The 114,752-nt window shown below is 66.9% G+C and carries 105 protein-coding genes, 2 tRNA genes and 3 pseudogenes (1 of these 110 running past the window's edge); 54 read left to right on the top strand and 56 right to left on the bottom strand.

The genetic code is table 11. The annotated features are described in order from the left end of the window. The first annotated feature begins 86 nt into the window (after nt 1-86). Nucleotides 87-857: a flavin reductase family protein gene (locus ACVBEQ_RS11770; protein WP_447153275.1), complete on the top strand. Its 771-nt coding sequence runs from the start codon at nt 87-89 to the stop codon at nt 855-857. Nucleotides 858-890: 33 nt separating this feature from the next. Here ACVBEQ_RS11770 and ACVBEQ_RS11775 read toward each other — a convergent pair whose 3' ends face one another. Then, a complete protein-coding gene (locus ACVBEQ_RS11775; protein ID WP_447153276.1) occupies nt 891-3,296 on the bottom strand; it encodes a bifunctional lysylphosphatidylglycerol flippase/synthetase MprF in 2,406 nt (801 codons plus the stop codon). Nucleotides 3,297-3,337: 41 nt separating this feature from the next. Between ACVBEQ_RS11775 and ACVBEQ_RS11780 the strand changes: the two genes are divergently transcribed. After that, entirely contained in the window at nt 3,338-3,505 is a 168-nt protein-coding gene (locus ACVBEQ_RS11780; RefSeq protein WP_447153277.1) for a hypothetical protein, read from the top strand. Between the two features lie 560 nt (nt 3,506-4,065). Beyond that, nucleotides 4,066-5,634: a M28 family metallopeptidase gene (locus ACVBEQ_RS11785; protein ID WP_473163174.1), complete on the top strand. Its 1,569-nt coding sequence runs from the start codon at nt 4,066-4,068 to the stop codon at nt 5,632-5,634. Nucleotides 5,635-5,692: 58 nt separating this feature from the next. Here the strand turns inward: ACVBEQ_RS11785 and ACVBEQ_RS11790 are convergent, their stop codons facing one another. Then, the gene (locus tag ACVBEQ_RS11790) at nt 5,693-7,999 is read right to left on the bottom strand and encodes an ExeM/NucH family extracellular endonuclease (protein WP_447153279.1); all 2,307 of its coding nucleotides are present in this window, start codon (nt 7,997-7,999) and stop codon (nt 5,693-5,695) included. Nucleotides 8,000-8,193: 194 nt separating this feature from the next. Between ACVBEQ_RS11790 and ppk2 the strand changes: the two genes are divergently transcribed. From ppk2 to ACVBEQ_RS11825, 7 genes are all read left to right on the top strand, one after another. Next, nucleotides 8,194-9,093, top strand: a complete 900-nt coding sequence (gene ppk2, locus ACVBEQ_RS11795; RefSeq protein WP_447153280.1) for a polyphosphate kinase 2 — start codon at nt 8,194-8,196, stop codon at nt 9,091-9,093. Nucleotides 9,094-9,197: 104 nt separating this feature from the next. Further along, nucleotides 9,198-9,380, top strand: coding sequence for a hypothetical protein (locus ACVBEQ_RS11800; RefSeq protein ID WP_447153281.1), 183 nt, complete (start codon nt 9,198-9,200; stop codon nt 9,378-9,380). 133 nt (nt 9,381-9,513) lie between these two features. After that, a complete protein-coding gene (locus tag ACVBEQ_RS11805; RefSeq protein ID WP_447153282.1) occupies nt 9,514-10,296 on the top strand; it encodes a VOC family protein in 783 nt (260 codons plus the stop codon). Between the two features lie 31 nt (nt 10,297-10,327). Beyond that, complete coding sequence (locus ACVBEQ_RS11810; RefSeq protein ID WP_447153283.1) at nt 10,328-11,101, top strand: phosphatase PAP2 family protein; 774 nt, start codon at nt 10,328-10,330, stop codon at nt 11,099-11,101. Continuing rightward, on the top strand, nt 11,098-12,003 hold the full coding sequence (locus tag ACVBEQ_RS11815) for a phosphatase PAP2 family protein (RefSeq protein WP_447153284.1): 906 nt from the start codon (nt 11,098-11,100) through the stop codon (nt 12,001-12,003). The genes ACVBEQ_RS11810 and ACVBEQ_RS11815 overlap by 4 nt, the downstream gene beginning before the upstream one ends. Before the next feature lie 65 nt (nt 12,004-12,068). Then, entirely contained in the window at nt 12,069-14,000 is a 1,932-nt protein-coding gene (htpG, locus tag ACVBEQ_RS11820; RefSeq protein ID WP_447153285.1) for a molecular chaperone HtpG, read from the top strand. A gap of 43 nt (nt 14,001-14,043) precedes the next feature. Further along, nucleotides 14,044-14,688 carry a transcriptional regulator gene (locus ACVBEQ_RS11825; protein WP_447153286.1) on the top strand — a complete coding sequence of 215 codons (645 nt, stop codon included), beginning with the start codon at nt 14,044-14,046 and terminating at the stop codon, nt 14,686-14,688. 212 nt (nt 14,689-14,900) lie between these two features. Here the strand turns inward: ACVBEQ_RS11825 and ACVBEQ_RS11830 are convergent, their stop codons facing one another. The 3 genes from ACVBEQ_RS11830 to ACVBEQ_RS11840 all read right to left on the bottom strand — a co-directional run bounded on the left by ACVBEQ_RS11830 (nt 14,901) and on the right by ACVBEQ_RS11840 (nt 17,819). After that, nucleotides 14,901-16,136, bottom strand: coding sequence for a vanadium-dependent haloperoxidase (locus ACVBEQ_RS11830; protein ID WP_447153287.1), 1,236 nt, complete (start codon nt 16,134-16,136; stop codon nt 14,901-14,903). Nucleotides 16,137-16,490: 354 nt separating this feature from the next. Then, on the bottom strand, nt 16,491-17,123 hold the full coding sequence (locus tag ACVBEQ_RS11835) for a maleylpyruvate isomerase family mycothiol-dependent enzyme (protein ID WP_447153288.1): 633 nt from the start codon (nt 17,121-17,123) through the stop codon (nt 16,491-16,493). 117 nt (nt 17,124-17,240) lie between these two features. Continuing rightward, nucleotides 17,241-17,819 (bottom strand): dienelactone hydrolase family protein, encoded by a 579-nt coding sequence (locus ACVBEQ_RS11840; protein WP_447153397.1) that lies wholly within the window; start codon nt 17,817-17,819, stop codon nt 17,241-17,243. 154 nt (nt 17,820-17,973) lie between these two features. On the opposite strand from ACVBEQ_RS11840, the gene ACVBEQ_RS11845 reads away from it, so the two are divergent. After that, the gene (locus ACVBEQ_RS11845; RefSeq protein WP_447153289.1) at nt 17,974-18,435 is read left to right on the top strand and encodes a Crp/Fnr family transcriptional regulator; all 462 of its coding nucleotides are present in this window, start codon (nt 17,974-17,976) and stop codon (nt 18,433-18,435) included. 29 nt (nt 18,436-18,464) lie between these two features. Here the strand turns inward: ACVBEQ_RS11845 and ACVBEQ_RS11850 are convergent, their stop codons facing one another. Next, nucleotides 18,465-18,821: a hypothetical protein gene (locus tag ACVBEQ_RS11850; protein WP_447153290.1), complete on the bottom strand. Its 357-nt coding sequence runs from the start codon at nt 18,819-18,821 to the stop codon at nt 18,465-18,467. A 125-nt stretch (nt 18,822-18,946) separates the two neighbouring features. Between ACVBEQ_RS11850 and ACVBEQ_RS11855 the strand changes: the two genes are divergently transcribed. Beyond that, nucleotides 18,947-20,392: an MFS transporter gene (locus ACVBEQ_RS11855; protein ID WP_447153291.1), complete on the top strand. Its 1,446-nt coding sequence runs from the start codon at nt 18,947-18,949 to the stop codon at nt 20,390-20,392. A gap of 372 nt (nt 20,393-20,764) precedes the next feature. On the opposite strand, the gene ACVBEQ_RS11860 is transcribed toward ACVBEQ_RS11855, so the two are convergent. After that, nucleotides 20,765-21,406 carry a TetR/AcrR family transcriptional regulator gene (locus ACVBEQ_RS11860; protein WP_447153292.1) on the bottom strand — a complete coding sequence of 214 codons (642 nt, stop codon included), beginning with the start codon at nt 21,404-21,406 and terminating at the stop codon, nt 20,765-20,767. Nucleotides 21,407-21,565: 159 nt separating this feature from the next. On the opposite strand from ACVBEQ_RS11860, the gene ACVBEQ_RS11865 reads away from it, so the two are divergent. Together ACVBEQ_RS11865 and ACVBEQ_RS11870 are read left to right on the top strand one after the other, a co-directional pair. Further along, nucleotides 21,566-22,360, top strand: a complete 795-nt coding sequence (locus ACVBEQ_RS11865) for an alpha/beta fold hydrolase (protein WP_447153293.1) — start codon at nt 21,566-21,568, stop codon at nt 22,358-22,360. Between the two features lie 76 nt (nt 22,361-22,436). Continuing rightward, complete coding sequence (locus tag ACVBEQ_RS11870) at nt 22,437-22,820, top strand: VOC family protein (protein WP_447153294.1); 384 nt, start codon at nt 22,437-22,439, stop codon at nt 22,818-22,820. A gap of 116 nt (nt 22,821-22,936) precedes the next feature. Here the strand turns inward: ACVBEQ_RS11870 and ACVBEQ_RS11875 are convergent, their stop codons facing one another. From ACVBEQ_RS11875 to ACVBEQ_RS11965, 19 genes are all read right to left on the bottom strand, one after another. After that, entirely contained in the window at nt 22,937-23,884 is a 948-nt protein-coding gene (locus ACVBEQ_RS11875) for a beta-keto acid cleavage family enzyme (protein WP_447153295.1), read from the bottom strand. A gap of 55 nt (nt 23,885-23,939) precedes the next feature. Continuing rightward, complete coding sequence (locus tag ACVBEQ_RS11880) at nt 23,940-24,779, bottom strand: HAD-IIA family hydrolase (RefSeq protein ID WP_447153296.1); 840 nt, start codon at nt 24,777-24,779, stop codon at nt 23,940-23,942. Next, on the bottom strand, nt 24,776-26,287 hold the full coding sequence (locus ACVBEQ_RS11885) for a xylulokinase (protein WP_447153297.1): 1,512 nt from the start codon (nt 26,285-26,287) through the stop codon (nt 24,776-24,778). The genes ACVBEQ_RS11880 and ACVBEQ_RS11885 overlap by 4 nt, the downstream gene beginning before the upstream one ends. Continuing rightward, nucleotides 26,274-27,734, bottom strand: a complete 1,461-nt coding sequence (locus ACVBEQ_RS11890; protein WP_447153298.1) for an iron-containing alcohol dehydrogenase — start codon at nt 27,732-27,734, stop codon at nt 26,274-26,276. Before ACVBEQ_RS11890 ends, ACVBEQ_RS11885 begins: the two co-directional genes overlap by 14 nt. A gap of 79 nt (nt 27,735-27,813) precedes the next feature. Then, entirely contained in the window at nt 27,814-28,545 is a 732-nt protein-coding gene (locus ACVBEQ_RS11895) for a lipoate--protein ligase family protein (RefSeq protein WP_447153299.1), read from the bottom strand. 101 nt (nt 28,546-28,646) lie between these two features. Continuing rightward, entirely contained in the window at nt 28,647-29,324 is a 678-nt protein-coding gene (locus ACVBEQ_RS11900; protein ID WP_447153300.1) for a 2-oxo acid dehydrogenase subunit E2, read from the bottom strand. After that, nucleotides 29,321-30,187, bottom strand: coding sequence for a class II fructose-bisphosphate aldolase (locus ACVBEQ_RS11905; protein WP_447153301.1), 867 nt, complete (start codon nt 30,185-30,187; stop codon nt 29,321-29,323). Before ACVBEQ_RS11905 ends, ACVBEQ_RS11900 begins: the two co-directional genes overlap by 4 nt. 84 nt (nt 30,188-30,271) lie before the next feature. Then, nucleotides 30,272-31,765, bottom strand: coding sequence for an FGGY family carbohydrate kinase (locus ACVBEQ_RS11910; protein WP_447153302.1), 1,494 nt, complete (start codon nt 31,763-31,765; stop codon nt 30,272-30,274). Next, nucleotides 31,762-33,438, bottom strand: coding sequence for a glycerol-3-phosphate dehydrogenase/oxidase (locus ACVBEQ_RS11915; protein ID WP_447153303.1), 1,677 nt, complete (start codon nt 33,436-33,438; stop codon nt 31,762-31,764). The genes ACVBEQ_RS11910 and ACVBEQ_RS11915 overlap by 4 nt, the downstream gene beginning before the upstream one ends. A gap of 61 nt (nt 33,439-33,499) precedes the next feature. Beyond that, a complete protein-coding gene (locus ACVBEQ_RS11920; protein WP_447153304.1) occupies nt 33,500-33,745 on the bottom strand; it encodes a biotin/lipoyl-containing protein in 246 nt (81 codons plus the stop codon). Further along, nucleotides 33,742-34,776, bottom strand: coding sequence for an alpha-ketoacid dehydrogenase subunit beta (locus tag ACVBEQ_RS11925; RefSeq protein ID WP_447153305.1), 1,035 nt, complete (start codon nt 34,774-34,776; stop codon nt 33,742-33,744). The genes ACVBEQ_RS11920 and ACVBEQ_RS11925 overlap by 4 nt, the downstream gene beginning before the upstream one ends. Further along, nucleotides 34,773-35,759, bottom strand: coding sequence for a thiamine pyrophosphate-dependent dehydrogenase E1 component subunit alpha (locus tag ACVBEQ_RS11930; RefSeq protein ID WP_447153398.1), 987 nt, complete (start codon nt 35,757-35,759; stop codon nt 34,773-34,775). Before ACVBEQ_RS11930 ends, ACVBEQ_RS11925 begins: the two co-directional genes overlap by 4 nt. A gap of 144 nt (nt 35,760-35,903) precedes the next feature. Further along, nucleotides 35,904-37,367 carry a beta-Ala-His dipeptidase gene (pepD, locus tag ACVBEQ_RS11935; protein WP_447153306.1) on the bottom strand — a complete coding sequence of 488 codons (1,464 nt, stop codon included), beginning with the start codon at nt 37,365-37,367 and terminating at the stop codon, nt 35,904-35,906. 59 nt (nt 37,368-37,426) lie between these two features. Further along, nucleotides 37,427-38,461: an ABC transporter permease gene (locus ACVBEQ_RS11940; protein ID WP_447153307.1), complete on the bottom strand. Its 1,035-nt coding sequence runs from the start codon at nt 38,459-38,461 to the stop codon at nt 37,427-37,429. Nucleotides 38,462-38,466: 5 nt separating this feature from the next. After that, nucleotides 38,467-40,014: a sugar ABC transporter ATP-binding protein gene (locus ACVBEQ_RS11945; protein WP_447153308.1), complete on the bottom strand. Its 1,548-nt coding sequence runs from the start codon at nt 40,012-40,014 to the stop codon at nt 38,467-38,469. Next, on the bottom strand, nt 40,011-41,024 hold the full coding sequence (locus tag ACVBEQ_RS11950) for an ABC transporter permease (protein ID WP_447153309.1): 1,014 nt from the start codon (nt 41,022-41,024) through the stop codon (nt 40,011-40,013). Before ACVBEQ_RS11950 ends, ACVBEQ_RS11945 begins: the two co-directional genes overlap by 4 nt. A 117-nt stretch (nt 41,025-41,141) precedes the next feature. Further along, complete coding sequence (locus ACVBEQ_RS11955) at nt 41,142-42,266, bottom strand: sugar ABC transporter substrate-binding protein (protein ID WP_447153310.1); 1,125 nt, start codon at nt 42,264-42,266, stop codon at nt 41,142-41,144. Nucleotides 42,267-42,532: 266 nt separating this feature from the next. After that, on the bottom strand, nt 42,533-43,774 hold the full coding sequence (locus ACVBEQ_RS11960) for an epoxide hydrolase family protein (protein WP_447153311.1): 1,242 nt from the start codon (nt 43,772-43,774) through the stop codon (nt 42,533-42,535). A gap of 295 nt (nt 43,775-44,069) precedes the next feature. Continuing rightward, a complete protein-coding gene (locus tag ACVBEQ_RS11965) occupies nt 44,070-45,011 on the bottom strand; it encodes a sugar-binding transcriptional regulator (RefSeq protein WP_447153312.1) in 942 nt (313 codons plus the stop codon). 308 nt (nt 45,012-45,319) lie between these two features. Here ACVBEQ_RS11965 and ACVBEQ_RS11970 point away from each other — a divergent pair, with 308 nt between their 5' ends. Continuing rightward, the gene (locus ACVBEQ_RS11970; protein ID WP_447153313.1) at nt 45,320-46,324 is read left to right on the top strand and encodes a magnesium transporter CorA family protein; all 1,005 of its coding nucleotides are present in this window, start codon (nt 45,320-45,322) and stop codon (nt 46,322-46,324) included. A 24-nt stretch (nt 46,325-46,348) separates the two neighbouring features. Here ACVBEQ_RS11970 and ACVBEQ_RS11975 read toward each other — a convergent pair whose 3' ends face one another. Then, nucleotides 46,349-47,536 (bottom strand): NAD(P)/FAD-dependent oxidoreductase, encoded by a 1,188-nt coding sequence (locus tag ACVBEQ_RS11975; protein ID WP_447153314.1) that lies wholly within the window; start codon nt 47,534-47,536, stop codon nt 46,349-46,351. 404 nt (nt 47,537-47,940) lie between these two features. Between ACVBEQ_RS11975 and ACVBEQ_RS11980 the strand changes: the two genes are divergently transcribed. From ACVBEQ_RS11980 to ACVBEQ_RS12005, 6 genes are all read left to right on the top strand, one after another. Next, nucleotides 47,941-48,354: a DUF6325 family protein gene (locus ACVBEQ_RS11980; protein WP_447153315.1), complete on the top strand. Its 414-nt coding sequence runs from the start codon at nt 47,941-47,943 to the stop codon at nt 48,352-48,354. 47 nt (nt 48,355-48,401) lie between these two features. Beyond that, the gene (locus tag ACVBEQ_RS11985; protein WP_447153316.1) at nt 48,402-48,686 is read left to right on the top strand and encodes an SHOCT domain-containing protein; all 285 of its coding nucleotides are present in this window, start codon (nt 48,402-48,404) and stop codon (nt 48,684-48,686) included. A 21-nt stretch (nt 48,687-48,707) separates the two neighbouring features. Continuing rightward, complete coding sequence (locus ACVBEQ_RS11990; RefSeq protein ID WP_447153317.1) at nt 48,708-49,499, top strand: class I SAM-dependent DNA methyltransferase; 792 nt, start codon at nt 48,708-48,710, stop codon at nt 49,497-49,499. Beyond that, a complete protein-coding gene (locus tag ACVBEQ_RS11995) occupies nt 49,499-49,891 on the top strand; it encodes an SHOCT domain-containing protein (RefSeq protein ID WP_447153318.1) in 393 nt (130 codons plus the stop codon). The genes ACVBEQ_RS11990 and ACVBEQ_RS11995 overlap by 1 nt, the downstream gene beginning before the upstream one ends. A gap of 64 nt (nt 49,892-49,955) precedes the next feature. Continuing rightward, nucleotides 49,956-51,887 carry an alpha/beta-hydrolase family protein gene (locus ACVBEQ_RS12000; RefSeq protein ID WP_447153319.1) on the top strand — a complete coding sequence of 644 codons (1,932 nt, stop codon included), beginning with the start codon at nt 49,956-49,958 and terminating at the stop codon, nt 51,885-51,887. 171 nt (nt 51,888-52,058) lie between these two features. Next, nucleotides 52,059-53,186 carry a DUF1972 domain-containing protein gene (locus ACVBEQ_RS12005; protein WP_447153320.1) on the top strand — a complete coding sequence of 376 codons (1,128 nt, stop codon included), beginning with the start codon at nt 52,059-52,061 and terminating at the stop codon, nt 53,184-53,186. A gap of 27 nt (nt 53,187-53,213) precedes the next feature. Here the strand turns inward: ACVBEQ_RS12005 and ACVBEQ_RS12010 are convergent, their stop codons facing one another. Genes ACVBEQ_RS12010 through ACVBEQ_RS12035 form a run of 6 tightly spaced genes read right to left on the bottom strand, consistent with a single transcriptional unit; the run spans nt 53,214 to nt 57,440 of the window. After that, a complete protein-coding gene (locus ACVBEQ_RS12010; RefSeq protein ID WP_447153399.1) occupies nt 53,214-53,417 on the bottom strand; it encodes a type II toxin-antitoxin system RelE family toxin in 204 nt (67 codons plus the stop codon). Between the two features lie 59 nt (nt 53,418-53,476). Continuing rightward, complete coding sequence (locus ACVBEQ_RS12015) at nt 53,477-53,746, bottom strand: type II toxin-antitoxin system Phd/YefM family antitoxin (protein WP_447153321.1); 270 nt, start codon at nt 53,744-53,746, stop codon at nt 53,477-53,479. Between the two features lie 41 nt (nt 53,747-53,787). Next, on the bottom strand, nt 53,788-54,228 hold the full coding sequence (locus ACVBEQ_RS12020; RefSeq protein ID WP_447153322.1) for a GNAT family N-acetyltransferase: 441 nt from the start codon (nt 54,226-54,228) through the stop codon (nt 53,788-53,790). A 46-nt stretch (nt 54,229-54,274) separates the two neighbouring features. Then, complete coding sequence (locus ACVBEQ_RS12025) at nt 54,275-55,537, bottom strand: serine hydrolase domain-containing protein (protein WP_447153323.1); 1,263 nt, start codon at nt 55,535-55,537, stop codon at nt 54,275-54,277. Nucleotides 55,538-55,579: 42 nt separating this feature from the next. Then, on the bottom strand, nt 55,580-57,253 hold the full coding sequence (dacB, locus tag ACVBEQ_RS12030; RefSeq protein ID WP_447153324.1) for a D-alanyl-D-alanine carboxypeptidase/D-alanyl-D-alanine endopeptidase: 1,674 nt from the start codon (nt 57,251-57,253) through the stop codon (nt 55,580-55,582). After that, nucleotides 57,246-57,440, bottom strand: a complete 195-nt coding sequence (locus ACVBEQ_RS12035) for a hypothetical protein (RefSeq protein WP_447153325.1) — start codon at nt 57,438-57,440, stop codon at nt 57,246-57,248. Before ACVBEQ_RS12035 ends, dacB begins: the two co-directional genes overlap by 8 nt. A 116-nt stretch (nt 57,441-57,556) precedes the next feature. Between ACVBEQ_RS12035 and ACVBEQ_RS12040 the strand changes: the two genes are divergently transcribed. Together ACVBEQ_RS12040 and ACVBEQ_RS12045 are read left to right on the top strand one after the other, a co-directional pair. After that, entirely contained in the window at nt 57,557-60,397 is a 2,841-nt protein-coding gene (locus tag ACVBEQ_RS12040; RefSeq protein WP_447153326.1) for a helix-turn-helix transcriptional regulator, read from the top strand. A 226-nt stretch (nt 60,398-60,623) separates the two neighbouring features. After that, nucleotides 60,624-61,898, top strand: a complete 1,275-nt coding sequence (locus ACVBEQ_RS12045; protein WP_447153327.1) for an RCC1 domain-containing protein — start codon at nt 60,624-60,626, stop codon at nt 61,896-61,898. An 88-nt stretch (nt 61,899-61,986) separates the two neighbouring features. Here the strand turns inward: ACVBEQ_RS12045 and ACVBEQ_RS12050 are convergent, their stop codons facing one another. The 3 genes from ACVBEQ_RS12050 to ACVBEQ_RS12060 all read right to left on the bottom strand — a co-directional run bounded on the left by ACVBEQ_RS12050 (nt 61,987) and on the right by ACVBEQ_RS12060 (nt 64,702). Continuing rightward, nucleotides 61,987-62,487, bottom strand: coding sequence for a GNAT family N-acetyltransferase (locus tag ACVBEQ_RS12050; RefSeq protein WP_447153328.1), 501 nt, complete (start codon nt 62,485-62,487; stop codon nt 61,987-61,989). Between the two features lie 222 nt (nt 62,488-62,709). Next, nucleotides 62,710-63,633 (bottom strand): methylenetetrahydrofolate reductase, encoded by a 924-nt coding sequence (locus ACVBEQ_RS12055; RefSeq protein WP_447153400.1) that lies wholly within the window; start codon nt 63,631-63,633, stop codon nt 62,710-62,712. 496 nt (nt 63,634-64,129) lie between these two features. Continuing rightward, entirely contained in the window at nt 64,130-64,702 is a 573-nt protein-coding gene (locus ACVBEQ_RS12060; RefSeq protein WP_447153329.1) for a TetR/AcrR family transcriptional regulator, read from the bottom strand. A gap of 84 nt (nt 64,703-64,786) precedes the next feature. Between ACVBEQ_RS12060 and ACVBEQ_RS12065 the strand changes: the two genes are divergently transcribed. Next, nucleotides 64,787-65,506 carry an SDR family oxidoreductase gene (locus tag ACVBEQ_RS12065; RefSeq protein ID WP_447153330.1) on the top strand — a complete coding sequence of 240 codons (720 nt, stop codon included), beginning with the start codon at nt 64,787-64,789 and terminating at the stop codon, nt 65,504-65,506. Between the two features lie 106 nt (nt 65,507-65,612). Here the strand turns inward: ACVBEQ_RS12065 and ACVBEQ_RS12070 are convergent, their stop codons facing one another. After that, nucleotides 65,613-66,803 (bottom strand): Fic family protein, encoded by a 1,191-nt coding sequence (locus tag ACVBEQ_RS12070; RefSeq protein WP_447153331.1) that lies wholly within the window; start codon nt 66,801-66,803, stop codon nt 65,613-65,615. 611 nt (nt 66,804-67,414) lie between these two features. Here ACVBEQ_RS12070 and ACVBEQ_RS12075 point away from each other — a divergent pair. Then, nucleotides 67,415-67,828 (top strand): hypothetical protein, encoded by a 414-nt coding sequence (locus ACVBEQ_RS12075; RefSeq protein WP_447153332.1) that lies wholly within the window; start codon nt 67,415-67,417, stop codon nt 67,826-67,828. A 598-nt stretch (nt 67,829-68,426) separates the two neighbouring features. Continuing rightward, complete coding sequence (locus ACVBEQ_RS12080) at nt 68,427-68,978, top strand: hypothetical protein (protein WP_447153333.1); 552 nt, start codon at nt 68,427-68,429, stop codon at nt 68,976-68,978. Between the two features lie 79 nt (nt 68,979-69,057). Here the strand turns inward: ACVBEQ_RS12080 and ACVBEQ_RS12085 are convergent, their stop codons facing one another. Then, complete coding sequence (locus tag ACVBEQ_RS12085; RefSeq protein ID WP_447153334.1) at nt 69,058-69,411, bottom strand: DUF4913 domain-containing protein; 354 nt, start codon at nt 69,409-69,411, stop codon at nt 69,058-69,060. Nucleotides 69,412-69,682: 271 nt separating this feature from the next. Here ACVBEQ_RS12085 and ACVBEQ_RS12090 point away from each other — a divergent pair, with 271 nt between their 5' ends. From ACVBEQ_RS12090 to ACVBEQ_RS12160, 15 genes are all read left to right on the top strand, one after another. Further along, nucleotides 69,683-69,958 (top strand): hypothetical protein, encoded by a 276-nt coding sequence (locus tag ACVBEQ_RS12090; RefSeq protein ID WP_447153335.1) that lies wholly within the window; start codon nt 69,683-69,685, stop codon nt 69,956-69,958. Between the two features lie 127 nt (nt 69,959-70,085). Next, a complete protein-coding gene (locus tag ACVBEQ_RS12095; RefSeq protein ID WP_447153336.1) occupies nt 70,086-70,283 on the top strand; it encodes a hypothetical protein in 198 nt (65 codons plus the stop codon). After that, nucleotides 70,280-71,755 (top strand): SCO6880 family protein, encoded by a 1,476-nt coding sequence (locus ACVBEQ_RS12100; protein WP_447153337.1) that lies wholly within the window; start codon nt 70,280-70,282, stop codon nt 71,753-71,755. Before ACVBEQ_RS12095 ends, ACVBEQ_RS12100 begins: the two co-directional genes overlap by 4 nt. Further along, on the top strand, nt 71,752-73,233 hold the full coding sequence (locus tag ACVBEQ_RS12105) for an ATP/GTP-binding protein (protein ID WP_447153338.1): 1,482 nt from the start codon (nt 71,752-71,754) through the stop codon (nt 73,231-73,233). Before ACVBEQ_RS12100 ends, ACVBEQ_RS12105 begins: the two co-directional genes overlap by 4 nt. Beyond that, complete coding sequence (locus ACVBEQ_RS12110) at nt 73,233-74,951, top strand: type IV secretory system conjugative DNA transfer family protein (protein WP_447153339.1); 1,719 nt, start codon at nt 73,233-73,235, stop codon at nt 74,949-74,951. Before ACVBEQ_RS12105 ends, ACVBEQ_RS12110 begins: the two co-directional genes overlap by 1 nt. Then, on the top strand, nt 74,948-76,015 hold the full coding sequence (locus ACVBEQ_RS12115; protein WP_447153340.1) for a M15 family metallopeptidase: 1,068 nt from the start codon (nt 74,948-74,950) through the stop codon (nt 76,013-76,015). The genes ACVBEQ_RS12110 and ACVBEQ_RS12115 overlap by 4 nt, the downstream gene beginning before the upstream one ends. After that, nucleotides 76,012-76,704: a DUF8175 domain-containg protein gene (locus tag ACVBEQ_RS12120; protein ID WP_447153341.1), complete on the top strand. Its 693-nt coding sequence runs from the start codon at nt 76,012-76,014 to the stop codon at nt 76,702-76,704. Before ACVBEQ_RS12115 ends, ACVBEQ_RS12120 begins: the two co-directional genes overlap by 4 nt. Further along, nucleotides 76,701-77,708 carry a hypothetical protein gene (locus ACVBEQ_RS12125; protein ID WP_447153342.1) on the top strand — a complete coding sequence of 336 codons (1,008 nt, stop codon included), beginning with the start codon at nt 76,701-76,703 and terminating at the stop codon, nt 77,706-77,708. Before ACVBEQ_RS12120 ends, ACVBEQ_RS12125 begins: the two co-directional genes overlap by 4 nt. 219 nt (nt 77,709-77,927) lie before the next feature. Beyond that, on the top strand, nt 77,928-78,227 hold the full coding sequence (gene mobC / locus ACVBEQ_RS12130) for a plasmid mobilization relaxosome protein MobC (protein WP_447153343.1): 300 nt from the start codon (nt 77,928-77,930) through the stop codon (nt 78,225-78,227). Then, complete coding sequence (locus ACVBEQ_RS12135) at nt 78,224-79,216, top strand: relaxase/mobilization nuclease domain-containing protein (protein WP_447153344.1); 993 nt, start codon at nt 78,224-78,226, stop codon at nt 79,214-79,216. Before mobC ends, ACVBEQ_RS12135 begins: the two co-directional genes overlap by 4 nt. A 1,322-nt stretch (nt 79,217-80,538) precedes the next feature. After that, entirely contained in the window at nt 80,539-80,961 is a 423-nt protein-coding gene (locus ACVBEQ_RS12140; RefSeq protein ID WP_447153345.1) for a PPOX class F420-dependent oxidoreductase, read from the top strand. Nucleotides 80,962-80,990: 29 nt separating this feature from the next. After that, complete coding sequence (locus ACVBEQ_RS12145; RefSeq protein WP_447153346.1) at nt 80,991-81,362, top strand: iron chaperone; 372 nt, start codon at nt 80,991-80,993, stop codon at nt 81,360-81,362. Between the two features lie 334 nt (nt 81,363-81,696). Then, the gene (locus ACVBEQ_RS12150; RefSeq protein WP_447153347.1) at nt 81,697-82,455 is read left to right on the top strand and encodes an oxygen-binding di-iron domain-containing protein; all 759 of its coding nucleotides are present in this window, start codon (nt 81,697-81,699) and stop codon (nt 82,453-82,455) included. Between the two features lie 913 nt (nt 82,456-83,368). Then, the gene (locus ACVBEQ_RS12155) at nt 83,369-84,031 is read left to right on the top strand and encodes a potassium channel family protein (RefSeq protein WP_447153348.1); all 663 of its coding nucleotides are present in this window, start codon (nt 83,369-83,371) and stop codon (nt 84,029-84,031) included. Nucleotides 84,032-84,417: 386 nt separating this feature from the next. Next, nucleotides 84,418-85,770, top strand: a complete 1,353-nt coding sequence (locus tag ACVBEQ_RS12160) for a serine hydrolase domain-containing protein (protein WP_447153349.1) — start codon at nt 84,418-84,420, stop codon at nt 85,768-85,770. Between the two features lie 1,046 nt (nt 85,771-86,816). On the opposite strand, the gene ACVBEQ_RS12165 is transcribed toward ACVBEQ_RS12160, so the two are convergent. Genes ACVBEQ_RS12165 through ACVBEQ_RS12175 form a run of 3 tightly spaced genes read right to left on the bottom strand, consistent with a single transcriptional unit; the run spans nt 86,817 to nt 90,725 of the window. Continuing rightward, a complete protein-coding gene (locus ACVBEQ_RS12165; RefSeq protein ID WP_447153350.1) occupies nt 86,817-89,123 on the bottom strand; it encodes a lanthionine synthetase LanC family protein in 2,307 nt (768 codons plus the stop codon). Nucleotides 89,124-89,128: 5 nt separating this feature from the next. Beyond that, complete coding sequence (locus ACVBEQ_RS12170) at nt 89,129-90,271, bottom strand: phosphotransferase family protein (RefSeq protein WP_447153351.1); 1,143 nt, start codon at nt 90,269-90,271, stop codon at nt 89,129-89,131. Continuing rightward, nucleotides 90,234-90,725: a hypothetical protein gene (locus tag ACVBEQ_RS12175; protein WP_447153352.1), complete on the bottom strand. Its 492-nt coding sequence runs from the start codon at nt 90,723-90,725 to the stop codon at nt 90,234-90,236. The genes ACVBEQ_RS12170 and ACVBEQ_RS12175 overlap by 38 nt, the downstream gene beginning before the upstream one ends. A gap of 1,030 nt (nt 90,726-91,755) precedes the next feature. Here ACVBEQ_RS12175 and ACVBEQ_RS12180 point away from each other — a divergent pair. Further along, entirely contained in the window at nt 91,756-93,576 is a 1,821-nt protein-coding gene (locus tag ACVBEQ_RS12180) for an IS481 family transposase (RefSeq protein WP_447153353.1), read from the top strand. Between the two features lie 191 nt (nt 93,577-93,767). Then, nucleotides 93,768-94,501, top strand: a pseudogene (locus ACVBEQ_RS12185) (helix-turn-helix domain-containing protein); the annotation flags it as partial. 23 nt (nt 94,502-94,524) lie between these two features. Here ACVBEQ_RS12185 and cutA read toward each other — a convergent pair. Beyond that, the gene (gene cutA / locus ACVBEQ_RS12190; protein ID WP_447153354.1) at nt 94,525-94,851 is read right to left on the bottom strand and encodes a divalent-cation tolerance protein CutA; all 327 of its coding nucleotides are present in this window, start codon (nt 94,849-94,851) and stop codon (nt 94,525-94,527) included. A 60-nt stretch (nt 94,852-94,911) separates the two neighbouring features. Further along, a complete protein-coding gene (locus tag ACVBEQ_RS12195; RefSeq protein WP_447153355.1) occupies nt 94,912-96,036 on the bottom strand; it encodes a DUF1152 domain-containing protein in 1,125 nt (374 codons plus the stop codon). Nucleotides 96,037-96,131: 95 nt separating this feature from the next. Between ACVBEQ_RS12195 and ACVBEQ_RS12200 the strand changes: the two genes are divergently transcribed. From ACVBEQ_RS12200 to ACVBEQ_RS12210, 3 genes are all read left to right on the top strand, one after another. Beyond that, nucleotides 96,132-96,842, top strand: a complete 711-nt coding sequence (locus tag ACVBEQ_RS12200; protein ID WP_447153401.1) for a GntR family transcriptional regulator — start codon at nt 96,132-96,134, stop codon at nt 96,840-96,842. A 127-nt stretch (nt 96,843-96,969) separates the two neighbouring features. After that, complete coding sequence (locus ACVBEQ_RS12205; protein ID WP_447153356.1) at nt 96,970-97,161, top strand: helix-turn-helix domain-containing protein; 192 nt, start codon at nt 96,970-96,972, stop codon at nt 97,159-97,161. 35 nt (nt 97,162-97,196) lie between these two features. After that, the gene (locus ACVBEQ_RS12210; RefSeq protein WP_447153357.1) at nt 97,197-98,303 is read left to right on the top strand and encodes a tyrosine-type recombinase/integrase; all 1,107 of its coding nucleotides are present in this window, start codon (nt 97,197-97,199) and stop codon (nt 98,301-98,303) included. Between the two features lie 100 nt (nt 98,304-98,403). On the opposite strand, the gene ACVBEQ_RS12215 is transcribed toward ACVBEQ_RS12210, so the two are convergent. The 3 genes from ACVBEQ_RS12215 to ACVBEQ_RS12225 form a co-directional block, all read right to left on the bottom strand. Then, nucleotides 98,404-98,476, bottom strand: a tRNA-Ala gene (locus ACVBEQ_RS12215). Nucleotides 98,477-98,511: 35 nt separating this feature from the next. Next, nucleotides 98,512-98,742: a DLW-39 family protein gene (locus ACVBEQ_RS12220; protein ID WP_447153358.1), complete on the bottom strand. Its 231-nt coding sequence runs from the start codon at nt 98,740-98,742 to the stop codon at nt 98,512-98,514. Nucleotides 98,743-98,757: 15 nt separating this feature from the next. Next, nucleotides 98,758-98,831 (bottom strand) — tRNA-Ile (locus ACVBEQ_RS12225). A 218-nt stretch (nt 98,832-99,049) separates the two neighbouring features. Between ACVBEQ_RS12225 and ACVBEQ_RS12230 the strand changes: the two are divergent. Continuing rightward, nucleotides 99,050-99,450 (top strand): annotated as a pseudogene (locus ACVBEQ_RS12230) (VOC family protein). A 49-nt stretch (nt 99,451-99,499) separates the two neighbouring features. Continuing rightward, nucleotides 99,500-99,985 (top strand): annotated as a pseudogene (locus tag ACVBEQ_RS12235) (SAM-dependent methyltransferase); the annotation flags it as partial. Nucleotides 99,986-100,041: 56 nt separating this feature from the next. On the opposite strand, the gene ACVBEQ_RS12240 reads toward ACVBEQ_RS12235, so the two are convergent. Then, nucleotides 100,042-101,088 (bottom strand): class I SAM-dependent methyltransferase, encoded by a 1,047-nt coding sequence (locus ACVBEQ_RS12240; RefSeq protein ID WP_447153359.1) that lies wholly within the window; start codon nt 101,086-101,088, stop codon nt 100,042-100,044. Nucleotides 101,089-101,271: 183 nt separating this feature from the next. Here ACVBEQ_RS12240 and ACVBEQ_RS12245 point away from each other — a divergent pair, with 183 nt between their 5' ends. Next, a complete protein-coding gene (locus ACVBEQ_RS12245) occupies nt 101,272-104,118 on the top strand; it encodes an AfsR/SARP family transcriptional regulator (protein ID WP_447153360.1) in 2,847 nt (948 codons plus the stop codon). Nucleotides 104,119-104,130: 12 nt separating this feature from the next. Here the strand turns inward: ACVBEQ_RS12245 and ACVBEQ_RS12250 are convergent, their stop codons facing one another. The 3 genes from ACVBEQ_RS12250 to ACVBEQ_RS12260 form a co-directional block, all read right to left on the bottom strand. Next, nucleotides 104,131-104,841, bottom strand: a complete 711-nt coding sequence (locus tag ACVBEQ_RS12250; protein WP_447153361.1) for a PIG-L deacetylase family protein — start codon at nt 104,839-104,841, stop codon at nt 104,131-104,133. Next, a complete protein-coding gene (locus ACVBEQ_RS12255; protein ID WP_447153362.1) occupies nt 104,838-106,103 on the bottom strand; it encodes an MFS transporter in 1,266 nt (421 codons plus the stop codon). The genes ACVBEQ_RS12250 and ACVBEQ_RS12255 overlap by 4 nt, the downstream gene beginning before the upstream one ends. A 97-nt stretch (nt 106,104-106,200) precedes the next feature. Continuing rightward, nucleotides 106,201-106,716, bottom strand: coding sequence for a hypothetical protein (locus ACVBEQ_RS12260; RefSeq protein WP_447153363.1), 516 nt, complete (start codon nt 106,714-106,716; stop codon nt 106,201-106,203). A 160-nt stretch (nt 106,717-106,876) separates the two neighbouring features. Here ACVBEQ_RS12260 and ACVBEQ_RS12265 point away from each other — a divergent pair, with 160 nt between their 5' ends. After that, nucleotides 106,877-107,086, top strand: a complete 210-nt coding sequence (locus ACVBEQ_RS12265) for a hypothetical protein (protein WP_447153364.1) — start codon at nt 106,877-106,879, stop codon at nt 107,084-107,086. A gap of 73 nt (nt 107,087-107,159) precedes the next feature. Here ACVBEQ_RS12265 and ACVBEQ_RS12270 read toward each other — a convergent pair whose 3' ends face one another. Both ACVBEQ_RS12270 and ACVBEQ_RS12275 read right to left on the bottom strand, forming a co-directional pair. After that, on the bottom strand, nt 107,160-107,432 hold the full coding sequence (locus tag ACVBEQ_RS12270) for a hypothetical protein (RefSeq protein WP_447153365.1): 273 nt from the start codon (nt 107,430-107,432) through the stop codon (nt 107,160-107,162). A 187-nt stretch (nt 107,433-107,619) separates the two neighbouring features. Further along, nucleotides 107,620-107,859, bottom strand: a complete 240-nt coding sequence (locus ACVBEQ_RS12275) for a hypothetical protein (RefSeq protein WP_447153366.1) — start codon at nt 107,857-107,859, stop codon at nt 107,620-107,622. 255 nt (nt 107,860-108,114) lie between these two features. On the opposite strand from ACVBEQ_RS12275, the gene ACVBEQ_RS12280 reads away from it, so the two are divergent. From ACVBEQ_RS12280 to ACVBEQ_RS12290, 3 genes are all read left to right on the top strand, one after another. Beyond that, nucleotides 108,115-109,350, top strand: a complete 1,236-nt coding sequence (locus ACVBEQ_RS12280) for an alpha/beta hydrolase family protein (RefSeq protein ID WP_447153367.1) — start codon at nt 108,115-108,117, stop codon at nt 109,348-109,350. A gap of 259 nt (nt 109,351-109,609) precedes the next feature. Then, nucleotides 109,610-110,122, top strand: a complete 513-nt coding sequence (locus ACVBEQ_RS12285; protein ID WP_447153368.1) for a hypothetical protein — start codon at nt 109,610-109,612, stop codon at nt 110,120-110,122. Between the two features lie 130 nt (nt 110,123-110,252). Further along, nucleotides 110,253-111,062 carry a lipase family alpha/beta hydrolase gene (locus ACVBEQ_RS12290; protein WP_447153369.1) on the top strand — a complete coding sequence of 270 codons (810 nt, stop codon included), beginning with the start codon at nt 110,253-110,255 and terminating at the stop codon, nt 111,060-111,062. Nucleotide 111,063: 1 nt separating this feature from the next. Here the strand turns inward: ACVBEQ_RS12290 and ACVBEQ_RS12295 are convergent, their stop codons facing one another. Then, nucleotides 111,064-111,981, bottom strand: a complete 918-nt coding sequence (locus tag ACVBEQ_RS12295) for an RNA polymerase sigma-70 factor (RefSeq protein WP_447153370.1) — start codon at nt 111,979-111,981, stop codon at nt 111,064-111,066. Next, nucleotides 111,978-112,925, bottom strand: coding sequence for an NAD-dependent epimerase/dehydratase family protein (locus ACVBEQ_RS12300; RefSeq protein ID WP_447153371.1), 948 nt, complete (start codon nt 112,923-112,925; stop codon nt 111,978-111,980). Before ACVBEQ_RS12300 ends, ACVBEQ_RS12295 begins: the two co-directional genes overlap by 4 nt. Before the next feature lie 114 nt (nt 112,926-113,039). Between ACVBEQ_RS12300 and ACVBEQ_RS12305 the strand changes: the two genes are divergently transcribed. Next, nucleotides 113,040-113,393, top strand: a complete 354-nt coding sequence (locus ACVBEQ_RS12305; RefSeq protein ID WP_447153372.1) for a hypothetical protein — start codon at nt 113,040-113,042, stop codon at nt 113,391-113,393. Between the two features lie 7 nt (nt 113,394-113,400). Here the strand turns inward: ACVBEQ_RS12305 and ACVBEQ_RS12310 are convergent, their stop codons facing one another. Further along, nucleotides 113,401-114,210: an ABC transporter permease gene (locus ACVBEQ_RS12310; protein WP_447153373.1), complete on the bottom strand. Its 810-nt coding sequence runs from the start codon at nt 114,208-114,210 to the stop codon at nt 113,401-113,403. Continuing rightward, nucleotides 114,207-114,752, bottom strand: the 3' portion of a protein-coding gene (locus ACVBEQ_RS12315; RefSeq protein WP_447153402.1) for an ABC transporter ATP-binding protein. Its footprint extends 405 nt past the window's final position; only the last 546 of its 951 coding nucleotides appear in the window; its start codon lies beyond the right edge, outside the window — the gene reads right to left on this strand; it ends in the stop codon at nt 114,207-114,209. Before ACVBEQ_RS12315 ends, ACVBEQ_RS12310 begins: the two co-directional genes overlap by 4 nt.

Consider the following 114,752-nt stretch of genomic DNA (forward strand, 5'->3'; position numbering starts at 1 on the left):
TAAGCTATTAAGCGCCCGGTTCATCGAGCACGAATCGATTGGGGAGCGCCCTGGTTCACGAGCTGCGGACCGGCTCACGAATCGACATGGCAGCGCCGCGAGGGTCTTTCGTTCTCAGGGAGGGTGACGGACCGGTTGTGCTCCTGTCCGCCGGGATCGGCGCCACACCGGTCCTGGCGATGCTGCATGCGTTGGCCGCTGGGCACACGACCCGTGAGGTGTGGTGGCTGCACGGCGCACGCAACAGCCGAACCCATCCCTTCGCCGCCGAGGTGCGCTCGCTGCTCGGCGGGCTCTCGCGGGTTCATCACGAGATCTGGTACAGCGCATCTCTTCCCGACGACCGCATGGGCGTCGACTACACCCGGCTTGGACGGTTGGACGCCGATGCGCTGCGCCGCCTGCATCTCCCGGCGGATGCGGACGCCTATGTCTGCGGGCCCGCGCATTTCATGCAGAGCACCCGAGAGTCGTTGACGGAGATCGGCGTGGCGCCGACCCGGATCTCGACAGAGGTGTTCGGTGCGACCGCCCCGATCAACCCCGGGGTCGTCGCGGAAGGCACCGTCCCGCCGCACCCACCTGCGGGGCCGCCCGGTCACGGACCTGAGGTCGCGTTCGCTCGCAGCGGCCTCCGGGTGCCGTGGGGCGATGGGTCGACAAGCCTGCTCGAGCTCGCCGAAGCGTGTGACGTGCCGACCCGGTGGTCATGCCGCACCGGCATCTGCCACACCTGCGAGACCGGCCTGCTGTCCGGATCAGTCACCCATGACCCGCCGCCGATCGACCCGCCCGCGTCCGGCAACGTCCTGATCTGCTGCGCCGTGCCCCGGGAGCCTGTCGTTCTCGACCTCTGAGTCGTCGACAGCTCGCAGCCTCGCCTAGACCGCTCAGTGCTTGACCACCGCCAACATGTCCCTGACTCCTGCTGTCGGCAGGTAGGCCCGGGTGATCCCGATGCCGATCCGCGGGAGGTCACCTTCGTCACGGAACACCATGTACATGGGCGAGAGCCGGGGCTGGAACTTGCTCTTGAAGGCGTGCAGCGAGCGGAAGCCGTACACCGGCTCGAGACTGTCGCCGAGCGTGTCGAGAAACCGTTCGACGACAGTCTCGCCGGCCGGGTCCGCGTCCGACTTGGCCAGTGGCGCGCCCGAGAGCGAGACGAACTGCGCACCCTGCTCCTTGAAGTACAGGCACGACGACGCGATCAGGAATTCCATCGTCGCTCGGAAGCCACCGTCCGCCCTGCGCATGAGATCCAGCGTCCAGCCGGCCACCTCACCGTTGCCGCCGTACACCGGCATCCACGACGTCACGCCGTGCAGGGTGCCGTCGTCGCCGACGGCAAGGCCCACCTGCACTTCCCGGTCCAGCGCCTCGGTCACACCGCCGAGGGTGAAGCCCATTTCAGGCAGCTCCTTGTCGCCGAGCCATTCCTGCGAAAGGTGCTCCACCTGCCGGACGAGCGCCCAGGACTCGTCGGCGAGCGTCACCATCCGGAAGGACACACCTTCCTTCGGCGCCTTGTTCAGGGCAGTCCGGATGTCCTGCCACTTCTTGCCCTTGAACGCGAGTTCGGGAAGATCGATGACGTTGTCCTCCGCCACCTGGACGCTCTGCCAGCCGAGCCCGTCGGTGACAGCAGTGGTCACTTCCGTGCAGGAGAAGAAGTACGGGACCATCGCGGCGCTATCGCACAGTGTGATGAAGTCATTGATGGTGGCTGCGGCCGCGCCCGGCGGTCCTATCGGGTCGCCGAGGGCGATGGCGACACCGGCGTGCTTGCGGAAAGCGATGTAGCTCTGCCCATCCGCGGTGATCATGTGCCGGTTCTCGGGCCAGGTCGTCATCCAGGAGATCGTGCTTCCGCCCCAACGGCGCAACAATTCCTTGGCGATGTCGGCGTTCGAGCTGCCGGAGGCCAACCGGCGTTTGCTCCGGCGGGGTACCCGGAACGCGCTGCGCCCCAGGATGAGGACGACCAGGAATGCCAGGTAGAGGACGGCACTGGCGATCAGCTGCGGTATGCCGTCCAATTCGATGTCCGCATCGGGGACAAAGGCCGCGATGATCGCCAGCACGATCACCAGTGCCACCAACAGCATCGGCAGCATCGCCAGGACGACTGCGACCCACCACGCCCACCGGTAGCCCTTCCGTAGCCCATTGGCGATGAACAACGAGACGGCAAGCGTGATGACGAGCCCGTACCAGGCTTCCGGTGCATCGTCGGGCGGTCCGAACGGTGTCAGCCGACCAGGAAGGAAATTGGCCAGCAATTGGACGGCTGCGATCAACAGGACACCAACGGCTGCCAGAAGTCTCAATTCGTGCCGGGTCGGTAGCGCCCGCGCATGCCTGGCGCGGGAACCCGCCAGCCTCGACGAGAACGGCATGCTCAGCGCGACCGCGACGAAGTGTTCGGCGTCCGCCATCTGCCCGATGAAGACGATCGAGAACAGGACGTACGCCCAGATCGCCAAGCGGAGCCGGAGACGCCACGGTGGCCGCACGGTCGCGCTGGCCACGCTGAGCGCAGCCATCATGCCGGCCGAGAAACCGACGTCTGTCTCGGTCGCTCGCTGTATTACCCAATCCCACTCCGAATCGCGGAAGATCAGGAAAACCAGCGCCGTGACGAGGACGGCCAAAATCTGGTAGCCGACGCAGATGATGACCGTGCGTTTGGTGCCGAGCACCCACTCCGAGAAGCCGGTCAGAATGGCAAAGGCGCCGGCCACGAACAAGTAATAGAAGGGGTTGAGAGCGAAGAAGGCGCCCCAGATCAGCGTGAGCCAACGCCCGTCCTCGAAGGCAGGCAGGCCGTACGCGACGTCGGCGTACCAGGACTTGTCCTCGATGCTTTCCCACAGCGTGCCGAGGACGACTGCGAGCAGCAACGTCACCACGACGTAGAAGGTGGTGAACGGCAGTCGCTTGACGAGGTGCAAGAAGGTAGACGGCTTCTTCGGTTCGGCAGGGGGACCAGCAGGTGTCGCCGACGACGCCTTCCGACGGGGCTGCGACGTTGCTGCGTTCGTCTCGGCCGGGGTCGTCGTGGGGGCGTCCGTCCTGACTGCGTCTGTCTTCACGCCGGCGTTCTGCGCTTGACCGTTGTTGCGCGCCGGTACGGCGTCTGCCGCCGGTGATGATCCGGCGACCGCGGACTTCTCGGGATCACCGGGGGGCGGCCCCGCCGGGAGCGAAGACCCATCGACGTCAGCCACGGCTGCCTCCAGTTCACCACTCGCCATCGAGGTCGCCGATTCGACAGCCGCGGATGTCGTCGTCATGCCCGCGCCTGAAAGACCCCGATCGTGAGTTTAGGTGGATCTTGACCGCTGCCACCCAAAGCGGACACGCTGCTTTTCCGTCTCGACATCTTCAACTCCCCGCGCTCACCATCGCCGCGGTCGCCAATGAGTCGACGAACTTCACCACGCCGACGTCCACCTTCACCTGCGGCGTCATCAAGGAGCTCTACCCCGACCAGTTCGTTTGAGCAGTCTCCGGCGCTGCGATTCGAGGTAGCGGGCCGCGCGACGCTGGCCTCCGCGGGTCGAGATCGCTGCCTGCAACGCCTCCATGGCGCTCGTCAGGGCCGCCGGGTTGGGAGACCAACCCCGTCGCTCGCACTCGCCGAGCCAGTCGATCGGCGTCGTGTGCCCTCGTTGCCCGTTGCACCGGCGGCAGGCGGCAGGCGGCCACTTCGTTCTCGACCCATGACGGCCCACCCTTGACCCTCGGCACGAGGTGATCTGTCGTCGGCACAACCAGGCCACCGAACGACCGCCCGCACCAGACGCACCGGGCCCCGTCCCGCGCGAGCACCGCCACCAGGCGTTCGGACCGATCGGGGTGCCGGCTCGGTCGGTCATCGGTCACCTGTCCATGGTGCCGGGCGTCCCATCAGAGCCGCTGGCTCCCTCTGGCCTGACAGGCAACCGCCGCTTACAGTGACCCAGGTCACAGGCTGCCCGGTACCGGCCGGACGAACAGCCCCACCGACAAGGAGTCCACTGCATGCTCGTGCCAAAGAGAACGCGACTACTCGGATCAGCGGTGCCAGTCATTGCCGCCGGGGTGCTTCTCACCACGCTGGTTCCCTCCACGGCCGCCGCGGCGCCGGGAAATGCCTGCGAGAACCGGAACAACAACACGTACGCCAAGCTCCTCGAGTGCGTCACGCTCGACGGCGTCCGGAGCCATCAACTGCAGTTCCAGAAGATCGCGGACAACAACGACGACGAGTTCTACCCGGGCACCCGCGCGGCTGGGACCGAGGGCTACGCGCAAAGTGTCGACTACGTCGCCACTCTGCTCGAGGACGCCGGATACAACGTGACGCTGGATCCGTTCGAGTTCAGGTTCAACTTCCCGGTGACCTTGGAGCAGCTGACCCCGGTGAGTGCGGACTATCCATCTGGCGCCTTCACCGGCAGCGGCAGCGGCGATGTCACCGGCAACGTCATCCCCGTTGATCTCAACTTGACACCTCCCTACACACCGGTGACCAGCGGCTGCGAGGCCGCGGACTTCGCCGGCCTCAACTTCTCAGGACCCAACGACATTGCGCTCGTCCAGCGCGGGACCTGCAACTTCTCAGTCAAGGCGGCGAACGCGCAGGCGGCCGGCGCCGAGGCGGTGATCATCTTCAACCAGGGCAGCGATCCCACTCGGACGGATTTGATCATCGGCACGCTGGCCCCGCTGCTACTTGACATTCCCGTAGTCGGTGCCAGTTTTGCGCAGGGCGTCGCACTTGCCCAGCCGGGTTCGACCGCTCGGGTCAATGCCCTGTTCGAAACCCGCACCGACTACAACGTCATCGCCGAACTCCCCGGCGTCGACCGGAACAACGTGGTGATGTCCGGCGCACACCTGGACAGCGTGACCGAAGGTCCCGGCATTCAGGACAATGGATCCGGTTCCGCCGCGATCCTCGAAACCGCGTTGAAGATGAGCAAGCTGAAGCCGCAGAACACCGTGCGCTTCGGCTGGTGGGGCGCGGAGGAAGAGGGGCTGGTCGGGTCCACCGCTTACGTCGAGGGCCTGTCCCAGGCGGAGCGGGACCGGATCGCCATCTACATGAATTACGACATGATCGGTTCCCCGAACTACTTCTTCGGCGTCTATGACGCAGATGAGTCCAGCTCCGACGCCCCTGTGGTGGTGCCGCCGGGGTCCACGGCGATCGAGGATCTGTACGAGTCGTACTACACGAAGATCGGCGAACCGTACGACGACACCGAGTTCTCCGGCCGCAGTGATTACCAGGCCTTCATCTTGGCGGGGATTGCGTCCGGCGGCCTCTTTACCGGTGCGGAAGTAGTCAAAACACCTGAGCAGCAGGCCATCTGGGGCGGAACGGCGGGCGAGCAGTTCGACCCCTGCTACCACCTGGCGTGCGACGACTACGACAACATCAGCCTGAAGGCGCTCGAGGTCAACAGTGACCTCGTCGCATTCGCGCAGCTGACGTACGCCTATTCGACGGAGTCCGTCAACGGCGTTCCGGGCAAGAAGGTGCCCGGACCGGCATTCACGCTGCCGGCCCCGGCCGGACCCGAAGGCACCTTCGCCGCAGAGGGCGGCGGCGCGGGTCCGCACGTCCCTCACCCCTCGGCATAGTGACAGAGGGCGGTCCGGCCGTGATCGGCCGGACCGCCCCTTCAGTTCACAACGTTAATCAGCGCTTGCCCGGAGTCCGCGCCACCCCGATCAGCACCGGATCATGATCCGACGACCGGTACGGATCGGGCTCGTAGAACCCGGGCGGGTTGAATTCGGTGTTGTAATCCAGGAACAGCGCCTCGTCGGCATTGATGTGCCAGATGTCGACACCCGTGATCCGGCGGGCCAACTGCCGGGTCACCAGCGCCTGGTCGAGGTAGCCGGCCTGACCTTCGAAAACATAGGAGTAGCGGTCTTTCTCGGCCAACCGGGACTCGATCAGATCGACGAAGCCGACAGACCTGAGCACATCGATCGGGTCTTCGTCACCGTAGGAGTTGAGGTCGCCGACCACCATGACGTCGGGACCGTCGAGCGTCCTGGTGAAACGGGCGAGCGCCGTTGCCTGCGCCACCCGATCCGCGTTGAAACAGCCCTGGCCGTCACCTCGATCGGCATTCGGCCCCGTCGGCTCGGGACTGCCGCAGCTCTTGGACTTGAAGTGGTTCACGACCACCCAGAACGGCCTGCCCCCGCTGGCCGGCCGGAATCGCTGGGCGAGCGGGTACCGCGCGTTCGCGAACGCTTCGTCGGTCGTCGTGCGTGCGCGGCCCATCGGGACGACCCGCGCCGGCTGGTAGATCATCGCGACCTTGATGGCGTCGGTCCCGAAGAGACCTCTGCCCGGTTCCTCGATGGTGGCGTACCGGCGCTTGCCGGCATCCCTGTTCAAGGCTGACACCAGGTCATCGACGGCCTGGTCGTCCTTGTCGTTCTCGATCTCCATCAACCCGACGACGTCGGCGTCCAATGTGCTGATCGCCGCGACGATCTTGGCCCGCTGCCGCTCGAACTCCAGCGCACTGTCCGCGCCGCGCGGATCGTCGCCGGTGTCGGTCACCGCGCCGGGGACGTCGATGGTGGTGAAGTAATTGAGCACGTTGAAGCTGGCGACCTTGGCTGCTCCGCCTACAAAATCGGGTGCGGCCGGCCGGGGGTTGGTGCGGGTGACGACCGGGTCGGCGGTCGGCTGCAGGCGGTAGAGGTCGATCCCGTAGCTCAGTACGCCGACCACTCCCGTGAGGGTGTCGCCGAGCCGGATCACCTCTCCGTCGACGTCGGTGAATGGCACCTCAGCGGGGTTCTGCACCGAGCTTCCGTCGTCGATCACCAGGCGGCGGGCCTCGTTGGCCGCCTGCTCCGCAGCGTCGTCGGCGGTTCCACCGTTCGTCGGCTGGAACAGCCTGCCACCCGCGGAGACCACCAACTCGCCGAACCTGGCGAGGGTGAACGACTCCGTTGCCGTGACCGGCTCCGCCAGCGAGACCAGCATGCCCTCCAGCCGCTCACGGGCGTCCGGCCCGGCGGGCAGCGAGAGTGCTACTGGCGACGGAACCGCTGCGTCACCACAATCTCCCATCGAGGTCACCGCGGAGATCTGGGTCAGGCCGAAGTACTCATCGACGGTCCCGGACACCCGCACCACATCGCCGGGCGAGAGCGCCGGGCCGGCCGGCGCGAAAACGAAGATGCCGTCAGAGGTGGCGGGGTCTCCGTCCGAGTCCTGCAGGAAGACACCGCCCAGCTGGCCGGCACCCTGGAAATCACCGACCACGACGCCTTCGACGGTGACGGCGTCATCGTCGAGCGAGCTCACCGATCCCGAGCCCTGCACCCCGCCGATCTGGTGCGTCACCGCAACAGCGCAGGGATCGACCGGCGGCTCGGCCTCGCCGAACGTCTGCCCGGGATTCACCGACCCGAAGGAGCCCGTCGCCGGTGCGGTCCAGCTGAAGTCCCCGTAGGTGAGGCCCGTGCCGGTCAGTGCGACGGAGAACCCGACGGGAGTCGTCGTCAGTTCGGCAGCCCCGATGCCGGTGCTGGTCAACCCGTCCGCCGGGCCACCCGACGCTGTGAACTGACCTTCGTAGGACAGGAACTGCACGACGCCGGACGAGGCGTCGACCAGCGCCACCCCGTCCGGTTCCCCGTTCTGGATCCCGTTGGACGGATAACCGAAGCTCAGCACGCCGAAGCCGTCCAGCTGGTCCGGGATCACTCCGCTCAGCGGCTGGGTGTTGTAGGGCGCGCCGCCGTTGCCGTTGTAGAGCACGAGCGACCACCCGGCCAGGTCGGTCCCTGCGGGCCCGGCCACCTCGATGGCCTCTCCGACGTCCGTGCCGTCGTTGTCGTAGTGGATCTCGTTGACGAACACCACCCCGTCGGCCGGTGCGACGGCAGCGACCGGTGATCCGCTGACCACCACCAACCCGGCCGTCAGAGCTGCCACCGTTGCCGCTGCGAGTGGACGTCGTCGTCGCATCCAGTGCTCCATATCCGAATTGGCAATCGGCGAGATCCCGCCTGGCGCCGAGCATGTCACGGCAGAGCAGATCAAGGAACAACTCCGCGTGAACCGCTGGTAACGGTGGGTAGGTCACGGCCCGCTTGCCGCATTTGCCCGCCGTTCATGGTCAAAACCACCCGAGGAGGGCCGGTGGGTCGATACTGTTGTTCGTGCTGATCCGCGAGAACTTCCGTGAATACCTTGATCACCTGCTGCACGACGGCTACTCGGTGCGGCACGACGAGCACGGCTCGGACCCCGACCTGATCGACCCTGGCGGCAACCCGATCGAGACGTGGCGGGAGAGCTACCCGTACGACGACCGGCTGGACCGCGAGGCCTACGAGTCCGAGAAATACCAGCTGCAGATCGAACTGCTCAAGTTCCAGTACTGGGTCCAGGACACCGGCAGCAAGCACGTCCTGGTGTTCGAGGGACGGGACGCGGCCGGCAAGGGCGGCACCATCAAGCGGTTCATGGAGCACCTCAACCCGCGGGCCGCGCGAGTGGTCGCGCTGAACAAGCCAACCGAAACTGAACTGGGCCAGTGGTACTTCCACCGCTACATCCAGCACCTGCCCACCGCGGGCGAGATCGTGCTGTTCGACAGGTCCTGGTATAACCGGGCTGGTGTCGAGCGGGTGATGGGTTTCTGCACCGATCGGGAGTACGAGATATTTCTGCGGCAGGCACCGATGTTCGAGGAAATGCTCATCGAGAGCGGCTTCTCGCTGACCAAGCTGTGGTTCTCGGTGACCCAGTCCGAACAGCGCACCCGATTCGCGATCCGGCAGATCGACCCCGTCCGGCGCTGGAAGCTCTCGCCGATGGACATCGAATCGCTCGACCGGTGGGACAAGTACACGGCCGCCAAGGAAGCGATGATCCTCAACACCGACACCGATCACGCGCCGTGGACCTCGATCAAGAGCAACGACAAGAAGCGCGCCAGGATCAACGCGATGCGCTTCTTCCTGCACCAGTTCGACTACGAGGACAAGGACACCTCGGTCGTCTACGCCCCGGACCCGCTGATCGTGCTGCGCGGCCGGGAAAGCGTCCAGGACTGACAGCACGAGCATGTGTCGGGGTTCACGGAGTCGCAACGTGCCCCCGCCGGCGACGTCCTTCTCTGTGGGTCGATCTGTCGACCCGCAGAAACCGAAGGGCACGAATGACATCCCGCAAGAAGCTGACCACCAGGCCACGCCATGCCTCTGACGACTCCGCCGACGCCACCCAGCTGATCAGGCTCGGCGCACCGACCGCCTGCCCGACCTGCGGTTCCCACACCCGGCCGGCGCAGACCCCCGATGGCTGGGTCTGCCTGAACGCCTCCTGCATCTGGTCCCAGTAGCGGGTTCGATACGCCGTTTGCGCGGCCGCCGCATCTGTGGACGGCGCCGCGCAACTGCGCCAGGATGGGCACGCCCGCGGCGCGGTGGGCCAGCGGCCCCCGTCCGATCCAGCACCGTCTCGGAGGTCTGCTGATGCCTCTTCGTTCAGAACCATGGCCGGCCGGTACGCCGTGTTGGGTGGACATGGGTTCGCCCGATGTGGCGGCGTCCTCGAAGTTCTACGGCGGGGTGCTCGGATGGTCGTTCGTCGATACCGGTGAGCAGTTCGGGCACTACACGCTCTGCCAGGTGAACGGTCGTTCGGCCGCGGCGATCGGCCCGAAGCAGGATCCCAGCCAGCCGACGGTCTGGACGGTCTACATCGCCAGCGACGATGTCGACGCGACCGCGGCGGCCATCAGGGCCAACGGCGGCATGGTGCTGGTGGACCCGTTCGACATCCCGGGCACCGGCCGGATGACGGTGGGCATGGACCCGGCAGGGGCGGCGTTCGGCGTCTGGCAGGCCGGCGGCATGGTCGGCGCGGAGATCTACAACGAGCCCGGCGCGATGACGTGGGAGGACGCCCGGCTGACCGATACGGCAGCCGCCCGCGACTTCTACGCCGCCGTCTTCGGCTACCGATACCAGGTGATGGAAGGTGCCCCGGGTGGGGACTACACGATGTTCGACATCGGTGGAGACCCGTTGGGCGGCATCGGCGGCATGATGGGCGCGCCGCCCGGAACACCCTCGCACTGGCTCGTCTACTTCGCCGTCGGCGATGTCGATGCTGCCGTTGCCACCGCCACCGGCACGGGCGGCACCCTGCTGGCCGAACCGATGGACACCCAGTTCGGCCGGATGGCGTTCCTGACCGACCCGGACGGGGCACCGTTCGCGTTGGCCGGACCCGCGCCCGCATCGTCGCGCTAGCCGAAACCGCCGTGCCCGCGACCGTTTGAACATGGTCGCCGCGCGGAACCGCATCGTCATGAGTGCGCCGCGGAAGGCTCCCGGACAGGAGACCGCCGCGCATCCGACGCTGCTGACCTGGTGTGCGGTGCGCCGGGCCGGTCTCCTGCTGGTGCTCGCGTTTGCCGGGCTGACAGCGATCTGGACGGGGCTGGGCCTGCTCGTCACCGGCCCGCTCGCCGGTGGCCGCCTGGGCACGGTGGATCAGGACGCCGCCCGCTGGCTCGTCGAGCACCGCACCCCGGCGCTCGATCGCTGGTCGGGGTACGGAGCGCTGCCGGCCGAGACAATGGTCAAGGTGGTCGTCACCGCGGTCATCGCCGCTGCCATGTTCGTCGCCTGGCGGTCGTGGCGTGAGCCGGCACTTGTCTGCGTCTCGCTGATCCTGGAGGCGGCGGTGTTCATCACGGTGACCGGCATCGTCGGCCGGCCGCGCCCTGCCGTCAGCCAACTCGACGAGGTATCGGTGGGCACCAGCTTTCCGTCCGGACATGCCGCGGCCGCCGCGGCCTACAGCGCCATCGCGATAGTCGTCTTCGAACGCACCCGGAACGTCTGGATCCGGGCGGTGACGGTGCTGCTGGCGGTGGTCGTGCCGCTGATCGTCGCGGCCTCCCGGATGTATCGCGGGGTGCACTACCTGACCGACGTGGTCGGCGGGATCCTGCTTGGCCTTGCCTGCGTCGCCGCTGTCTACCTGATCATCCGGACCTGTTTCGAGCGGCCGGCGGTGCAACGCAGCAAGGTCGGCACGGGCGCGGAATGACCCTCACCTCCGTCGTCGTCCTGGTGGCGGTGATGGCCGCCGTCGCAGCCTTCCTCTTCTCCGCGATACGCGCGCTGCCGGATCCGATCGACCCCGTCGACGAGGAACGCGCGGTCGTGCGCGAGCTCGGCCGGCACCCGAGGCTGCGGCGGTTCCTCCGTGAGCGATTCGACCGGCGGACCGCGGGCGGTCTGGTCCTGACAGTGTCGCTGGTGGTGGTGTTCGTCGCGGCCGTCGTGGTCGGCCTGCTGCTCGACATGATCGACACCTCCTCCGGTCTCGCGACCCTCGACACCACGATCGCGCGGTGGGGCGCCGCGCATGCCGACTCGACCGCGGTCGACGTCCTGCGGGTGGTGACGTACCTCGGCGACACCGTGGTCGTCCTGCTGGCACTGACCGTGACCGGTGCGCTCGACTTCCTCCGCTACCGCCGGATCGACGTCCTTCTCTTCCTGCTCGCGGTGATCGTCGGCGAGAAACTCATCGTCAACGGGCTCAAGGAGGTCGTCGACCGCGCACGGCCCGACGTCGGCCAGTTGGTGGACTGGGCCGGTCCGTCGTTCCCGTCGGGTCATGCGGCAGCGGCGGCAGCGGCCTGGCCGGCGATCGCGTTGGTGCTGGGCCGAGGCCGATCGCGCCCGGTACGGGCAGCTCTGGCGGCCTGCGCCGCCTTGATCGCGATCGCCGTCGCGGCGAGTCGCGCGTTGCTGGGGGTGCACTGGCTGACCGACATCGTCGCCGGACTGGTCATCGGCTACGGGTGGTTCCTGCTCTGCGCGGTGATGTTCGGCGGTCGTTCGCAGCGCCTCGGCGACCCCCTGACAGCGCGGCCGCGGGGAATCCGTGGCCGTCGCGGTGACAGCCGTGAGGTGACGGGCGGCCTGCCGCCGGACGGGTGATCGCGGCCGGACGACTATGGTTTCCGGTGCACGGTTCTCAGTGGGGTGAAGGGGTGCGGTCAGCTATGTCTACCGAAGCAGCGTCAACAGAAGAGGTCTCCAGCGAGACGATCGAGTTCCAGGCGGAGGCACGTCAGCTGCTGCAGCTGATGATCCACTCGATCTATTCGACGAAGGACGTGTTCCTTCGCGAGTTGATCTCGAACTCTTCCGACGCCCTGGACAAGTTGCGGCTGGCCGCCTACCAGGACAAGGAGCTGGAGGCGGACACCTCCGACCTGCACATCGCCCTGGAGACCGACCCGGCCGAGCGCACCCTGACCGTTCGCGACAACGGCATCGGGATGAGCCGCGACGAGGTCATCGACCTGATCGGCACCATCGCGAAGTCCGGCACCGGCGAGATGCTGGCGAAGCTCCGCCAGGCCCGGGAGTCCGGTGGTGGCTCCGAGCAGGCGACGGCGGAGCTGATCGGGCAGTTCGGTGTCGGCTTCTACTCGAGCTTCATGGTCGCCGACCGCGTGGTGCTGGTGACCCGGAAGGCCGGCGGGCACACCGGTGTGCGGTGGGAGTCCAGCGGGGAAGGCACCTACACGGTGTCCGAGCTGGCGGACGCCCCGCAGGGCACCGCGGTGACGCTGCACCTCAAGCCGGAGGACACCGACGACGCGCTCCACGACTACACCAACCCGTCGACCGTCCGCACCATCGTCAAGCGGTATTCCGACTTCATCACCTGGCCGATCCGGATGGTGCCGGCCGCCAAGGGAGAGGACGACGGCGAGGGCGAACCGGAGGTCGTCAATTCACGGAAGGCACTCTGGGCGCGGCCGCAGAGCGAGGTGTCCGACGAGGAGTACACCGAGTTCTACCACCACGTCAGCCACGACTGGCAGCCGCCGCTGGAGACCATCCGGCTCTCCGCCGAGGGCACGTTCGAGTACCAGGCGCTGCTGTTCCTGCCCAGTCACGCGCCGATGGACCTGTTCATGCGGGACAGCAAGCGCGGGGTGCAGCTGTACGTCAAGCGGGTGTTCATCATGGACGACTGCGAGGCGCTCGTCCCGGAGTACCTGCGGTTCGTCAAGGGCGTCGTCGACGCAAACGACTTGTCGCTGAACATCTCCCGGGAGATCCTGCAGCAGGACCGGCAGATCCAGCTGATCCGCAAGCGGCTGGTGAAGAAGGTGCTGTCGACCGTCAAGACGATGCAGGAGAAGGAACCCGAGAAGTACGCGACGTTCTGGTCGGAACTGGGCCGCGCTGTCAAGGAAGGCTTGCTGTCCGACTTCGACAACCAGCAGGCCATCCTGGAGATCTGCTCCTTCCCCTCGACCCACGATGCGGAGAAGCCCACCACGCTGCGCGAATACGTCGAGCGGATGCCGGAGGGTCAGGCCGCGATCTACTACGCGACCGGCGAATCCCGTTCCTCGCTGGAGAACTCGCCGCACATGGAGGCCTTCCGCGCGAAGGGCTACGAGGTGCTGCTGCTGACCGATCCCGTGGACGAGGTGTGGGTCGACGCCGTCCCGTCGTTCGAGGAGAAGCAGTTCACCTCGATCGCCCGCGGCGAGGTCGATCTCGGTGGTGACGACGTCGACGACGACACCAAGAAGGGCTTCGAGGGTCTCCTCACCTGGATGACATCGACCCTCTCCGACGACGTCAAAGAGGTCAGGCTTTCCCACCGGCTGGTCGATTCCGCCGCCGTTCTCGTCGGCGATCCCGGCGATCTGACTCCGACACTGGAGAAGATGTACCGGGCAATGGGTCAGGAGTTGCCCAAGGTCAAGCGGACGCTGGAACTGAACCCCAAGCACGGCCTGGTGACCGGTCTGCGCTCCGCGCACGAGACCCGGCCCGACGACGCCGCTCTCGCCGACACCGCCCACCTGTTGTACGGGATGGCGTTGCTGGCCGAGGGTGGCGAGCTGGCCGAGCCGGCGTCGTTCGTTGCGCTGCTGTCCAAGCGGCTGGAGAGCACGCTGTCCTGACTCCGGCGGCGGTACTGTGCCTGAGCGACGGTAGCTTTCCCGCATGGCCTTTCACTCATCGGAGGAGTTGCTCGTCCTTCATGCCGTCCGGATCCAGGGCATGACGGACACGGGTGGGATCGCGCGTCGCTTCTCGCTCGACACCGACGCCGTCGAGGAACACCTGCTGGACGACGAGGCGCGGGGCTGGGTGCAGCGAGTCGCCTTTGCGGACCTCAACGGCTGGACCCTCACCCGTGCCGGCCGCGACGAGGGCAGCCGCCTGCTTGCCGAGGAACTGCGGGCGACGGGCGCCCGAGCAACGGTCGAGTCGGCATACGAGTCGTTTCTCCTGCTCAACGGTCGATTGCTGACCCTGATGACGAAATGGCAGATCCGGCCCCGGCCGGGCGAACCGATGGCCGCCAACGACCACAGCGACTGGGCGTGGGACGAGGACGTCCTGAAGAGCCTGACCCACCTCTCGCGTCAACTGCGTCCGATCGGTCACCAGCTGGCAAAGGCGTTGTCCCGGTTCGCCTTCTACTCCGATCGGTTCGAGGCAGCACTCAAGAGGGTCGATCGTGGCGAGCGCCGATGGGTCGACGAGCCGAAGATCGACTCCTGTCACACGGTCTGGTTCGAGCTGCACGAGGATCTGCTCGCGACCCTGGGGCTGGAGCGTGGCGAGGGCGGGGAGTCGCGCTAGATGCAGGGCACCACGAACTGACACCCAGTCCCTGCTGCGCGGCTCTGCATGTCACAGTGCGACCCCCGAACGGTCAGCTGATGATGTAGCCCCCCTCGCGGCTCCGCTCGTGCTCCTGCTTGCAGCGCCGGCACTGCAGGTAGGTGCCGCCATCCGGATGGTGCCGACGCTGCCATCGGTGCAAGCCGATCAGGCATCGGAGATCCTTCATGTCAGTGGCCGAGCTTTCGCAGAACCTTGTCCGCGGTGGCGTGCCCGATCGCGTAGGCGTCGTTCATGGCGGTTCGGAAGTGCAGGCCACCCCAGATCCTGGCGTGGAACGCGTCCCTCTCGATGGAACTGAGATTCTTGTACCGCCGTTCGGTGTCGGTCGAGTACGAGTGCAGCGTCAGCGCGGTCCGCTCGCCCAGCGTGTGCCGGATTGTCTCGATCGCCGGGGCCGTCACGCAGCCGTGCCCGCTGACGTAGTCGGAGTACGGCGGGTTGGCGATCAGCGGCTGCCACGCCGGGTCGGGAACGGTAGCCAAATTGCCGTCACTGCCCGCACCATGAATGGCCTGGAACGGTCGCCAGAACCCGACCTCGTACTTCAGTCGCCAGCAGGTGATCAGCGAGTCCGTCATCGACGAGTGAATGGTGGCGAGGAGGCGAACGGTGTCCATCAGGCCCATCGGCCGGCGATCGAGGTACCGGAGCAGGCCTTCGGTCAACATGATCGCCGAGTTGGAATTGAAGAACTGCGCAGTGTCGGTCTGTCGGTCCGTGCGCGCGGATCCGGTCGCCGCGCCCAGACGCTTCACCTCGTTGTACTGACGGGCGTAGGTCGAGCTGGTCAATGCATCGGGACCATTCACGCCCTTGGCCCTGACGGGGCCCCGCACGACCAGCGGGTCGATGAACCCGAGCCACGGAGCCAACATCGCCCCGCCGGGGGCAGGCTGCCACACACCCGGATCCTCGTCCCGGTCGTACACGATGGAGGGGTCCGGCCCGTCGTCCGCACGACTGAGGATCATCCGCGCGGCGGCCCGCGCGCCGGCAGCTCTGCCGCGTTCCTTGCTGGGTCCGGCAGCAACGGTGCCCAGGCTGACGTCCAGCTGCCCGTCCAATGCCTTTTCGGACTCCGGGAAATAGTGAAGGAGGACATCGTGAGCGGCCACTGCTATCGCCGCCACCCGCGAGCCGTGCTGCCGATCAGCGGCCTGGGCGGCACGGTACATCGCAAGCGACGTGTAGCCCAGGTAGGGGACGCCGATGGCAATCGGGGTCTTCGGAGCGAGTTCCGGATCGCCGTAAATGGTGAGAATTGACGTGCGCTCCCAGTCCTGCACCACCGTTGACGACGCGTGATGTGAATGGGTCGTATCCGCGATGACCGGCGTTACCGGTATCAGCCCCAGAACAGCCACCACAAAGAGGGTGAGGAGCCGCGAATGTGATCGCGTCATCGGTTCTCCTTCGGTCATCTCGAATCCACTGTCATGTGTGCAGAGAAAGGCGCGCTCCCAGGGCCCGAGGACCCTGCTGGCGTGACACTCGGCTCCCACCAACGCAACTCGCGGCCGCGTTCCTTGCCGATCAATTCACCAATTCTTACGAAGGTGTCAGCCCAGTCGGGCGGTGATCTCGCCGCGCATGCACTTTGTGATTGCAGCATGACGATCTTCAACCGAAGGCACCCCCGGGCAGGCCACGGTCTCCGAATGCCGCCGTCCAACGTGGTGGCGGAACCGGATCACACGGCACAATTCGTTAAGAGAAGGATCCACCCGGTGTCAAGTCCTGGACGGCAATACCCGAATTCAGCCGGTCGGCATTGCGGCCTGCAGCGTTCCCACGCCATCGCCGGTCAGATCGGAAAGGGCGACGGATCGGCCGGTCATGGCGAGCACGAGCGACAGGATCGGTCCGCTGACCTCCGGCCCGCTGCCGTGCGACCAGTCCGTGTCGGTGGCCACCAGTTTCACGCCCGCGATGCGGTTCTTGGCACCGATGAGCAGATTCGAATTCTTGTAGAAGTCAGCGGCCTGGCGGGTGGTCGCGACGGGTGGGCTGTAGTCGATGCCGAGGGGTCGCCGGATGTCGGCGCCGTGCACGACCATTTCCCCCACCCAGGAATCGAACGGTCCGGGCGGAGCCGTGGTGTCGTCGACATGCGCCGTGAGCTCCGCCAGCGTCTGCTGCGGCGTACCCGCACTTTCCCGGGCAATGTCCTTCGCCGCCATGGTGTTGAACCGGAACCCGGACGAGGCAAACTTGGCGAAGAATTTGGGCGGCGTCTGCTTGGTCAGCGCGACTACGTGCCCGAGCGCCATGTGGACGGTCCAGTCAGGGCACAGCGAAGTGACCAGCCATTGTTCGTCCGTCAGCAGTTGAAGGTCCCGAATCAGCGATCGGCGCTCGGCATGAATCAGATCCCAGGTGCTGTTCGACATGTCTTCGGATGCTCCTTCGAGGCCGGGACGGCCAACTGCTCGGACCGGACCGTCCGCACACCTCCCAGACGGCCGGGCCACCGCGGAATCGACAGCCCTCCCGAACGGATCGGACGGTCAGGAGACTCGGGACAGGAACTCGAGCACCCGGCGGCTCAGAAGGGCGGCGGCGGGCGGATCGAAGGAGGTCAGCGACGGATCCGTGAACAGATGCTTGTCGCCGCTGTAGAGGAAGAGCTCGGCCTGTTCGGTGCCGGCGACCAACTCCCGTGCGGCGTCCAGGTCTCCCTCACCGGCGAAGAGCGGGTCTGTGTCCATGCCGTGCACCTGAACCGGCACACCCGCCGGCCAGGCCGAACCGAACTCGGACACCGGCAGGCACGCCTGGATGAGCAGCGCCCCCGTCGCGCCGGGCCTGGTCTGGGCAAGCCGCTGGGCGGGCATCACCCCGAGTGAGAATCCCGCGTAGACGAGCGCATCACCCAGCCCTTCCGCCGCTGCTACGCCCCGCTCCATGATCGTTCCGAAGCCGGTTGCCGACGCGTAGCCAACCCCTTCCTCCAGGGTGTCGAAGGTGTGGCCGTCGTAGAGATCCGGCACGTGCACGGTGTGACCCGCCAGGCGGAGTTCATCAGCGAAGGACTCAACGCCGGGCGTCAATCCCTGAGCGTGGTGGTAGAGCAGCACTTCCGCCATCGTCATCTCGCCTTCAACCCGTCGGGGACATCCGCAACACCGTTGCCGATTCCGGCCGTGTGATCAAGAGCAGCGCTGCTTCGATCCGCAAAGTACCCGCCATCCGTGACTTTGGTCCCTTCCCGACCGCGACCACTCACCGAAGACTGGTGACATGCAAACCATCGACCAGTACCTGCCTGAACACCCGTTCTTCCAAGGTCTGGACGCGGACACCACCGACCTGCTGTCCGGCTGCGCGGTCAACGTGCACGCCCGGCCGGGCGAGTTCCTCTTCCGCGAGAACACGCCGGCGGACCACTTCTACGTGATCCGGCGGGGCCGGGTCGCCATCGAGGTGCACACGCCAGCTCGCGGCGTCGAACTCGATGAACTCGCCGACGGGGACGTCGTCGGCTGGTCCTGGATGGTGCCGCCCTACGAGTGGACCTTCGATGCCCGAGCGATCACCGATACCAGCGCGCTCGCCTTCGACGCCGCGTGCCTGCGGGCCAAGTGCGAAGCCGATCCGGTCGTCGGGTACGAGCTGACCAAGCGGTTCGTCACCGTGATGAACCACCGGCTGCAGTCCGCGCGGGTCCGGATGCTGAACCTGCAGGCGGAATTCGTCGACTGAGACCGGTCGTTCGTCGACATACCCGTGTTTCAGGCCGGGTCCACCTCGGCCGCAGCGTTCGTCGCCGCCTCGAGCAGGTGACGTGCACGCCTGCCCAGGTCGCCGAGATCGACCCGGCCGGCGTCGACCGCGGCAGCCAAGCGTTCGGCCAGTTCCAGCGCCTCGTCGATGACGAACGCCTGCGCGGCCCGTTCCTGACCCATGTCCGACAGAATCGTGCGCTCGGTGCGCGACGCGATGACCGGGCTTCCGATGCCCTCCACCCAGACCCGGGTGCGCCGGCCCTCGCCCCGGTCCTCCCCGCGGATCGGCTCGAGGGCGAAGATCTTGTCCGCCCGCGCGTACTTCCCGAAGCCGAGGAACACCATGCGGGACTCGTTGGGCATGCGCCCAGTATCACGCGCAGACCGGCGGCGGCCTTGACCGGCAGAGGGCGTTTGAGCCGCCTGCACCCTGGAAAAACCCACCTGCAGTCGCGAACCAGTCGCGCTGTGCAGGGATGGGAGTTCTCATGGCACGCACCACATCACAAACACCACAATCACCACCGAATCGCCCGACCATCGTGAAGGTCGTTGCCGCGAGCATGGCCGGCACCACCGTCGAGTGGTACGACTTCTTCCTCTACGGGGTGGCCGCCGCCCTCGTCTTTCCGAAGGTCTTCTTCCCGGCCAATGATCCGGCGGTCGGCGTTTTGCTTGCTCTCGGCACCTTCGCCATCGGTTTCATCGCCCGCCCCATCGGCGGCCTGGTCTTCGGGCATTACGGCGACATCCTCGGCCGGAAGAAACTGCTGGTCATCAGCCTGCTGATGATGGGCATCGCCACCTTCCTGATCGGCCTGCTGCCGGGGTACGACACCATCGGGCTGGCCGCGCCGATCATCCTGATCATCCTGCGCCTGGTGCAGGGCTTCGGTTTGGGCGGTGAGTGGGGCGGCGCCGTGCTCATCGTGTCGGAGTACGGCGATCCCGCCCGCCGCGGATATTGGGCGAGTTGGCCGCAGACCGGTGCCCCGCTCGGGCAATTGATGGCCAACGGTCTGCTCGCGCTGCTGGCCCTGGTGCAGAGCGAGGACGCCTTCCTGTCCTGGGGTTGGCGGATCCCGTTCCTGCTGTCCGCGGTCCTGGTGCTGATCGGCCTGTTCATCCGTCTGGCCATCGAGGAGTCGCCGGTGTTCCGGCAGGCACAGGCCAAGACGGAGGCGGCGACCGCAGGCGGCGAGAAGCAGGCCATGCCGATCCTGGAGGTGTTCCGCAAGTACCCGCGCGAGGTCTTCACCGCGATGGGGGCGCGGTTCGCCGAGAACGTCTCGTACTACATCTTCACGGTGGTCATCGTGACCTACCTGACGAAGAATCCGCCGGACCACACCGCCTCGAACTCGTTCGCGCTCAACGCAGTACTGATCGGCGCGGCCGTCCATGCCCTGACAATCCCTGTGTGGGGCGCGATCTCGGACAAACTCGGTCGCCGGCCGGTGTACCTGTTCGGAGCGGTCGGGGTCGGCGTGTGGGCCTTCGTCTTCATCTTCCTGTTGGATACCAACAACTTCGCACTGACGGTGCTCGCGGTGGTCGTCGGACTCCTGTTCCACGGCGCCATGTACGGGCCGCAGGCGGCGTTCCTGTCCGAATTGTTCGGCACCAAGGTGCGGTACTCGGGAGTCTCTGTCGGCTACCAACTGGCGTCGATCGCCGCCGGCGGGCTGGCCCCGCTGATCGCCGTGGCGCTGTACACCGGCTTCGGAAACGGCTACCCGGTCGCCGTCTACGTGGCCGTGTCAGCCGTGATCACCGTCGTGGCCGTCGGCTCGTACTCGGAGACCCGTGACCGAGATCTGGCGTCCGATCCGGCGTTCGACCGCGGGGCGGACACCGGCGTGCGCGGATCGACGTCCGCGCCGGGCTCCTCCACCTCGAACCCCTCAACCTCGAATTCCCCTGGGCGCCGTTAGTCCGCGATCAGTCTCTGCACCACCGGCCCCGGCCGCACTTGTCGTGCGGTCGGGGCCGACCGATGTGTGCGTCCCGCGCGGCCCGCTCGTGACAGTCGCCTGCGCCCCGGTTGACACCTGTCATGCCCGAACGGTGTTCCCGGACACTGCCGCCACCGGTGTGCGCGAGACCACACTTCTTGCAACGGAAAGCGTGCGCAATGTTTCCGTCCGATGCCTCCCTGTCCGAGATACCGCAAGGGGGCGGAGCGGAAGCCCGTGAGCGTGCTCTGGTCTCTGCGCCCGAGCTGTCATGGGCGCTGCCGGAGGCCAACCGCCTCGGGGACCGAACTGGTCCGACACGGGTAGGAAGGTGGCGAATGGATCGGGGTGTCAGGGCGTCTCGCCCAGCAGGCTCCGGGTGAGCAGCGTCGCCGTGATGCGCCGCCACTGTTCCGGCGTCCACCCGAGCGTGCGCGTGGCGACCATGTAGTTCTCTGCACTGCTGATCAGGAAGGCGACATCGGCGGCGTCCTCGACGGCGAGCCCGGGGCGGAGCGCAGCGCGGTCGAGGAGCACGTCAGCCAGCGCGCGGAACGCGGTCCGACGCTGGCCCTCGTTGACATCCCACTGTGCGGCGAGATCGGCGTCGGTGCCGACAGTCCCGCGGATGACGGCCAGCAGCGGCGCCACCCGCTGCATGATCTCGAGGCCGCCGATCGTCCACAGGTCGATCACCCTGACCGGGTCGGGCTCGGCGGTCAGCGCCTGGAGCCACGGCCGGTCCAGCAGCGCGACAGGCTCGTCGTCGCCGACAGCCGCCACGTCCAGCGCCTCCTTGAGCAGCGTCGCCTTGTTCCCGAAGTGGAAGTAGACCGTCTGTACGGCTACGTCCGAGCGCGCCGCCACCTGGTCGAGAGTCGTTGCGCCGTAGCCCTGATCGAGGAACAGGTCCGCAGCCGCGGCCACAATCCGCCTCTTCGTCAGCCTGCTTTTCTCCACCCGGCTGGTTTTGTTCTTGACAGCATCACTCACTCGCTAGAGACTACTCTAGTGACTCGCTAGAGTCAGCTCTAGTGAAGGCAATGGGCCCGCGCTCCATCGGGGAGGCTGCATCCTCGCCTTCCCGCACGATCCCGACGGCAGAGGAATCCACCCCTACCTCGACTGACCCATCCGAAAAGGAGAACTGCCATGCAATACACCGACTCCGGCGGCAACGCCGAGCCCATCGTCCTGATCCATGCGGCAGCGTTCGCTGACTGGTTCGTCCCGTTCGGACGCGAGCCGGCTGTCGCCGGGCAGCGCCTGATCCGCGTCACCCGCACCGGCTACTCCGACCCCGCGCCCGCCAAGCCGATGTCGGTGGCCGATCATGCCGGTGAATGCGCAGATCTGTTGCGCAGCTTGGGGATCGGGCGAGCACGGGTGCTGGCGCACTCCTCGGGATGTGTGGTCGCGCTGCAACTGGCGCTCGACCACCCGGACCTGGTTGGCGAGCTCGTTCTGGTCGAGCCACCGTTGATCGACCCGCTCTTGCCGGCCGAGGACCGGGCGCCCGTAGCTGCCCTGATCGGGCCCGCCATCGGCGCTTCGATGAGTGCCGCCGCCCAGGGCGACCTGCACACTGCGTTCGACACTTTCCTGTCTGCGCTGTGCGGGCCGGACTTCCGGGCGGTGATCGAGTCGACACTGGGCACGGCCGGCCTGGAACGCGCCGAACGCGACTGCGGCTACTGCTTCAGCGGCGAGGTGCCTTCGCTCGTCGGGTGGCAGTTCGATGCGCAGCAGGCGCGCCGGATCGAGATACCGGTCCATCTCCTTGCCGGCGGTGACAGCCCCGTCTTCACGCACCGACTGATCGACCATCTCGCCGAGATGCTGCCCGCGGCGCGCACGGCCGTGATACCCGGTCACAACCATCTGCTTCCCCTCACCGCCCCCGACGCGCTCGCCGATCTAATCCGGACAGCAACCGTCACGGCCTGAGCCCAGCCGCGCGAGCTGCCACGGCCCTGGCGAGAGAGGCTCGCTGAAAACACCACCAGCAACAGAAGGGAACACCATGCCGGACCTGGCACCGATCCACCACGTGAAGATCCCGGTCAGCGACGTGCGTGTCAGCACCCAGTGGTACGAGCGGGTGCTCGGACTGGAGGTGGAGATCGAGTTCGTCGAGGAAGGCGAGCTACGTGGGGTGGCCCTCAACGGCGCGGGCGGCACCACCCCCATCGCGCTGCGGCAGGATCGCGAGCGCGCCGCCGCGCTCTCCGGATTCGACCTGCTCGCCATCGGTGTCCCCACCCGGGAAGGCGTCCAGGCCTGGGCCGAGCACTTCGCCGCCATCGAACAGCGACACGGCGGCATTGTCACCGGCCACCGCGGCGGCAGCGTTCTCGTCGGCCTGCACGACCCCGACGGCATAGAAATCCGTCTGTACGCCGACTGAGGTGTGGCCAAGCTGCCGCCCGATCGAGTCGCCAGTTCCGGGCCTTGATCGGGCACGGAAGGGCACACAAGTGGCGACTCGATTCGGGTCAGGGCGGGAGAGTCAGGGGGCCGCGCTCACTTCAGCTGGTACAGGGCGCGGGCCTCCTCGTGGGTGGCGATCGGGCGACCCACCTCACGGGCGATCTCCTGCGCCTGCTGCAGCAGCTCGAGGTTTGTGGGGTTGCGGTCCGGGTCGTAGAACAGCTCCAGGCCGGTCTTGATGTGCCCGCCCAGTTCGATGGCCCGGCGGAGGATCCCGGTGTCGTCCAGCGCGCCCTGTCCCCAGATCGAGATGTACCAGGGGTGCTTGACCTTGGCCTCCTCGATCATCCACAGGTAGTAGTACAGGCTCTCCAGGCTGGGCTTCATGCCGTTGGTGCCGATCGGCTTCATCGAGGTGAGACCGTAGTCGCCGATCAGGTAGAAGTCCCACATCGAGCCGGGCGTGGACATGCCCTGGTTGACGTAGTACATCGCGTGGCGCAGGTGCCCCGGCTCGTACACGCCGTAGACCATCGGGACGCCGCGCTCGCGCAGCATCCGCCACTGGTTGCCGACCCGCTGGTAGTTGAAGCCGAACTCCGGACCGACCAGGTAGCCCTCGTCATCCGTGTCGACCGCGAAAAGTGTGAGACCGGTGTCGACGCAGGCGATCTCGGCGTGCGCATTCTCGTTGAGGAGGGCGACATGCTCCAGCCCGTGTTCCTCCGGCAGCAGCCGCAGGTTGTTGCAGGTGGTCGGGTACCAGGTGATGTCCGGGTGCTTGGCGAGCACCGTCTCCCAGGTCCGCATGTAGTCCCTGTAGGCATTCTCGCCGAGCAGGTCGAAGCTGGTGTTGTGCGCATGGATCGCACCGGCACCCGCTTCCCAACAGCGGATGGCGTCGTCCGCGATCTCCTCGTAGCCGACCGGCGTGTTCGGGTTCATCTCCTTCGAGCGGATGCCGTTGATGTGCGACTCGATGACGACGGGCCCGTCCCAGGTGGGCTTCATGTCGGCGTACTTGTCCAGAGCGGTGGCCATGGTTCGTCTCCTCCTGCGGTCGAGCGGTCAGTGGGATTCGGTCAGTGGAATTCGGTCAGTGGGATTCGGGCAGCAGTTCGTCGATCTGTCGCAGCACCCAGGTCGGGCGCACCGCGGACGCGGCCAGCATCGGCAGGTCGGTTTCGCCGGTCAGCACCAGCGCGGTGTTCATTCCGGCCGCGATGCCCATGGCGATGTCGGTGGAGAGCCGGTCGCCGACCATCACGCAGTCGTTGGGGCTCACCCCGATCTGCCGCATCGCGGTCTCCACCATCAGCTTGTCCGGCTTGCCGGCGTTCACCAGGCATTTCACCCCGGTGCAAGCTTCGATGGCGGCGATGATCGCGCCGGCATCGGGTTCGCCGTGCCCGCCGGGGAACGGGCAGAAGACGTCCGGATTGGTGGTCACCAGGATCGCCCGCCGGTACACCGCAAGAGCGTCGAAGGCGATCTGGAGCTTGCGGTAGTCGAAGCCGCGGTCGTAACTGGCGACGACAACGTCGACTTCATGCGCGTCCTCGGTGAGCGTCAGGCCCGCCGCGGTCAGCGCTGATTTCAGCGGCTGCTCGCCGATGACGAAGATTTTTCTGTCGGCGGCGTGTTCGAGCAGCCAGGTTGTCATCGTCATGACCGTGTTGAGGATCTCGTCGGGGCGCACCGGGATGCCGAGTGATTCGAGCTTCTCGCGGTACATGAACGGATCCCGGGTCGGGTTGTTCGTCAGGAACACGACCTTGGATCCAAGCCCGCGAACGGTCTCGACCAGCGCGCGGGCTCCCGGCAGCAACTCCTTACCCAGGTAGATGGTGCCGTCCAGGTCGAACAGGTACCCGTCGTAGATCCGGCTCGGCCTGGCCAGCAACGACTCCAGCTCGTGGTCGAGGTCGACACTCATTGCGCCGCAGCCAATTCGCCGAAGAGACCACGGAGGGCGGGGTACATCCCCCGGTACACCTCGTACAACCGGTCGTAAGCCCCCGTGTGGCTGTCATCGGGATCGAAGGCGCGGCCGGTGCCGGTCATCGCTGCCGCCGCCGCCTCGATCGAGGGATGGATGCCCACCGCGGCCGCCGCCAGCACGCCCGCCCCCAGGCAGGTGCTCTCCGGCTCGCTGACCACCTCGACCCTGCGCTGCAGTACATCCGCGAGGATCTGGCACCAGATCCGGCTGCGGGACCCGCCGCCCAGTGCGACGATGCGCGAAACCTTCTCCCCCAGCGCCTCTTCCGCGCCGGCATACAGGAACCGCTGCTCGAAGGCCAGGCTCTCCAGGATCGCCCGGTAGACGTGCGCCTTGCCGTGGATGCCGGTCAGCCCGATCAACGCGCCGCGGGCGTGGTGGTCCCAGTACGGGGTCAGGGCGCCGGTCCAGTACGGCAGGGCCAGCAGTCCCTCACTCCCGGGCGGGAGCATGTCGGCCGCCGCTTCGAGGACCTGCTCGGGAGACAGGTCCAGGCCCAGCATCTGCGTGTTGACCCCGGCGAACTTCTCGACGAACCAGCGGATGTTGTACGTCCCGCCGCCGATGAACGTCTCCAGGGTGTAGCCGCCCGGGATGCCGGCGGCAAGCGTCCGGAACCGGACATCGCTGGCGTACGTGGGGCTGAAGACGCCGGATACGATGCCGGTGCCCAGGTTCAGGTAGGCGGCGCCCGGTTCGGTGATGCCGCAGCCGAGTTGGGCGGACTGGCCGTCGCCGACTCCGGCGACCACCGGCAGTCCCGGCGGCAGCCCGGTGAGCCGGCTCGCTGCCTCTGTGATGGAGCCGATGATCGCGCCGGGCGCAACCAGATCAGGGAACTGGTCGCGATGCAATCCGGCCGCGGCGATCAACTCGTCGGAGTAGTCGAACGTGGACAGGTCGACAACGCCCAGCGGATCGGCACTGGCCCAACAGGTTCGGAACTGCCCGGTCAGCCTGTTCACCAGAAAGCCCTGGACATCAACCACACATGCGGTGTGCTGCAACGTCTCTGGTTCGTGCTGGGCGAGCCAGAGCAGCTTGTACCAGGCCGGCGTGGGGTTGGGCGGCTTGCCGGTGATCCGGTGCACCTCCGGGGTGCCGTACTTCTGCACCTCCTCGGTGGCCCGCGTGTCGGCCCAGATCATCGCCGGGCGAAGCGGTTCGGCGGCGCGGTCCAGGCAGGCGAAGGTCTCCCGCTGGTGGGTGATGGAGATCGCCGCGATGCGTTCCCGGTCGACCGTCTGCACCGCGCGTTTGATGGCTGCGGTGGTGGCGGTCCACCAGTCCTCGGGATTCTGCTCGGCGTAATTGGGCCGGGGATGGTCGAGGGCGAACGTCGACCGGGCCTGGGAGACAGCGTGACCGGAGGAGTTCCAGACCACGGCCTTGGCGGCGGTCGTCGAACAGTCGACGCCGACGACCAGGTCACCGCGGGGCATGGGACGTCTCCGCTTCTTCGACCTCGTGCTCGGCGTTCTCCAGCACGGTGGCGATGTCGTCGGGTTCCCACCAACCGAGCGCGATCAGCAGGTCCACTCCAGTGACCCGGTTGCGCATGAAGGCGCAGTTGGTCACCGCCCAGGTCGCGTGGTCCGCGCCGGTCACCGCGGGCAGGTCGGTGAGCCTGGCCACCGCGCCCGCCGCGACCAGGCTGTGCGCGAGCTCGCTGGTCGGCCGGACGAGTGGCCGGAGTCGGGTCGCTGCCGCCGGCCAGTCGGAGATCAGGGCGATCAGGTCGGCGCGGTGCCGGTCGAGTGCGGCGACCTTTTTGCTGTAGTCGGACCAGCACTCGGCGCCGACCTGACCGGCCGGGTCGATGTCGGCGAATGCGGCTCGTACCGTCTCCTCCGGTGCCGTCAGCGATCCGCTCGTCAGACTCTCGACAAGGGCCAGCCGGTCGGTGTTGTCGAGCCGCTCGAACAGCAGGTCCCAGGCGGCAGCCGCGACCACCGCAGCGGCGCCGACCTGCGCGCCGTGCAACCCGATCGGCCGGTGCGCCGCGCCGTTGGACAGGTCCAGCATGTGGCTGACCAGGTGCTCGATGCCGGACAGGCAGGCGGTGCCACCGGAGACCCCGGTGGCGATGCCGCGGATCGCCAGTGCCCTGGTCAGCCGCGCCGTCGCGTCCGCCGAGCGGCCGAGTTCCGCGGACCAGTCGGCGACGCCCGATCCGACCTCTTCGAGAATCCGGATCGGCGCAGGATGGAAGGAGGTGTCGACGCCGACGAGGTCGGCCAGCAGCCAATCGGCGGGGGCGGTGAACATCGACGTGAGCTCACCGAACCCGGCGACGTTCATCGCCGATGGTGCCTGGTCGATGGTGGCCACGTCGGAGACGACGATGTCCGGCCAGCGGGACGGTGTGGTCCGCTTCACGCCGTTGCGCAGCAGCACCGACACGTCGTCGGTGAAGCCGTCGACCGACGCCGCGGTCTGCACCACCACGAACGGCACACCGCCGATCGCGGCGGATGCGACCTTTCCGATGTCGGTGATCGTTCCGCTGCCGATGCTGACCACCGCATCGACGCCGACCACCGCCGCACTGGCCTGCTCGATCACCGCCTCCGATGCGTGCAGCTCCGGGTGGCCGTCGTCCAGCACCACCGGGCGGACGTCGAAACGCTCCGCCAGCGCAGCCTCGATCGCCGGCTTGATCTCCTCGTCGCCGCGGCGGATCGGGGTGCGGTCCATCAGCAGTGCGACCGTCGGCCGGCCGCTGACCGACGGCCCGAACAGTTCGGAGACCGCCGACGTCACGTCCGACCAGTCGTGCGAGCCGATTCTCACCGACCGCATCCCGCAGGCGGGCAGGACTCCGTCCGGATCTGCCTCGCCCACGATGCGGTGGGCGACCTCCACCGGGTCCTGGTCGACCACCGGCATAGACGCTTCCCCGATAGACGCTTCCCCGATAGACCCTGTGTCGATATGAGTGGTCACCGTTGACTTCCCTTTCTCCTGATCAGCTGTGCTGGTCGACAGCTGTTACCGCTGGCGGCTTCTCGTACTGGACGGGATCCGGCAGCGGGACGAACGACAGCTCCGTAACAGGAGCGAACGCTGCGATCAGGGCGTCCTGTACCTCGGGCACCCCGGCGGTGAGGCCGAAGTCCGCCGCCGACACCACCGTGCGCGGATCGAACGACAGACCCAGTGCCGGGTAGACGTCGGTCAACACCAGGCGCAGCGGCTCCGCGTCGGTCACGACGATGCTGCCGCCGAGCAGCAGGCCGCCGCGAACGCGCCGACCTGCCGTCCCGACGACCTTGCCGACCCCGCCGGCATTGACGCTGAACCGGCCGGGACAGTACTCACCTTCGACCTCGCCAACCCGGGCGTCGACGCCGCCGTCCCGCAACACGCCGGCCAGGAGCTCGCCCAGCGCCGACATGTGTTGGGCCGGAGCGTATTCGCCGTAGTCGGGCAGGACCAGGTCGAAGCACAGGCAACTGCGGTGATAGGCCGCCGCACGCCCGCCGGGTGACCGGACGGCCGGTTGGAATCCGTGTGACCGCGCCACGGCGGCGGCCACCGGGAACCCGGGAGTCCGCTCGTCCCGGCGGCTGAAACCGACCGTCGGTACCGGCCGGTACAGCCGCAGCCAGCCTTCGGAACCGCCGGCGACCTTCCGCAGCAGAGCTGGTCCGATCGCCGCATCGGCGGCGGCCGACGAGAGGCCTTCGCCGGCGGACACCCGGAGCCGTCCGACGCCGCGCAGTAGGTCGGCGGCTGGGCGCTCGCTCGGGGCCGATGCCGAACTCAGGGCTGGTGCCGAACTCCGGGCTGGTGCCGGAATCACGGAAGTCCGGATTCCAAATGCGCGCGGATCGCGGTGAGCAGACCGGCGCCGGTCGCACCGTCCACCGCGCGATGGTCGCAGGTCAGCGTGAAGGTCGACAGCGGCCGCACCTGGACACTGCCGTCGAGGGCGACGGGGACCTGCCGGGTGGTGCCGATCGCCAGGATCCCCACCTGTGGCGGATTGAGGATCGCGTCGAACTGGTCGATGCCGAGCATTCCGAGATTGGACACCGTGAACGTGCCGCCGGTGATGTCGGTCATCGACAACTTGCCCGCGCGCGCACGCTGCACGACATCCTTGCGGATACCGGCGATGACCGACAGATCGGCGCCCTGCACCCGCGGCAGCACCGGCACCATCAGGCCCTTGTCCGTCGCGACGGCCAGGCCGATGTTGACGTCGGTGAAGGTGGTGATGACGTTGTCCGCGTAGTGCGCATTCAGCGCCGGGTTGGCGGTCAGCGCCGCCGCGCAGGCCTGCACGATGGCGTCGGTCACGGTCGCGCCCCGCGCCTTCAGATCCGCGCCGAGCACCGCGGTCATGTCCACCTCGACGGTCAGGTGGAAGACCGGTGCGGCCCAGGCTTCGACCATCCGGCGAGCGGCAATTTTCCGGACCCCGGTCAGCGGCTTCGAGACCCCCTCGGAGACAGCGGCTTCGGTAGTGGTCATCGTGGCTGCCAGGTCAGCGAAGGCGCGGTGCCGGCGGAACCGAAGATCTCCATCTTCGCCATCGTGGCGTCGACCATCCGCCGGCGCCCTTCGTCCAGCGCTTCCTCGAGCTGGCGGTCACCGTTGGACCAGGCCGCCTGGACTCCGGACCGGAAGGCGTGCCGCAGATCGGTGTCGGCGTTGAGCTTGTGCACCCCGGCCGCGACCGCGTTCTTGACCTGATCGTCCGGAACACCGGAGATGCCATGCAGGACAAGAGGAACCGGGACAACGTCACGGATCTGGGCGATCAGATCGATGGCCAGCGGCTGCGGATCGAAGGACGGCATCGTGCCGTGCACCACGCCCGCCGAGATGGCGAGCAGGTCGACACCGGTCTCGGCGACGAACCGCTCCGCCTCACGGACGTCGGTGTAATACGAGGACCAGTCGACCTTCTGGCCGACATCGGGGATCTTGCCCAGTTCGGCCTCCACCGGGATGCCGTACGAGTGGCACAGTTCGACAGCCTTACGGGTCGCCTTGATGTTCTCCTCGAACGGCAGGTGGGCAGCGTCGAACATGATCGAGTCGAAGCCCAGCCGGACGGCGAGCAGCACCTCGTCCCAGGTGCCGTGGTCGAGATGGATCGTGTAGGTGGCGTCGGATTCGGCGGCGTTGCGCACCGTCATCTCGTAGGCATTGCGCAGGCCCATGTGCGGGATGATGGCCCGTCCCACTTGCAGGTACACGGGCGACTGGGCCTGCTGGGCCGCCTGCAGCAGCGCCTGGGTGGTCTCATCGTTGTGCATGTTGAACGCGCCGACGGCATAGCCGCCGGCTCTGGCCGCTTCGATCCAGGCCAGGGGATTCGGGTCTCGCATGAGGGTGCTACCTCTCTCCGGTGGTGACCGGCGTGGATGGAATGGTGCGGAGCGGTGCGGGGGTGCGCCGCCGGCCCGGCATGATCAGGAAGCTCGACGGCTGGGCAACGTCCTGTCCAGCGCGTCCCGCCAGCCGGCGAGCCGCTCCTCCCGCTGGTCGGCGCCGATCTGTGGTTCGAACTCACGCTCGCAGCTCCACATCGACTCGAGGGTGTTCTGGTTGTCCCAGATGCCGACGGCCAGGCCGGCGACGAACGCGGCGCCCAATGCGGTGCGTTCCAACGAGTCCGGCCGACGGATCAGCCGGCCTGTGAGGTCCGCGGTGAGTTGGCAGAGCAGGTCGCTGCGGGTGCTTCCGCCGTCGACCTTCAGAGAGTCGACAGCGACCCCGCCACTCTCCAGAGAGTCGAGGATGTCGCAGGTCTGGAACGCCATGCTGTCCAACGCCGCCCGGACCAGATGGGCCGATGTCGATTCCAGCGTCATGCCGACGATCGCGGCCTTGGCCTGCCGGTCCCAGTGCGGCGCGCACATCCCCCCGAAGGCGGGGACGACGTACACACCGCCGGCGTCGGGAACCAGCCTGGCCAGCAGTTCGATCTCGTCGCTCGACTCGAACAACCGGAGGTTCTCCCGCATCCAGGACAGCGTCTGACCGGAATGGAAGACGACGCCCTCCAGTTCGTAGTCGGTCGTGCCGCCGACCGTCCAGCCCACACTCGAGGTCAGCCCGTCGACCAACCGGGGTTTCGGCCCGGAGTTGACCGTCAGGACCCCGGCCGTGCCGAACGTCTTCTTGGCCGCGCCGTCCGCGAAGCAGGCCTGGCCGAACATGCCGGCCTGCTGGTCGGCGATCACCGCGCGCACCGGCACCTCGGCGCCGAGCACGCCGGCTGCGGCGGCGCCGAAGTCCGCGTCCGAGTCGACGGCGGTCGGGAAGATCTCCATCGGAATGTCCAGCAGGGCACACAGTTCCGTGTCCCATGTCCTGGACTCCAGGTTGAACAACGCCGTCCGGGATGCGCAGGAGTGATCGGTCATGTGCGACCGGCCACCGGTCAGATTCCACAGCAGCCAGGTGTCCGGCGTGCCGCAGGCCAGCTCACCGGCCTCCGCGCGGCGCCGCGCATCGGGCACGTTCTCCAGCAGCCAGGCGACCTTCGCCGCGGAGAAGAAGGAGTCGTTGAACAGTCCGGTGCGGTGCCGGAACAGCTCGTCCAGGCCCCGGTCGGACCATCGCCGGACGATGTCGTCGGTCTGCTTCGAGATCCACACCAGGGCGTTGTGGATGGGCTTGCCGGTGGCCCGGTCCCACAGCATGACCGTCTCGCGGTGGGTGGTGATGGACACCGCGGCGAGGTCCTTCGCGGTGATGCCTGCGTCGGACAAGGCCCGGCGCACCGTCGAGAGTTGGAGCTCCCACAGCTCGACCGGGTCGAGTTCCACCCACCCCGGGCGGGGGTATTCCCAGCGGACGTTCTCCCGTGCCTCGGCGAGGATGGCGCCGTCGCCGTTCACCACGACGGTGCGGCAACTGCTCGACCCCTCATCCAGGGCTAGCAGGAGCGGCCCGCTCACCGGGTCGCTCCCACGGGCACCGGTTCCCCGGCGCCGAAACTCTCCGACCGCGGACCGGACGGATCCGGCACGGCGAGCTTGCCGAGCCACTCGTTGTACTCGGCGATCTGGGCCGCCCGCTGGTCGGAGTCCCAGCCGAGGTGATCGGCGAGCACGCCGGCGACCTCGTCCACCGACTCGAGCCCATGGCCGGGCTCGAAGGCGACCAGCGTGCGGCGGGCGAGGACGTCGGTCAGCGACCGGGCCAGATCGGAGTCGACGGCGAACACCAACTCGGCTGCGAACAATCCGCTGGAATGCACCACCTTTCGGAGCTCCGGGCGCTGCTCGATCAGCTGCCACACCGAGAACGCGCGGCTGCCGTACAGGTCGACCAACCGCGTCACCTGTGCATCGGGCAGGCCGGTGCGAGCCCTCAACGCCGCCTTCAGCGTCGCCACGTCGGAGAACTGCGCGCCGACATACGGACGGTTGCGCGTCGGGCAGGCCGGGGCTTTCCGACCGAGCCGCTTGAAGGCGTCGTCGACGGCATCCTCGGCGAGCTGCCGGTAGGTCGTCAGCTTGCCGCCGACCACGGTGATCAGGCCCGGCAGACCGGTAGCGGTGTGGTCGTGCAGCACGTGGCTGCGCGGCACCGACGATTCGGCCTTGTCCGGCACGTAGGGCAGCGGTCGAACCCCGCTGAACGTGTAGAGCACGTCGTCGAGACCGAGGTTCGCGTCCGGGATGAGGGCGTTGACCTCACCGAGCAGGTAGTCGACTTCGCCGATGTCGCAGCGTGCGTTGTCGGGGTCGTCATCGAACCGGATGTCGGTGGTGCCGATCATGTAGCGGCCGCGCCACGGGATGATCAGCACCAGCCGGCCGTCCTGCCGGGACTCGTAGTACACGACGTCGCGCGGAGCGCCGGGGAACGGGTCGACGATCAGGTGGCTGCCCTTGGTGCCACCGTTCAGCCGCGGCTGCTCCGGCAGGTCGGGTGCGGCGATCAACCGGTCGATCGCCGCCCCGGCCACGTTGTAGACCAGCGGTGCCCGGACCTCGGTCTGCTCGCCGGTCAGCCGATCGGTGGCGCGCACCCCGACGACCCGCCCGTTCGCCAGCAACGGTTCGTCGACCCGCATCTTGGTGGCGATCACCGCACCGGCGGCCTGCGCGTCGACCGCCAGTTCCACGCACAGCCGTTCGGCGTTCTCCACCTGTCCGTCGTAGAACACCACCGACCCGGACAGCCCGTCCTCGGACGCACCGCCGAAACGGCGTTCCGTGCGGTTCCTGGTCAGGAACCGGTGGGTCGGCGGCGTCTTGCGCAGCGACAGTGCGTCGTAGGTGATCATGCCGAGTTCGACAAGCCAGCCAGGTCGCCGGTTGTGCTTGTAGATCGGCACCATCAGCGGCACCGGCTTCACCAGGTGCGGTGCGAGCCGGAACAGCCGTTCCCGCTCGGACAGCGATTCGTGCACCAGGCCGAAGTCGTACTGCTCCAGGTACCGCAGCCCGCCGTGCACGAGCCGACCGGACCAGGCCGACACACCGCTGCACAGATCGTCCTGTTCCAGCAACGCGACGCGCAGGCCGCGCAGTGCGGCGTCCTGGGCGATGCCGATGCCGTTGATCCCGGCGCCGACAACGATGACGTCGAACGGCTCACCGGCAAGTTCCGGCCTGACCATGGCTGTGATTCCTCTCCCTGAGGTGTCGTGTCTACGGCGCCGAGCGGGTCCGGGCGACGGGTCAGTCGTCCGTCTCGATCACGGCAACAAGTGTTCGGACCTCGACGGTCTCGCCTTCCGGGACGAGGATCTCGACCAGCGTCCCGGTGGCCGGAGCCTCCAGCGTCTCCTCGACCTTCTCGGCTTCGACCTCGGCCAGCGGCTCGTCCTCGGTGACGGTCTCGCCGACCGACTTGAGCCAGCTGGTGATGGCACCCTCGCTCATTCCCATGCCCCACTGGGGCAGCAGAACCTCTACTCGACTCATCGGGAAACAACCTCTCCGTTGGATGGGGTGGGGGCTCCGACCGAGGCGCGCACCGCGTCGGCGATGCGCGTCCGGCTCGGGTACAGCTGCTTCTCGAGCGCAGGGCTGAACGGGATCTGGGTGTCCGGCGTGGTCACCCTCCGGATCGGTGCCTTCAGGCTCGAGAAGACGTGTTCCGCGGCGAGCGCCGAGATCTCGCTGGCGACGCTGCAGGTCTGGTGTGCGGGGTCGGCGACGACGACCCTCCCGGTCTTGGAGATCGCCGTCAGAACGCCGTCGACGTCCAACGGGACCAGCGTGCGCGGGTCGAAGACCTCCACCGAGATGCCCTCGGAGGCAAGCTGATCCGCGGCCGCGACGGCCTCAGGGACCGCACCGGACACCGCGACGATGGTCGCGTCGGTGCCGGTTCGCAGGGTCCTGCCGACCCCGAACGGGATCCGGTACTCCGATTCGTCGACCTCTTCCTTGGTGCCCCAGAGCACGCAGGCCTCGAAGATCAGCACCGGGTCGTCGGTGTCGACGGCCTCGCGCAGCAGACCCTTGGCGTCGCTCGGGTACGCCGGCGTGACGATCTTGAGCCCGGGGACGTTCATGAACATCGGGTAGGGCCGGTCGGAGTGGTGCGCACCGGTGTTCAGCCCGTAGAACATCGCGGACCGGAAGACGACCGGCATCTTCGCCTGGCCCCCGAACATGTACCGGTTCTTCGCGACCTGGTTCACGAACTGGTCCATCGCCATGTACAGGAACGACGAGTAGGACAGGTCGACGATCGGGCGCAGTCCGGTCATCGCGGCGCCGGCCGCGGCACCGACGATCACCTCCTCCGAGATCGGAGTGTTGCGGATCCGGTTCCGGCCGAATTGCTGGAGGAAGTCGCCCTCGGAAGCCCGGGACTTGCCCGCGCCGCCGGTGGTTCCGTAGACGTTGGCCTCGACGTCCTCACCGATGATCACCACCCGCTCGTCAGCGAGCATGGCTTCTTTCTGGGCGGCGCCGATCGCGCCGAGGTAACTCATGACGGTCATCGCACTGGCTCCAAGACGGCGAAGGTGGTGTCGCGGAAGGTGTGGTGGGTGTAGACGCTGTCGGCGTAGAGATCGTCGAAGGCGACCGTGGCCGCGGGGAACGGGCTCGCGTCGGTGAACGCGACGGCCTCGTCGACCTCGCGCAGGACGTCGGCCTCCAGCTCGTCCATCGCGGCGTCGTCGGCGACACCGCGGCGGATCAGTTCGGTCCTGAACAGCGCGATCGGGTCCTTCGCGAGCCATTCCGCCTTCTCCTCGGCGTTGCGGTAGTCCACGCCGAGACGCAGCCCCTCCGAGTGCTCGTTGAACCGGTAGGTCACCACCTCGACCAGGGTCGGGCCCTCCCCGGACCTGGCGCGCTGGACCGCTGTGCTGACCGCGTCGTACACGGCGAGGACGTCCTGGCCGTTCACGACCCGGACACCGGGCATCCCGAAACCCTCTGCGCGGTCGGCGATCACGCCGGAGGTGACGGTGTGAGCGGGCGTGGACAGCGCGTACTGGTTGTTCTCGCAGAGGAAGATCACCGGCAGTTTCCACACGCCGGCGATGTTCATCCCCTCGTACAGGCAGCCCTGGTTCGCGGCGCCGTCACCGAAGAACGCCAGCGCAACCCGGCCGTTGTCGAGCACCTTGGACGACAGGCCCGCGCCGACGGCGATCGGAATGGACGAGCCGACGATGCCGGACTCGCCGAGGCTGCCGACGGCGAAGTCGGCCAGGTGCAGTGAGCCGCCCTTGCCGCCGCAGACGCCGCCGGACTTGCCGACGAGCTCCGCCATCAGCGGGCCGAGCGGCGCGCCCTTGCCGATCGGGTGCCCGTGGCTGCGGTGATTGCCGGTCATGTAATCGGATTCGCCGAGCGCCATGGTGGCACCGACGACCTGGGCCTCCTGGCCGATGCTGGTGTGCACCGTCCCGGGGATCGCGCCGCGCTTGACCATCTTGGATGCACGCTCGTCGAAGCGCCGGATGCGCAGCATGCGGCGCTGCATCTCGATCAGTGTGTCGTCCGAGAGTTCGGACGTGGATACCGATGTCACGTTCGTACCTTTCTTGACGCAGGCCGGTGCAGACCGGCGATCATGCGGTCGGGGGAATGGCCAGGTGGGATTGACCGGGTGGGCTCAGTTGAGCCGGCTGACCACTTCGCGCACCAGCGGCCAGACCTTGGCCACCGAGGTGTGGTTGACCGTCTCCGCCGGCGAGTGCAGGCCGTGCAGCTCGGTGCCGATCGAGATGATCTCCAGGCCGGGGATCTTCCGGCTGAACATCCCGAGCTCGAGGCTGCACTGCGAGACGTGGATGTCGGGTTCCTTGCCGATGACGTCCCGGTAGGCGTCCGCAGCGGTCTTGAGCAGCTGGGAATCCTCCTGGTACGGGAACTCCGGCGCGTCCAGCCCGAACTGCTCGACAGTGACCCCACCGCCGGCCAGAGCGGCCAGTACCCTTGCGCGGTCGAGGATCTCGTGCTTTCTGGAGGTCACCTGAGCGGTGATGGTCGATGCCAATCGGATGCCGTCGTCGGTGGGGCGCAGGGTGCCGAGGTTGTTCGAGCTCTCCACCACGCCGGGGGTGAGCAGGCTCCAGCTCAGCACGCCGTTGGCAATGAGTGCGGTGAGCCTGGAGAACCGGGCACCCGCGTCGGCCGAGAAGACCTTTTCCGGGGCCGTCCCCTCGTCGAACTCCAGCCGGACGGTGTCACCGGCCAACTCGTACTCCTTGTACAGAGTGCTGCCCAGTTCGGCGATGATCTGCTCCACGCCCGCCACATCCTCCGGCCGCAACGAGAGCACGGCCTCCGCGTCGGCGGGAATAGCACTGTTCTGGGTGCCGCCGTAGAGCCCGCTGATCCGCACGTCGTACTTGGCGAGCACCGCGTTCAGCACCCGCGCCAGCAGCAGGATCGCGTTGGCCCGCTCGAGGTGGATGTCGAACTCGCAGTGACCACCCTGCAGCCCACGCACCTTGAGCGACCGGGTGGCGGTGAACTCGGCGGGTACCGATTCCCACTCCGCGGGCACATCGACCAGGAAGGTGATGTCGCCGCTGCAGCCGGCCAGGATCTCGTTGTCGGTGATCCAGTTGAAGTCGATCATCCGGGTGCCGGTCAGCACCGAGGTGTCGAACTGCCCGGCGCCGACCTTGCCCTTCTCCTCCATCGCGGTCAGCACCGCTTCGAGCGGCGGGTGCGGGAGATCCTTCGAGTCCAGCAGCGCCAGGATGTACGAGACCCCGATGCCGTTGTCCGCACCGAGGGAGGTGCCGTCAGCGGCGATGTAGTCGCCGTCCACGACGAGCTTGATGGGCTCGTTCACGAAGTCGATGTCGACGCCCTCTTCCTTGGCGCACACCATGTCCAGGTGTCCGTGCAGGATCAGGCCCGGTGCATTCTCCAGACCGCCCTGGCCGGGCTTGCGGACGACGACGCAGTGCAGGTCGTCCTGGAATGCCTCCAGTCCGCGTTCCTCGGCGAAGTTGACAACCCAATCGGCTGCCTGCTTCTCGTTCTCCGATCCGCGCGGGATGTTGGACAGGATCTCGAAGAACCGCAGCACCTCCTGGGGCTGCAGCGACTCCAGAACGGGCACTTGTTCTCTCCTTTTATCGAAAACTCTTGTGGCAGAGGGGGATTCCGGCGAGCCGGGTATTACTTGACGATTCCAACGCGCTTGCGGCTGATGGTCAGCGCGACCGCAACGATGATCACCAGGCCGTACACCAGGCTCTGCGCCTCGGACGGGATGCCGAGCGCCGCGGCGCCGACCGGGATCAGGGTGACCGTCAGGGCGCCGAAGATGACGTTGATCGGGTTGGTGATGCCACCGGTGATGGCGGTGCCACCGACGATCGCGGCGGTGATGGCCGGCACAAGCAAGTCACTGCCCAGACCGGTGCTCGACGCGGAGCCGGCCTGCGCAATGATCATGATGCCGGCGACCGCGCCGAGCAGCCCGGACAGCGCGAATGCGACGATCTTCAAAGCGCGGGTGCGAACTCCGGAGAACAGCGCACCGGTCTCGTTCAGACCGACAGCGGTCATGCTCTGACCGAGCACCGTGAAGCGGAGTAGCGCCCACAGCACCACGGCCAGGATGACGCCGACCCAGAAGGCCATGGCCAGACCCGCGATGCCCTGGGTGAACAACGGGCTCAACAGGCTCGCGTTGGTGGCGTACACCGTGGTCGCGTCGCTGACGATCAGTGACGCTGCCTGCAGCAGGCCCAGTGTGCCAAGGGTCAGCGCGAAGCTGGGAACCTGGAAGAACGCCACCAGGGCCCCGTTGATCGCGCCGATCACAATGCCCAGCACCAGGACCACGACGATCGCAGCGGCACCCATCGTGCCGAGCATCTTGGCCAGGGTGATCGCTGCGAACAGGGCGATCGCGGCGTTGGACAGATCGATGGATCCGACGTGCAACACCATGCTCTGGCCGAGGGCGACCAGCAGGATCGCCGCCGCCTGGGTGGCCAGGATGGCCATGCCACCGCCGCCGAGGAAGGCCGGGCGGAGGATCGCCACCAGGGCGAACAGGACCACGAAGACCGCGATCGGACCCACCGTCGACCACAGGTTGACGGCCCGGATGCCGCGCCTGGGTGACTCTGAGCCGGCCTGCTGCGCCGCGGCCGAAACAGGTCCGGCGGCTGAGGCTTTGTTGTCCAGCGCATTGTTCGCCATGGGAGTCACACCATCCTTTCGAGCAGGTCGAGGGTCGTCGGGGTGTCGACGGTGAGGTCGAAGCGCGCGGTGATCTCGCCGTCACGCATGACGAGGATGTCGTCGCCCATGTCGAGCGCTTCTTCGAGAGTGTCGGCCAGCAGGAGCACCGCGGTGCCGCTGTCACGGGCGGCGCGAATCTGCGCGTTGACCGTCTCCGCGGCGCCCGGGTCGAGGCCGCGCAGCGGGTGGTCGAGGATGAGCAGCTTCAGGTTGTCCGACGTCAGCCATTTGGCCATGACGACCTTCTGCTGATTGCCGCCGGAGAACCGGTGCAGGTGGAGTTTGGTGTCCCGGGGCCGGACGTCGAGCTTCTCGTACCACTCGGTGCCGAGTTTCACCGCACGCCGCGGGTTGACGAACAACCCCTTCTTGCCGTTGCGGGCGAGCGCCATGTTCTCCGGGCCGGTCATCCCGCCGACCATGCCCTCGGTGCGCCGCTCCGCCGGCACGTAGCCCATGCCGTTACGGGTGGCCTGAGTGGCGGACCAAGAGTGGAGCTCCTTGCCCTGGTAGGTGAAGGCGCCGGAGTCGAACGGTTCGGCACCGAACAGCGCCCGCACCAACGACTCCCGGCCGGATCCGATGGTGCCGACGATCGCCACGCACTGACCGGACCTGATGTCCAACGAGATGTCCCGGTATTCGCCCTTGCGGGTCAGGCCGGCCACCTCGAGCAGGGCTTCGCCCGTCTTCCGCGGGTCGGCGGTGTGCTTCTTGGCCTGGGACGCGTGGCCGATCATCAACTGGAACAGGTCGTCCTCTGTCACCTCGCTGGTGGCCCGGTCGGCGACGATCTTTCCGTGCCGCAGGACAATGATGCGGTCACAGACGCGGCGAACCTCGTCCAGCCGGTGCGACACGAAGATCACCGAACCGACATTCTTCAGGGTGGCGATCTCGCGTTCGAGGATTGCGGTCTCGTCGCGCTCGAGGACCGATGTCGGCTCGTCGAGGATGACAATCGGCGCTGTGTGGGTCATCTCATCGACCCGCAGCGCCCGGGCAATCTCCACCATCTGCCGGTCGACGAAGCTCAGGTCGCCCACGATGGCCCGCGGATCGACCGACGCGCCGACCCGGGCGAGGATGTCCTCGGCCTCCCGGTTCAACTGACCCCAGCGGTACCAGCCGTACTTCGTGGCCGCGTCCTTGGAGGACAGCGCATTCATCGCGATGTTCTCGGCCACCGACATGTTCGTCAGCAGAGACTGCTCCTGGTGGACGACGCCGAAGCCGGCCGCCACCGCGTCCTGGGGCCGACGGAAGCGGACCTGCTTCCCGTGCACCTCCATCTGTCCGGAGTCGGGCTCGTGCAGCCCGGACAGGATCTTCAGCAGGGTGGACTTGCCGGCGCCGTTCTCGCCGATCAGGCCGATGACCTGGTTGCGGGGAATCGCCAGCGAGATGTTGTCGACGGCCTTGACCGGGCCGAAGGACTTGGTGATGCCGGTGAGCTTGAGGGCGGGCGTGTCAGCCGGAAGAGTCCGGTCCTGGGTGACTGCCTTGGTCATTTCACGATCCTCAGTCTGCTGCGCAGCGGCCAGGCCGCGACGATGATGGCCAGGATCAGCACGGCGCCCGAGACCCCGGATTTGATGTTCGGGCTGACCCCGCTGAGGATCAGGCCGTTGTTCAGCACGGTCAGGAGGAACACACCGAGCGCGGTCCGCATGACGCCGCCCTTGCCGCCGGCGAGCGAGGTTCCACCGATCACGACCGCGGCGATGGTCAGGAACAGCGTGCCGTTGCCGACGCTGGCCGACCCTGCGCCGAGCTGCATCGTCGCCAGGATGCCGCCGAGCGCGGAGCACGCACCGGCCGCGGTGAAGATCAGGATCTTCTGCCTGCCGACCGGAATGCCGTTGCTGCGGGCGATGTCCTCGTTGTTGCCGATCGCGTAGGCGAACCGCCCCAACCTGGTGAAGCGGGTGACCACCCAGCCGAGGAGCACGACGACGGCGGCCAGCAGAATCGAGTTGGGCAAGCCGAGGGTCAGGGTGCTCGGGAAGGACTTGAAGCCGCCGTCCGGCAGGAACGGAATCGCCTCGGTACCGAACAGCAGGATTGCGATGCCCAGCCCGACAAACCAGATGCCGAGCGTCACGATGAAGGACGGGACCTTCAGCCGGGTGTGGATCAGGCCGGTGCACAGACCCAGGACGGCACCGATCAGGACACCGATCACGAGCGCAAGGAATCCGAGGTCTGCGGTGTCACGGCTGTTGGCCGTCAGCAGGATGAACGTCATTCCCGCGGCGCCCATCACCCCCTCGACGGAGAGATCGATGGAACCCATCAGGATCACCAGTGTTGCGCCGACGCCGACGATCAGCGGGATCGCGGCCTGGTCGAGGATGGTCCGGATGTTGCCGATGCTGAGGAAGATCTCCGGATTGAGCACGGTGAAAATCACGATCAGCACGACCAGGGCACCGAGCTCGCCCAGGTTGCGGAGCTCGAACCGGCGTTGCCGGCGGGGTGGACCGGACTGTTCCGGTCGCTCTGTCAGGACCTGCGCCACGACCTTCTCCAAACTTGCTGTGCGTGAACGGTTATCGATGAGCGGGTGGGTCCTGCCCGGCCGCGGCGGTGGTGTGGCCACCGCCGCGGACCGGCAGGAGTGCGGGTGGGTAGTGGTTCAGGAGGGGAGCTTCTCCGGGCCGGCGCCGACCAGCGGCACCGGTTCGGTGTCCCACGGACCCTTCTCGACCAGGGTGTCGATCCAGCCGGGGATGTCGGAGTCGTACTTGGTGTATTCCTTGTAGTTGTCCGGGGTGACGCAGACCAGCTTGAACAGGCTGTCCCGCTTCTCCGGCGGCAGCGTCGACGGGTCGATCTCACCGATCGCCGCCTGGTAGGCGGTGTAGAGGCCGATGGCGGCCGCCATGTAACCGCGGTGGAAGGTCTCGCCCACGATGGCGCCGTTGCCGAAGTTCGAGTCCATCATGTCGATGACCGGCGGGTAGAGACCGTCGGAGACGAACTTGGTCTGGTCCTCCCGGCCCGCCTTCTGCACGGCCTCGGTGGCACCGATGATCATCGCGTCGTCCGCGGCCCAGAATCCGTCGATCTGGTCCGGGTACTTGGACAGCATGCTCTGGGTCTCCTGGAAGCCGAGCTGCGGATCCCAGTTGGCCGGCCGGGTCTCGAGCAGCTTGACGTCGGGGTACTCCTTCAACGCCTTCTCCAGGCCGGCGACCCGGGTCTGGCTCGTGGTGCTGTCCAGCACGCCGGCGAGTGCGATCACGTTGCCCTTGCCGCCGATGCTCTCCGCCAGCGCCTTGCCGGTGCACTCACCGCTCTCGACGCCGGAGTGCTTCTGGAACGCGACGAAATTGTTGCCGATGTCGGCGGGCTTCAGCTCGTCCGGCTTGTTCCACCAGATCACCACGTATCCGCCGGCCGCCTTGACGGCGTTGACGATGGTCGGGGCGTCGGAGCTGGCGACCGTGTTCACCATCAGGGCGACCTTCTTGCCCTGGGCGAGAATGGCCTGGATCTTGGAGATCTCGGTCTGCGAGCTGCCCTGCGAGTCGACGATCTCCAGCGGCACATTGAGTTTCGCGGAGAGAGCCTTGGCACCCTCGATCATCGAGGCCATGTACGGGTTGGTCGTGTTGATCACCGAGGCGACCAGGACCAGATCGTCCTTGCTGACGGTTGCCGCCGCGCCACCGGAACCGGTCGTCGACGTGCAGGCGCTGAGGGCGATGGTCGCGGCTGCGGTCAACCCCAGCAGGACCCTGGATTTCTTGCGGAACATGAGGACTTCTTTCTGTGCTGGGCACGGGGGAAGGGGACACCGGCACTGCGCGGAGGCAGGCGGGTTCGGCGGACGCCGCGGAGCGGGGTGCCGGTACAGGGAAGAGGTCGACCGGGTCGCCCGATGACGGGGTCCGGATCGATCTCGCGATGCACTGCCGAGTTGCTCGGGTGCGGGGCTCGGGGCATCACCACGAAAGGCGCTCTGTATCAGCGTCTTTCAACAGGCCGGTCGCTCAGTTGGTGGTGAACAACCGGCGGGCGCCGTCAGCGGAACTGTCTGAAGAACTTGCGGACGTCGCCCACGTAGAGGTCTGGTACTTCCAGTGGCGCGAAGTGGCCGCCGTCGTCGTGCACGGTGTATTGCTGCAGGTTGAAGTACTGCTCGGTCCACTTGATCGGCGGCTTGTAGATCTCACCGGGGTAGATGGCGACCGCAGTGGGCGCGCCGACCACCGGGAAGCCCTCGTGCGACGGCTTCCAGGGATTGTTCCGGCACTCCCAGTAGTAACGCGACGACGTGCCGCCGGTGTTGGTCAGGAAATAGACCGCGGCTGTGGTGATGAGATCCTCTTTGGGCCAAACCTTTTCGAAAGCCTCGGTGCCGACGCCGCGTTCGGCCAGGCCCCAGAAGTACCGCTTCTCGGTGATCCAGGCCAGCTGACCGGCGGGCGAGTCGGCGAACAGTGAGGCCAGGGTTTGCGGCTTCGTCAGCTGCATCTCGCCGTAGCCACTCTCGTTCTCGACGAAGAGCTTGCCGCGCTCGAACCAGCCCTCTTCGCCCTCGCCGTACTGGTTCGCCGCCGGCAGACCGAGCACCGGGTCGAATTCGACGTTCTCCGGCTTGTCCGGATGCTCCGGCAGGTAGTGGCTCATCTGGGCGGGGAAGTGGGTGTAGATCCCGAAAACGTCCTGTTCGTACTTGTGGCCGTGTTGCTGTGTGACCAGGGCGCCCCAGTCGCCGCCGGCGACGGCGTACTTCGAGTACCCCAGAACGTCCTTCATCAGGACGTTCTCCAGGTCCGCGGTGCGCCAGAAGTTCCATCCGGTCTCGGTCAGCGGAGACGAGAAGCCATATCCCGGAAGGGAAATGAGCACGACGTCGAACGAATCACCGGGGTCGCCGCCGTAGGCTGCAGGGTCGGTCAGCGGCCCGATCACCTTGCGCAGATCCCAGAACGTCCACGGCCAGCCGTGATGGATCAGCAGCGGAACCGGGTTGTCACCCTTGCCCTTAGCGTGGATGAAATGCACGGGTACGCCCATGATCTCGGTCTTGAAATTGGGCAATTCGTTCATCTGGCGCTCGATGTCGCGCCAGTCGTAGTTGTTGATCCAAAAGTCGATCAACTGCTTGTGGTACTCGGTGTTGTAGCCGTACTTCCAGTCTTCGTTCGCGAAGTCCTGGGGAAACCGGGTGTTGCGCAGCCGCTGGTTCATGTCCTGCAGGACATCTTCAGGGATGGCAATGGTGAACTCCGTCACCTGGTACTCAGAGTTCGCGGGCACCAGAGACCTCCTTGTCTTGGACACGACGATGCGATTGGGGCGAAGCACTCAATCCCTGTCAAAACGACTGGATATGCAGGCCCTGCAAGTATATGCATAAGGATGGGGGAGGCTCCGGACGCTGTCAAGGTCCGAGCAAGAGATATTTTTGCGCCACCCGGGCGGCTTCGCCACACGTCGGATTGACACCCGATCGTGGCGACGAACGGGGGAATCACTTCGCTTTTGGGGCCTCATGGCGTTCAGCTCTGACGATGCGACAACTCAGAACCGTGCCGCTACGACACCTCTGGACTCAGCCGCGATTCTTCAGCAGCCACTGGGCGGTCACGGAATCGGTGACCAGCACGTTGATCCATCCACCCACGAGAGCCGCTCGAATGGCCTGATACTTGGACGGGCCACCAGCGACGCCGAGCCGGCGGTCCGCCTGGCGAAGTTGGTCGGGCGTGACGCCGAGAATCAGCTCGTCGAAGTCGGTCTCCACCAATTCACCGTCGACGTCGATGTACCGCAGGTCGACCTCGCCGACCGCGCCGCGGGCCTTCGCCTGCGCGACCTGTTCGGCGGTGAAGAAGTTGTCCCCGGCGGTCAGCGGCGGCACGATGCCGCCCGCGCCGATGCCCGTCAGTGCCAGGTCGAGCTTGTCCAGCTGAGCCAGGGCGAGACGGGCGTGGCTGTCGTGATCGAGCAGCGTCTGCTTGACCCGCACGCTGGCGACCACGCCCGGCAGCCGCAGGAACATCGGTTCGGCGCCGACCAGTTCGGCCAATCGCTGGGTGTTCTGCGCCGACCGGTGCTGCAACGCGGGCGGGCCGATGTCCCCCACCATCTCCACAACGTATCTGGTGTTGCCCGGCCGCAGGGGTCGCAGATTACGGACCGTCTCCTGCAGGGTCCGGCTCCACGAGGTGAACCCGATGACCTCGGCATCGATGGCGGTGCTCTGCAGATGCAGCGCAAGCAGCTGGCCGAGCTCGGCGAGAAGCTCTGATTCGTCGCGCGTATCGCCGATGTCGTAGACGTGTGACTCCCGGAGCCCATAGGCCGACTCGAGTTCGCCCTCCAGGATGGACTGCTCGTCGGGCGGCAGTATCACCTCGGTCCGGACGATGCCAAGGCCTGAAGCCTGCTCGAGCATCCGGGAGACCTTCGACTGGGAGATGTTCAGCCGCTCTGCGATGGCAGCCTGACGCAGGCCACGGGTGTGGTACAGCCACGCAACGGTGGCGACCATCCGGAGTGCACCGGGTTCAGCGGTTCTCGGCACAGCAGTGTTCCCTCGTTCGGCACTACCCACCCCGTCGGCACGCTGTCGGCCGTCGGCCATCTTGTTGGCCTTGGGTAAACATTCAACCACCGGCGGTCGGAGCGGTCCACCTTCTTCGACTACTAGGAATCCGAGTATTGCATATTGATGCATCTTTGCTCCCGGCCCGTCTGTGAGCGATCCGTCTGCCCGACACGCATTCCTGGTCGCGCCGCCGCATCATCAGGGCGTCAGATCACTCGCACCTCCGACACCCATCGGCAGGGAGGCACACCGTGCAGTTGAAATGGATCGATGCGACCGGCGTCTCGGAGCACCCGGTCGAAGAGGTAGCCCAACTACTGACCAACCCTGACGGCCTGGTGTGGTTGGACATCCCGCACTGGGAGGAAGCGGCTGAACGCCTGCTCCGCGACGTCTTCGGATTCCACGCGCTGGCCATCCACGACAGCGCGCACCGCAACCAGGTGCCGAAAGTGCACAAATACCCCGACCACGTGTTCTTGGTGCTGCATGCACCGCACGCCGGCGAGGCGGGTCACGTCCACACCATCGAGCTGGACCAATTCATCGGTGACCGTTACCTGGTGACCGTGCACGGCCCGCTGAGTCCTGCGGCCGACCCGGCCGCGGCACGGCTCGAGGTGGACGCACTGGCCAAGAGGCTCGAATCCGGAAAGCTCCGTCCTCAGCACGCCTACGACCTGTCCTACGCGCTCGTCTCGACCGTTGCGAAGCGACTGCGCGACTTCATCGCCCGGATGACGGCCGACATGTGGAACCTCGAATACCGGTTCCAGGCCGTGGTCAAGCAGGGCCCGGGGGGACATCTCCGGGCTCCGGAACAGTTCCTGGACGATTTGTTCCGCGCCCGCCACGGCTTCATGGTGGCCCGGACGCAGGCGGCGATGTCACGCGAGGTGTTCTCCCGGATGTACAAGATCAAGGCATTCGGGCCCGGCCGGGGACAGAAGCGGATCGACGACGCCGTCGACCAGTTCGACCACCTGCGCGCGATGGCAGACGGCGAGAAGGAAAACCTGCAGGGGACGATCGAGTTCTATCAGGCCCGCACGAACACCAAGGTCACCATTGCGGCAGAACGCCTGGCCGTCATCGCCGCCATCACCCTTCCGGTCACGGCGGTCTCGTCAATCCTCGGGATGAACCTGATCGTCAACGACAACACCCAACCGTTGGAGCTGGCGGTCGCGGTGTCGGCGATGGCGATCATGTCGATGCTGCTGCTGATTTGGGCGAAACGACAGGGTTGGTGGTGAGCGCCAGCCTGGCTCCTGCCCGTTTCAGCTGTCCACCGTCCTGACGGCCAGCTCGGCGGCGTCGTATCCGTCGGGCACCTCGCCGGTCAGCGCCAGGGTGGCGGCGATCCGACCCTGCGCATCCGACGCCATCGCGGAGTAGCCGTTGCAGCCCATGGCAACCACCACCCCGTCGCCGAGCGGACCGAGGTAAGGACGCCGACCGACGGTGCGGCTGAGGATGCACCGCTTGGTGCGGAAGCTGAGGAACCGGGTGTGCGGGAACAGGGCCAGGACCTGCGTGCGGAGCCGCGGCAGGGTGTCGTCCGGGGTGGTGTTCCGGAACCACCGGCGGATGGACCCGATGTCGTCGAGCAGCGGATCGACCGCCTGGTTCATGCCGAGCTTCAGGTACCACCGCCCGTCGGGATAACGCAGCGGCTTGATGAGGTAGATCCCGTCGAAATCGTCGGTTTCCACCTCGTACAGGACCGACGGCATGGCGGCCATCGATGCGGCAGTTTCGGCGGAAACCTCCGCCATCAGGACGGTCTCGCCCTTGATCAGGACGTCCAGCCGGCGGTTGAGGAGCCGGCTGGCGTTGGTGAAGGATCCGGTCGCGACAACGACAGTGCCGGATCGGTGGACCTCCCCACTGGTCGTCGTGAGCTCGCTGACCCCAGCCACCCGGCGCCCCGCGCTCACCACGTCCCGCAGCACTGTGCCACGCGCCTGCTCGGCGGCAAGCAGCTGCGCGGCCACCACCGCTCGCGGGTTGATGCTTCCGGCCGGACCGGGCTCGTACATCCCGACGACACCGTCCGGGACCTGCAGCTGCGGCGCGAACCGGCGGACGGCATCAGGACCGTCGACCATCTGGTGCTGGAGGCCGAACACGTGACCGAGCTCCGGGGCATTTTTGAGGTAGTCGTCCCGGTGCGGCGCGAGGTAGAGGCAGCCGACCGGGTCGTGAACGGTCAGGCCGGTGAAGCGCTCGAGGTCGGGCCACGCCCGCGCCGACTCGACGCTGAGCCGGGTCCACAGCTGGTCGAAGCCGATCAGTCGTTGTACCCGGCCCTGGTCGTAGTGACTGGCGAAGACCTCTGCCTCGTCGGCATTCTCGGGTTCCGCCGGTCCGATGACTGCAACCGTCGCCCCGGCCGTCGCGAGGTACCGGGCCGCGGCGGAACCGACCAGACCGGCACCGATCACCACGACGTCCCAGGTGCTCACGCGGCGGTGGCTCCCTTCCTGGCGGGATGTGGCGGTCCGGCATCGAATCATCGCAGCGATGGGCGACCGCGGAGTCCGTTCCTGCCGTTGTCATCCTCCTCGGGTGACGCGTTCGGTCCCGGCCAGATCTACCGTCGGGGAGCACTTCGCATGCCCCGCGGGACCAGCCGTTCCGCGGGTACCTATCCGCCTGCTCACGAGGGGTCGACCACCGCGTGGATGACATGAAGCCGACCGGGGTGCCGGCCGACGCGTTTCCACCGTGCGATCCGCCGCGACGCGCAGGAGTTCGTCACGGGTTGCACCGGCTCGATCACCCGAATTGAGTCGCGCCGGCATCGGTCGACGGGCGAGCGCGGGTCATTCCAAGTAAAACAACAGGAAACCCTTATGAGGAGGCACCAATGTCAGTAGGTCCCGTCGATGTGATGGTCATCGGTTTCCCCGGCAACAACTTCACGGGTCGCGTGGCGCCGGCGTTGATGGATCTGATCAACAGCGGCACCATTCGGGTCATCGACCTTCTCTTCATCATGAAAGACGAGGCGGGCGTCGTCACGACGATCGAGGCGGCAGACCTGGACCAGGTCGGTGCCGGCTTCATCGGTATCGATGTGGCGCAACCCGGCGCTCTCGGCCGCGAGGACGCCGACGAACTCGACGAGGACCTCCCGCCGAACAGTTCGACACTGTTGATCGCCTTCGAGAATCTTTGGGCTGCAAAGATGGTCGATGCACTTCAGGCCGCCGACGCCGTCGTCATCGATCAGATCCGGATCCCGGCCGATGTCGTGCAAGCTGTTCTGACCGCGCAGTAGATTCACCCGCAGTAAATTCAACTGACCACAACAAGGGAAGGATTCGCATGGGACTTCTACGCATGGCAGCCCGAACGGCTGTTGTCGCCGGCACAGCAACCGCGGTGTCGGGTCGGGTGGCTCGCCGTCAGGCCCGCAAGTACGACCAGCCGGCCCAGGAGGAGCAGCCGCAGGAACAGCAGTATCAGGCTCCCCCTCCACAGCAGGAACCGGAAGCCGCGCCGCAGGACGACACCGTCACCCAGATCCAGGAAATGGCGAAGCTGCACACCGCCGGGGTCATCTCAGACGCTGAGTTCACCGCCGCCAAGGCGAAGATCCTCGGCATTTGACCGGGTCGCGCCGGCATCAGCGTGACTGACGTCGACACGTACTCGCGACTGGCAGGGGTCTACGACGAGATCGTCGTGGACCCCTGTTACGACCGGTGGGCGTCCTTCCTCCATGAACTCTTTCTGGCGGAGGGGGCGGGTGACGTGGCAGCTGTTCTCGATGTGTGTTGCGGCACCGGACTGATGGCCCAGCAGCTCGTTGCCCGCGGCTATCGCGTCGTCGGGGTGGACGGTTCGGCGATGATGCTGACCCGGGCACGGCGCCTGCTCGGGCCCGACGCCGTTCTGCTGCAACAGACACTTCCCGAGCTCGAGGTCGAAGGTATTTTCGACGCGGCCATCTCCACCTTCGACGGATTGAACTACCTCACCCCGGCCGAACTGGCTGCGACGCTGGGCGCTGTGTCCCGGACACTGCGGGTCGGCGGTTGGCTCGTCTTCGACCTGCACACCGACGCCATGATGGACTTCACCGCCGCCAATTCCGTCGTCGAGGGCAATTCCGAAGGCCACGATTTCTCCATCGTCAGCGCGGTCGACGTTGCCCGACGTACCTGTGACACGCGGATCCACGTCACCCGGACTGCCGATACCGACGAATTCACCGAGCACCACCGCCAGTATTTCTTCACCGATCAGCATGTTCGTACTGCGCTGATGGACGCGGGATTCGAAATCCTGTCGGTCACGGAGGAATACAGTCACCAACCCGCGGACGACGCGACCCTGCGCGCGACATGGATCGCCCGCCGGGTAGATCGCGGAAACGCTGCCACCCCACACCGAGTTGAACCAAACGAAAGGGCCCGTTGATGTTCGACGACAATGGATCGTTCCTTCTCGCACTGTTCGAGATCTTCCTGTTCTTCGCCTGGTTCATGTGCCTGTTCTGGATCTTCGGCGACATCTTCCGCAGCAAGGACCTGGGCGGCGGCGGCAAGACCTTCTGGGCGCTGTTCGTGATCCTCATTCCCTGGCTCGGAATTCTGGTCTACCTGATTGCCCGCGGTAAGGGCATGCAGGAGCGGCAACTGGAGCAGGCGAAAGAGATTCAGCGTGCCCAGAGTGAGTACATCAAGTCGGTGGCCGGCAGCTCCGCACCCAGCACCACGGATCAGATCGTCTCTGCAAAAGGCCTGCTCGACAGCGGCGCGATCACACAAGCCGAATTCGATCAGATCAAGGCGAAGGCCCTTGCAGCCTGACGTGACGTCCGCGAAGCAGGGCTGACTCGTGGACGGGACGGAGATCGTCGGGCGGGGACCTCAGGTGGGCTTGGTCGTCGCCTCCGCCTCGGTGCCCGGAACGTTCTCGCGGTCGCTGTCGGAACGCACGTGGCTCGACCAGGGCATCATCACCGGACTGGCCACGGGCACCCAGTATCTGGCATCGGTGTTCGCCCAGGACCTCATCGACATCGCCGGCACCGCTCTCGCGGGGGTGTTGCCGTTCCCCGATTCGTGGACGCCGGCGCAACGCCGGCGGGCGGCGGTCCTGCTGCTGGACATGGCCGTGGTGCCCGTCGGCCTGGGATTGGCCGCGGTCTTCCATTTCCGCGACGACGACACGCAGCTGCGGGCCCTGATCCGACAGGCCGGGATGCGCTTCGGCGTGACCGGTACCGGAGCCACCCTGCTGACCGGTGCGCTGGCCGCGACCAGGAGATTGGACGCAGCGGTCGGGGGGAACGGGCGGATCGCTCGTCTCCCGGTCGGGGTGCCCGTCGGCTTGGCGACGTCCGCCGTCGTGGAGCGTCTGCGGCAGCGTGAGGATCCGCCCGAGCAGACCACCGATCCGGCGGCCGCCAGTCCGGTCGCCGGCCTCGCCGCCGGGATGGGGATCGTGTTGGGTCTTGCCGGCGTGGCCGCGGCCGAGGGATGGGTGGCCCGTCAACTGGGGTCGCTCGGCAGTCGGGCACTGGGTGGATCGGAGAATTTCTGGCGCCGCGCAAGCCATGTGGCGCTGATGTCCGTGGTGGGCGCCGGCACGCAGGCCGTGTGGGGCAGGGCCATGCGTGACATCGAGGCCGGTACCAGCAAGTTCGACGAGGGCATGGACGAGTCGGCCGCCGGGGTGTGGACGAACCCGTTGATCAGCGGCGACCCGGCGAGCCTCGTCCGGTGGGAGACGATGGGCCGGGAGGGTCGCCGGCACGCCATCACCTACGTCCGCCCCGCACCCCTCACCGAGGCGCCCGCCGAGGTCGCCGGACATGAACGGCCTGAACTGTCCATCTCGACCGTCATGCAGGAAGAGGCCAAGGCCAGTCCGATCGAGGTCTTCGTCGGACTGGACAGCGCTCCGACCGCCAGTGAACGGGTCGAGCTGGCGCTCGCCGAAATGGACCGCACCGACGCGTGGTCCCGTTCGGTCCTGATGCTGATCTCCCCCACCGGCACCGGCTACATCAATTACGTGGCCGTGGCGTGTGTGCAGTACCTGACCCGAGGTGACGTCGCGAGCGTGACGTTGCAGTACTCGAAACGGCCCTCGCCGCTGTCGCTCGGCAAGGTGAGGGGCGCGCGGGAACAGAACCGCCTGCTCTGGCTGCGCATCTTCGAGCGCGTCCGGGCAATGCCGCCGGAGAAGCGGCCGAAGGTCGTGCTGTTCGGCGAGTCCCTGGGCGCGCTGACCAGCCAGGAAGTGCTCACCGGCTGGGGGACCCTCGGACTGCAGGCGCTCGGCATCGACCGCGCCCTGTGGATCGGAACGCCGGAGACGAGCCCCTGGATGCATGAGGTGACCGGCGATCCGCGTCCGGACGTGGACAAGAGCCTGGTCGCGCTGGTCAACGACTACGAGCAGTTCTGCGAACTGGGCGAGAAGGAAAAGGAACACGTCCGCTACGTGCTGCTGAGTCACGACAACGATGGCGTCACGAAGTTCGGACCGGACCTGATCAACCGCCGGCCCCCGTGGCTGGGAGCGAAACGCCCGCGGACCGAGGAGATACCGGGACGGTCGCCGCGTGGCATCCCGGCCTCGATGCGCTGGCGGCTGCTCACCACCTTCTACCAGAGCCTGATCGACATGAAGAACGCGCAGATCCAGGGCGCGTACCGGGCGTGGGCGCACGACTACCGGCCCGACCTCCCGGACTTCATCCGCGACGTCTACGACCTGGACTGCTCCACCGACCAGCTCGACCGCATCAAGGTGGCCTGCGAGAAACGCGAGCAATTCCGGCAGGTCATCTTCTAGGTGGGTCGGGGCTCCGTCGCCACCGACGGGCCGGCAGCCACGTCATGTTCGTGCCCCTGGGCGCTTACAACAAAGTATGAAGCGTCCACTCGAGCGCACTCACCACCCCTGTCCCAGCCACGGCCAAGCTCTTTCCACGATGCGTCGGCAACCGAACGGCGGAACGCAGGCATGAGAGTTGCCCTGGTGGGCACCCGGGGTGTACCGGCGCGCTACGGCGGGTTCGAGACGTGTGTCGAGGAGGTCGGTGCCAGGCTCGTAGCCAGGGGACACGCCGTCACCGTGTACTGCCGGACCAGGACCGGGGAACCCACCCCGGCTGCGTACCGCGGGATGACAGTGGTGCACCTTCCGGCACTCCGCCGTCGCAGCCTGGAGACCTTGAGCCACTCCGGTCTGTCGGTGGCCCATCTGGCCCGGCATCGGACGGATGCCGCCGTGGTGTTCAACTCCGCCAACGCACCGTGGCTGCCGGTGCTGCGGTCGGCCGGCATCCCGGTGGCCACCCACGTCGACGGGTTGGAGTGGCGTCGGGCGAAATGGGGACCTGCCGGCCGTCGCTACTACCGACTGGCCGAGCGGCTGACGGTGCGATGGTCCGACGCGCTGATCGCTGACGCGGGCGGCATCCAGGACTACTACCGGGAATGCCACGGCGTCGACACGGACCTCATCGCCTACGGGGCATCGGCCACCCGGGGCGCAACGGCTGCGCGGATCGCCGAGCTCGGTCTGGAACCGGCCGGGTATCACCTGGTCGTGGCGCGGTTCGAGCCCGAGAACCAGGTCGATGTCATCGTTTCCGCCTTCAGCCGGAGTAAGGCCACGCTCCCACTGGTGGTCGTCGGCTCCGCTCCCTATGCCGACGAATACACCCGCAGGGTGCACGGTCTGGCCGACGATCGGGTGCGGTTCCTCGGGGCGGTCTGGGACCAGGAGCTGCTCGATGAGCTGTACGCCAACGCCTTCAGCTATCTGCACGGGCATTCTGTCGGCGGCACGAACCCATCGCTGCTGCGTGCGATCGGCGCCGGGACCGCAACCACCGCCTTCGACGTCGTGTTCAACCGCGAGGTGCTCGCCGACGCCGGCCTGTACTTCACCACCTCGACAGACCTGGCCGATGCCATCGAGTCCACAGAGTTCGATGTCACCGCTACCCACCAGCGTGCCGTCCTGGCGGCGCGGCGTGCAGAGCTCTACGACTGGGACGACGTCACCTCGCGCTACGAAGCCTTGCTCGAGCGACTCATCAGCACACGGCGCGCTGCTGATCGCCAGGTGAACGCGACGGACTGAGCGCCGTCACCGATTCGCCCGCGGCTCTCAGGCGGGCCGGTAAGCATCCCTTCGGTGCTCGATCCGAAGGACGATCACCTCTCGCGGTTCCTCGCGGATGCGGGACAGCACCCGATAGGTTCCTCTGCGAGCTGACCAGATGCCGGCGAGCTCTCCGCGTAAGGGCTTGCTGACACGTCGCGGTTGTGCCACCAAAGTGTTGGTCAGGAAGTCGATGACCGCGGTCGCCACGGCTTCCGGGAGTCGATCGGTCAGTGCGCGGCGAGCGGGCGGGGTAAGGACCAGTTCTGTCAACGGGCGAGGCGGCGGACTGCATCGATGCCGCGAACCACATCGTCCCGGGCGTACGCGGCATCGGCCTCACGGATGTCTGCCAGAGCCTCGGGATCGCTGAGGACCGCGATGGTCTCCTCGAGACCGGCGAGATCCGCCGGGCTGATCACCACTGCGGCATCGCGGCCGTTGCGGGTGATGATGACGCGCTCGTGTTGGTGCTCCACCCGGTCGACGACTTCGGACAAGTGATCGCGCACGGCACGCAGCGGTTCTGTAGTGGTCATGGACACAATTGTGGCGCATGGTGAGTTGGATGTCCATGCGGTCAGTCTCGGTCGAGCAGGCGCACGTAGCGTGCGTGATGTTGGGAGGTTTCCTCATAGCCATGGCGTGGGTAGAAGTCGTGAGCCTCATTCCGCGATCGGGAGGACGTGAGTTCGAGGCGGTCGCATCCCCAACCGAGCGCATACCCCTCGGCGGCCTGCAACAGCGAGGTACCCACCCCGCGTCGGCGATGGGCTGCCGCGACGGCGAGTCCCGCGAGGTGTGCCTGGCGACCCGGCTCGGCGAACCGCGGACCGGCCGACACCGCAGCCATCCCGGCGATCTCGTTATCGATGTCGGCGACCAGCACCTCGCTGCGGTCGGTCGACCCCCACTCGGCGACGACGGCGCGAACATCCGCCGCGGACAGCGGATGCCCCCACTCCGCGAACAGCGGAACCAGGCCGGCCACGTCATCGGGGCGAACGGGGCGGATCAGCATGCTGCTCAGTCTCGCGCCCGCGACCTGCCGATCGCATCCGCCCCGATCAAGCGTCGCCCAGCGCCAGGCAGACCGCGGCGGCTTCCGCCTGCTGCAGGGCGTGCAGTACCTGGAGTTCCTCCGGTGACCCATCGAGGTTGCGGGCCAGCGTCATCGCCATCGTCGCTGACCTTGTGCCGTCCGGGCTGGCGACGGCGAACTGGGTGTACCCGGGGGTGTTGCCGGTGTGCCCGTACACCACGCCGCACGGGGTCTCATAGCGGAACAGCGCGAGGCTCGCCGAGTTGATGCCCGGCCCCGGCGGCCCGGATTCCCCGCCCGGGATGAACAGATCCTTTTGCTGGGCCTGTGTTTCCGGCCCGAACAGCTTGCCGCCGACGTAGCCGCGGATGAAGTCGGTCATGTCCTCGGGGGTGGAGACGATCCCGCCGGACGCCCACGACCACCCTGCGGCGACCAGACCGGTGACGTCCTCAGGTGGCTTCGGCGGGTCCAGGTCGTAGCCGTGCAGGACCGGCTCGGGCATCTCGATCCCCACCGGCAGGGAGGTGTTCTCGAGGCCGAGCGGGTCGAGGACCTGCTCCTTCAACGCCTCGACGTACGGCTTCTTCGTGGCTGCTTGGATCATCAGCCCGACGGCGATGTTGTCGGAGTTGTCGTAGACGTACTGGCTGCCCGGCGGGAACACCATCGGCTCGTCGTACACGAACGTCAGCAGCTGATCGGGCGGCAACGGGTCCTCCAGCGAGGCTCCGACTGCCTCACCGAACGCCGGGCTCTTGGTGAAGTCCGGGAGACCGCTGGTGTGGCTGAGCAATTGCCGCAGGGTGACCTTCGCCCACGCCTTGGGCATGTCGGGGAGCCACTTGCCGATCGTGTCGTCCAGCGAGAGAACCCCCTTGTCGACCAGCGACAGGGCGGTCGCCCCGCTGAACGCCTTCGCCGCCGAGGCAATCCGCATGTGGTCGCCGATGGCCGGTGCCGCACTGGATTTCAGGTCAGCGACGCCTGCCGTGTGGACGGTCCGGTCGTCACCGACCTGCACCACCGCGATGACCCCCGGCGGCCCGCCGGGCATGGCGACCAGCTCGGCCAGGGCCCGGTCCAGATTTATTGCTGCCGAACCGTTCTCGGGCGCTGCGAGCTGCCCGGTCGCGGTCGACGGGGCAGGCGAGGAAGCCGCCGGCGAGGCCGTCTCTGTCGAGGCGGTCGGTGTCGAGGCGGTCTCGGCGGAACTGGTGCACCCCACGAGCACCAGCCCGGCCGCGACAACCACGACCGACAGACTCCGGCGTTTGCTTGTCTTCATTGCTCTCCGAGGCTCTGTTGGTATGTCGGAAGGGTGGTTGGGTCAGTAGGACTGCTGGATGGACGCGACAACCTTGCCGACGTCGTCATTGGCCTCGAAGATCCCGTTGATGTCGGGATAGAGGCTGTTCGTCGAGATGACGGCGAAGGCGAAGTGTCGCCCACCCTCGGTGTCGATGTAACCGCCCAGCGCCTTCACCGGAAGCCGGTACCGGTCGTTGAATCCGTCCCCCGCGACCAGGGTGCCGGTCTTGCCGGAAACCTTGCCCTTGGCCGGTCCCTCCGCCTGCACCATCGCCAGCGAGCCGTCGACCCCGAGGATCGGCAGCGTGTCCCGCCACGCCTGAGCGTCCGGGCGCTTCGACATGATCGTCTGGAGCTGAACCTGACTGTTGGCGGTGACCAGGTTGCCGGTCAGTCCGGACCCGTCGACGAGGGCGACGGCATTGGTGTCCAGCCCGGCCGCCTTCCAGATGTCTTTGCCCTTCAGTAGTCCCTCTTCGCAGTCGTCGCTGCCGGCAGCGACCGCCAACCGGCAGAACATCGTCTCGCCGCCCACGTTGAAGCTGATCTTGTTGATGTAGGTGATCTCCTCCGCCAGCGGCAGGGAGACCAGTTCGGCCACGGACGTCAGTGAGTCGACATCGGCCTTCGCCGGCAGGTCTGCGGCAGGGTTGGTGCCGACCGGACCCGCGGTGACGTCGACCCCGGCCCGTCCGAGCGCCTCGATGAACGCCGTCCGGGCGTACGTCGCCGGGTCCTTGAACGCCCAGACGTTGACCACCGGTGCGCTGTCCACGGCGATGGTGCCGCTGAGCACCACCGTTCTCTCGTCCGTTGACTTGGGTGTGATGGCTGTCTTCCCGCCGGCCTGGACGGTCTTGACCTTGCTGACGACCTGCCACGGCGCGACCACCGGACTCATCACCGAAGTGGCCAGCTCGCCGGGAGCCCCGGGTGTCGTGGTGAAGTCGATGACGTTCTGGTTGATCAGAATCGGCGAGACGGCGCCGCCGGCGAGGGTGTGCGGCTGCCACAGCCGGTCGTCGATGATCACATCCCCGGACACGCTGTTGATGCCCGCGGCCTTGACCTGAGCGGCCAGGTCGTTCAACCCGGTCAGCGGATCCTCGGTGGTGAGGGTGGCACCGGGGATGCCGTTGGCGTCGTTGTGGTCGAGGTTGGTGAAGTCGACGGTGCCGTCGGCCTTGGTCCGGCCGCCCATCGTGATGTCGCCCTTACCGACCAGGATCAGGTCGCCGTTCAGAGTGCCGCCCGCGACGTTCCCCGTGCGTTTGACCGGTGTGGTGACTGTCGACTCGGGACCGAACTCCAGCCATGCCGCCCCGGTGCTGTACGTCTTCGTCACCGACGCCGGCTCGAACAGGGTGTCCGCGTTCAGCGCGACGATCTGCTCGCCGGTGTCCACGTCGCGGACCGCGATCGCCCATTGGCCGAGGGCGTACTGCGGCTGGTTCATCACATCCAGTGCCGACTGATCCAGCCCGGGAACCTCTTTCAGCGTGCCCGTGCTCGGCGCGGGTTCCGTCGGGGTCCCGCTGCCGGACGGCGTGCTGCCGCCCGAGGGCCCGGCTGGTGTCGCCGCGGCGGCCGACACGGTCGCCGCGGTCGAGGTGTCGGAGCTCGGGCTGCCCGTGCAGGCCGCCAGGCACAGCACCGCTGCACCAGCCGCAAGGGCGCGAGAAGTTCTACCCATCAACATCTTCCGTTTCCCCCTGTGCGTCCCGCGGCCCGATACCTTCGATGACGTCGTCGATGGCGCTGAAGAGGCCCAGCCGTCCGGAGAACGTCCGCGCAGCGCCGTCCCCCGGGGTGACGGTGCCGGTGATCGCGTCGCCGTCGCGGTGGACGTCGATGCAGACATGGATCTGCTCAGCACTCATCCCCTGATGCTGTAGGTCAGCGGGCGGGGATGCATTGGGGGCCACCCCAAGGCCGACCCGAACATTTCGGGCGGATCTTCGTGCCTTCGGGTCAGTCCGTAGGTGATCATGGCGAGATGACCGATACCGGGGGGGACGCGCCGGCCGGTGCCCTGCTGGAACGAGCCGACGACCTGTCGGTGATCACTGCGGCGTTCCGGGATGCCGGCGACGGGGACGGTCGGGTGGTCGTAGTGGCCGGTCGGGCCGGGATGGGCAAGTCGAGCCTGCTGGCGGCGGGTCAGCGAGCCGCCCGTGCCGCCGGGTTCACGGTGCTCACTGCCAGGTCCAGCGACCTGGAGCGGGAGTTCGCGTTCGGTGTGGCCCGGCAGCTGTTCGAGCGCGCCGTGCAACGATCGCCGCACTGGTGGGCGGGAGCCGCCGAGCAGGCGAGGGCGGTGTTCGACGACGTCCCCGCGGCCGCCGGCGAAATCTTCGAGGACGTGTCGCAGTCGGTGCTGCACGGCCTGTACTGGTTGGTGGCCAACGCGAGTTCCGATGGCCCGCTGCTGTTGTCGGTCGACGACCTGCAGTTGTGCGACCGCTCGTCGCTGCGCTTTCTGTCCTACCTGAGCCGGCGGCTCGACGGGTTGCCGGTGGTGGTGCTCGCGGGGCTGCGCACCGCGGGCCAACCGCTGGCGGATGCCACGCTCGCCGACCTCGTCGAGGATCCGGCCGTCGAGGTGGTGGAACCGCGGCCGCTGACGGTCGACGCGGTGGCCGAGGTGCTGCGTCGTCGGATGGGCGCTGTCCCGGCGGACGTGTTCGCCGCGGATTGTCGGCGGGCGACCGGTGGTAACCCGCTATTACTGGATGAACTTGCCCGCGCGCTGCGGGCCGACGGTGTCCGGCCGGACACCGCCCCGGTCGGGGTCATCGCGACCCTGGGTCCGCGGGCCGTCTCGCGGACGGTGCTGGGACGGTTGGCGCACGCCGGTCCCGACGCCATCGCCGTTGCGCAGGCGCTCGCGGTGATCGGCGACTGGGAGTCGGTCGCGTTGGTGGAGGCTGTCACCGGCCTGGACGCTGATCGGATCGAGTCGGCGACCCGGACCCTCCTGCAGGCCGAGATCCTGCAGTCCGGTTCGCCGTTGCGGTTCGTCCACCCCCTCGTGCGGGACGTCATCTCCCGGGAACTGACGCCCGTTGAATCCGAACGCCGACACCTGCGGGCGGCCGAGGTGCTCCGCGCGATGGGCCGACCGGTCGAGCAGATCGCCGCCCATGCGCTGGCCCTGGTACCGGCCGGCCGGGACTGGGTGGTGACCTGTCTGCGGGACGCGGCGCTGATCGCGGTGCGCCGCGGGGCGGCCGACGACGCACTCACGTACCTCCGCCGTGCGGTGATCGAACCGCCCGCCGCCAACGTCCGACCGCGGTTGTTGCAGGAACTGGGGATGACGGAATCCCTTGCCAATGAACCGATCCCGGCGGTCGAGCACCTGCGGGCGGCGTACGAGGCGGCGCCGGACCCGGCGGAACGCGCGCAGATCGTCGGCGTGCTGTCCAGGATGCTGATCTTCACCAACCCGCCCGATGACGCCGTCGCGTTGCTGCGCCAGGCCCGGGCCACCCTGCCGCCGGAGTTGGGTGACCTGGACGACGCGCTCGCCGCGGTCGAGCTGTATGCCGTCAATTTCGGGGCTGAGGACACTGACGCCGGGCGGCGGTTGGCTTCGGTCTCGGCGCCCGGTCCTGGGTCGGGGCCGGGCGCGCGGATGCTGGCCGCCAGCGCGGCTTGGGATCGTGCGCTGACCGGCGGTTCTCGCGGTGACTGCGTTGCTCTGGCTGTGGCGGCGCTGGAGGACGGGGTTCTGATCCGCGCCGATCCGTGGTTCATGTCGATCGTCGCCGCCGGGGTCCTGGTCCTGGCCGACGAACCCAGCGCCATGGACGTGTGGAATCAGATGCTCGCCGACGGCCACCGCAACGGGTCACAGCTGACGGTCAGCGGAGTGCGACTGTGGCAGGGCTGGAACTTCCTCGAGTGGGGCGCACTGGACGACGCCGAGCACGCGCTGGGCCTGTACGCCGCCGACACCCTCCGCCGGGGTGGGCAGAACGAGAGCGGAATGGCGTACTGGGCCGGGTTCAACGCTCGGTTGCTGGTCGACCGGGGTGACCTGGTCGGTGCCAGGGAGGTGCTGGTTCGCGCGGACCGCGCCGCACCCGGTTCGGACGGTGACCTGCTGCTCCGCCGCGCCGAAACCGAGGTGCTGCTGGGCGAGGCACGGTGGGAACAGGCGCTCGCTGCGGCTAACCGGCTCGCAGCTGTTCGGCGGCGGGTGATGAATTCGGCGTGGGCGCCGTCTTCCTCATTGCGGGCTCGCGCTTTGGTCGGGCTCGGGCGGTATGACGAGGCCGCTTCGGCGGCGTCCGACGGGGTTGCGGCGGCGCGTGTCTGGGGTGCCGGCAGCACCGTCGGCGCGGCGTTGCGAGTGCTTGCTCTGGCCCTTGACGCTGCCGGGTCTGCTTCGTCCATCGGGGTGTTTGAGGAAGCGGTGACGCTGCTCGAGGCGTCCCCGGCGCGTCTGGAGCTGGCGCGCGCCGAGTTCGGCCTGGGCGGTGCGCTGCGCCGGCGCGGACAGGTCGTTGCCGCCCGCCCGCATCTGGCGAGGGCCGCCGAACTGGCATCACTCTGCGGCGCAACCGGTCTCGCGGCGCTGGCTTCGACCGAGCTTCGCGTGGCCGGCGGTCGCCCCCGGCAACGCGCCGTCTCCGGGATCGACGCGCTGACGCCGAGCGAACGCCGTGCCGCCGAACTGGCCGCGCTGGGCCGCACCAACCGGGCGATCGCCCAGGAGCTGTACGTGACGCCGAAGACGGTCGAGGTGCACCTGTCCAGCGCCTACCGGAAGCTGGGGGTCACGTCACGGGGTGAGCTGGCCGCGATGTGGCCGCAGGAGCCTGTGTCGTAGCGGACTGATCGACGGGCTTGCGGCTGCCGGACGTGTTCGTGGGCAGGCCGTTTCGTGGAACGGGCGGGATCACGTCACGTACCCGCCCCTGCGGCCAGCACGTCGCGGGTATCAGACCGGTCGCTGTGCAGCTCATTGGTCCGAATCCTTTCGCCTTCGGGGACCTGCGGGTGAGCACGCTCTGCCGCCGGTCGTCGCAGTCACCCCGCTCACCATTGAGGTCACCGTGTACATCGACGAACGCACACCTCCCAGTCCCGATCCGGCCACCGGCCAGTCATCGGACACAGGGCAGCGCTCACGCCCACCGCAGTGGGTGTGGTGGACCATTGCCGTCCTGGTGGCAGCGATCGTTGCCACCGTGGTCGCGGTGCTCGCGACGCCGACGCCGCAGGAAGCGGCGGCGCCATGTGCTGCTCCGCTGCCCGCCGGGAACCCAGCTGGCAGCGAGACTCGCGCACCCACAGCCGGCACGCTGTGGGCGTGGGGAATCGAGTACGCCGATCCCGCGAACATGACGGTTGCGCCTGCCCCGCAACAGGTTCCCGGACTTACGGCGGTGACCGCAGCAGCCGGGTTCGACGGCGGAGGGTATGCGCTCGAGGCCGACGGAACCGTCTGGGCATGGGGCGACGGAAGGCGCGGCCAGTTGGGCAACGGTGCGTTTGCCAAAAGCTCGGTGCCCGTTCAGGTTTCGGGGCTGACCGGGGTGACCGCCATCTCCGCTGCCCTTGCCACCGGTTACGCGCTGCTGCCCGACGGCACGGTGTGGGCGTGGGGGGCGGGAGAGTCCGGCGAACTCGGAACGGATCGCGACTTCAGTGCGGTTCCGGTTCGGGTTCCGGGACTGACCGACGTCACGGCGATTGCCGGTAGCCAGCATCGCAACGGATACGCACTGCGGAGCGATGGGACGGTCTGGGCCTGGGGGTCCGACGTTGACGGTCGGTTGGGCCACGGCGGTCAACCGGGCGGTGCCGCACCCGTTCAGGTCATGGGGCTGAACGACGTCACAGCCATTGCCGCGGCACCCTTCAACGCTTACGCACTCCGTAAGGATGGGACGGTGTGGTCGTGGGGAGCCGGCGAATACGGTGCCTTCGGGCATTCGGCCGAGGAGCCCAGCCTGCCGGTCCAGGTGCCCGGCCTGACCGGGGTCACCGGCATCGCAGCCGGTGGCATCAATGCCTATGCCGTTCGCGGTGACGGAACAGTCTGCGCATGGGGTATCGGTGACGGAAACCCCGGGAACACGGAGTTCTCCCGGACGTCGGAGCCGGTCCCGGTGCCCGAGCTGATCGGGATCACCGCGATCGCCGCGAGCCGCAGGACCGGTTACGCACTCGGTGACGCCGGACAGGTCTGGGCCTGGGGAGAAGGCCGGTTGGGCCAGTTCGGTGCCGGTCCGGACGCCGAGCGTTCGAGGGTCCCCGTCCTGATGCCGTTGGACGGCGTCACCGCGATTGCCGGCGGGGTCGACAACGCTTACGCCGTCAGGTGACTGACCGCTGTCGTTGAGCGGACGAATGTCCCGGACTGAACGGAACGGGCGCGGCCGCGAGAGAAGGTCCAGGACCCGTCGCGTGTGTTCACCGTTGCACCGATGGAGCCGGCTGCAGCTCCCGTCGCCATTGCCAGATCTCGCCGAGTTCCTCGTCCGGGAGGGTTGCCACCCTGGCAAAGCCGCAGTGTTCGAGTACCCGGTTCGAGGCGTTCGGCTCGGCAAGGGTGTGGGCGATGACAGCGTTCACACCGGCAGCCGCGGCCTGGTCCATCCACGCGGTGACGGCCCGCCGTGCGTGACCGCGACCCTGATGGACCGGAGCCAAGCTGTACCCGACCTCGACCGTGCCGGTGTCGCCGGGTGGGCCCGTGAAGCCGCCGAGCCCGACGACGACGGACGCCGCCGGGTCGATGATGAGCTGGCTGCCCCACTCCGGCGACTGCCCGTCTCGCAGGCCCTGCACGATGCTGGGATGAGCCTCCGGGAACGCCAGGTATCCGGTGGCGAGCTCCAGACTTGTCGTGCGGGTGAATGCGTCCGGGTCGTCCAGCAGCAGGACGGCTTCGGCAACCGTCAGTTGGCGCACCGTCGTGGAAACCGGTGGCGATGTTGACGGTTCGGCACGAGCATCCTGGATCATGGCCCACCCACAGGTCGTCACCAACTTGGTGAGTGATGTTGCCATGTAGAGCGGCTCGGGTGAATAGCCCCGGCCGGGACGTGTTCGCAGGTGCCGGCTTTGACGCGACGAAACCTCTGTCAGCCCGCTCCAGCAGATCCGCCCCACCCGGCGTCGTGCCGCCGTGTGTCACCGCGTATCGGCGCCACTTCTCAACTTGTCTCGTACCTCGGCTGCCAGCATCACCGACGCCTCGATCTCCACTTTCCGAATGGACACACTTTCAATGTTGATGCCGAATGGCATGCCAAGCTTGCGGCAATAGCTCATCAGTTCAATGGCTGCGGCCAGAGCGAATTGATATGACGCCTCGAGGGTGTCGGCGGCGTGTTTCAGATCGTTCTCGATCCACCGCGGGACGTCCACGCCGAGCCACTGCAGGAACCCCAGTGTGCGCATCGACCCGCAGACCGAGAATGTGAAGATGATCGGCACCGGGCGTCTGCCACGGGCGGAACATTCGTAGAAGTAGTCGGAGACGAGGTTTTTGGCCGCGTTGACGTCGTAGACGACCTGCGTCACGAAGAACCGGCAGCCCGCTTCCTGCTTCGCCAGGAGTCGCAGATGTTCGTCACGCCTGCCGCTGTGGCGTTCCGGTATGGCAACGCCACCAACAGCCAGCTGGGGATTGACCTCGCGGCTCCACGCCTGCGCGTCCGAAAGAGCGGTCCTGGCCATGGTTCTGCTGGACGCGGCCCCGACGAGCACAGTCAGCACCTGCGACGGCTCTTGATCGGAGAGCCAGGACCGAAGGTCGGCACTGGGGTACTTGCCGACGGCCCGGTAGACGATCACCGGCGTCCGCCAGTCGGCGAGGTAGGCAGCGAGGAAGTCCGCGGGATCGAGGGTAGGGGTAAAGGGGAACGGACGCTGCGCCGGGTTTCGATCGGCCTCGTCGTCGATGTCATAGAGAATCAGACCGTCGAGGTCGAGCCCTTGCAGCCGCGCGATCGTGGCGTCCGCGATTTCTTGGACGCGGTCAGCAGCGGTGGCCAATCTCGGTGGTGTGAGCGCAAACAGCAGGATCTCGCACAAGCTCTCTTCGCAGCGCATCAGGTCCACGATCGCAACCTATCCGGCGACCGACTGCTGCGAGTTGCGGGCCACGCACCACGGTGCCAGCTGGCGGTCGATCGCGGAAACGGAGGCCGGGGTGCAGCACGGTTGCGGGCACCCTAAGCCGGTCCTGTGAGGCCACGACTGCCGCTGGGTCGCGGCGCTCTCGAGCGGCGGCAGTGAGCGCGACGTTCCTGCAGCGTTCAGGACCGGACAGCTTGGCGCTGCCCAACAACCGGCGGTGGCGCCACCCTCATCGCTGGTCGGGTCGCTGGCGAGGGACGCGACGCCGGCGGGGGACTTCCGTCAAGTCGGGGGGCTTGAACGCCGCCGCCCCGCCCGCGCAGCACAGCGACCTGCGTATCGAGAAACCAGTTGTGAATGCTCATTTCGCCGGGAACGCCCACAACTGGATTCTCGATCGGCCCGGGACAAGCCGCGTCGTGCATTCCGCGCTACGACCCGCCGATCACGACGATGCATCCCGGTTCCGTCATCCCGCTCTCGGCTTAGGCGGCGGTTCCGGTATGGCCGCCATGGCAGCGCCGGCGATGGCAAGGAGGTCTTCGGTCGAGCCTCCGTCTCTGGCGCACCCCGACATGCCGCGCATGACCGCGACCAAGTATGACGCCAGCTCGTCGGGCGCAACGGTGGCCGGAAGGTCGCCTTCTGTGACACCTCGTGCGATCCGGTCCGTGAGCCGGCGGTGCAGGTCTTTTCGTTGTGCGGTGAGCCGTGGCTCGGTCAGCATGAGGCAACCCAGCGGTGTCTCGGCATCGGTGTGCGCACGCGCGGTGTCGTCCAGCATGGCGGCAATGGCGTCGCGGACGGCCGGGCGGGCAGCCGCACGGTCGACGGCCTGGCAGGTCCGACGGAAGTACAAGGCGGACGCTTCCTCGAACAGGCTGTCCTTATCGCCGAACGCCGCATACAGGCTTGGCGGAGTCACGCCCATCGCCCTCGTGAGCATCGAAATCGAGGTCTCTGCGTAGCCGGTGCGCCAGAACTGCTCGACGGCTGCAGCCAATGCGGTGTCGCGGTCGAAGCTCCGCGGTCTGCCGGCCATACCTCCAGCATACCGTAGCGATCGCTACGGAATCTGGTACGGTCAGACGGCAATCCATAGTGGTCACTACAGAAAGAGGCCCACATGTTGTTGAAGAACGCCGTTGTGCTGGTGACCGGAGCCAACCGAGGGATCGGTGCAGCGTTCGTCGAGCAGCTCAAGGAGCGTGGAGCATCGAAGATCTACGCCGCCTCGCGCAACCCGAGTTCCGTCGACGTGGACGGCGTCGAGCCGATCCAGCTCGACGTCACTGACCCCGCGCGGATCCAGGCGGTCGCCGCTTCCGCCGGCGACGTCCAGGTCCTGATCAACAACGCGGGAATCTCGACCGGTACGTCCCTCATCTCCGGCGATGTGGCGGAGGTCAGCCGAGAGATGGACACGAACTTCTACGGCCCGCTACTCATGACTCAAGCGTTCGCGCCCATCCTGAAGGCCAACGGGGGAGGTGCCATCCTGAACATCGTCTCGGCACTGTCGTGGTTCACCGTCCCGGGGGCCGGCGCTTACGCCGCCTCCAAGGCGGCGGCCTGGAGCCTCACCGACAGTGCGCGGCTCGAGCTCGCGGACCAATGCACGCACGTCGTCGGCGTACACATGGGCCTTGTCGACACGGACATGTCCGGGGGTATGGACGCGCCGAAGATCTCCCCGTCGGCCCTGGCGGCCGCTGGCCTGGACGCCATTGAGTCGGGTCTCGATGAGGTCCTGGCTGACGACTGGGCGACGTTTGTGAAGTCCGGACTCACTCTCAGTCCGTCGGAACGATACGAGCAGCTGTTTTCGGCCGTGGCTGGGACCTGACCGGTTCGCGAGCGGCGACTCGGAGACCCGCATCGCGTTGTCCGGGCCGAGAACGTGCAGCACGTTGGTCAGGTGCGGACCGCCGCTACCCCGAAGCTCTGCTTCCTCAAGGCCCTCGACGACCGGCCCGCGCGGCGAAGTCGTCCAGCGCGTCAAGCACGTCGCGCGACTGCCACATTCGGTTGCGGGCGAAGCCGGTGAACTCCTCGAGGATACCCGCGTGCACCAGCGGCGTGATCGCGCGCAGCGCATTCTGCGGCGTGACGCCGAGTTCACGCGCCGCGGTCGGTGAGTCGATGACCGGCTGCCGGAGCAGCACGTCGACCAACTGCCAGGCCGTCGCGCCTCGCCTCGCCGTGAGCGTGCTGGCCCAGTTCCGCCGGATCGATCTAAGATCACCCACCAATTGGCGGCCGTTGGTCGCCGCCGCGAAGGCAGCCTCGGCCAGCTTCTCGACAATCGCGCTGGCTTCACCGTTGCGGTAGGCCGTCAAGGCCTCGAAGTACCCGCTGGCATCGGTCAAGAGACCGGCCGACACGGGCACTGTGACATTTCGGGTGAGTCCATGACCGCGGAGCATTGCGTGAACGAGGGCGCGGCCGGTGCGGCCGTTCCCGTCGGGGAAGGGATGGATGGTCTCGAACTGGGCATGAGCGATCGCGGCCTGGCTGAGTAAGGGCAGGTCCGTCCGCTGGGTAAACCTGACGAGATCAGCCATCAGGGCGGGTACATGGTCGGGGTGAGGCGGGATGAACGTGGCGCCGTGCGGTCCGAACGAGTCGCCGCCAATCCAAACCTGCTCTGCTCGCCATCGGCCGGCGATGTCGGGCTGGACATGCGCAAGAAGGGCCTCGTGCATGGCCATGACGGCGCCCTCATCGAGTCGGTCGGCGAGGGCGAGCGCGGCGACCATGGCGGCGACATTGCCGACAATCTCGGTCGCGTTGCGCTTCTCCCTGCTGCCGAGCTCGGCGAGGGCGATCGATTTTGCGCCCGACGTCAGGTTCTCGATCCTGGAGGACGACGCCGACTCCGAACGCAGCAATACCGAGGCGAAGGGAGCCACTTCCGCGCTCAACTCGGCGTCGAACCGGGCGATCTCCACCGACGCGTCTTCGGCGAATGTTGCGATGGCAGCCGGCAGCTCGAGCGGCCGATCAGCGATCTCCGGCACCAGGGCGGCCCAATAGGGCCCTGAGTGCCGCTGACGGACCCGGGCGGACACCAGATCCGGCGAGATCTTCGGTCGCCAGGTCCGCTCTTCAGTACCTACAGCCGGCCACGACCCTGAAACCATGTCCTAACTGTACGCTCAGTAACGATTTAAATGAAACTATGTAGGGTTGTCACATCCGTCATAATCCGCAGATCCGGTGCGCCCCCGCCGGAAACACCTACGCCGCCACCTCCACAAGACTGGGACAAGACACCTTCCTCAGTGAGAGTTAGCCATCTGCGGCGAGCAACACGATCCTCGCCCGGGTAGCCAGGTCCGCCCGGATCGACGTCAGCCGACCAACCCGTCAACAACTCCCGGTCACCTGCCCAATTAGAAATAGGGAATGACGACGCCCGATTGCACTTGGCTGTGGTTTGGCTGTACTCGTCTAATGGGAATGCATCTACGCCGCGTTTCGAACTGATATTGCAAGTCGGTATCTGTGGAGACGAAGAGAATCGAACTCTCAACCCCCGCCTTGCAAATTCGGACCACCACGTTCGGCGGAGTGCGTGTACGCCCCTGACGTGCGCAAACAGTCCAGCGAAGCCCGGCCAAGACCGAGGATGTGCGGGCTCTAGGCAACACTATTGGCAACACTGCTCGAGCGGCCGGCTGACGCCTGCACCCCGCTCCCAGGACTCCATTCGGACCTTTGCTGGCACCGCACTGTCCCGTAGTGATCGCCGATGACCAGCTCCGGCGCCCAGCCCGCGGTGGATCTCGCCGTCACCGCGGCAGAAGCCGTCCGCGGACTCAATCACCACACCCTGGGCCGGCACGCCTTGAGCGAGCCGGCCGAGCTCGACCGACTCGTGGCCGAGCTCGCCACCATGGCCCAGGGGCTCCCGCAACTGATCACGCACCTGAGCAGCTGGCTCAACGCCGAATACGACGCCGGCCGTATCGGGTCCGACGACCACCTCGACGAAGCCATCGTCGTGGATCGGGCCCTGGCCCAACTGACCGCTGGCCGTCACGCCGCACACGAACTCGGCCAGTTCCTGGACGACGCCCGCCAACAACTGGCTCACCTGCAAACCAGATCAACCTCGCAGCGGTTGAAGCAGGTTTCTCATGATGGCCACGCCGATGACCGCTGAAGAGAACGACACCGGCGACCTCGTCGTCCGAGGCCGCAAGCCGTTCGCGATGATTCCAACGGAGCTGGCGCGCAATCCTGAGCTTGGGTCTGCGGCCGTCAGGTTGTGGACCGTTTTGGCGACCTACGCATACGGCAGCGATGTGGTCACCCGCCCCTCCCGCGCCGCGCTGGCAAGGAACTGTGGTTACAGCTCCGTCCGAGCCGTGGACCTCAATCTGCGCCAGCTTGAACGAGCGGGTTGGCTGACGATTGAAGCGACCCGACGTGCGGACGGCGGGCGCGGAAACAACAGATACATCCTCGAATGGGATGCACGGATCCCGCCGACCGCAACCGGGTCGGGTCAACGTGGCACCACGCCGCAACCGGACCCAGCCGCCGGCTCGCGATCCTCCGCAGGTCAGACCCCGGTGCAGAATTCTGCTCCGGGGCCGGTGGCACCGGTCACCCCCGCGAAAGAATCTGCAGGGGGGCCAGAGAATGAATTCGTCAGGGCCCCGGCGAAGGAATCTTCGCGGCAAAGAGAAATAACTACTACCAAGAACCCATCACCACCAAGGGCGGCGGACCGTTGCGCCGTTGCGACGGACTTGGGGGTGGTGGATGTCGATCCGGCTCTGCCGGTGAGCGGCCACGAGGGCAAACCGTCCGACCGCGCCGCCACAGATCTGGCAGCGGCGGTCAAAGCCTCGATCCCCATCGAGCTTGCCCGCCAGATCAGGACGAGTGTGCTGCGGGATCGATGCATGGCTCTCACCGCGTTGGGCTGGACGCCCGAGCGGATGGCCACCGTGGCGCGAGCTCGATCGTGGACAGGCGCAGGGCCAGGGGCCGTCGTCCGGTGGGTGGGCGAGCTTGCGAGCGACTGGTCGCCGGCCATTGGATCCCCCGACCGCCAAGTTGCTATCGAGCGTCAACTGGCCGCCCGCAAGGAACACGCGGCCGCGATGGAAGCGGCCCGCGCAGCTTCTGGCATGCGGCAGGAAGCGCGGCGGGTCGCACGAGAACTCGCGGCACGCGGCCGCGCACGCCGCGCTGAGCCGATCGCATCGAACGCGGGCGGCAAGACGGATCACGGGAATCGGTCGGCGCTGGACGTGGCCAGCGAAGCCGCGAGCACTGCAGCAGCAGGGACGGAGGCGACATGACACCGGTGACGAAAGGGCGTCCGACAGCCGATCGAAACCACACTGCGACAGTCTGTTTCGGCGCACCGCGGTGGTCGAGCTATTGCGTCACCGGCAGCGCCATCGCCGTGGGCGTATGGCGGGCGGGTGAGCAGCCTCTGAATGGACCGTCGTCGTCCCGGAGCTCCCGCATGATCGGAATGGCGAGGTTCGCAAGCCATGACGCCTGACCAGGACCTGGGTCTTGCTGGAGGTTCTCCCACGCGCGCCAGAGAGCTGCCACTGCATTCTCGGCCGCTGGGTGATCCCGCCACTGTGGACACCATCCGGGCTCGGCGTCTTCCAACTGCGGAAAGATCGGCGCCAAGAAAGCCTCGTAGAAGGCGACGTGATTCAGATAAACCAACTCGTCCGGTGGGGCCGGCGGCCGCAGCACCACGACGTCGGCTGTCATTACCGGGTCCCGCCGCGGCTGTTGACCACAGCCAGCCGGACGAGCAACGCGCCCCGGAAGTGGCTCTGGCGGCGGAGCTTCGCAGCGCTGCACATGCGCGGCTGACCTTTCGCTCGACGTTGTCCGTGATGCTCGCCATCTGTCGGAGACGACCACCGATCTGCAGGCGTCTCGAGGCAACGCATCTCACCCATGTGTCCACCGTGGCTGCCAAAAGCCCTTATGTCCAGCACTTCTCGACATGCACTCATAACTTCCCCGAAGGAGCAACATGTTTCGCAGCACTGTCAACGCACTGCTGGCGGCCGTCCCGGACGTCAGCCCGACTGAGCCGCCCGGCGCGGACAAGCTGACCACAATCCTCGGCTGGGTCCTCTGGGTTGCAACGGCCGCCTGCGTCGCCGCGGTCATCGCCGCCGGGATCAAGATCGCGATGGGCGGCTCCGGCCGGGGCGCCGGCGGCGAGCACGGCATGTCACTGCTGTTCGCGCTTGCCGGCACCATTGTCTGTGGTGTCGCCGCCAGCGCCGTCACGTTGCTGTTCTGATGGCGACCGAAAGCATGGGCACCCGCGGCGACGCGGAATCCGCAACCGAATCCGCCTGCAGGACAGACGAAGAGGGCCAGCTCGAGCTGTTCGAAGTGGCAGTCGCGTCCGCCGGGGCGTGGTCGCGATGAGCGCAAGCATCGTCACCGATCACGGCCTGGAAGTGGTGCTACCTGGCTACCACCGCGCCGTGATCTTCACTGCGAACGACGAGGACGCCACCACCATCGCCGCAATGGTGCGATCCTGCGGCTGCGTGGCGACGCCGCTCAGTCCGGCCTTTCGTGCGTCCGAAGTGCCGGAGCAGCGCGAGGCATCAGGATGACGTCCGCCGTCGTTGAGCGCTCGTTCGAAAACTTCCGGGAGCCTCGGTCGCCTGGCCTTGGTGGCCTCGGGAAGTGGGGCACGCTTCTTCTCATCGGTGCCGCAGTGATCGGGATTGTCCTGACGATCAACGTCAACCTGATCGCTGGCGGCGTGTGGGGCGTGCTGGCGGGTGCCGTGCTGTTGGCAATCGCCCGCCGCGACCGGCACGGTCTGTCGGTGCTGGAACGCACCGGGGCACGGGCGGCTCATGGAAGGGCGGTCCGGCGCGGAACAGCCGTGTACCGCTCCGGTCCGTTGACCAGGCTCGGGAAGTACCGACTTCCCGGGGTGCTGGCCGACACGGAACTCACCGAGCATGAGGACACCACGGGGAGTCCGTTCGCGTTGGTGCACACCCCACGACCGAATCACTACGCCGTGACCATCGAGTGCCATCCCGACGGGGCGTCCCTACTGGACGCCGCGGACACCGCCGAGAACGTCGACCGGTGGGGAGAGTTCCTGTCGTTCCTGGCGTTCGAACCGGGACTGGTGCAGGCGATGGTCACGATTGAGTCCGGTCCTGACGATGGCACCGGGCTGCGGGCGGAAGCCGAAGCTCGGGCGAGCACGGATTCGCCGGCCCTGGCCGGTCTGGTGATGCAGGAGATTCTGGGCAGCTACCCGGCGGGTTCAGCCGCTGTCCGTTCGTTCGTGACGCTGACCTTCACCGCCGTCGACGGGAAGCGTGCCCGCACGGCGGAGCAGATGGGATCGACTCTGGCTCACCGGCTGCCGCCGATCGTCTCCCGGCTGAGCGGGACCGGCGCCGGCCAAGCGATACCGCTTGACGGGCAAGGACTGTGCCGACTCGTCCGTATCGCATATGACCCCGCCGCCACGCGGCTCCTGTCTGGCAACAACCCGACCGTGCTGTTGTGGTCGGGAGTCGGCCCGGTCACCGCCGACGCCCGAGAGTGGACGCACTATCGGCACAGCGCAGCGGTGTCCCGATCGTGGTCGATGACCGACATCATGGGCCGGGTTCACGCCCTCGGGCTCGGGCCGCTACTGCATCCGCACGGGAACTGGCGCAAGCGGGTCAGCCTGATCTTGACCCCGCACGACCCCGGACGCTCGCAGCGGATCGCGGCCGCCGACGTGAAAGCCGCGGAGTACAGGGTGATGTCGACCCGCAAGCCGTCGGCCGCCGACCGTCGGGACTTGGCCGCGGCCGAGGCGACGGCGGCCGAGGAGGCGCACGGTAACGCACTGATCGACGTCGCGGTGATCGTCACCGTCACGGTGGGATCCCCGGAGGAGCTGGCGGCGGTGGACGCGGCACTGGACTCGCTCGGCCCCGCTGCGCGATTGCTGCTGCGGCCGGAGGACGGCGGTCACGCGCAGGCGTTCGCGCAAAGCCTTCCTGGTATCGGTCTTGTCGCCGGAGCGCACGCGCTGACTCCCCGTTGGCTGCGGGAGGAGCTGTGAGCGGCAGACTGTTCCCGACCCGGGGTGTTCCGGGCGCGGGCGGGGGCGCCGACACTTATTGGCGGGTACCTGCCGTCCGCCGCGCGTCTGCTGCGCAGGTCAAGGGCTTGTACCCGTGGGTCGCCGGCACCGGGTCCAAGCTCGGCACCGGTGCCCCGATGGGCCCGGTCCTGCGGAAAACCCCTGGGCCGGCCGCGATCCTGTGCGCGGACCCGATCAGTTGGTTTGAACGGGGCGGCCTGATCAGCAACCCCTCGGCGGTGGTGATGGGCGGCCCGGGCCATGGCAAGTCGACACTGATCCGCCGGCAAATCCTCGCCCTGGCCCATCAGGGCGTGCTCAGCTGGGTTCTCGGGGACGTCAAGCGGGAGTACGTGACGCTGATCGCCGGGCTTGGTGGTCAGGTCATCAGCCTTGGCCGCGGCGGTGGAGCGCTGAACGTCCTGGATCTCGGCGACGCGCCGGCGGCCGCCGCCAGGCTGAAAGCGACCAGCCACCGCACCGAAGCCGACGCCCTGCTCGCCGAAGCCAAGGCCCGGCGCCAACTCGGGGTCGAGGCCCTGATTACCGTGCAACGCGGCCAGCCGCCGGTCGAGTTGGAATGCCTGGTCCTGGCCGTCGCCCTGGACTTGCTCGACTCTGCCTGGAGGCGCCGCAAGGGCGCACCCTTGGTCAGCGATCTGCTGGCACTGGTCGACAACGCCCCGGATGAACTGAAAGACGTGGCCCTGGCACGTGGTGAGCTGTCGAAGTACTACGCCGCAACGGATTCCCTACGGACCTCTCTGGCCGGGTTGTCATCCAGCGCCGGGCTTGGGGCGGTGTTCAACCGGCCGACATCGGTTCCACTGGATCGGCACCGCCCGCTGGTATTCGACGTATCCGGGATCGACAAGGGCGAACGGAAACTCCGTGCCGCAGCGCTGCTGTCCTGCTGGACGGCCGGGTTCGGTGCCATCGCCGTCAGCAACGTGATGGAAGACGCCGGCCTTGAGCTGGCCCGCCGGAAGTTCCTGGTGACCGACGAGCTGTGGAGCGTGCTGCAGGAGGGCACCGGGCTGGTCGACCGGTACAACGGGCTGTCCCGGCTGAACCGCACCGAGGGCGTCGGAACCATCACCGCGTTCCACTCCAGCGCCGACCTCGCCGCACTGGAGTCCGAGGCCGACCGGGCAAAGGCCGGCGGGTTGATCGAACGTGCCGGAATGGTCTTCTGCGCCGGGATGCCCCGCTCGGAGGTGACCCGCCTGCGGGCGGTCACGCATTTCACCCGCCGCGAAGAGGACGAGGTCGCCGGCTGGTCGGCTCCGCCGACCCTGCAGACCACCGGTCGACGCCGCCGGCCACCCGGTCAGGGCAACTTCCTGCTCAAAGCCGGGGATGGCGCCGACACCCCCGGTGTGGCCTTCCATCTCCGGCTGACCCGCACCGAGCTGGCCGGGTTGAACAACACCGACCAGCGATGGGATGTGGCCTGATGCGCGGCGCACAGCCCAATCCCGTCGGAGCCACGCCGCCGATGCTGGTGCCCGGCTTCGCTGGAACCGGCGTCCTGCTGCTGGCCTACGCCGGCCTCGGGCTCGGGACCTGGTGGGAGTCAGGTCACTGGGTCTTCCCCGAAGACGTCCTCGCGCTCGGCAAAGGCGAGCTGGCGTGGACGTGGCGCTACACCACGGCGTTGAGCGTCGTCGGGATCCTCGCGGCGGCGGTCATCGCAGCCCTCACATACCTGGTTGTTCGAGCACACCGCACAGCACAGAGCGTCGACGGTAAGGCCCGGGCGATGGGCCGGTCCAGCGTGCTGTCCAGGGAGGCCGCCGTGAAGCGGTGCATCGACGGCCGGATGTACCGCGAGGGTGAGGCCCCGGGTTTGATGTTCGGCCGGGCCGTGGTCGACGGCCGCGACCTGTGGTCGTACTGGCGGGACGGGATGGTGGTCGAGATGGGCCCGGGGTCGGGCAAGACCACAGGGATTGCGATTCCGCTGATCGTCGACGCCCCAGGGGTTGTCGTGGCGACGTCGAACAAGCGCGACCTCCCGGACGGGATCCGCGCCGCCTGTGAGCAGCGGGGCACCTGCTGGGTGTTCGACCCGCAGCGGATCGCGGACTACACCGGCGGCAAGCCGCCGGCGTGGTGGTGGAACCCCCTCGAGGGCATCACCGGACCGGTCGAGGCCGCATCCTTGGCGCGGGTGTTCGCCGACGCCTCTGCACCGCCCGAGTCCAGCAAGAACGCCTACTTCGACACCGCCGGCCCGCAACTGCTGGCGAACCTGATCCTCGCCGCCGCAATCCTGGGCCGACAGCTCGACCAGGTGTACCTGTGGATCGCCGACCCCGGTTCGGCGCTGCGGGAAGCGGTGCCCGCCCTGAAGGACAACTGGTACCCCCTACCTGCCGCGTCCCTGAAGGGCGCGTGCAATGCCGCACCGGAGGAGCGGTCCGGGTTGTTCGGCACTGCGGCCGCCGCGGTGGCGTTCCTGACCTCCCCGGCGATCCTGGAGTGGGTCACTGACCGCTCGGGGCGGCCGCAGTTCGACCCGGACGCGTTTGTGCGGTCGGGTCGGGACACCCTGATCAGTCTGTCCCGGGAAGGTATCGGCACCGCCGGCCCGTTGACCACGGCGCTCACCGTGGCGGTGATGACCGCTGCCGAGCGGCTGGCGCAGCGGCACCCGCACGGCCGGCTACCGGTGCCGATCGTGTGCGTCCTCGATGAGGTCGCGAATGTCTGCCGGTGGGCCGGCCTGCCGGCGCAGTTCTCGCATTACGGGTCGGCCGGCATCTTTCTGTGCGCGATCCTCCAGAACTGGTCGCAGGGTGCTTCTGCTTGGAAAACCGCAGGGATGCAGCAGATGTGGGACGCCGCAACCATCCGGATCGTCGGTGCCGGGATCGCCGACCGGGCGCACCTGGCCGATGTGGCGCAACTGATCGGGAAGCAGTTCACGCCCCGCAAGTCCACCGGTACTTCGACCGGCGGCCGCTCGTCCCGATCGGTGAACACCTCGTTCGACAAGGACCTGATCCTGGACGTCGACGAGTTGGCCGGGCTGCCGTCCGGCCGGATGATCGTTCTTCCGACCGGTCAGTTCCCGATCCTGGCCCGCACCGTGCCGCACTTCCAACGGCCCGGCATGAACGAACTGGTGGCCCGTTCGGTCGCTACCTACGAACCCGCGGGTGCCTTGTGAACCGCCGCCGATTCTTGGCACTGACCTGCACGGCCGCCGGCCTGCTGGTCAGCGGGTGCTCGATCACCGCACCTACAGGTACCACCGACGCCGCCGTGCAGGCGTTCGCGTGCGCCGGTACCGGCGCCGTCCCTGGCTGGACCACCGAGCAGGTTGGCAACGCCCGGGCGATCGCGCAGGTGGCCCTCGGGTTGGGCTTGGGCGAGCGCGGCGCGCTCGTCGGGATCACCGTTGCGATCACCGAGTCAACGCTGGTGGCCGTCAACTACGGCGACTACCGCAGCGACGGCACGATGACCACCTCGCGGGGCCTGTTCCAGCAGATGGATCACTGGGGACCGCTGCATGATCGGCTCGACCCGGCCAAGTCAGCCGAGCTGTTCTACACGGGCGGCGCCGACGGCTCCCCCGGGCTGGTGGACATTCCTGGGTGGGAGTCCATGCCGGTCCCGCAGGCCGCACAGGCCGTCGAGCGATCACAATTCGCCGACGGCCGGAACTACGCACGGAACCTGCAGGCGGCAACGGCTCTGACGAAAGTCGTCACCACAACGTGCACGCCTGTCGCCGGCTCCGGCGGGGCGGTGAGCCCGGCCGGGCTGACCCAGAACTCGTCGCAGGACCCATCGACTTTCGGCTGGGTCCGAGCAGCCAATCAGGTCCCGTACTCCTGGCGGGGACACAGCTTCGGCCGGGTCGCCGCCGGGACACCCCCGCTGTGGGACGGGTTCCTGACCGAGCTGGTCCCACAGATCCCGGGCGGCCTGAACAACTACCTCGGCGGATTCGAGAACCGGAACAACGTCAACAGTCCCGGAATGGTCAGCTTCCACGCCTACGGCCTGGCCCTGGACATCAACTTCGACCGGAACCCGAACGGCGCGGACCCCGCTTCGCTATCCGGTCAGTACGTCATTCCCGCCGGCGCCGCCCGCACGGCCGCCGCCCGCTGGGGCATGGAGTGGGGCGGGGACTGGTCCGGCACGCCAGACCCGATGCACTTCGAAATCCACGTCACCCCGCAGCAAATCGCCGCCCTGCCGCAAAGGAGCGCCCAATCATGACCCGCCTGTGGAAGACCGTCACCGCCGTGGCAGTGGTCACCGCCGCCCTCGCCGCCGGGTGGTTCCTGACCCGTCCGTCTAGCTCCGCCCCGGCAACCGCCGCGACCTCGCCAGCCGTGACTCCGACTCCGGTGTTTATCGTGCCGAGCGATGACACCGTCACCGAGGGCGTCCCGGATGACGTGACGTGGGAACTGGACGAGACGATCGCCGTTCCGGTCAGCGCGTCGGCCGGGCCGCGGCGCACCTCCCCGGAGGGTGTCCGGTCCGGGTTCGCCCAGACACCGGGCGGGGCGCTGCTGGCGGCGGCGAACTGGTCCGCCGGCCTGGCCCGCACGGTCCCCGCCCCGGACAGCTATCCGCCGCTGGTGCACCAGCGGATGGTGCCCTGGCCCGGGCACGACACCGCCCTCGAGCTCGCCCGCTCGATAGCCCGGGACCCCGGTGAGCGGCACGCGATCTTCCAGATCGCCGGTTTTAGGTACCTGTCCTACGACACCACCCACGCCACCCTGCTGATCGCCAAGCAGGTCGTTCACGCCCGGCAGGCCTACGCCGACTACATCAACCTGGTGTGGACCGACGGTGACTGGTACGTCATTCCCGCGATCGACGGGCACGGCGAGCTCGGCGCATCGGTCACCATGCCGCTGCTGCCCGAGTGGACTCCGTTCGCCGGTGTCGCATGATCACTGCCCTCCAGCTCGCCGCGGCCGCCCCGGCTGTCGATCCGTGCACGGTGAGCCCACCGACGTCTGAATCCGTGCAGGCGTGCGTGGACGCCAACACCACGAACCTTGGGGAGCAGATTGGTGGCGTTGTCGGTGCCGTGGGGGACGCTGCAACTTCCGTCGCCGGCTCGGCGGTCGGCGCGGGTATTCAGTGGGTGATCGACTGGATTCAGGAGGCGATGGCCGATGTCGCGGTTAGCGTCGCCTCGTTCTGGACCTCGACCCCGACGGTCAGCGTTGGTTCGGTCGACGGGTCGGCTTCACCGACCGTCGGCTGGATCCAGGACGCCCTGCGGAACTACACCGTGATCCTCGCCGTGATCAGCCTGGTGTTTGGCGGGGTGTACCTGGCGATCAAGGGCCGGGTCACCCTGCCGCAGCTCGGGATTTTTCTGTTCCGGATCGCCGCCGCCGGCGCGCTCACTACCGCCGTCTGCGCCGCCCTCATCGGTGCAGCGGACGACTTCTCCGAGTGGATCATCCCGGCCGCGTCGAACGGCTCGGACCTCGGCGCGAACCTCGCCGCGTTGTTCGCCAACCCGATCACCGGCCCCGTCGGCCTGGTTTGCCTGATCCTCGAGCTGCTGTCCAGCCTGTTCCTGGTGGCGATGATGTGGGTCCGCTCCGCGATGCTGGTCCTACTGGTCGGGACGGTCGGGTTGGCCGCGGTGATGTGGTCGCCTACCTACTTTGCCCGGCACGCCAAGGCGATCGTCGCCCTGGTCCTGGTGAAACCGCTTGCCGCACTGATCTTCGCGGTGGGTTTCCGGTTGCTCGGCAGCGACGTCGCCGCCCAAGGGGTCACCGAGGCGATCGTCGGCGCTGTGATCTTGCTGTCCGCGTGCTGGTCGTGGAAGTTCCTGGTCAAGGTCGTCGCCCCGTTCGACGACCCGCTCCCGCAGACCGGCCTCGGCGGTGCCGTCGCCCGGGCCGCCGCGTTCGCCGCCCTGGTCGCGAAATGAGCTGGCTGTGGATGGCCCTGGCCATTAAGCAACGGAAGCGGGCACGTGCCCGCCGCCAGAACCGCATATCCGTTGCCGGCTCGTACCTACCGGACCCCGCCGCGATCGCTCGGCTGTACCCGCCGGGGCAGATCCCGCCGCCACCGCCACCACGAAGGGACCGCAAGAAATGAGCGCCGCCCGACCCCGTCGCCGCCAAGCGAACGGGCGGCCGAATCGGTGCACGTTGTCGATGAGCAGTACCGCCGCTGGCAGGCCGCCGCGGACGCCGACCAGGTCACCCTGCCCCGGTGGATCAATGACGCCGTGGAGGGCCGGCCGCCGACGATGATCCGCCGCGCCCTGTACTCCGAGGTGACCGGCATCCGCACGGAGATCGCGGGCGCCATGGCGAATCTGAACCAACTCGCCCGTAGCGCCCACATCGCTGGGTTCGACCCCGCCGGGTGGATGGCCGCCGTCGCCCAGATCAGCCGTCAGCTCGCCGTCGTGGATCGCCTGGCCGACCGACTGTCGTGATCGTCAAGATCATCGGCACCAAGCCAGACCCCGGCGGGCTGGTCCGGTACCTGTTCGGCCGGGGCACCGGTCAGGACCTAAATCTGCATGAGAATCAGCGCTCCGTCGCCGGCACGACCCTCTCGGCTCATCTACCCGGCCGGGGACAGGTTGAGCAGATCGCAGAGGACCTGCGGGCCCATCAACGGGTGTGGGGCACCGCCCCGAAGGCCGGGCATGTCCAGCACATCGTCATCAGCCTCAACCCCGGGGACCGGCCTGTCACCGATGCCGAGTGGCGCACCATCACTGAGGACTACCTGACCGCCCAAGGGATCACCGTCCCGGACAAGGCCGCCGTCCGGTGGGTCGCCGTCAACCACGGCCGAAACGCCGCCGGGGCCGACCACGTCCACATCGCGCTGTCCCTGGTCCGCGCCGACGGAACGAAGGTCAACACCTGGCAGGACGGGCCCCGGTCGCAGCGCTGGGCGACGCAGGCCGAGCAGCGCTACGGTCTGGTCCCGCTGGATTCTCGGTCAGCGAATGCCGCTGCTCGAGGTCTGACCCGGGGTGAGCTGGCAAAGGCCCGCGCAACCGGTCGGGAGCCGATCAGCCGCTGCCTGGCCGACATCGTCCGGCCGATTGCGGCCGCCAGCTCCTCCGAGGTCGACTACGTCCAACGCCTTCGGGCCGCCGGGCTCGACCCGCGACCCCGGGTCACCGATGGCCGGGTGACCGGGTACAGCGTGGCCGCCGAGGGCCAGCGATTCGGGGGTGGCACCCTCGCCCCCGAGCTGCGCCTCCCCGCTTTGCGCCGGGTCCAGTGGGACGACGGGAACGGCCTTGCGGCCGCCCGCGAGTGGCAGCACCCAACTCCGCACCGGGCTACACCCACTACTGCCGAGGCCGTCCGGTACGCCGTCCTGGAGCTGGAGCGCGAGCTATGGCGGGCGCCGGTCATGACCCGGGACGAACACGGGCTTGGTCCGCTCACGCCGCCGGTCTGACCGCAGCGGCCGCCCGAGCCGCGACCGATCCCGCCGTTCGCGCCGAGCTGGTGGCCCTGTCCCGTGACCTCGGCCGCTGGGCTGGCCCAACCTCCGCCTCTCCCGCCCCGACCGTGAAACGGGCCGCTCAGATCGTCACTGCCGCCCTCAGCGGATCAACCTCAACACAGGCTGCGGGCACCTCACCCGACGACGGCGCCCTCATGGACACCGTGGAATCGGTCGTCCATATCGCCCGGATGCACCAAGCCAGCCGGCCGGCCATCACCATTGCCGCCGACGTCACTCGGCACGCCCAAGCCCAACAGGTCGCCTACGCCCGCCGGACCGTTACCCCGGGGTACTACCGCACCAACAACGGAGTCGTCCGAATCCGGCAAGCCCGCGCCGGACACTCCTACGCGGCGACCCGCACAGCCGAAGGCACTTGGATAGCATCCGGACCCAGCAACCTCCTCGCCGCTGCCCAAGGCCACCGAATGAGTCCCACGGAGGTGGCCAAGTGGGAACAGGCGCCCAGCACAGCAGCAGCGCCGTCGACACCTGTACCGCTACAACCGGTCGCCGCACGGCAAGATTGGCGACGCCGTATCCGCCAGACGAGGACCCGCTGAGTCCGATGTTCTTGTGCGCGCATGCGCCAAAGCTGCCCGTTAGGGGGCCTAGCCCGGGGCTTTCGTCGCGGTTCGGAGAGCAGGGCGTGTCGGGCAGCTGGAGGGTGCTGCTAGACCAGCCAGAATGGGGATTGCTGAGGTCCGGTATCGCGCGAGGTGACGAGCGCCCTCCAAGTGAAGGTGGCTATCGGATTCTACCCGTCCCCTGACCTCGACACGGCCGGAACCCAGGTGGTGTCCCCCGCCGGCGCGGTCCTGCTGACTAAGGCCATCGTTGCGGTCCACTGTGTTGCCGCGTGGGCATCGGTGGCGCAGGCGAGCGACGCGATGAACCAGACCACGAAAAGCGGGCTCCGACCGGCGGAAACCATGTCGAACCAGGCCACGCGCCAGGCCACGAGACCGCATAGATTCTCGAGCATGGCGCTGACCTGCGTAAACGAGCCGCCTTGGGGAATCGAATCCCAGACCTACGCATGACGAGGAATCCCGTCACCGCGGCCGCCGTTCGCTGGTGCAACTGCGATGTAGGTCGCGGGGTGGCGGAGGGTGGATCCGCCGGTGCTTGTCCTGCGATACCCACCAACGCCACAGTAGACACGCGTGACACGTGCGAGTCCCACGGGATCGGGCGGCCTTTTCACGCCCTCCCGCGCGCATGCGGAGCATGAACATGGCGGGTGGCAGCGAATCGGAGAGGGAGCACGGATGGTCTTCACCAGCGATGAGATCGAGTACCTGACTTCCAACACGTTGGGCAGGTTGGCCACTGTCGCAACTGACGGACAACCCGACGTCGTTCCCGTTGCTGTCGAGTTTGACGGCGCTTCGTTCTGGGTCGGCGGCCCGAGCTTGGTCACCAGAACCCGGAAGTTCCGCAACGTCGCCGACGGCAACAGCAAGGTCAGCCTGGTCGTCGACGACCTCCCCTCGATGGACCCCTTCATCGCCCGGGGCGTACGGATCTACGGCCACGCCGAGCAACCGTTCGAGCGTCAGGGAGCGGTGGGACCAGGCGTCTACATGCGCATCAGCCCACTCGTCTCGTGGAGCTGGAACCTTGCCGGGGAACCCGCTGGCGACACCTGGTACGACACCCGGCGAGCCGAACACAGCGGCACGGGTCGATGACGGCCTTCGGCACCCGGCGAAGGGCCGCCATGACCAAGCCCACAACCGTCGCTGAGTACGTCGCGCAGTTCCCGGAGAGCGTTCAAGGCCGCCTGAGCGAGATCCGCTCCCTGTGCCGCGCTGCGGCGCCGACGGCCGAGGAGCACCTGAAGTGGGGTCACCCCGCCTACGTCCACACCAACGGCGTGATCCTCTTTATGTTCAGCGGTCACAAGGCGCACGCGAGCCTGGCCGTCACCCCCAGTACCCGCGAAGCGTTCGCCTCGCAACTGTGCGACTACCGGACGGGCAACGGCACCGTCGCGCTTCCCTACGCTGCTCCGCTCCCCGCCAAGCTATTGACCCGGATGATCGAGCACCGCGTTTGCGAGTACGAGACGGAGGGCGTCAAGTGGATGTAGGCCGGCAGTACCGGCCGGGTCGCCACGGGGCCGAGCTTGAGCCCGACCATATTCATCTACCGAGAATTACGCGGGGTCGACCACGACGTCTCTGCTAAGCGGAAGAATCGCCGCGAGGGCTGGCCAGCCGTTCGGCGGAGGTTCGGGCCTCCCCCGGGCTGTCACTATCGGCCCCCACCGGACCACCTCGTACTCAACACAGGCGGTGGTTTCCCAGACGCCCTCGGAACGGTCTTGGGGGTGGACTTCGAGAGTCGCGGCTCTTGTCGGTGCTGCCGCGGCGGAGGAGGGTGAGGGTCGATCCGGAGTTTCCGACACCCCTGGAGGCCGCGCGATGGAAACAACGCTCGACGAGATCGGCCCGGACATCTACCGGATTTCGACTTACATTCCGGAAGCAGATTTTATGTTCAACCAGTTCCTGGTTAACGCCGAGGAGCCGCTGCTGTTCCACACCGGCTTGCGCTCCCTGTTCCCGATGGTGTCGTCAGCGGTCGCGAAGGTCGTTCCGGTCGACCGGCTCAGGTGGATCACCTTCGGTCACGTCGAAGCGGACGAGTGCGGGTCCATGAATTCCTGGCTCCTGGCAGCACCGCACGCCCAGGTCGCTCATGGGGCATTGGGTTGTGAGGTTTCCGTGAACGACCTGGCCGACCGCCGACCGCGCGCGCTGAGCGATGGTGAGGTCATCGACCTGGGCGGTAAACGGGTCCGTCGCATCGAAACGCCTCACGTCCCGCACGGTTGGGACGCCGGCCTGCTCTACGAAGAGACGACCGGCACCCTCTTCTGTGGTGACCTTTTCACCACCGTCGGCGCCGGTCCCGCCTTGACCGAGCACGACATCACCGGCCCCGCATTGAGCGCCGAAGACATGTTCGGCGCGACCTGCCTGACGCCGGCCACTGGGACGACGATTCGATCGCTCGCGCGGTTACAACCCACAACGCTTGGAGTGATGCACGGACCGTCCTACGCTGGCGACTGCAGCCAGGCCCTGCACGATCTCGCCGCGGCCTACGACGATAGGCTGGAAGTCGAAGGCGCCCGCCTGGCCGCGCCCCGCACCCCCGGCCCCCTGCATCCGAACTAACTCCGGGACAGTTAAGCGCCGTTTAGAGCAGGACCGCATGTTGATCAGCAATAAGCTGCAAGGCCGGGTGAGTGAGCTGAAACCGTGGTGCGAGCAGACCGTCAAGGGCGCTCATGGGTGGCAGCGGCGAAGCTCAAATTACACGGCTCCATTGTCCGGTGCCTGGACGTGTCCGCAGTGCGCGACGCCGGGGTGACTGCACCAGCACCGAACAAGGATGTGGGTGCAACGCGACGGGCAACGGGCGCCGGCGCGGACGTCGGCGTTTGCCGCAAACCTTCAAGGCCTCCAGTTGGCTGTCGCCGTCAATTGAATCGGCGCAGGCAGTGCTGCCCCCAATACGGGCCCTGTTCAGTCAACGTCTGTGGCGACGCACCATAACCTGTCCTCGGGCCACCGTCCGTGGCCAATCGTCGCAGTACGAATGCTCGCGAAATCACTGCCGGTTGGGGGATGCAGGGGCTTTCGGCGGTGGCGTGTCGCGATGAGAATCTCTTAGCTAAGACTGCGCGGCTGAGCACTACCCGCGTGCGGTCAGCACTTTGCCGTCCAACGTCTCCCTCGAGCGGCGGGTGCCAGCGGACGATGGGGATGCGAAAGTTCATTGCAGAATGCGGGGCGGTGGGCCCGGTCCTCAGTCGGATCGCCGTAGGCCTTTGCGTTCACCCGCGCAAGGCGCGAGCCTGGTCGGCCGAGCAGCAAGCTGCGACGATTCGGATGTGACCGCGTCGAGAGGGCATACCGAGTTGCTGTTGGCCGCAGACGACGAGTCCGCCAGACCTAGGGGTCACGCCAATGTCTCTCCCCAACCAGTCGCGCGTGGTCACGGGGCACCACTGGGCGTCCGGCTTGACGAGTTGTGCGCCGGGCGCGATGTGACGGTCCCGGTCGGGGTCGAGCGATGAGGTCAGCGGTGCGCCGCGCGCTCGCTTGGTTCGTGCCGGGGGTCGACCGCTTCGGGCTGGTGCTCGCCGTGCTCATCGTGAGCTATGTGTTCTTGGCGCTGGGCGGCGGCTCAGCGCCGCGGTTCCTCGAGGCATTGTTCCCGGTCGTCGCCCTCTGGCTCGCGCTGCAGTCCTCCGCGACGAGTCCGCGGGTGCGGCTCGCCGCGGCGGCGATGCTCTTCGCGGCCTTTGTCGCCGTCGTGGCCATCACGCAAGCCGTCGACGACGACACCGCCCGCGGGCTCGGCGAGGTGTGGTTCGTCGTCGTCTATCTTCTGACCCTCATTGCCGTGCTCCGTCGCGTGCTGACGCATCAGGAGGTCACGCTCGAGACGATTTGCGGGGCCCTCGCTGCGTACCTCCTCCTCGGCATGATGTTCAGCTCGCTGTACGGCGCGATGGCCGACCTCGGGAGCGCGCAACTGTTCGTGCAGGTCGCCGAGCCCAGCATCCCGCTGCGCCAGTACTTCTCATTCACCACCCTGACAACCTTGGGGTACGGCGACGTCACGGCAGCCACGGACCTGGGCCGGGCTGTCGCGATGCTTGAAGCAATCTGCGGCCAGATCTTCCTCGTTACCCTGATCGCGCGCCTCGTCGCCAACTTCGCCGGCCGCCGCTCAAGCCAGTAGAGCGTCAGCTGCATCGGGCGGCGCGGCGGCAGGCTTACTGAGGTATCCCAGCAGCTCCATCGGCAGCTCCGGTCGGCGGTCGAACGATCGATTGCCTGACTAGTCCCGGGCAACCGCACGGTCCATACCCCGGCGCCGTGAAGAACGACCACTGGAGGCGCCACCGCCACTATCAGCCGCCAGCGGATGCTCGCGCTGGGCGGGGCCGGGCAGGTGGAACTCGGCCATCGCGCCGGCCTGACGAGCCGGCCCGGGGTCTCGTGGGCGCGAGCAGCGGCGCAGGCGCCCTAGGAATCGCGCCGAATTTTTCCTCGTGTGACAACCGATTCGCACGGTAGGTTCTACCGATGCAGAATTACCCTTTTGGGGTGTTTTACCATCCTGCAGTGACACCATGGTCACGCCTGGGCTTCGGTCGGGCGGCCGGTCGACGCACGGTAGTCGTGGCCACGGCAATAGTCCTGGCTCTGGTCGGTACGGCGTGCAGTAGCGCGCCGGCCGAGAGCACATCAGCGACGATGACCGCGGCTGCTTCAGCCGGGTCGACGTCCGCGGCGCCGGAGTCGGCGTCGGGCCTGAAGACGATCGACCAGGCGGCGCTGCAAACGATTGTGGATGAGACGGCCCAGGAACTGCTGGTGCCCGGCTATCTGGTGCTGCTGCGGACACCGCAAGGCGAATTCATCGCTGTCTCCGGTACGACGAAGTTGGGTGAGAACAGCCTTCCCACCGCCGATACCCATTTCAGGATTGCCTCGATCACCAAGACCATGACGTCCGCGGTGATCCTGCTGCTGGCTCAGGAGGGAAAGCTCAGTCTTGACGATCCGGTGTCGAAGTACCTCCCGGAGGTGCCCGACGGGGACAACATCTCGATCGCACAATTGCTGGAGATGCGTAGCGGCCTGTACAGCTTCACCGATGCTCCAGAGATCTCGACCAGCCTGGACAACGACCCGACCAGGGTGTGGAAGCCGCAGGAGCTGTTGGACATCGCTTTCGCCCAGCCCCCGAATTTTGCGCCCGGCGCGCAGTACGAGTACAGCAACACCAACTACGTGCTGCTCGGCCTGATCATCGAGCAGGTGGATGACAAGCCGATAGCTGCGGCGTTCGAGGACCGGCTGTTCGAACCTTTGGGTCTGAATGACACTGTGTTTCCTTCCACCGAGTCCAACACCATCCCCGACCCCTTCTCGCACGGTTACCTGTACGGCAGCTCCTCCACGATGATGTACGGCAGTCCGCCGTACACCCCTGAGATGGAGGCCGAGGCCAGGGCGGGAACACTCCAGCCGAAGGACTTCACCGACATCAACCATTCCTTCGCTTTCGCGGCGGGCGCGGTCACCTCGACCGCGGCCGATCTCGCTACGTGGATGAAGGCGCTGGCGGGTGGCCAGGTACTCAATGCCGAATACCAGCGCCTGTGGCAGGACAGCGCGCAGGTCATCGATCCCGCCAACAGCTACAACTGGTACGGGTATGGCATCGACCAGCTGCGGTGGGGATCTCACGTTCTCGATCTGCACGGCGGTCAGACCCCCGGTTTCAACTCGGAAGCCGCCTACGATCGCGCCACCGACATGACCCTCGTCATCTGGGGCAACCTCACGATGGCGCTCGACAACCAATTCACGGCACAGGTTCTCATGCTCAAGGTGCTGGACCAGATCTATGTCCAGACTCCGCTGCCTGCTTCGTCGGCGACCGCCGCACCTACAACATCAGGTGGCTGATCGACAGATCCAGCCCAAGTTCAGGGCGCTTGTTCGGGCCGAGGAGGGAGCGCAGCAGCGCACCTCAGGCAGAAGGCAGCGCGTTTGCTTCCTTCCCTCGCCGCCATCGGACCAGGCCGCGACCAACCCACCACAACACAACAGCAACCACGATCGGCGGAGACCAGGCGACCATCCTGAGAGTCATGAGACGCTTCCACGCCGTGAGGGTCAGGTCCCACAGTCTCTTCACCTACGGCTGGTGCCCTTTCCGGCTGGTCATGAAACTGGCGTTGCTACAGAGCAGCAACAGGAGACCTGGACTCGCTCGGCGAGGCCAGTTGGCACCAGCGTGCACGCTGAATACAGACGATTCGCGAAACGCTTATTGGAGGCGAGTGTCGACGGCGTTCCAATATGCGGCCGTTGTGACCGCCGGGAACGAGGCCACCGTTGGTGTGCACGCAACTCAGCGCAACGACGGGACGCTGCGGGTTTCCGTGCAATTGGCTGGCACGTTCAATCCGTGCCCGTTGTGGAAAGCACGGGACTGGCACCAGCGTGCGACCTCTGGGTTATGAGTCGGGCGATCGGCGTTCCTCAGGGTCGCACAAGTGCTCGACATAGAGCCCTGACCTGCTGACACCCTTGTCCGACCGTCTCACCACTTCAATGGCGTAGCGGCCCGAATCAGGGCGTCCTGGTCACAAATCTGGTCACACACGCTCCGAGGCCGGCCCGCGCCTGATCACTTCGGTGTGAACCCCGATATGAGCAGGCGGATACTGGCCGATCCACGCCGTCTGCGCAGGTGTGAAATGCCTTATCCGAGCCTCGACATTGCCGATGCTGGTCCTCTCGGGTCCTGCTTCGACATTACAGTCGTTGGCCAAGCCCACAGTTGGGGTCAGCTGAGGACGTCAACGTCAGGCGTGAGATTCCTAAATAATTACCTCGGCAACCGGGCTGGCAGGTGGGTCCGAGGTTGGCCGACTGGCCAGCCGCTCGCCCGTGCCGATTCGCACAAGCGGTGCGAACTTCGAGTTTCGCGCCGGCTAGGCCCTGCACTACGGCGAAAAAATGGGTCCCAATGCGGACTGCAATGAGGGATCAACAGTTCCAACCAAGAATAGACCTACACCGGAAATGCCCGACATCAGGCCAGGGGAGTCGCCAATCAGGTCCGTGAGCGGATCAGTTGAATTACGAGCCAGCCTTTCCGCGGTTAGGTGCCCGACTGTTGGGGCCGCGCCGTCCATCACCGAATGCTGACCTAGAACTCGCTTTCCAATCGAGAGTATCTCTGCATTTCCTGCCATACCGTGACACAATGAGAGGTTGACACGTCGGTTCCCGCTCTGCCCCTCTATCCAGCGGGCGGTGGCGTCAATGGCGATCGCGGCCTCATCTCGAAGAGATGAGTGACCTAGAAGTCGGTAAGCATGTAACCGCGCCAAAGCGATGCCTCCAGCGCCATGGCACCAAAATGAGGCGGTTGGAGCCTTAGATTTGCGCCGCGCTAGCTGCGGGGTGTCCTCTCGGAAGTCTGGCCAGTTCATTTCATCTGCGTCGAAGTAGTAACGCTCATAGTCGAAGCCCAGTTCTGCCGCTCGCGCAAAGCGCTCCACTCCGCTGACACGGTACAGCTCGAGCAATGCAAATGCGATACCGGAAGCGCCGTGGGAGAATCCGGTGAGGTTCCGTCCTCGCGAGAGTTCAGGTGACGACCAGGAGAGCCCCCATCGTGATTTCTTGGCACCGTCGACGAGTTGATCCCCCAGTTGCACCGCAAATTGCAGCAATTCCGCCTGCTCATGAGCTTCGGAGAGATGCACCAGCACAGCAATTGCACCCGCGGATCCCGAGAGCAGGTCCCAAGATCGATCTTCGCTGGGAGCGATCTCGAGATCTGACGCCAGTCTGAGGGACAGTTCGATAAACTCGTCCGATCCGAGTGCCCAGCCAACGCGGCTTGCAGCGCTTGCGATTCCGGGTAGGCCCGTGTACATGCCGAGGCGATCTTCTGGCTCGATGGTATCCAACGTCGACAAGGATTGGCGCATCGCCCCGACAGCTGTGCGCCGCAACGCGGAGTCGTCGACAACACGGGCCAGTTCAGCCAGAAACAACGCCACCCCAGCCGTGCCGGAGTAAAGATCGGGGCCAAGTGCTCGGTAACTCATGGTTGGGGATGCTGTCGTTGGCTCAGAATCCTCTGCATAACCCATCCAGTTGCATCTCCCATCGTACCAGATAGCCGTCTGCGCAAGGCGCATTCCAATTTCCCTGGCAACGTTGAGTTCGGATGTCGCGAGGCGCAGGGAGTCACGCAAGAAAACTGAATGAACCCGAGATCTAGTCCAATCGGCACCGTAGACATCTGTGGAGCCCTGGTTCAAGTATGGAGACTGCAGGTCAACTCCATTTTCAGCGAAGTGGTCCACTGCAATTTCCAGCTGATCTCCCAAAGGCTGAGAACGCTGCTCCTGCGCTCGAAGGACGGCTCCAGCCATCACGCTGCACCGGTGCTGGCCAAAACTCATTTCTCCTACGGGGTCTTCGGCGAGGGCGATACCATTTGCGAGCTTCTTCGTCATAGCTGGTGTTGCGGGTTCTAGGTGGTTGCGCAGCTTCGGAACGATGTGGCCGAGGACGCAGCTAACCTGGTCGTAGTCCGCTTTTCGAATGTAGATTACGCCTGAATCAGCCCTACCGAACTGGTTCGCGTCGTCTAGCACTTTTAGCCGAAACGGCATCTGCGCGTCATTAAGTGCTCGGGTGACTTCGGCGACAAATGTAGCTGCACCGGACGGAAGGAGATTCCAGTACAGGCGAACCAACAAATCTGTCGGGCCGTCTGACAGTTCGTTATTGCCGAGCGCCATGTAATAGCCGGGCGATATTGACGGAAGATCCTTTTTGAAACGCAGTTTGACCAGTGCGCCGGGCGTCACAGGATGAACCGGTTCTACGTCGCAATCTTCAGGTCTAACGATGAGACGTATGCCACCGCCGCTCACAAACCACTTGTCTTCCGCAACTTCATCGAGGGACCATGCGCTCGACCAGTACCCAGAGCCAGAGTTTGCTTCCCGCAGACTTTGCACGAGCGATCGCCGCCCCAACATGGCGCGGGGCACAAGGTGGGCGGGTCGGGCGCCGCCAACGCAGTACCAGTTCTCGTAATATTGCCACTGTAGTGCAAACTGCAAGTAGTTTCGGGCCGTACTTGCCGAGAGCACGCGCTCAACTGCTTTTGGAAGCCGCGGCGCGGGTCTTCCGAACCAAGAATAGCCTGTTGCCGACTCGATTGTGGTGGCGCCGAGAATCTGCGCAACGGAATGCAGGTATGCCTCTGCCTCTGGCTGAGTCATGCTGTTTACCAGCTTCCCTGAGGAATCAGACCCAACAGCTGGATGGACGCTTCCTGTGGTCGAGCCAAAATGTTCCTGCTGAGCTGCAAATGGTAGACACTCGAACCACTGATTTGCGCCGAGTGCTGTGCTTGCTCGAACGCAGTTTGTAGTAGCCGTAACGCCGCAAAACGGGTAGCGCCCATCTGAAATTCAGCTTGTTGATCCCTGGCGACTGACATGAATGAGATGTACGAAGCCCAGAATGAACGTATAGCTAGCTGCATGCGTGATAAGGGGAACCGTGCATGCTGGGCGAGTTCTGAGGCGGTCGAGTCGCCGGTGAGTGGCATCGAGTTTACCCAAGTAGACAAGTACTCTGCAAACATCGAACCGACGTCCCAGCGAGGATCACCGCGGCCCGCAAGTTCCCAGTCGATGAGCAGAACGTGACGCCACCGATCGTCCCCTTTGCGCTGAGTAATAAGCCAGTTCTCAAATTTCACGTCCATGTGAATTAGTGACTCTGACATCCACTCATCAGCGATAGCATCGAGAAGCTGGCAATACTCTGGATATCGCTGCAATATCTTGATCAGCTGCATGTTCGCAACGCTCACGGCCTGCAGGACGGCCAGGTTTGGCCGATGAAGTTCAGAGACCCAGGGACGCTCCAAAGCTGCGGTCGTGGGAAACTCGGGCGTCAGCTGATGAACGGCGGCGAGCATCCTTCCGGTCTCCGATGCAATGCGCTCGGAGAACTTGCCTACACGGGAATGATGTTCTCTAAGAGTTCGCGCTCCATGGATGAACTCGAGTCCGAGGATGCTCCTTGCGTGGTCCGAGAATATCATCCTCGGCGCAAGCATCGGCGCCACGCTGCGATCAGCGGCCGCATTGAGCTGCTTGTATACAGCAGCTTCTCTCTCCAAAGTTGGCATGCCATCGGCGTCTGCGTCGTGTTTGATTACTAGCGATGTGCCATCCTTCTGGATTACCCTATAGTTCTGGTTCCTCCGCGAAATGTCGCTAATTGCGAGTTCCCCGTCGACGATGGCTCGATCCGTGATTCGGCCTGTCTCCCGGAGAAACTGCAAGAGCGCTTCGGGTGTCAACAATGTCGCGCTGATCCTAGCGCTTGTTCTCGGCGCAGAACAGACAAGTGACACAGGTCGTCGGTCCAGTGTCGGGGCAAATCTTAGTACAAATACGCGCGGAAACCCGGATAACGATCGTCCAAAGCGCCAACTCGGATTCAAGACCGCCCGTCATGCGGGCCGAGGATAGGAAGTCAGTCGCGATATCGCCCTGCAGGAATTCGCCCTGCATCGTCGGAGCGGTCGGCCGGGTGTGCTGAACCGTCGCCTTGCGGTCGAGCCATACCATAGTTCCGCCCAGAGCCCCCGGGCCAGCACCAAGCTTCTCAAGGTGCACCACATCGTCGGTCCGGCACTCCACGTACTCGTCCAATTGAGGGCTCAGGTATAGACGCCAGTAGCCGGGCCGGTCACTACGACCGAGCAGACCGACCAGGGTCTGCAGATCAGGCACCGCTCCCGGGTCGGCCACCAACTTGGCGACAACCTCGTCCTCGGCCCAACCGGAAGAGCCTTTATCAGCCATCGCTAATCCACCCTAAAGAATCTACGTGGGAAGACAACGGTTGCACAAGCTAGGAACGGTGCATGGACCACGCCAGCTCGGCCGCGGACATATCCGACGGGATATCCGGATAATAATTGTTCCAATTGCTAGTTCCGATTCAAGACCACCCGTGGTGGTAGCCGAGGATAGGAAGTCAGTCGCGATATCGCCCTGCAGGAATTCGCCCTGCATCGTCGGAGCGGTCGGCCGGGTGTGCTGAACCGTCGCCTTGCGGTCGAGCCATACCATAGTTCCGCCCAGAGCCCCCGGGCCAGCACCAAGCTTCTCAAGGTGCACCACATCGTCGGTCCGGCACTCCACGTACTCGTCCAATTGAGGGCTCAGGTATAGACGCCAGTAGCCGGGCCGGTCACTACGACCGAGCAGACCGACCAGGGTCTGCAGATCAGGCACCGCTCCCGGGTCGGCCACCAACTTGGCGACAACCTCGTCCTCGGCCCAACCGGAAGAGTCTTTGTCAGCCATCTCAACCGACCACCCCAGATGCGTTCTGTCATCGAGCAAACTGACGACCGAGGATGTGTCCGAGGTTGCGCGGCACGCTGACCGCGTCGTCAGACCACACGTCGGTACTAAACGGTCCTCTAGGGCATCGACTATGTCAAGGGATCCTTCGTTCGGTTTGGATGGGAAGCCAGGTGATGCACAGCACGGGGTCGGCTGGCGCGAAGGATTCAAACGCTTGGGCCGTCAGAGCGCTGTGCGTGGCAGTCAACCTCACAGAGCTTGTTCGATCCGTCACCGAGTAGGGCATACCAGCGCGGATGGCCCAGAATGATTCGCGATGTCTTTGCGACTTCGGGCGACGCTCGGTGGTCTCGCGATCTTGAAGGAGTAGAGAAAGTTCTCACGAGCGCGTGTCCTTCGCGGTGTCCTGTAGCGGGTGATGCTTAACAGTCTTGTACCAGCTGATGCTTAACACCTGGCCGTGATCGGCCCCGTCCTGAGGGCGATGCTCGTGGGCATCGTCGTGCTCGGGAGGCCGGGAATGGCTCTGGTTGTCTTGTCGAAGGTTGAGCAGCGGCTGGACGCGGTCCGCGCGGTGTTGGGCGGGGCCACGGTCACCGAAGTCGCGGCCGCGGTCGGGGTGTCCCGGGTGAGCGTGCATGCATGGCTGCAGCGGTATCTGACCGAGGGCGTGACCGGTCTGGCGGACCGCTCGCACCGGCCCCGGTCGTGTCCTCATCAGGCCAGCGACGACGTGGCAGTGCGGGTGGCCGAGATACGGCGGACCCACCCCCGATGGGGCGCCAAGCGGATCCGCATGGAACTGCTGAAGAAGCCCGGCGCACTGACCGTCCCGTCGACGGCGACGATCAACCGGATCCTGATCCGACATGGCCTGGTCACGCCGAGGAAGCGGAAACGGCCACGGAACTCCTACCAACGGTGGGAACGGCCTGGGCCGATGCAACTGTGGCAGCTGGACATCGTCGGCGGCGTATGGCTGGTCGACATCGCCACCGGAGCGCTCCGCGAGGTGAAGGTGGTGACCGGGGTGGACGACCACTCCCGGTTCTGCGTGACGGCGTCGGTGGTGGAGCGGGCCACCGGCCGGGCGGTGTGTCTGGCGCTGGCCGGGGCGCTGGCCCGGTTCGGTGTGCCGGACGAGATCTTGACCGACAACGGCAAGCAGTTCACCGGCCGGTTCAGCAGGGGCGGCGAGGTGCTGTTCGACAAGATCTGCCGGCACAACGGGATCATCCACCGATTGACCCAGCCGGCGTCGCCGACCACGACCGGCAAGATCGAACGCTTCCACCTCACGCTGCGGCGGGAACTGCTCGATGATCACGACCCGTTTGAGTCGCTGGGCGCGGCGCAGGCCGCCGTCGACAAGTTCGTCCGGGAATACAACGCCGACCGACCCCACCAAGCGCTGGATGATCAGCGGCCGGTCAGCCCGGCGGACCGCTTCACTCCGACCGGCGATGCGGAGCGAGAGTTGTTGCCGCTCTGGCTGCCCCCGACGCTCGTTGCGTCGCAGGGTACTTCGGACGAACCAGCCAGCAACGCCGACGAAAAGGCCGAGCTGGGAACGGGTTCGGGCACCACGGCCGGCTACCCGGGTGGAGCGGTGGAATTCGACCGGGTCGTCCCGCCGGCCGGGAACCTGCAACTCGCCGGCCGGCAGCTCTGGCTCGGACCCACTCGGTCCGGTCAGGTCGTCCGGTTCTGGGCCGACACCGACCTGATCCATCTGTTCATCGGCGGGACCCGGATCAAAACGGTGCGCTCGCACCTGACCGTGACCGACCTGGCCCGGCTGGTCGCCGCGGGTGCCGTGGCCGCCGGCCCGTCCCCGCTGCCACCGATCGAACCCGGCGATGCCGTCGAGGTCGAGCGGGTCGTCTCCCGTGCCGGCACCGTCGTCCTCGGTGGCCACGTCATCCTCGCCGCGGAGATCCTCAGCGGACGCCGCCTCGGGATCCGCATCGAACGCGACACCCTGATGTTCTTCGACCTGGACAGTCGCGAGCTGCTGCGGGTGCGGCCGAACCCGCTCAGCCACGACAAGATCATCCGACTCCGCGGGAACCGGCCGGCCGGCCCACCACCCCGACCCTCCACCGAACCGGTTCGGGTCCAGCGCCGCGTCTCGAGCACCGGCGTGATCATGGTGTGCAGCCAGAAGGTTTCGCTCGGCCGGACTCATCAGCACGAAACCGTGACGGTCCACGTCTCCGACACCACCCTGGCGATAGAACTCGATGACGGCGAAACCCGCGTGATCCGCCGGACTACGACACTGCCCGTCCGTAACATCAAGGCCGACCGACCACGATCGGTCGCACCCCAAGTTGTCTAGGCCCGGTGTAAAGGATCACCTGGCACAGAACCGTTAACTATCTCCTGATCCAAGGCACGTGTCCTTCGCGGTGTCCTCCGTCGGGTGATGCGCGACAGTAGTCCGCCAGCAGATATGCGACACCGGATTGGTTCGGCACCCTTGGGGCCGGACGCCTCCGTGGGGCGTCCCGTGCTCTGAGGAGGCCGGGATTGGCGCTGGTTGTCTTGTCGAAGGTTGAGCTGCGGTTGGATGCGGTGCGGGCGGTGTTGGGCGGTGCGGACGTCACCGAGGTCGCCCGCCAGGCTGGAGTGCATCGGGCCACGGTGCACCGATGGCTGGGGCGGTATCTGACCGATCAGTTGGCGGGTTGATGGATCGGTCGCACCGCCCGCAGTCGTGTCCGCATCAGGTGCCGCCCGCGGTCGAGGTGGCGGTCGCGGAGATGCGCCGTCGGCATCCACGATGGGGGTCGCGACGGATCCGGTTGGAACTGCTGCGTTCTGCATCGCCGAGCCTGGTTGTGCCGGTGGAGCGGACGATCGACCGGATCCTGATCCGGAAGGTTTGATGCGGGCCTGGCCTCGGAAACGGCCCCGAGGTTCGTACCGTCGCTTCGAACGTCCCGGTCCGATGCAGCTGTGGGGTACCGACATCCTGGGCGGTGTCCGGCTGATCGACCGGAGGCCCCGGAGAGATCGGGGAAGCCAAGCTGATGACCGGCATTGACGACCTCTCGCGGTTCTGCATGATGGCCGAAGTGGTGGAACGTGCCACCGGTCGAGCGGTGTGCGTGGCGTTCACCCGAGACCTGACCCGGTACGGAGTGCCGGCAGAGGTGATCACCGAGAACGGCAAGCAGTGCACTGACCGGCTCGGTCGGGGCGGCGACGTGCTGTTCGACAAAATCTGCCGACACAACAGGATCGGCCACCTGCTACGCGCCGACCGCAGATCAAGGTCCGTCTGCTAAAGCTGGTCGGACGTTTCGTCGCGCACCCACTGCGAGTATGTGGGATTGCCTGCGTATACAGCGGTAGCAATGACGCACGGAACCTCGTATGGATGGTCGCGGTTGGTCTTCTGCACGATTCTCTGCACCAGGGAAATCCTGGTGTGCAGCTCGACACGAGCTTCACTGGCATCGTAGACCTCACCTTGCCAGCGATAGATGGCCCTAATCGGCGCGATGATGTGCCCGCAAGCCGCTAGACGCTCGGCGATAAGGTCTGTCGTGAACTGTGCCAGCCAGTCAGCATCTGGCGCAGTGATGACCACCTCGCAGATGTCATCCATTTCACCCTCTCCTCTTCGTTTCAGGTCGTCTAGTGGGGAACAGCCCAAGAAGCGGCCTTCTCAGCCCAGCATGGAAGGCATTGAGGGTTTCGTTGGGACCTTCCAGATACAGCAATCCTCGGAACCCGGCCACCGAGCCAACAACAGGTCGCGAACTACCCTTGTGTCATCGACACCCGTGAGTTCAGCAATTCGACGATATGTGGCGTGAGTCACGCCGGCGATTTCGGCCTGACGGACGTAAGAGGTCAACAAGGAAAGGTCGAGGTTGAGGACTTTTTGGCGGAGACTTTGCGAGGCAGCTTTGGCCGTTTCGAAGCTAATCTCTGATCGCCCACAGGCGTCAGACACGATCGAGTCAGCCTCGGTGAGGGATTCGGTTGTGCGGATCAGCTGTGCCAGTGGCGACGCCTCGATGACCTGGTCGCGACCAGCCTCTAGCACAAGGGAGCTGTCCACATCGAGCCGTACCGGCATACCCCCCGATCGAATGTCAACCACACCGCGAACCCCGTGGGCCGCCGCAACGAACAAGGCTGTGGCTTCGGACGGGTGCCACCGAAGAATAGGCAGCGCAAGTTCGGTGGTCTCGCCTGGCAACGCGTCGCGCACAGTCGCTCCCACGGATTCAAGTCGCGCGAGTACGTACCTTGAGGGAAGCTCACCGTCGACGCCAGGACCAGCGATCCAGACAGCTGATGGGACATCAAGGCCCGCAACGGCGGCGAGGAGTAGGGCATCGCCGAGCGGGCTGCGCAGGCCGGGTTCCTGACCCAGAGCCAGGACATCGCCACCAACATCCACCAGCACAACGCCGTCGGCCGAGGTTGCGGCAATATGAGCAACGAGTTGTCGATGGAGGTCTATCACTCCACCCGTTGCATCGAGAAGCACGAGCGTGGCATTGAGCGGTCCAGTAAGTGAACGTGCGAGGGCAGGGAGCGTCGATCCAGCCGGTGGGATTGGTCGCGTCCGAGGGGTCACGACGTTGAAGAGGCCGTCGATGGTGGCAAGCCCAGTGAAATCACCAATGGAACGCGGTCCTGGCAGCGGGTCCACAATGAGGCGGTCCCAGGAAAGTGTCGCGATCACCGGCGAGCCACCGCGCCCGTAGGCGTGGTGCAACAAGGCGGCAGCAAGTGCGTCTCCTCCGCCGCCCGCAGCAACGTACAACGGTCTGCGCACGGGGCCAAAACTAGCCTGTGTATCCTCCCGTGGTCTATGCCACTGGAGGAGGAGCGTTGCCAGAGGGCCACGGCCAGCTACCGAAGTTCGTCCAAATGGCGAACCGGATACGCGACCAAATCCTTAGCGGCAACCTCGCTGCCGGAGACGAAGTCCCTTCTGAGCGCGCGCTCGCTGTGGAGTGGGGAGTCGCTCGACCAACTGCCGCGAGGGCGTTGCAAGAACTCCGCCGACTGGGCCTGGTTGAGTCACGGCAAGGATCAGGCTCGTTCGTACGTGGTCACCTCGACATCCATCGCCGCGCGCGTGATCGGTATGCCCGATCCCAAGCCGCTGGGCACGTCTACTCGGAAGGAGAATGGGCGACGATTGTCTCAGCCAAGATGGCTCGCGCGCCTGCACGTATCGCGGCGGCGATGGGAATCGCCGCCGGCGAGATGATCGGTCGACGCCATCGCATTACCGGCGACGCGAACGGACCAAACGAGATCTCGACTTCGTGGTTTCCGCCTCAAGTTGTTGTGGCGGCGCCCCGCTTGCTCGATCGGGAGCGAATCAGGGAAGGGTCCCTTGCGTACATCGAGACATGCACTGGGCGGCGCGGTGTCGTCGCGCGGGATGAGCTCTCCGCACGACTGGCTCTGGCCGGCGAGCGACGCGAACTTGCTCTAGACGATCCGGCCGCAGTACTTGTCGTGTTGCACGTCGTCGTCGATCGCAAGGATCAGCCGCTCGAAGTAGCCGACGCGGTTTACCCATCGGCGGGACGCTGGATCTTCGATCAGGAGTATCCACTCGTCCACTGAGGGGCCATCACGTGGCTGACGTCTGGTCCAACACTCGCGCCTCCCGGAACGTTGACGGACCAAGTGGCATATGCCACACTCGAATGGCATATGCCACTGGCCCAGGCCCAAGTTGAGGAGCAACGGAGTGACGACGGTAACCAACGCGCCGAAGCTGCTGCTCACAGCAGTCGAGGCAGCCGAACAGCTGGCGGTGTCCCGCACGAAGATCTACGAACTGATGGCGGCTGGAACGCTTCGCTCGATCCACATCGGTCGGCTCCGGCGAGTCCCCGTGGACGCCCTGCGCGAGTTCATCGATCAATCCGCAGAACAGTGAGTGGTCGGGGTCGTCGGGGACACGGCGAGGGATCAGTGTTCCAGCGTTCGAACGGGATGTGGGTTGCTCAAGTCGATCTCGGTTGGATCGGCGGCCGGCGTCGTCGTCGCACGGTGTACGCCGGCAGCGAGCGGGAGGTTCTGGCCAAGCGTGATCAGCTCCGCAGCCAGCTGGGGAGGGGTGTCAATCTGGCCGATCCGCCGAGGACGGTCGAACAGTGGCTGAACGAATGGCTCCGAACTGTTAAGGTCGGCGACGGTACAAGCCAATCGACTCTTGCCCGGTACGAACAGATTGTGCGAGTGCATCTCATTCCGCTCATCGGGCGGATCAAGTTGTCGGCGCTGTCGCCACGCGACGTGCAGCTTATGGTCAGCCAGCTGCGCGAATCAGCCGCGCCGGCATCGGTCGTCAAGATCCACGGGGTGTTGCGCAATGCTCTCGCCGACGCGGAGCGCATGGATCTGGTCCCCCGCAATGTCGCGAAGGCAGTACGTTCCGCAACACTGACGCGCACGGAGCGACGGGCACTGACGCCGACCGAAGCCTCCGTCCTGCTCGCGCGGCTGCAAGGAGACCGCCTGGAGGGCGTCTTTGTCGTCGCCCTATCGACTGGCCTCCGCCGAGGAGAAGTACTCGGCCTCCGATGGCAGGACATCGATCTTCCCGGACGGGCCCTCTTCGTTCGGCAAACCGTCCAGCGAATCAACGGTGAGCTGCGGTTCGTCCCACCAAAGACCCACCGATCGACACGGTCGATGCCTCTGTCAGCGCTCACGGTGTCCGCGTTGACCGCGCAGCGAGCCCGGCAAGCGGAGGATCGACTGTTGGTCGGCGCGGCCTGGGAGGACCACGGGCTGGTCTTCGCCACCCATCTCGGAACGCCGCTGGAGCCGAGGAATGTCAACCGGAGATTCAGCGCAGCGCGCTCGGCGGCAGGGCTTGAGTGGGTTCGTTTGCATGATCTTCGGCATGCTTTTGCCACGTTCCTGCTTGACCAAGGCGAGGAGCTCAGAACGGTCATGGATCTGCTCGGTCATTCGACGATCAGGCTCACCGCGGACACCTACGGACACGTACTTCCATCCCGCGCGCGGAGTGCCGCGGATGCCATCGATCGAGTGTTAGGAGGAGGCAAGTGACAACGTCAGGAAAGCTCTTGGCTGTAGTTAGGCTGTACCAGCCTGAGATTGTTGCTGATCTTGAACCATGTCGCGACCAGAAACCGCAGGTCAAACCCTGTGGAGACGAAGAGAATCGAACTCTCAACCCCCGCCTTGCAAAGGCGGTGCTCTGCCAATTGAGCTACGTCCCCGAACGGACCGGGTGAGCCGGTCCGAGCGAGCAAGACTACGAAGTGGCCGGTGTCCCGGTCGGAGCTACGGGTGTCGTCGGTGTGCGGGTGGCTTCGTCCCACAGGGCCGCCTCGGCGGCCGCTGCCTGTCGGCGCCGCTGGACGAGGGCGGCGGCTGCGCCGGCTGCTGCCAGGAGCACCAAGATCTTCTTCATCAGCACCATCCAGTCGAAATGCAGCGATCGAGCACTGACACCGACCGTACTGCAGCCGTCCCTGGCGGGCATCAGCGACCACAACCGTGGGCCTAGGAGGACTTGAACCTCCGACCTCTTCCTTATCAGGGAAGCGCTCTAACCGTCTGAGCTATAGGCCCGCGAACACACCACCGCGACACCGAAATCGGACGGAATCCGACGGGTGCCGCGGTCAACCAGGCTACCCCACCGGCTCCCGCCAGCCCAAACCGCGAGCGCGAGTCAAGACCAGGCTCAGCACCGATGAGTCCGGCGAAGCACCGCCGTCCAACCCTCGAAGCCCACGACAGTGAGCGCCGACAGCCACCCGAACCCGGAGGAGACCGCCGTGCCGACCATGATCTTCGTGAACCTGCCCGTCAAGGATCTAAACAAGTCGAAGCAGTTCTTCACTGAGCTCGGCTTCACGATCAACAAGCAGTTCACCGACGACAAGGCCTCCACCATCGTCATCAGCGACACCATCTACCTGATGCTGCTGGTCGAGCCGTTCTTCAAGACCTTCACCAAGAAGGACCTGGCCGACGCCACCACCAGCACCGAGGCGATCATCGCGCTGTCCGCGGACAGCCGGGAGGCCGTCGACGAGCTGGTCGACAGGGCCATCGCGGCCGGCGCCGGACCGTCGCCGCGCCGATGGACGAGGGCTACATGTACGCCCGCAGCTTCGCCGACCCAAACGGGCACCTGTTCGAGGTCATGTGGATGGATCCGAACGCCGTTGAGCCGACCAACTGAGCGTCGAATGCCCAGCACGACGATCCCCGACCGGCTGACCTGGGCAGTCGAGCGCCTCGACGTCCGGCCCGACCAGCGCATCCTCGAGGTGGGCTGCGGGCCGGGCGTCGCGGCGGGACTGATCGCGGACCGGCTGCAAAGCGGCGTCGTCATCGGGATTGATCGATCGACAACCGCGATGGGCCGGGCCACCAAGCGCAACGCCGAGCACATCGCCGCAGGTCGAGCGCGGTTCCTCACCACCGACCTGGCCGGCTACCGACACACCGGCCCAAGATTCGACACCGTCGTCGCGATGAACGTCAACCTGTTCTGGACCGGCCCCGCCACCGAAGAGTGGCAACGGATCGACGAGCTGCTCGCACCCCGAGGCCGGTTGTTCCTGTTCTACGGCTACGGGCCCGGCGACCCTACGAGCAGCCGGGACATCGCCGGGCCGCTGACCACCGCGATGAAACAACGCGGGTACCAGGCGAGCGCGGACCGGGCGCCGGACGGGTCCAGCATCTGCGTCACCGGATATCGACTCGGATAAGAGGGCGGCGGCCGCGCCACCGGGCACGACCGCCGCCAGAGAACCGCCGCCAGTAACTACCGCCGGACCTCGTACGCCAGGTTGAACGGAGTCTGCGCGGCCCGGCGGAACCGGGTGAATCCCGCCTGCTCCGTCACCCGGCGGATCGCGGCCTCCCCCGCCTGTGCGCCGAGCGCCTGGCCACCGGTCTGGGACAGCGCGTTCGGCACGCACAGGAACATCGACCCGGCGTAGAACAGCCGGCCCACCGGGTTGAAGTTCTCCTCCACCCGGTCGGACGCGGCCGGCTCGACGAGCAGCCAGGTCCCGTCCGGCGCCAGCGACTCCCGGACCCGGCGGGCGGCGGCCACCGGGTCACCCATGTCGTGCAGCGCGTCGAACGTCGTCACCAGGTCGTACCCGGCACCGCTGAAGGTGTCGGCGGCGGCGACCTCGAAGCTGACCCGGTCGCTCACTCCTGCCTCCGCGGCTTTCTTCCGTGCCAGGTCGATCGACTCCGAGTGGTAATCCGACCCCGCCACCGTCGCGGACGGGTACGCCTGTGCGAGCAGCACCGACGTCGACCCCAATCCGCACCCGATGTCGGCGACCGTGCCGCCGGCGGCCAGCTTCGCCTCCACACCCTCGAGCGCGGGGATCCAGTTCGGCACCAGCTCGGCGACGTAACCGGGCCGGTAGAACGCGTCGCACCCGACGAACACGTCCTCGTGATGTTCGTGCCAGGCGACGCCCTCGCCGGTGCGGAAGGCCTCGGTGAGTCTCGGTTCCGCCTGCAGGTAGCCGAGTGCGGCGACGAAGGCCGCGGGCACGCTCGGGCCGTTCGGGTCGGCCAGGCAGAACGCCTGCTCCGCTGTCAGAAAGAACTGTTCCGACGCCGCGTCGTAGCTGACGTAACCGCCGGCGGCCTGCACCCGCAGCCATTCGGTCAGGTAGCGCAGGTCATACCCGGTGCGGACTGCGAACTGCTCGGGCGTGGCCGCGCCCTCGGCCAGCGCCGGGTAGAGACCGAGCCGGTGCCCGATCACCACCGAGCCGGCCGCGCCGGTGGCACCCATGTCCGTGACGACCTGCCCGAGAAACTCCATCACCTTGTTGGCGTCCATGTGGACTCCCCTCTGCTTCGGCCGGCCGTGTTGCCGGCGACGAGAGCAAGGCAACGCCCCGGCACTTCCGCCGCCCTTCCGTGCGCTGTCACGCCGCTTGCACGCACCACATGGGAGCCGGGAAGCGCGCCGATTTCCGGAGCGCAGCACCAGCAGGCATTCTGTGTGCCTGGAGGTGCGGGAATGGCAGGCAGCGGCAGGCCTCTGGTGCGGGTCGACGTGCTCGGCCCGCTCCGGTTGACGGTCGACGGCGAGCAGGTCGACGTCCGCGGATCCAAGCGGCGCGCGGTGCTCGCCCTGCTGGCCATCGCGCAGGGCCGCACCGTCACCGTGGACTCGCTCGTCGACGCGCTGTGGCCGTCGGAGGCCCCCGAATCGGGGCGACAGGCGTTGCAGAGTCATGTCTTCCGGCTGCGAGGTCAACTCGGCGCGGCCGCCGCACGGTTGCAGACCCAGCCCAGCGGGTACCGGTTGGAACTAGGTGCCGACGAACTCGACCTGGCCCAGGCGCGTGCGCTGTTGACCCGCGGCCGGTCCGAGCGGGACCCGGCGGCCGCGTTCACCGTCCTGCGTCAGGCCGACGCACTATGGCGTGGAACGGTTCTCGCCGACCTCACCGAGTTCCTGCCGATCGGGAACGCGGCGGTCGAGTGGGCGCAACTGCGCCGGGACGTCACGGACGCGTTGCTCGCCAGCGGCATCGCTGCCGGCCGGTCCGACGAGGTGCTCACCCTGGCGGTCGAGTCGCTGGCCGCCGACCCTCTGCGTGAACCTGCGGTGCTGCTGCTGATGCGCGCCCTCGCCGGAGTCGGGCGGCCCGCGGACGCCCTCCGGGAGGGCCGCGAGTATCGGCAACGGTTGGCGGACGAGACCGGTTTGGACCCGTCACCGGCGCTCAGCCAGCTGGAACGCGACATCGCTGGTGGAGCAACCGGTCCCGGCTCGCAAGCGCCGAACCGAACCGCACGGCCGGCGACCCGGATCATCGGCCGGGAGACGGAGTTGGCCGAGCTGCGTCGTCTCCTGGGTTCCGAGCGGTTGGTGACGATCGTCGGTCCCGGCGGAGTCGGCAAGACCCGGCTCGGAGTGGAGGCCGCCCACCGCGACCCCAGCCATGCCGAGACAACGACGGTGCTGCTGGCGCCCGTCACCGATCCCACCGCCATCCCGCACGCGCTGGCTGCGGCACTGAATCTCACCGTCGTGCAGGGTGACGTGCTGGCCGCCTGCCTGGCCGTCCTCGGCAACCGGGCGGGACTGCTGCTGGTGGACAACTGCGAGCACCTGATCGACGAGGTCCGCGACACCGTGGACATCGTCCTGGCGTCCTGCCCGCGGCTCACGGTGCTCGCCACCAGCCGGGAACCGATCGGTCTCCCCGCCGAGTGCGTTGTCCGGTTGACGCCGCTGCCCCTGCCGGATGGGGAGCCGGACATCGCCCGGGTCCCGTCCGTCGCGGTGTTCCTGGAACGGGCGGCCAGGGTCGGCCCCGGTGCGCGGCCGACCGCTGCGGAGCTGCCCACCGTCGCCGACATCGTCCGCCGGCTCGACGGGATGCCGCTGGCCATCGAACTCGCGGCCGGGCGGTTGTCAACCTTCTCGTTGACCGACCTGCAGGGGCGGCTCGACCGCTCGCTGGACCTGGTCGGCGGTGCCCGGAGCAGCGGTGACGCACGCCACCGGACGCTCCGTTCGACGATCGAGTGGTCGTACGAATTGCTCACCAAGGACGAGCAGCGGGTGTTCCGGCAACTGGCGATGTTCGTCGACGGCGTCGACGTGGACACCGCCGAGCGGTACGCGGCCGAGCTTGCGCCGAACCGCGACCCGGGCGACATCCTGGCTCGGCTGGTCGACGCGTCGATGATCGTCGCGAGCTTCGAGGGCGGCACCCGGTTCCGCATGCTCGAAACACTGCGGTCCTACGGGCTGGACAGGCTGGCGGCTGCAGGCGACGCAGACGCCGCGGCGCAGCGGTTCCTCCGTTGGGCCGTGCAGCTGGCCGGCTGGATCGACGCGACCATGTCCACCGAGCAGGAACCCGAGGCGGACGCGATCCTCCGACGCGAGTTGCCGAACCTGCGCGCGGCCTGGCGGCTGGCCCGCGACCGCGGATCGCTCGACGACGCGGCCGCGTTGGTCGTCGCCCTGTTCGACGGGATCGGCCACCGGGACCTGATCGAAATCCGAGGCTGGGCCGGGGAACTCGCGGACGACCCTGCCCTCCCGACCCACCCGGAGGCCACCGCGGTGCTCGGGACGGCAGCTGAGGCCGCCTATCACGGCGGGGATTACGCCCGAGCCGATCGGCTCGCCCGCCGCGGGCTGGAGCTGGCAACAAGTACCGCCGGTTCCTGGTACTGCCTGACCGCGCTGTCGGTGGCCGACCTGGCCCGCGGCGCGCACGCCGACGCCGTCGAACACTCCATCGCCGGGGCCACGGTGTCGAGCCGATACCGGGGCAATGTCGGCGTGGCCGCGCTCGCCGCCACCTACGCCGGCGATCTGGAGCGGGCACGGAGCTGGCACGACCGGATGACGGCGGCCGAGGTGTCGCCGACGATGCGGGCGTGGAGCGCGTACGTCGCCGGTGAGATCGAGAGCTTCGCCGGTCATCCGGATGACGCCGCGCCGCACTATGCCCGGGCGATCGACCTGGCCCGGTCGTCCGGGGCGACGTTCCTGGTGGGCGTCGCCACCGTCGGGCTGCTCGCGGTGCGGGTCACCGGCGGGCACCTGCGGGAGGCGCTCACCGGCTTCCGGGACGTCATCGATTACTTCGCCCGCACCGGAAACTGGACACACCTGTGGGTGACCCTGCGGAATCTGGCCGAGCTGCTGCGGCGGCTCGGTGACCACGAGACGGCGGCACTGCTGGACGCCGCAGCGGACCGGGCGCCCGATGCACCGGCCGACACCCGAGCACCCGCTCACGCACCGAGATTCGATGACGTTGAACCGGTCTCGAACCGGGACGAGCTGCTGGACGCGGCTCGCCAGGCCATCGACCGGGCGCTGCGACTGGCGTGACGGTCCGCGGGGTCACCGCCGCTCGACGAACGTCTCGTCGAGGATCCACTCGGTGTAGCAGTCGAGCCCCAGGGCGTTGAGCAGCCCGGCGGTCTGGGTGCGCTGCGCGGCCAGCGCGCGGACCTTGCGGGCGGCGGTGTCCGGGTCGAGGACCAGGTCGAGCGCCAGCCGGTCGTCGGGCACCGGAACCGGGTAGCCGGGCAGGTACACGCCGAGGCTGTCGTCGATCGCCGTCCACCGCGGAATCCGCCGCGCCGGAACGGCCGACTGCAGCAGCCGGGTCCCCGGCCGGGCCGCGCGGTCGAACGCCGCGAGCGTCCAGGCACCGACGGCGCGGTGGTCGGGGTGACCGGTGATGCCGTCCGGCCCGAACGTCAGGACCGTGTCCGGGTCGACGTCGTCGATGATCTCGGCCAGCCGATCGACCGGTGGCTCCGCCGCCGCACATCCGCCGTCCCGGTGGCCGAGCCAGTGGTGCTCGGTGACGCCGAGGATCCCCAGGCAGCGGGCCAACTCGACGGTGCGCTCGGCGGCCAGCCGGTCCGGTGGCCAGCTGTCCGGGTCGGGCGTGCCGAGCTCGCCTCGGGTGGCCGTCACGCAGGCCACCCGGGATCCGGCATCGCGGGCGAGCGCCATCAGACCGCCGGACAGGTAGGCCTCGTCGTCCGGATGCGCCCAGATGCCGAGGATGCTGCCCAGCGCGGCGACATCAGAGGCAGTCATCGCCCGCCCGCCCTTGCACCCACGGCCAGCACCAACACCCCGGCACATCCGAGGCCCAGTGCCAGCACCGACACCGCACCGGCCCCGGCCGCGTCGATCACCAGGCCGCCGAGCAGGGCGCCCACGCCGAAGCCGAACTGGATCGCCGAGCTGTTCAGTGCCATGAGGATTGACGCGGACCGGGATCCGAGCCCAGCCAGCCGATGCTGCTGACCGGTCACCAGCGCCCAGCCGGCGAAACCCCAGCCCACCGCGATGGCCAGCTCCACCGCTGGTGCCACACTGCCGAAGAGCAGCACTGACAGCACAAGGGTCTGGAGCGTGGCGGCCACCAGCACCACCCGCGGACCGCCCCACCGGTCCCCAGCGGACCCGCCGCACCAGGTCCCGAGCACGCCGCCGACCCCGAACCCGGCGATGAACGCCCACAGCCCGTAAGGGTCCGCGGCGGCACCGATGAGCACGCCGAGGTAGCTGTACATGCTGTTGGAGGCGGCCATCATCAGGAACGTCGCGCCGAGCACACCGAGGACAACGCGGGACCGCATCGGGCGGAGTCGCTCACGGGCGGTGGAGGCGGTCAGCGTGGCTGCTCCGACATCAGTGCGCAGCAGGCCGACGATCGCCACCGCGGTCAGCAGCGCCACCAGTGCGAATGCCACGCGCCAGGACACTGTCGCCGCGAGTACCAGTCCGACCGGCGCGCCCACGATCATGGCTGTCGACGATGACGCCTGTAGCCCGCCCAGCGCACGCCCGTGGTGGGTCGGCGGGTAGGTGGCGATGGCGGCCGCGGCGCCCGCCGGCCCGTACACCGACGCTGCGAGACCACCCAGCAACCGGGCCACCAGCAGCACCGTCATGGACGGCGCCACCGCAGACGCCGCGGCGCAGACACCGAATGCGGCGATGGCACCGATCAGCACCGGCCGCTGGTGCCGCCCGCCGAGGGCGGCCCCGAACAGTGGCGCACCGACCGCGTAGGCCAGCGCGAACGCCGTGACGGCCAACCCTGCGACACCGACGGTGACACCGAGGTCAGCCGCGAGGGCGCCGAGTAATCCGGCCACCACGAAGAGATCGGTGCTGACAGCGAAGGTGCCGATCCCGAGCGCCGCGATCGGCGCCCACCCGACCGTCGGCCGGTCCCTGGCACGGGTCGTCCGCTCGGTCGGCGCCCGGGCTGCCGTCTGGACGGCTGCCGCCTCGACAGTTGCTGTGCTGCTGGTCTTCTCGCTCATCTCGCCCTCCGCATCGGTCAACGGACCGATGATCGCGGGGGGCGCTTCCAGCTCACTGTCACGTCACTGCCGTGCGGCTTTCGGCGGACGACCTAGAGCAGATGGGTCTAGGTGAGGTTCACCACAGGTGCCGGGCGCCGGTGCGGTGGTGGCGCACCTTCGTGTGATCGGCGGGGGCGTCGATGCAGGGACGGGTGTACCGGTAGGACCACGGCTTGTCCCCGTGGCCGCTGATCGTCCAGCCCTCGTCGAGGAGTTCCTCCCGGAGCTCCTGGAGGCTCTTCGTCATCCCGCGAGCCCACTGCTCCTGCGGCGGCAGATCGTCCTTGAAGGACCTCGGAGAGACGAAGGTGCCACCGGCGATCCGGTAGGTCGGCCAGCGCGGGTCATCACTGCTGGCCACCCCGACAAAGCGGTAGGTGGCGCTGCCGGACTGGGAGCTCAGGGTGGTCAGCACGCTGCTCACCCAGGAGGTGTCGCCGACGTCTTCCAGCTCGATCTCCAGCGTGTCCTCTTCCGGCAGCACGGCGAACCAGTGCCCGTGCAGTCCGTCCCACCAGCGGAGCCCGTCGTCGGAGTACCGTCCGGGACCACGGTTGGGGTGCTGGGTGTGATGACCTGTGCGGGTTGTCATGATTCCTCCAGACAACCAGGCTAGGCCGGTCGGTCAGCGCTCTGTAGGGACCAAAGACCTTGGTAGTACGCGTCTTTGTGCGCACCTGGTGCTACGGTCGATGCTTCCTCTCGGCCGGAACACCCAGGCGTCATCTCACCATTCCGAATCGGAGCAAGCAGTGACGAACCGGAAGTCGGGCTCCATTCCCCCGCACCACCGCAGGTTGGCCTACACCGTTGCCGGCGTGATGTTCGGCCTGCTGCTGGCCACGGGCCTGTTCCTCAAGCTGGTCGGGGGACTGGAGGTCAGCTGGTTCTGGATCGTGGTCACACCGGTGTTCATGACTGCGCTGATCGTCTTCTATCTGTGGGTGAGATTGAGCGACTGACGACCGTCACGGCCGGTTGGTGAGGGCGATCACCATGGAACTGGCGAGATACCTGCACGTCTGATCGCCGGAGTCAGAAAGGACGTCGACGCCCCATTGCGGGCACGTCGACATAGGCGAACTCCAGCGAACCGGACGCGCTGCCGTGGCGGACCGACACGGCCGACACCAATGCCGCCATCAGCATCGCGGCCGCGCAGGTTTCGCCGAACTCCTCCAGGTGCGACAGCAGGATGTACGCCGGCCCGTCGCCGACCGAACTGAGCACCAGGCCGCCCAGGGCCTCGAAGCCGACCGCAGCCGCCAACAGGGTCGCGACACCGGCCATCAGCCAGCGAGTAGCCACGGTGGGCACCCGCCTGATGCCCGCAAGGGCGGCGACCAAGAACCCCGCGGCCAACACCAGGCTCCGGGTAGAAGCCAGGGCGAAGCGGAAGGCGCCGGCCCGCCGCCGACCACCCGCCCCACCGGTTCGAGCTGCTCATGCAGGGACGCGAGGTCATCGACGGAGAGGACGACCAGCACCACCGACGTCACGGCCACGGCCACCACGACCAACCGGCTCGCCGGGCGAAGAGCCCCGCGCAGGCGTGGATGGCGGCGCCGACAACGAACACGGCGACGTTGAACCAGGTATGCAAATTGGCCTCGGCGCGGACGTCGACGAACCGGACGGCCGGCGATGCCGGATCGGTCAGGAAGTCCCAGGGCGTCACCCGTGGAAGGACCAGGCAGGAGCCGACGAGAACGGCGCCGGCTACATCGACCACCACGAAGACCACTGCCGCCCTGCGTCCCGAGGCGGTGGCGTCGATGTCGGGACCCGCTCCGGCTTGGTCATTGGAAACCGAGGTTGGTGGCGGCGATCGGGGTGGCGCCGTCCCGGCGTCGGGTGTGTCGTGATCCGGGCTCCGTCGCTGATGCCGTCAAGCACAGCTCGTTGATCATCCGGGACCTAGAGTGAGCAACCGTCACCGACGAACTGACCGTCGGGCAACGCCATACCGGCTGCCCGTGAGGAGACCTTGATGAGCCCTGGTTCCTTCTTCGCCCACCCCCATCAGGCGTTCACCGCCGGCTTCTACAAGTCGGACTGGGACTTCGAGGTACGGATTGCCCTGGGCATGGCCGTCCACGGTGGCGCCGAACCGGGTGAGGTCCTGGCGACCATCGCGGACATCAGCGACGGGGACCACCAGAAGTGGTTCGACAGTTGGGTTGCGCTGGGCCGGCGGGTGGTGGCGATCGCGGATTCCTGCGCCGCGACTTGCCGGCGACAGAGCGCTGCAGACGCGTACCTACGGGCCGCCAATTACCTCGCCATTGCGGTGAATGCGGTGGACGGGCTCAGGAGCCAGGATCCGCTGCTGCCGACATTCCGTGAGCATCGGGTTGCGTGGGACGGGTTCATCAGGAATGCGCCCTATGCGGTCGAGACTGTCGAGATTCCCTATGAGGAAACGATACTCCCCGGCTTCTTCTTCGCTCCCGACGGTGCCTCGGCGGTCAGGCCGACCCTGATCATGATCAACGGCAGTGACGGGTCGCTCAGCAATCTGTGGGGCAGCGGAGCCGCCGGCGCACTCGAGCGTGGCTACAACGTCCTGCTGTTCGACGGGCCCGGACAGCAGTCGCTGCTGTTCGAGCGCAACATCCCCTTCCGCTTCGACTGGGAGGCCGTCACCACACCGGTCGTCGACTTCCTGCTGACCCGCGCCGATGTCGACCCGGCAAAGATCGCGCTGTACGGAATCAGCCAGGCCGGGTACTGGGTTCCGCGCTCCCTGGCGTTCGAGCATCGCATCGCCGCCGCCATCGCGGACCCCGGCGTCGTCGACGTGTCCACATCGTGGACCGACCACATGCCCAAGAGCATGATCAAGCTCCTCCGCGAGGGAAATCGCGAGAAGTTCGACAAGGAAATGGCTTTCGGGATGAAGATGCCCGGGGCTGGGAAGACCGCGTGGTCCTTCCGGGCCCGCCCGTACAACCAGACCGGCTACTACGACACCATGGCCGAGGTGCTCAAGTACAACGTCACCGACGTGGCGGCGTCCATCACCACCCCGCTTTTGATCACCAGCCCGGAGGACGAACAATTCTGGCCGGGCCAATCGGAGAAACTCGCCTCACTTATTCCGGGTGAGACCCAACTGGTCAAGTTCACCGCCGCGGAGGGCGCCAACTACCACTGCCAACCATTGGCGCGCCTGCTGACCGAGCAGCGGATGCTCGACTGGCTGGACGCGAAGCTCCAGGGTTGAGTCGCGACGAACCCGCCCGACTCGGAGAGTTGTCGTGCGGCATCAAGATCGTCTGGAACTGTCGTCACGTAATTGCTGACAGAACCGTCAATTTCCGTCAGTGCCTGACGGCAAAGTCAGAAATGGCTTGATCGATACACATTTGTGGACCCGCATGATTGGCGGGTGTAGGTTCCCAGTTGCTCGTCATCGGGAGCGCATAAAGAAGGGACCGCCCAATCCGGCCACGAGAAGAACTCTCATCGCTGCAATCGCTATCGTGGCCACCGCCGTCACAGCGACACCGGCGTCGGGGCAGATCATCGACGGAAGCCGTTATAGCGAAACCACTACCGACACCTTCACGGCCTGTGGCGTGGATGTGCGATTCACTGACCACGTGGACGGGATGTTCAAGATCCGCCAACACGGCACTCAATCCAAGGCATATCTGTTCGACCACTTCCAGGATTCAACTGTCTACACGAATCTCGATACCGGCAAGTCATGGAGAGTGCTGACGATCGGCACCCATGTCGATGTCAAGATCGACCTGGTCAGTGGAACCGTATACCGCTTCACCTGGCAGGACGCGGGTCCGTTCAAGGTGTTCGACGGAAACGGTCGCCTCGCTTACGTTCAGGCGGGGCTCCGGAGGGAGTCGGCCGAAGTCGACACCCATGGAAACCTTGACCTCGATGATGACGACTACCTACTTCAGCTCAGCTTCGAACTCCGAGGGCACTACCCGAACGGGGATTTCTGTACGGACCTCACCAATTTCACCAACTGACAATGGTGAACAGGTTTGATATCCAGTTGATGTAGCCCGCCCAGCAGAAACGGATTCCGGCGACCTGTAGTCGTTCGTCGCGGAACCTTGCGCCCGCCCGTCCTTGGAGTGAGCAGGCACAGTGGAGGGCGTGCTGCGCAACTTTGCCCCCGCCCGCCGACGGCTCGTGCTCGCGTTGCTGGCACTGCTGACCGTCGCGGTGCTGGCGCTCGGGACGGTCTTCGTCGTCCAGCGAACCGGCGGATCGGACCCGGTCGCCGTTGACCAGAGCCGGCCGGGACCGGTGCTGCTGGTGCCCGGTTACGGCGGTTCGATGGGCTCCCTGCGGACGCTCGCCGGCAAACTCACCGACACCGGTCGCGACGCGACGGTCATCCAACTGCCCGGCAACGGAACCGGGGATCTGAACGCGGCCGCCGAGGTCCTCGGAACCGCGGCCCGTCAAGCGATGGCCCGGACCGGCGCGACAAGCGTTGACCTGATCGGGTATTCGGCCGGCGGCATCGTCGTGCGGCTGTGGGTGGCCGACGGCGGCGCGGACGTCACCCGGCGGGTCGTCACCCTCGGCTCCCCCAACCACGGCACCTCATTGGCCGACCTGGCCGGCTCCCTGGCCGTCGACGCCTGCCCCGAGGCGTGCCGCCAGTTGGCCACCGACAGCGACGTAATCCGCCGGCTCAACACCGGTGACGAGACACCGGCCGGTCCCACCTGGGTGTCGATCTGGACGACTCAGGACCAGACGGTCACCCCACCGGACACCGCAAAGCTCGACGGGGCGGTCAACCTGCCGGTGCAGTCGGTGTGCGCGGACGCCGATGTCGGTCACAGCGACCTGCCCAGCGCACCCCTGGTGCAGGCGATGGTGCTGGCCCAACTGGAGGCCGGCACACCCGCACCGCTGACCGACGTGGACTGCGTGCGGCTGCGGCAGGGCTGAGTCAGCGAGCGGACAGCAGCGCAGCGGCGAAGTCACCCACCGGCCCGAGGTGCGCCAGCTTGTCCGGGTTGACGACCGAACTGATGCCGTTGACCTGCCCGTCGGCGATGTCCAGTGCCCACACGGCCATCAGCCGCTGCTGCCCATCGAGGAACACCGCCCCCGGACCGCCGTTGACGTCAACCGCGCGCATCGACACCCCCGGTGCCCTGGTCGCGAGCCGGATCCAGCCGATCAACGTCTGGGCGACCCGGTGCCGGCCGCGGATCGAGCGGGCGAGCGCCGGGACTTTGCCACCGCCGTCGCCGGTCAGCTCCACGTCGTGGGCGAGCAGCGTCTCGAGCCCTGCGAGGTCACCGTGCTCGGCCGCGGCGAAGAACCGCACGGCGAGCTCGTCACGCTGCTCTCGGGTGCTGGAGAAACGCGGCCGGCGCTGCTGGACGTGCCGCCTCGCGCGGGTGGCGAGCTGCCGCACGTTGTCCTCGGACTTCCCGACGATCCCGGCGATCTCCGGGTACGCGTAGTCGAACACGTCGTGCAGCAGCAGCACGGCCCGCTGCTCCGGCGAGAGGCTTTCCAGCAGCACCAGCATCGCCACCGAGAGGGAGTCGGCGATCTCGGCGTGCCGGGCCGGGTCGTCGCGGCCGTCGGTGATGATCGGCTCCGGCAGCCACTGGCCCACGTAGCGCTCGCGGCGGGCGCGGGCGGAGCGCAGCTCGTTGATCGCCAGCCGGGTGGTGACCGTGGCGATGAACGCCCGCGGCGAGACGATCCGCTCGCCGTCGTCGAGCACCTGATGGATCCGCAGCAGCGCCTCCTGCACGATGTCCTCGGCTTCCGAGACGCTGCCGAGCATCCGGTAGGCGATCGCGAAGGACACCGGCCTCAGCTCGTCGAGCAGCTCATCGTGGCTCGTCATACCGCGGGACTCCGCACTGCGTCTGCGAAACCGTCACGCCAGCTGGGATGGGCCGGTTGCCACCCGAGGTCGCGCTTGGCCTTGGCGTTGGACGCGCCGCGGATCTCCGTCATCATCACCACGCCGGTCTCCCCCGCGAACAGCCGGCCGACGAACCGTGGAACCCGCGCCGGCTCCTTCGCGCCGAGGGTCAGGGCCAGACCCGGCAGCCACTCGCTGACCAGTGCCGGGTCGTCGTCGACGATGTTGTAGATCCCGCGCCGGCCGTGCTCGATCGCCGCGACCGTCGCATCCGCGGCGTCCTCGACATGGATGAACGACCATACGCCCGCACCGTCCCCGACCAGCGGAAACTTGCGCTGCCGCACCATCTCCGACTGCTGCCCGCCCGGCGCGATCGACGTACCGGGGCCGTAGAACGAGCCGTACCGCAGCACGATCCCCTCCGTCCACCGGGCACCCAGGACAGCCTCCTCGAGATGACGGATCGCCGCCAGGTTCTTCCGGGTCTGTTTGGGCGGCGAGGTGTCGAACGGGTCCTCCTCGGTTTTGACCGCTCCCCCGGTGCGGGCGTAGGCGAGGAAATGGCTCTGCGCGACGAACCGCCGCACCCCGACCGCCTGCCCGGCGGACAGCAGATGATCGGTGCCCTCCGTCCGCAGCCGGTTCGTGGCCGCGAAATCCCTTTCCATATGCCGGGTATCGACCGATCCGATCGCCGTGAGCTGATGCACGATGACGTCCGGCCTTACCCGGCCGACCGCCTCCGCGACCTGCTCCGGATCGAGCGCGTCGGCGACCACTGGGACCGCCCCCAGCTCGCGGAGCAGGTCCCGCCTCGTCTCGCTACGCGTCATCCCGTGCACGTCATATCCGGCCCGGACCAGCCGTGGCACCAACTGCTGCCCGATCGCCCCCGTCGCGCCCGCCACCAACACTCTCATCGTCATCTCCCTGGTCGAGGTTTCTTCCACCCCTTTCGACACGACAGCGGGTTCGGTTGTGACACCACAGAATTGAGGACGCCGATCCTCCGGTGCAGCTTCCACATTCCTTCCATGGGAAATGTCGAGGTGATGGTGGACGGCTACCGCATCGAACCGCTCGGACCGGGGACGTGGGATGCGTACGCGGGCTTGGCCGAGCGGCACAACGGCGTCTGCGGTGGGTGCTGGTGTACCTGGTTCCACCTTTATCCCGACGTCGCCGTCCGCGGCGCCCTCGAACTGATCTCGGCGGCGGGCGGTGGACTGGTCGAGTCGTACCCGCACGACCTCCCGCCGGACAAGAAGACGTCGTCGTCATTTCTCCACAACTCCACCCGGACCGTGTACGAGCAACTCGGTTTCGAGTACCAGCGGCCGAAGGGCAAGAGCAACTGCGTGACCACGAAGGTGATCCCGCCGCGCTGAGGAGCGCTCAGCTGGTGATGTCCTTGGTGGTGAAGTTGGCCCAGGTGGCCGCGAGTAGCACCCCGACGTACACCGCCTGCAGCCCGATCCCGCGCAGGATGTCGCGCCAGAGGATCGGGTCGCGGAAGAAGTCGACGAACGAGAGCCAGTACCGGGTCGGCAGGTACGGCGCGATCGGGGACGCGGCGTCCAGGGTGAGCAGCAGCGATGACGCGATCAACACTGCGAGCGCCCCCAGCGTCGCGCCGAGCGGCGAATCGGTGAAGGTGGAGAAGAACAACGCGAACGCGGCCACCCCGCACATCGACACCGTGACGTAGCCGATGGCCAGGATGGTCCGGACGGTCAGCTGCTGCGCGGTGAGCGTCGTCCCGGACACCGAGGTGCCGGCGAGCGGCTGGGTCTCGAACAACGTCACGCCCAGCAGGTAGCCGATCGCGGCGACGATCAGCACGGTGACGAACGCGAACGCGAGCACCGAGATGAGCTTGGCGACAAGCAGTCTCGTCCTACCGGCGGGCCGGGCGAGGAGGTAACGCAGGGTGCCGGCCTGCGCCTCGCCGGCGATGGAATCACCCGCGATGACGGCGATCGCGATGGGCAGGAACAGCGGCAGCACGATGGCCAGAGCGGCGAGCGGAAACAGCGCGCCGTTGGTGAGGACGGCCGAGAGGAACGCCGGTCCGCGACCGGGCCGGGGCGCCAGGTTCGTGACGGCCAGCAGCACCGCGACGATGATCGGCAGCGCGTTGAGCAGGCCGATCGTCACCCAGGTCCGCCGACGGCGGAACAGCTTGCGCAGCTCGACGGCGATCACGAGGCTTCCCCTGTTGTGGCGGGATCTGCCCGTTTGGTGCTCGCAGCGTCCACCCGGTCGGTGCTCGCGCCGGCCGCGGCCAGCACGACGGCCTCCAGCGTCGGGCGTTCCAGCGCCAGCCCGGTGACCGGGACACCTGCCCCGACCAGCTGTGCGTTGATCTCGGCAGGGTCGTCGCCCCGGACGATCACCCGCTGCCCGTCGATGGAGCTCACCCGGCCGTTCATCGTCGCCTGCACCCTCGCGGGGTCCGGGGAGATGACGACGGTGCTCCCGGTCGGGGCGGTGAGGACGGCCAGCTGCTCCTGCAGCACCAGCCGGCCACGGTCCAGCACGCCGACCCGGGTGGCCATCTGCTCGACCTCGGCCAGCAGGTGACTGGACAGGAAAACCGTTGTGCCCCTGCGATTCAGCGCGAGCAGCAGCTCACGGACCTCGGCGATGCCCTGCGGGTCCAGGCCGTTCGTCGGTTCGTCCAGGATGAGCAGTTCGGGGCTGCGGAGCAGCGCACCGGCCAACCCGAGTCGCTGCCGCATCCCCAG

The organism is Nakamurella sp. GG22 (assembly GCF_052976845.2).

Bases quoted from the DNA above. Each gene is read 5' to 3' on its own strand.
- ACVBEQ_RS11995 (WP_447153318.1), top strand. From the start codon at position 49,499: ATGTTCGACGACAATGGATCGTTCCTTCTCGCACTGTTCGAGATCTTC.
- ACVBEQ_RS12075 (WP_447153332.1), top strand. From the start codon at position 67,415: ATGACCAGCTCCGGCGCCCAGCCCGCGGTGGATCTCGCCGTCACCGCG.
- ACVBEQ_RS12165 (WP_447153350.1), bottom strand. From the start codon at position 89,123: ATGACTCAGCCAGAGGCAGAGGCATACCTGCATTCCGTTGCGCAGATT.
- ACVBEQ_RS12240 (WP_447153359.1), bottom strand. From the start codon at position 101,088: ATGGACGCCAACAAGGTGATGGAGTTTCTCGGGCAGGTCGTCACGGAC.
- ACVBEQ_RS12025 (WP_447153323.1), bottom strand. From the start codon at position 55,537: ATGAAGACAAGCAAACGCCGGAGTCTGTCGGTCGTGGTTGTCGCGGCC.
- ACVBEQ_RS11890 (WP_447153298.1), bottom strand. From the start codon at position 27,734: ATGCCGGTGGTCGACCAGGACCCGGTGGAGGTCGCCCACCGCATCGTG.
- ACVBEQ_RS12035 (WP_447153325.1), bottom strand. From the start codon at position 57,440: ATGAGTGCTGAGCAGATCCATGTCTGCATCGACGTCCACCGCGACGGC.
- ACVBEQ_RS11920 (WP_447153304.1), bottom strand. From the start codon at position 33,745: ATGAGTCGAGTAGAGGTTCTGCTGCCCCAGTGGGGCATGGGAATGAGC.
- ACVBEQ_RS11825 (WP_447153286.1), top strand. From the start codon at position 14,044: ATGGCCTTTCACTCATCGGAGGAGTTGCTCGTCCTTCATGCCGTCCGG.
- ACVBEQ_RS12040 (WP_447153326.1), top strand. From the start codon at position 57,557: ATGACCGATACCGGGGGGGACGCGCCGGCCGGTGCCCTGCTGGAACGA.
- ACVBEQ_RS11930 (WP_447153398.1), bottom strand. From the start codon at position 35,759: ATGCTGCGCATCCGGCGCTTCGACGAGCGTGCATCCAAGATGGTCAAG.
- ACVBEQ_RS12180 (WP_447153353.1), top strand. From the start codon at position 91,756: ATGGCTCTGGTTGTCTTGTCGAAGGTTGAGCAGCGGCTGGACGCGGTC.
- ACVBEQ_RS11865 (WP_447153293.1), top strand. From the start codon at position 21,566: ATGCAATACACCGACTCCGGCGGCAACGCCGAGCCCATCGTCCTGATC.
- ACVBEQ_RS12055 (WP_447153400.1), bottom strand. From the start codon at position 63,633: ATGCGCTGCGAAGAGAGCTTGTGCGAGATCCTGCTGTTTGCGCTCACA.
- ACVBEQ_RS11940 (WP_447153307.1), bottom strand. From the start codon at position 38,461: ATGGCGAACAATGCGCTGGACAACAAAGCCTCAGCCGCCGGACCTGTT.
- ACVBEQ_RS11875 (WP_447153295.1), bottom strand. From the start codon at position 23,884: ATGGCCACCGCTCTGGACAAGTACGCCGACATGAAGCCCACCTGGGAC.
- ACVBEQ_RS11915 (WP_447153303.1), bottom strand. From the start codon at position 33,438: ATGGTCAGGCCGGAACTTGCCGGTGAGCCGTTCGACGTCATCGTTGTC.
- ACVBEQ_RS11885 (WP_447153297.1), bottom strand. From the start codon at position 26,287: ATGCCCCGCGGTGACCTGGTCGTCGGCGTCGACTGTTCGACGACCGCC.
- ACVBEQ_RS11830 (WP_447153287.1), bottom strand. From the start codon at position 16,136: ATGACGCGATCACATTCGCGGCTCCTCACCCTCTTTGTGGTGGCTGTT.
- ACVBEQ_RS12120 (WP_447153341.1), top strand. From the start codon at position 76,012: ATGACCCGCCTGTGGAAGACCGTCACCGCCGTGGCAGTGGTCACCGCC.
- ACVBEQ_RS12250 (WP_447153361.1), bottom strand. From the start codon at position 104,841: ATGACTGCCTCTGATGTCGCCGCGCTGGGCAGCATCCTCGGCATCTGG.
- ACVBEQ_RS12260 (WP_447153363.1), bottom strand. From the start codon at position 106,716: ATGACAACCCGCACAGGTCATCACACCCAGCACCCCAACCGTGGTCCC.
- ACVBEQ_RS12095 (WP_447153336.1), top strand. From the start codon at position 70,086: ATGAGCGCAAGCATCGTCACCGATCACGGCCTGGAAGTGGTGCTACCT.
- ACVBEQ_RS12015 (WP_447153321.1), bottom strand. From the start codon at position 53,746: ATGACCACTACAGAACCGCTGCGTGCCGTGCGCGATCACTTGTCCGAA.
- ACVBEQ_RS11980 (WP_447153315.1), top strand. From the start codon at position 47,941: ATGTCAGTAGGTCCCGTCGATGTGATGGTCATCGGTTTCCCCGGCAAC.
- ACVBEQ_RS12020 (WP_447153322.1), bottom strand. From the start codon at position 54,228: ATGCTGATCCGCCCCGTTCGCCCCGATGACGTGGCCGGCCTGGTTCCG.
- ACVBEQ_RS12175 (WP_447153352.1), bottom strand. From the start codon at position 90,725: ATGGCTGATAAAGGCTCTTCCGGTTGGGCCGAGGACGAGGTTGTCGCC.
- ACVBEQ_RS12110 (WP_447153339.1), top strand. From the start codon at position 73,233: ATGCGCGGCGCACAGCCCAATCCCGTCGGAGCCACGCCGCCGATGCTG.
- ACVBEQ_RS11905 (WP_447153301.1), bottom strand. From the start codon at position 30,187: ATGCGAGACCCGAATCCCCTGGCCTGGATCGAAGCGGCCAGAGCCGGC.
- ACVBEQ_RS11845 (WP_447153289.1), top strand. From the start codon at position 17,974: ATGCAAACCATCGACCAGTACCTGCCTGAACACCCGTTCTTCCAAGGT.
- ACVBEQ_RS11900 (WP_447153300.1), bottom strand. From the start codon at position 29,324: ATGACCACTACCGAAGCCGCTGTCTCCGAGGGGGTCTCGAAGCCGCTG.
- ACVBEQ_RS11800 (WP_447153281.1), top strand. From the start codon at position 9,198: ATGACATCCCGCAAGAAGCTGACCACCAGGCCACGCCATGCCTCTGAC.
- ACVBEQ_RS12085 (WP_447153334.1), bottom strand. From the start codon at position 69,411: ATGACAGCCGACGTCGTGGTGCTGCGGCCGCCGGCCCCACCGGACGAG.
- ACVBEQ_RS11850 (WP_447153290.1), bottom strand. From the start codon at position 18,821: ATGCCCAACGAGTCCCGCATGGTGTTCCTCGGCTTCGGGAAGTACGCG.
- ACVBEQ_RS11835 (WP_447153288.1), bottom strand. From the start codon at position 17,123: ATGTCGAACAGCACCTGGGATCTGATTCATGCCGAGCGCCGATCGCTG.
- ACVBEQ_RS12005 (WP_447153320.1), top strand. From the start codon at position 52,059: ATGAGAGTTGCCCTGGTGGGCACCCGGGGTGTACCGGCGCGCTACGGC.
- ACVBEQ_RS12150 (WP_447153347.1), top strand. From the start codon at position 81,697: ATGGAAACAACGCTCGACGAGATCGGCCCGGACATCTACCGGATTTCG.
- cutA (WP_447153354.1), bottom strand. From the start codon at position 94,851: ATGGATGACATCTGCGAGGTGGTCATCACTGCGCCAGATGCTGACTGG.
- ACVBEQ_RS11810 (WP_447153283.1), top strand. From the start codon at position 10,328: ATGGTCGCCGCGCGGAACCGCATCGTCATGAGTGCGCCGCGGAAGGCT.
- ACVBEQ_RS11985 (WP_447153316.1), top strand. From the start codon at position 48,402: ATGGGACTTCTACGCATGGCAGCCCGAACGGCTGTTGTCGCCGGCACA.
- ACVBEQ_RS11815 (WP_447153284.1), top strand. From the start codon at position 11,098: ATGACCCTCACCTCCGTCGTCGTCCTGGTGGCGGTGATGGCCGCCGTC.
- ACVBEQ_RS12145 (WP_447153346.1), top strand. From the start codon at position 80,991: ATGACCAAGCCCACAACCGTCGCTGAGTACGTCGCGCAGTTCCCGGAG.
- ACVBEQ_RS12280 (WP_447153367.1), top strand. From the start codon at position 108,115: ATGAGCCCTGGTTCCTTCTTCGCCCACCCCCATCAGGCGTTCACCGCC.
- ACVBEQ_RS11880 (WP_447153296.1), bottom strand. From the start codon at position 24,779: ATGAGTGTCGACCTCGACCACGAGCTGGAGTCGTTGCTGGCCAGGCCG.
- dacB (WP_447153324.1), bottom strand. From the start codon at position 57,253: ATGGGTAGAACTTCTCGCGCCCTTGCGGCTGGTGCAGCGGTGCTGTGC.
- ACVBEQ_RS12200 (WP_447153401.1), top strand. From the start codon at position 96,132: ATGGCGAACCGGATACGCGACCAAATCCTTAGCGGCAACCTCGCTGCC.
- ACVBEQ_RS12065 (WP_447153330.1), top strand. From the start codon at position 64,787: ATGTTGTTGAAGAACGCCGTTGTGCTGGTGACCGGAGCCAACCGAGGG.
- ACVBEQ_RS12305 (WP_447153372.1), top strand. From the start codon at position 113,040: ATGGGAAATGTCGAGGTGATGGTGGACGGCTACCGCATCGAACCGCTC.
- ACVBEQ_RS11870 (WP_447153294.1), top strand. From the start codon at position 22,437: ATGCCGGACCTGGCACCGATCCACCACGTGAAGATCCCGGTCAGCGAC.
- htpG (WP_447153285.1), top strand. From the start codon at position 12,069: ATGTCTACCGAAGCAGCGTCAACAGAAGAGGTCTCCAGCGAGACGATC.
- ACVBEQ_RS12100 (WP_447153337.1), top strand. From the start codon at position 70,280: ATGACGTCCGCCGTCGTTGAGCGCTCGTTCGAAAACTTCCGGGAGCCT.
- ACVBEQ_RS12125 (WP_447153342.1), top strand. From the start codon at position 76,701: ATGATCACTGCCCTCCAGCTCGCCGCGGCCGCCCCGGCTGTCGATCCG.
- ACVBEQ_RS11945 (WP_447153308.1), bottom strand. From the start codon at position 40,014: ATGACCAAGGCAGTCACCCAGGACCGGACTCTTCCGGCTGACACGCCC.
- ACVBEQ_RS11925 (WP_447153305.1), bottom strand. From the start codon at position 34,776: ATGACCGTCATGAGTTACCTCGGCGCGATCGGCGCCGCCCAGAAAGAA.
- ACVBEQ_RS12300 (WP_447153371.1), bottom strand. From the start codon at position 112,925: ATGAGAGTGTTGGTGGCGGGCGCGACGGGGGCGATCGGGCAGCAGTTG.
- ACVBEQ_RS11955 (WP_447153310.1), bottom strand. From the start codon at position 42,266: ATGTTCCGCAAGAAATCCAGGGTCCTGCTGGGGTTGACCGCAGCCGCG.
- ACVBEQ_RS11840 (WP_447153397.1), bottom strand. From the start codon at position 17,819: ATGGCGGAAGTGCTGCTCTACCACCACGCTCAGGGATTGACGCCCGGC.
- ACVBEQ_RS12090 (WP_447153335.1), top strand. From the start codon at position 69,683: ATGTTTCGCAGCACTGTCAACGCACTGCTGGCGGCCGTCCCGGACGTC.
- ACVBEQ_RS11790 (WP_447153279.1), bottom strand. From the start codon at position 7,999: ATGCGACGACGACGTCCACTCGCAGCGGCAACGGTGGCAGCTCTGACG.
- ACVBEQ_RS12060 (WP_447153329.1), bottom strand. From the start codon at position 64,702: ATGGCCGGCAGACCGCGGAGCTTCGACCGCGACACCGCATTGGCTGCA.
- ACVBEQ_RS12220 (WP_447153358.1), bottom strand. From the start codon at position 98,742: ATGCCCGCCAGGGACGGCTGCAGTACGGTCGGTGTCAGTGCTCGATCG.
- ACVBEQ_RS11770 (WP_447153275.1), top strand. From the start codon at position 87: ATGGCAGCGCCGCGAGGGTCTTTCGTTCTCAGGGAGGGTGACGGACCG.
- ACVBEQ_RS11805 (WP_447153282.1), top strand. From the start codon at position 9,514: ATGCCTCTTCGTTCAGAACCATGGCCGGCCGGTACGCCGTGTTGGGTG.
- ACVBEQ_RS11775 (WP_447153276.1), bottom strand. From the start codon at position 3,296: ATGACGACGACATCCGCGGCTGTCGAATCGGCGACCTCGATGGCGAGT.
- ACVBEQ_RS12245 (WP_447153360.1), top strand. From the start codon at position 101,272: ATGGCAGGCAGCGGCAGGCCTCTGGTGCGGGTCGACGTGCTCGGCCCG.
- ACVBEQ_RS11965 (WP_447153312.1), bottom strand. From the start codon at position 45,011: ATGGTCGCCACCGTTGCGTGGCTGTACCACACCCGTGGCCTGCGTCAG.
- ACVBEQ_RS11855 (WP_447153291.1), top strand. From the start codon at position 18,947: ATGGCACGCACCACATCACAAACACCACAATCACCACCGAATCGCCCG.
- ACVBEQ_RS12140 (WP_447153345.1), top strand. From the start codon at position 80,539: ATGGTCTTCACCAGCGATGAGATCGAGTACCTGACTTCCAACACGTTG.
- ACVBEQ_RS12295 (WP_447153370.1), bottom strand. From the start codon at position 111,981: ATGACGAGCCACGATGAGCTGCTCGACGAGCTGAGGCCGGTGTCCTTC.
- ACVBEQ_RS12070 (WP_447153331.1), bottom strand. From the start codon at position 66,803: ATGGTTTCAGGGTCGTGGCCGGCTGTAGGTACTGAAGAGCGGACCTGG.